108 protein-coding genes (2 of these 108 running past the window's edge) are annotated in these 115,343 nt (G+C 38.3%); 85 read left to right on the forward strand and 23 right to left on the reverse strand.

Translation table 11 applies throughout. The annotated features are described in order from the left end of the window. The 8 genes in view from TR08_RS20670 to TR08_RS20705 are tightly spaced (at most 60 nt apart) and all read left to right on the forward strand, a layout consistent with a single transcriptional unit that may run on beyond the window. Positions 1–77: the final stretch of a DeoR/GlpR family DNA-binding transcription regulator gene (locus tag TR08_RS20670; RefSeq protein WP_081954581.1), read on the forward strand. Its footprint begins 724 nt before the window's first position; only the last 77 of its 801 coding nucleotides appear in the window; its start codon lies beyond the left edge, outside the window; it ends in the stop codon at positions 75–77. 19 nt (positions 78–96) lie between these two features. Further along, complete coding sequence (locus tag TR08_RS20675) at positions 97–1,269, forward strand: diphosphate--fructose-6-phosphate 1-phosphotransferase (protein WP_045521529.1); 1,173 nt, start codon at positions 97–99, stop codon at positions 1,267–1,269. A 14-nt stretch (positions 1,270–1,283) separates the two neighbouring features. Continuing rightward, a complete protein-coding gene (locus tag TR08_RS20680; protein ID WP_045521531.1) occupies positions 1,284–2,597 on the forward strand; it encodes an ABC transporter substrate-binding protein in 1,314 nt (437 codons plus the stop codon). 53 nt (positions 2,598–2,650) lie between these two features. Continuing rightward, on the forward strand, positions 2,651–3,550 hold the full coding sequence (locus TR08_RS20685; protein WP_045521533.1) for a carbohydrate ABC transporter permease: 900 nt from the start codon (positions 2,651–2,653) through the stop codon (positions 3,548–3,550). A gap of 1 nt (position 3,551) precedes the next feature. Next, entirely contained in the window at positions 3,552–4,373 is an 822-nt protein-coding gene (locus TR08_RS20690; RefSeq protein WP_052427553.1) for a carbohydrate ABC transporter permease, read from the forward strand. 18 nt (positions 4,374–4,391) lie between these two features. Further along, positions 4,392–5,198, forward strand: a complete 807-nt coding sequence (iolB, locus tag TR08_RS20695) for a 5-deoxy-glucuronate isomerase (RefSeq protein ID WP_045521535.1) — start codon at positions 4,392–4,394, stop codon at positions 5,196–5,198. Between the two features lie 46 nt (positions 5,199–5,244). Next, positions 5,245–6,255 (forward strand): 5-dehydro-2-deoxygluconokinase, encoded by a 1,011-nt coding sequence (iolC, locus tag TR08_RS20700; protein ID WP_045521537.1) that lies wholly within the window; start codon positions 5,245–5,247, stop codon positions 6,253–6,255. 60 nt (positions 6,256–6,315) lie between these two features. Continuing rightward, positions 6,316–7,773: a CoA-acylating methylmalonate-semialdehyde dehydrogenase gene (locus TR08_RS20705; protein ID WP_045521540.1), complete on the forward strand. Its 1,458-nt coding sequence runs from the start codon at positions 6,316–6,318 to the stop codon at positions 7,771–7,773. A 73-nt stretch (positions 7,774–7,846) separates the two neighbouring features. Here the strand turns inward: TR08_RS20705 and TR08_RS20710 are convergent, their stop codons facing one another. Further along, on the reverse strand, positions 7,847–8,674 hold the full coding sequence (locus TR08_RS20710) for a formate/nitrite transporter family protein (RefSeq protein WP_045521542.1): 828 nt from the start codon (positions 8,672–8,674) through the stop codon (positions 7,847–7,849). 195 nt (positions 8,675–8,869) lie between these two features. On the opposite strand from TR08_RS20710, the gene TR08_RS20715 reads away from it, so the two are divergent. Then, a complete protein-coding gene (locus TR08_RS20715; protein WP_045521544.1) occupies positions 8,870–9,361 on the forward strand; it encodes a hypothetical protein in 492 nt (163 codons plus the stop codon). A 112-nt stretch (positions 9,362–9,473) separates the two neighbouring features. Then, positions 9,474–10,226, forward strand: a complete 753-nt coding sequence (locus TR08_RS20720; protein WP_238579205.1) for a GNAT family N-acetyltransferase — start codon at positions 9,474–9,476, stop codon at positions 10,224–10,226. Positions 10,227–10,363: 137 nt separating this feature from the next. Here TR08_RS20720 and TR08_RS20725 read toward each other — a convergent pair whose 3' ends face one another. Continuing rightward, entirely contained in the window at positions 10,364–11,707 is a 1,344-nt protein-coding gene (locus TR08_RS20725; protein WP_045521548.1) for a uracil-xanthine permease family protein, read from the reverse strand. Between the two features lie 267 nt (positions 11,708–11,974). Here TR08_RS20725 and TR08_RS20730 point away from each other — a divergent pair, with 267 nt between their 5' ends. From TR08_RS20730 to TR08_RS20815, 18 genes are all read left to right on the forward strand, one after another. Further along, positions 11,975–12,952: an aromatic ring-hydroxylating dioxygenase subunit alpha gene (locus tag TR08_RS20730; RefSeq protein ID WP_045521550.1), complete on the forward strand. Its 978-nt coding sequence runs from the start codon at positions 11,975–11,977 to the stop codon at positions 12,950–12,952. Positions 12,953–13,123: 171 nt separating this feature from the next. Continuing rightward, positions 13,124–13,729 (forward strand): TetR/AcrR family transcriptional regulator, encoded by a 606-nt coding sequence (locus tag TR08_RS30445; protein WP_052427554.1) that lies wholly within the window; start codon positions 13,124–13,126, stop codon positions 13,727–13,729. A 551-nt stretch (positions 13,730–14,280) separates the two neighbouring features. Beyond that, positions 14,281–15,933: a class I adenylate-forming enzyme family protein gene (locus TR08_RS20740; protein WP_202964979.1), complete on the forward strand. Its 1,653-nt coding sequence runs from the start codon at positions 14,281–14,283 to the stop codon at positions 15,931–15,933. A 156-nt stretch (positions 15,934–16,089) separates the two neighbouring features. Continuing rightward, complete coding sequence (locus TR08_RS20745; RefSeq protein WP_045521560.1) at positions 16,090–16,710, forward strand: TetR/AcrR family transcriptional regulator; 621 nt, start codon at positions 16,090–16,092, stop codon at positions 16,708–16,710. Positions 16,711–16,787: 77 nt separating this feature from the next. Beyond that, positions 16,788–18,026: a thiolase family protein gene (locus TR08_RS20750; protein ID WP_045521563.1), complete on the forward strand. Its 1,239-nt coding sequence runs from the start codon at positions 16,788–16,790 to the stop codon at positions 18,024–18,026. Positions 18,027–18,057: 31 nt separating this feature from the next. Beyond that, positions 18,058–19,197: an acyl-CoA dehydrogenase family protein gene (locus tag TR08_RS20755; protein WP_045521564.1), complete on the forward strand. Its 1,140-nt coding sequence runs from the start codon at positions 18,058–18,060 to the stop codon at positions 19,195–19,197. A gap of 51 nt (positions 19,198–19,248) precedes the next feature. Next, positions 19,249–20,019 (forward strand): SDR family NAD(P)-dependent oxidoreductase, encoded by a 771-nt coding sequence (locus tag TR08_RS20760; protein ID WP_045521565.1) that lies wholly within the window; start codon positions 19,249–19,251, stop codon positions 20,017–20,019. Between the two features lie 41 nt (positions 20,020–20,060). Beyond that, positions 20,061–21,215 carry a 2-hydroxyacyl-CoA dehydratase subunit D gene (locus tag TR08_RS20765; protein ID WP_045521566.1) on the forward strand — a complete coding sequence of 385 codons (1,155 nt, stop codon included), beginning with the start codon at positions 20,061–20,063 and terminating at the stop codon, positions 21,213–21,215. A 239-nt stretch (positions 21,216–21,454) separates the two neighbouring features. Further along, the gene (locus tag TR08_RS20770; protein ID WP_045521567.1) at positions 21,455–22,759 is read left to right on the forward strand and encodes a 2-hydroxyacyl-CoA dehydratase subunit D; all 1,305 of its coding nucleotides are present in this window, start codon (positions 21,455–21,457) and stop codon (positions 22,757–22,759) included. 110 nt (positions 22,760–22,869) lie between these two features. Continuing rightward, on the forward strand, positions 22,870–23,778 hold the full coding sequence (locus TR08_RS20775; RefSeq protein ID WP_045521569.1) for an acyl-CoA dehydratase activase: 909 nt from the start codon (positions 22,870–22,872) through the stop codon (positions 23,776–23,778). Between the two features lie 27 nt (positions 23,779–23,805). Continuing rightward, positions 23,806–24,594, forward strand: coding sequence for an enoyl-CoA hydratase/isomerase family protein (locus TR08_RS20780; RefSeq protein ID WP_045521570.1), 789 nt, complete (start codon positions 23,806–23,808; stop codon positions 24,592–24,594). A gap of 12 nt (positions 24,595–24,606) precedes the next feature. Next, positions 24,607–25,374 (forward strand): SDR family NAD(P)-dependent oxidoreductase, encoded by a 768-nt coding sequence (locus TR08_RS20785; RefSeq protein ID WP_045521571.1) that lies wholly within the window; start codon positions 24,607–24,609, stop codon positions 25,372–25,374. 35 nt (positions 25,375–25,409) lie between these two features. Next, positions 25,410–26,597, forward strand: a complete 1,188-nt coding sequence (locus TR08_RS20790) for a CaiB/BaiF CoA transferase family protein (protein WP_045521572.1) — start codon at positions 25,410–25,412, stop codon at positions 26,595–26,597. Positions 26,598–26,635: 38 nt separating this feature from the next. Beyond that, positions 26,636–27,418, forward strand: coding sequence for an enoyl-CoA hydratase/isomerase family protein (locus TR08_RS20795; protein ID WP_045521573.1), 783 nt, complete (start codon positions 26,636–26,638; stop codon positions 27,416–27,418). Positions 27,419–27,441: 23 nt separating this feature from the next. Then, positions 27,442–28,218, forward strand: coding sequence for an enoyl-CoA hydratase/isomerase family protein (locus TR08_RS20800; protein WP_052427555.1), 777 nt, complete (start codon positions 27,442–27,444; stop codon positions 28,216–28,218). Between the two features lie 30 nt (positions 28,219–28,248). Continuing rightward, complete coding sequence (locus tag TR08_RS20805; RefSeq protein WP_152597479.1) at positions 28,249–29,094, forward strand: 3-hydroxybutyryl-CoA dehydrogenase; 846 nt, start codon at positions 28,249–28,251, stop codon at positions 29,092–29,094. Positions 29,095–29,229: 135 nt separating this feature from the next. After that, on the forward strand, positions 29,230–29,625 hold the full coding sequence (locus tag TR08_RS20810; RefSeq protein ID WP_045521783.1) for a PaaI family thioesterase: 396 nt from the start codon (positions 29,230–29,232) through the stop codon (positions 29,623–29,625). Positions 29,626–30,247: 622 nt separating this feature from the next. Next, a complete protein-coding gene (locus TR08_RS20815; protein ID WP_045521575.1) occupies positions 30,248–30,748 on the forward strand; it encodes a hypothetical protein in 501 nt (166 codons plus the stop codon). Between the two features lie 237 nt (positions 30,749–30,985). Here the strand turns inward: TR08_RS20815 and TR08_RS20820 are convergent, their stop codons facing one another. The 5 genes from TR08_RS20820 to TR08_RS20835 all read right to left on the reverse strand — a co-directional run bounded on the left by TR08_RS20820 (position 30,986) and on the right by TR08_RS20835 (position 33,508). Beyond that, positions 30,986–31,339, reverse strand: a complete 354-nt coding sequence (locus tag TR08_RS20820) for a c-type cytochrome (RefSeq protein ID WP_045521576.1) — start codon at positions 31,337–31,339, stop codon at positions 30,986–30,988. Between the two features lie 20 nt (positions 31,340–31,359). After that, complete coding sequence (locus TR08_RS20825) at positions 31,360–31,632, reverse strand: hypothetical protein (protein ID WP_045521577.1); 273 nt, start codon at positions 31,630–31,632, stop codon at positions 31,360–31,362. Positions 31,633–31,672: 40 nt separating this feature from the next. Then, entirely contained in the window at positions 31,673–31,951 is a 279-nt protein-coding gene (locus TR08_RS20830; protein ID WP_045521578.1) for a hypothetical protein, read from the reverse strand. 88 nt (positions 31,952–32,039) lie between these two features. After that, on the reverse strand, positions 32,040–32,189 hold the full coding sequence (locus tag TR08_RS32720; RefSeq protein WP_193747811.1) for a hypothetical protein: 150 nt from the start codon (positions 32,187–32,189) through the stop codon (positions 32,040–32,042). Between the two features lie 167 nt (positions 32,190–32,356). Continuing rightward, positions 32,357–33,508, reverse strand: coding sequence for an SLC13 family permease (locus TR08_RS20835; protein WP_045521579.1), 1,152 nt, complete (start codon positions 33,506–33,508; stop codon positions 32,357–32,359). A 184-nt stretch (positions 33,509–33,692) separates the two neighbouring features. Here TR08_RS20835 and TR08_RS20840 point away from each other — a divergent pair, with 184 nt between their 5' ends. The 5 genes from TR08_RS20840 to TR08_RS20860 all read left to right on the forward strand — a co-directional run bounded on the left by TR08_RS20840 (position 33,693) and on the right by TR08_RS20860 (position 38,440). Beyond that, on the forward strand, positions 33,693–34,196 hold the full coding sequence (locus TR08_RS20840; RefSeq protein WP_045521584.1) for a DinB family protein: 504 nt from the start codon (positions 33,693–33,695) through the stop codon (positions 34,194–34,196). Positions 34,197–34,406: 210 nt separating this feature from the next. Continuing rightward, the gene (locus tag TR08_RS20845) at positions 34,407–34,787 is read left to right on the forward strand and encodes a hypothetical protein (RefSeq protein ID WP_045521585.1); all 381 of its coding nucleotides are present in this window, start codon (positions 34,407–34,409) and stop codon (positions 34,785–34,787) included. Then, a complete protein-coding gene (locus TR08_RS20850) occupies positions 34,777–35,253 on the forward strand; it encodes an aminodeoxychorismate lyase (RefSeq protein ID WP_045521586.1) in 477 nt (158 codons plus the stop codon). The genes TR08_RS20845 and TR08_RS20850 overlap by 11 nt, the downstream gene beginning before the upstream one ends. Before the next feature lie 130 nt (positions 35,254–35,383). Continuing rightward, the gene (locus tag TR08_RS20855; RefSeq protein ID WP_238579206.1) at positions 35,384–36,934 is read left to right on the forward strand and encodes a DUF4145 domain-containing protein; all 1,551 of its coding nucleotides are present in this window, start codon (positions 35,384–35,386) and stop codon (positions 36,932–36,934) included. A gap of 159 nt (positions 36,935–37,093) precedes the next feature. Beyond that, positions 37,094–38,440, forward strand: coding sequence for a multi antimicrobial extrusion protein MatE (locus TR08_RS20860; RefSeq protein ID WP_045521588.1), 1,347 nt, complete (start codon positions 37,094–37,096; stop codon positions 38,438–38,440). Between the two features lie 126 nt (positions 38,441–38,566). Here the strand turns inward: TR08_RS20860 and TR08_RS20865 are convergent, their stop codons facing one another. Beyond that, the gene (locus TR08_RS20865; RefSeq protein WP_238579207.1) at positions 38,567–39,382 is read right to left on the reverse strand and encodes a S1C family serine protease; all 816 of its coding nucleotides are present in this window, start codon (positions 39,380–39,382) and stop codon (positions 38,567–38,569) included. Positions 39,383–39,507: 125 nt separating this feature from the next. Here TR08_RS20865 and TR08_RS20870 point away from each other — a divergent pair, with 125 nt between their 5' ends. Both TR08_RS20870 and TR08_RS20875 read left to right on the forward strand, forming a co-directional pair. Further along, a complete protein-coding gene (locus tag TR08_RS20870) occupies positions 39,508–40,425 on the forward strand; it encodes a ketopantoate reductase family protein (protein WP_045521590.1) in 918 nt (305 codons plus the stop codon). Positions 40,426–40,778: 353 nt separating this feature from the next. Continuing rightward, positions 40,779–42,005: an MFS transporter gene (locus TR08_RS20875; protein ID WP_045521786.1), complete on the forward strand. Its 1,227-nt coding sequence runs from the start codon at positions 40,779–40,781 to the stop codon at positions 42,003–42,005. Positions 42,006–42,260: 255 nt separating this feature from the next. Here TR08_RS20875 and TR08_RS20880 read toward each other — a convergent pair whose 3' ends face one another. Beyond that, on the reverse strand, positions 42,261–42,656 hold the full coding sequence (locus TR08_RS20880; RefSeq protein WP_045521592.1) for a hypothetical protein: 396 nt from the start codon (positions 42,654–42,656) through the stop codon (positions 42,261–42,263). A gap of 226 nt (positions 42,657–42,882) precedes the next feature. Between TR08_RS20880 and TR08_RS20885 the strand changes: the two genes are divergently transcribed. Together TR08_RS20885 and TR08_RS20890 are read left to right on the forward strand one after the other, a co-directional pair. After that, positions 42,883–43,917 (forward strand): fatty acid desaturase, encoded by a 1,035-nt coding sequence (locus tag TR08_RS20885; RefSeq protein WP_045521593.1) that lies wholly within the window; start codon positions 42,883–42,885, stop codon positions 43,915–43,917. Between the two features lie 78 nt (positions 43,918–43,995). Further along, the gene (locus tag TR08_RS20890; protein WP_045521594.1) at positions 43,996–44,505 is read left to right on the forward strand and encodes a response regulator; all 510 of its coding nucleotides are present in this window, start codon (positions 43,996–43,998) and stop codon (positions 44,503–44,505) included. Positions 44,506–44,652: 147 nt separating this feature from the next. Here TR08_RS20890 and TR08_RS20895 read toward each other — a convergent pair whose 3' ends face one another. Continuing rightward, positions 44,653–45,021, reverse strand: a complete 369-nt coding sequence (locus tag TR08_RS20895) for an SET domain-containing protein (RefSeq protein ID WP_045521596.1) — start codon at positions 45,019–45,021, stop codon at positions 44,653–44,655. 122 nt (positions 45,022–45,143) lie between these two features. Here TR08_RS20895 and TR08_RS20900 point away from each other — a divergent pair, with 122 nt between their 5' ends. Then, positions 45,144–45,986: a dimethylarginine dimethylaminohydrolase family protein gene (locus TR08_RS20900; protein WP_045521598.1), complete on the forward strand. Its 843-nt coding sequence runs from the start codon at positions 45,144–45,146 to the stop codon at positions 45,984–45,986. Positions 45,987–46,160: 174 nt separating this feature from the next. Here the strand turns inward: TR08_RS20900 and TR08_RS20905 are convergent, their stop codons facing one another. The 3 genes from TR08_RS20905 to TR08_RS20915 form a co-directional block, all read right to left on the reverse strand. Continuing rightward, positions 46,161–46,355: an alpha/beta-type small acid-soluble spore protein gene (locus tag TR08_RS20905; RefSeq protein WP_045521602.1), complete on the reverse strand. Its 195-nt coding sequence runs from the start codon at positions 46,353–46,355 to the stop codon at positions 46,161–46,163. Positions 46,356–46,442: 87 nt separating this feature from the next. Beyond that, positions 46,443–47,570 (reverse strand): CAP-associated domain-containing protein, encoded by a 1,128-nt coding sequence (locus tag TR08_RS20910; protein ID WP_193747812.1) that lies wholly within the window; start codon positions 47,568–47,570, stop codon positions 46,443–46,445. A 245-nt stretch (positions 47,571–47,815) separates the two neighbouring features. Continuing rightward, complete coding sequence (locus tag TR08_RS20915; RefSeq protein ID WP_045521605.1) at positions 47,816–49,483, reverse strand: ribonuclease J; 1,668 nt, start codon at positions 49,481–49,483, stop codon at positions 47,816–47,818. Between the two features lie 277 nt (positions 49,484–49,760). Here TR08_RS20915 and TR08_RS20920 point away from each other — a divergent pair, with 277 nt between their 5' ends. From TR08_RS20920 to TR08_RS20980, 13 genes are all read left to right on the forward strand, one after another. Then, a complete protein-coding gene (locus TR08_RS20920; protein WP_045521607.1) occupies positions 49,761–50,243 on the forward strand; it encodes an RrF2 family transcriptional regulator in 483 nt (160 codons plus the stop codon). After that, positions 50,194–50,388: a YezD family protein gene (locus tag TR08_RS20925; RefSeq protein ID WP_045521609.1), complete on the forward strand. Its 195-nt coding sequence runs from the start codon at positions 50,194–50,196 to the stop codon at positions 50,386–50,388. The genes TR08_RS20920 and TR08_RS20925 overlap by 50 nt, the downstream gene beginning before the upstream one ends. 132 nt (positions 50,389–50,520) lie before the next feature. Then, positions 50,521–51,579, forward strand: coding sequence for a sulfate ABC transporter substrate-binding protein (locus tag TR08_RS20930; RefSeq protein WP_370576373.1), 1,059 nt, complete (start codon positions 50,521–50,523; stop codon positions 51,577–51,579). A gap of 21 nt (positions 51,580–51,600) precedes the next feature. Continuing rightward, positions 51,601–52,437: a sulfate ABC transporter permease subunit CysT gene (gene cysT, locus TR08_RS20935; RefSeq protein WP_081954584.1), complete on the forward strand. Its 837-nt coding sequence runs from the start codon at positions 51,601–51,603 to the stop codon at positions 52,435–52,437. Between the two features lie 18 nt (positions 52,438–52,455). Then, positions 52,456–53,307, forward strand: a complete 852-nt coding sequence (gene cysW, locus TR08_RS20940) for a sulfate ABC transporter permease subunit CysW (RefSeq protein WP_045521788.1) — start codon at positions 52,456–52,458, stop codon at positions 53,305–53,307. Between the two features lie 51 nt (positions 53,308–53,358). Next, positions 53,359–54,426: a sulfate/molybdate ABC transporter ATP-binding protein gene (locus TR08_RS20945; protein ID WP_045521789.1), complete on the forward strand. Its 1,068-nt coding sequence runs from the start codon at positions 53,359–53,361 to the stop codon at positions 54,424–54,426. Between the two features lie 169 nt (positions 54,427–54,595). After that, positions 54,596–55,789: a MalY/PatB family protein gene (locus tag TR08_RS20950; RefSeq protein WP_045521611.1), complete on the forward strand. Its 1,194-nt coding sequence runs from the start codon at positions 54,596–54,598 to the stop codon at positions 55,787–55,789. A gap of 167 nt (positions 55,790–55,956) precedes the next feature. Further along, on the forward strand, positions 55,957–56,736 hold the full coding sequence (locus TR08_RS20955) for an NAD-dependent protein deacylase (protein ID WP_052427557.1): 780 nt from the start codon (positions 55,957–55,959) through the stop codon (positions 56,734–56,736). 177 nt (positions 56,737–56,913) lie between these two features. Next, positions 56,914–58,236 (forward strand): FAD-binding oxidoreductase, encoded by a 1,323-nt coding sequence (locus tag TR08_RS20960; RefSeq protein WP_045521612.1) that lies wholly within the window; start codon positions 56,914–56,916, stop codon positions 58,234–58,236. Between the two features lies 1 nt (position 58,237). Beyond that, the gene (locus TR08_RS20965; RefSeq protein ID WP_045521613.1) at positions 58,238–59,599 is read left to right on the forward strand and encodes a (Fe-S)-binding protein; all 1,362 of its coding nucleotides are present in this window, start codon (positions 58,238–58,240) and stop codon (positions 59,597–59,599) included. Beyond that, the gene (locus TR08_RS20970; RefSeq protein ID WP_045521618.1) at positions 59,577–61,025 is read left to right on the forward strand and encodes an FAD-linked oxidase C-terminal domain-containing protein; all 1,449 of its coding nucleotides are present in this window, start codon (positions 59,577–59,579) and stop codon (positions 61,023–61,025) included. The genes TR08_RS20965 and TR08_RS20970 overlap by 23 nt, the downstream gene beginning before the upstream one ends. A gap of 76 nt (positions 61,026–61,101) precedes the next feature. Continuing rightward, positions 61,102–63,279, forward strand: coding sequence for a malate synthase G (locus TR08_RS20975; protein WP_045521620.1), 2,178 nt, complete (start codon positions 61,102–61,104; stop codon positions 63,277–63,279). A gap of 61 nt (positions 63,280–63,340) precedes the next feature. Beyond that, on the forward strand, positions 63,341–64,108 hold the full coding sequence (locus tag TR08_RS20980) for an IclR family transcriptional regulator (RefSeq protein WP_045521622.1): 768 nt from the start codon (positions 63,341–63,343) through the stop codon (positions 64,106–64,108). Positions 64,109–64,189: 81 nt separating this feature from the next. On the opposite strand, the gene TR08_RS34040 is transcribed toward TR08_RS20980, so the two are convergent. After that, entirely contained in the window at positions 64,190–64,447 is a 258-nt protein-coding gene (locus tag TR08_RS34040) for a hypothetical protein (RefSeq protein WP_045521623.1), read from the reverse strand. Positions 64,448–64,740: 293 nt separating this feature from the next. Between TR08_RS34040 and TR08_RS31355 the strand changes: the two genes are divergently transcribed. The 9 genes from TR08_RS31355 (at position 64,741) to TR08_RS21030 (ending at position 75,485) form a co-directional block, all read left to right on the forward strand. After that, entirely contained in the window at positions 64,741–65,925 is a 1,185-nt protein-coding gene (locus TR08_RS31355) for an MFS transporter (RefSeq protein WP_045521625.1), read from the forward strand. Between the two features lie 123 nt (positions 65,926–66,048). Continuing rightward, entirely contained in the window at positions 66,049–66,969 is a 921-nt protein-coding gene (locus TR08_RS20995) for a DUF1002 domain-containing protein (protein WP_045521628.1), read from the forward strand. Positions 66,970–67,257: 288 nt separating this feature from the next. Next, complete coding sequence (ftsZ, locus tag TR08_RS21000; RefSeq protein ID WP_045521630.1) at positions 67,258–68,415, forward strand: cell division protein FtsZ; 1,158 nt, start codon at positions 67,258–67,260, stop codon at positions 68,413–68,415. Positions 68,416–68,572: 157 nt separating this feature from the next. After that, positions 68,573–69,556, forward strand: coding sequence for a proline dehydrogenase family protein (locus tag TR08_RS21005; protein ID WP_045521632.1), 984 nt, complete (start codon positions 68,573–68,575; stop codon positions 69,554–69,556). Between the two features lie 151 nt (positions 69,557–69,707). Next, on the forward strand, positions 69,708–70,700 hold the full coding sequence (locus TR08_RS21010) for a TAXI family TRAP transporter solute-binding subunit (RefSeq protein ID WP_045521634.1): 993 nt from the start codon (positions 69,708–69,710) through the stop codon (positions 70,698–70,700). A gap of 75 nt (positions 70,701–70,775) precedes the next feature. Continuing rightward, positions 70,776–71,297 carry a DUF1850 domain-containing protein gene (locus tag TR08_RS21015; protein ID WP_045521636.1) on the forward strand — a complete coding sequence of 174 codons (522 nt, stop codon included), beginning with the start codon at positions 70,776–70,778 and terminating at the stop codon, positions 71,295–71,297. Beyond that, positions 71,284–73,236 (forward strand): TRAP transporter permease, encoded by a 1,953-nt coding sequence (locus TR08_RS21020; protein WP_045521637.1) that lies wholly within the window; start codon positions 71,284–71,286, stop codon positions 73,234–73,236. The genes TR08_RS21015 and TR08_RS21020 overlap by 14 nt, the downstream gene beginning before the upstream one ends. Before the next feature lie 294 nt (positions 73,237–73,530). Then, on the forward strand, positions 73,531–74,103 hold the full coding sequence (locus TR08_RS21025) for a DNA-3-methyladenine glycosylase I (RefSeq protein ID WP_045521791.1): 573 nt from the start codon (positions 73,531–73,533) through the stop codon (positions 74,101–74,103). 347 nt (positions 74,104–74,450) lie between these two features. Then, positions 74,451–75,485, forward strand: a complete 1,035-nt coding sequence (locus TR08_RS21030; RefSeq protein ID WP_045521639.1) for a VanW family protein — start codon at positions 74,451–74,453, stop codon at positions 75,483–75,485. Positions 75,486–75,580: 95 nt separating this feature from the next. Here the strand turns inward: TR08_RS21030 and TR08_RS21035 are convergent, their stop codons facing one another. From TR08_RS21035 to rluF, 3 genes are all read right to left on the reverse strand, one after another. Further along, positions 75,581–77,287, reverse strand: a complete 1,707-nt coding sequence (locus TR08_RS21035) for a tripartite tricarboxylate transporter TctB family protein (protein ID WP_045521641.1) — start codon at positions 77,285–77,287, stop codon at positions 75,581–75,583. 306 nt (positions 77,288–77,593) lie between these two features. After that, positions 77,594–79,408 (reverse strand): oligoendopeptidase F, encoded by a 1,815-nt coding sequence (pepF, locus tag TR08_RS21040; RefSeq protein ID WP_045521643.1) that lies wholly within the window; start codon positions 79,406–79,408, stop codon positions 77,594–77,596. A 117-nt stretch (positions 79,409–79,525) separates the two neighbouring features. Beyond that, positions 79,526–80,242, reverse strand: coding sequence for a 23S rRNA pseudouridine(2604) synthase RluF (gene rluF / locus TR08_RS21045; protein WP_193747814.1), 717 nt, complete (start codon positions 80,240–80,242; stop codon positions 79,526–79,528). Between the two features lie 200 nt (positions 80,243–80,442). Here rluF and TR08_RS21050 point away from each other — a divergent pair, with 200 nt between their 5' ends. Continuing rightward, positions 80,443–81,312, forward strand: a complete 870-nt coding sequence (locus TR08_RS21050) for a cation diffusion facilitator family transporter (RefSeq protein ID WP_045521793.1) — start codon at positions 80,443–80,445, stop codon at positions 81,310–81,312. A 57-nt stretch (positions 81,313–81,369) separates the two neighbouring features. Next, positions 81,370–81,855, forward strand: coding sequence for a PaaI family thioesterase (locus TR08_RS21055; protein WP_045521645.1), 486 nt, complete (start codon positions 81,370–81,372; stop codon positions 81,853–81,855). A 163-nt stretch (positions 81,856–82,018) separates the two neighbouring features. On the opposite strand, the gene TR08_RS21060 is transcribed toward TR08_RS21055, so the two are convergent. Further along, positions 82,019–82,942: a TetR/AcrR family transcriptional regulator gene (locus tag TR08_RS21060; protein WP_045521647.1), complete on the reverse strand. Its 924-nt coding sequence runs from the start codon at positions 82,940–82,942 to the stop codon at positions 82,019–82,021. Between the two features lie 187 nt (positions 82,943–83,129). Between TR08_RS21060 and TR08_RS21065 the strand changes: the two genes are divergently transcribed. The 10 genes from TR08_RS21065 to TR08_RS21110 all read left to right on the forward strand — a co-directional run bounded on the left by TR08_RS21065 (position 83,130) and on the right by TR08_RS21110 (position 90,136). Further along, positions 83,130–84,659 carry a DHA2 family efflux MFS transporter permease subunit gene (locus TR08_RS21065; RefSeq protein WP_045521649.1) on the forward strand — a complete coding sequence of 510 codons (1,530 nt, stop codon included), beginning with the start codon at positions 83,130–83,132 and terminating at the stop codon, positions 84,657–84,659. A gap of 120 nt (positions 84,660–84,779) precedes the next feature. Then, positions 84,780–85,253, forward strand: a complete 474-nt coding sequence (locus tag TR08_RS21070) for a hypothetical protein (RefSeq protein WP_045521650.1) — start codon at positions 84,780–84,782, stop codon at positions 85,251–85,253. 325 nt (positions 85,254–85,578) lie between these two features. Next, the gene (locus tag TR08_RS21075) at positions 85,579–85,938 is read left to right on the forward strand and encodes a rhodanese-like domain-containing protein (RefSeq protein WP_045521652.1); all 360 of its coding nucleotides are present in this window, start codon (positions 85,579–85,581) and stop codon (positions 85,936–85,938) included. A gap of 13 nt (positions 85,939–85,951) precedes the next feature. Continuing rightward, positions 85,952–86,251 carry a rhodanese-like domain-containing protein gene (locus tag TR08_RS21080; protein ID WP_045521654.1) on the forward strand — a complete coding sequence of 100 codons (300 nt, stop codon included), beginning with the start codon at positions 85,952–85,954 and terminating at the stop codon, positions 86,249–86,251. A 110-nt stretch (positions 86,252–86,361) separates the two neighbouring features. Continuing rightward, complete coding sequence (locus TR08_RS21085; RefSeq protein WP_045521656.1) at positions 86,362–86,622, forward strand: metal-sensitive transcriptional regulator; 261 nt, start codon at positions 86,362–86,364, stop codon at positions 86,620–86,622. 86 nt (positions 86,623–86,708) lie between these two features. Next, entirely contained in the window at positions 86,709–86,936 is a 228-nt protein-coding gene (locus TR08_RS21090; protein ID WP_045521658.1) for a sulfurtransferase TusA family protein, read from the forward strand. Between the two features lie 62 nt (positions 86,937–86,998). Beyond that, on the forward strand, positions 86,999–87,478 hold the full coding sequence (locus TR08_RS21095) for a DsrE/DsrF/DrsH-like family protein (RefSeq protein ID WP_045521659.1): 480 nt from the start codon (positions 86,999–87,001) through the stop codon (positions 87,476–87,478). Positions 87,479–87,547: 69 nt separating this feature from the next. Next, a complete protein-coding gene (locus tag TR08_RS21100; RefSeq protein WP_045521661.1) occupies positions 87,548–88,123 on the forward strand; it encodes a sulfurtransferase TusA family protein in 576 nt (191 codons plus the stop codon). A 63-nt stretch (positions 88,124–88,186) separates the two neighbouring features. Next, positions 88,187–89,314, forward strand: a complete 1,128-nt coding sequence (locus tag TR08_RS21105) for an MBL fold metallo-hydrolase (RefSeq protein WP_045521663.1) — start codon at positions 88,187–88,189, stop codon at positions 89,312–89,314. A gap of 45 nt (positions 89,315–89,359) precedes the next feature. After that, complete coding sequence (locus TR08_RS21110) at positions 89,360–90,136, forward strand: sulfite exporter TauE/SafE family protein (RefSeq protein WP_045521665.1); 777 nt, start codon at positions 89,360–89,362, stop codon at positions 90,134–90,136. A gap of 491 nt (positions 90,137–90,627) precedes the next feature. Here TR08_RS21110 and TR08_RS21115 read toward each other — a convergent pair whose 3' ends face one another. After that, positions 90,628–90,861, reverse strand: coding sequence for a hypothetical protein (locus TR08_RS21115; RefSeq protein ID WP_045521667.1), 234 nt, complete (start codon positions 90,859–90,861; stop codon positions 90,628–90,630). A 154-nt stretch (positions 90,862–91,015) separates the two neighbouring features. Continuing rightward, positions 91,016–92,923 carry a CoA-disulfide reductase gene (locus TR08_RS21120; RefSeq protein ID WP_045521669.1) on the reverse strand — a complete coding sequence of 636 codons (1,908 nt, stop codon included), beginning with the start codon at positions 92,921–92,923 and terminating at the stop codon, positions 91,016–91,018. A 336-nt stretch (positions 92,924–93,259) separates the two neighbouring features. On the opposite strand from TR08_RS21120, the gene TR08_RS21125 reads away from it, so the two are divergent. The 9 genes from TR08_RS21125 (at position 93,260) to TR08_RS21165 (ending at position 105,282) form a co-directional block, all read left to right on the forward strand. Next, a complete protein-coding gene (locus TR08_RS21125) occupies positions 93,260–93,931 on the forward strand; it encodes an NAD-dependent epimerase/dehydratase family protein (protein ID WP_045521670.1) in 672 nt (223 codons plus the stop codon). Between the two features lie 538 nt (positions 93,932–94,469). Next, entirely contained in the window at positions 94,470–95,834 is a 1,365-nt protein-coding gene (locus TR08_RS21130) for an NAD(P)-dependent oxidoreductase (protein WP_370576377.1), read from the forward strand. 78 nt (positions 95,835–95,912) lie between these two features. Next, a complete protein-coding gene (preA, locus tag TR08_RS21135) occupies positions 95,913–97,199 on the forward strand; it encodes an NAD-dependent dihydropyrimidine dehydrogenase subunit PreA (RefSeq protein ID WP_045521672.1) in 1,287 nt (428 codons plus the stop codon). A gap of 15 nt (positions 97,200–97,214) precedes the next feature. Next, complete coding sequence (gene hydA / locus TR08_RS21140) at positions 97,215–98,633, forward strand: dihydropyrimidinase (protein ID WP_045521674.1); 1,419 nt, start codon at positions 97,215–97,217, stop codon at positions 98,631–98,633. A 259-nt stretch (positions 98,634–98,892) separates the two neighbouring features. Further along, positions 98,893–100,362 (forward strand): NCS1 family transporter, encoded by a 1,470-nt coding sequence (locus tag TR08_RS21145; protein ID WP_045521675.1) that lies wholly within the window; start codon positions 98,893–98,895, stop codon positions 100,360–100,362. A 29-nt stretch (positions 100,363–100,391) separates the two neighbouring features. Then, positions 100,392–100,610, forward strand: coding sequence for a hypothetical protein (locus TR08_RS21150; RefSeq protein WP_045521676.1), 219 nt, complete (start codon positions 100,392–100,394; stop codon positions 100,608–100,610). An 86-nt stretch (positions 100,611–100,696) separates the two neighbouring features. After that, a complete protein-coding gene (locus TR08_RS21155; RefSeq protein ID WP_045521679.1) occupies positions 100,697–102,313 on the forward strand; it encodes a PucR family transcriptional regulator in 1,617 nt (538 codons plus the stop codon). A gap of 129 nt (positions 102,314–102,442) precedes the next feature. Beyond that, positions 102,443–103,909, forward strand: coding sequence for a CoA-acylating methylmalonate-semialdehyde dehydrogenase (locus TR08_RS21160; protein WP_045521680.1), 1,467 nt, complete (start codon positions 102,443–102,445; stop codon positions 103,907–103,909). 17 nt (positions 103,910–103,926) lie between these two features. Next, complete coding sequence (locus TR08_RS21165; protein ID WP_045521681.1) at positions 103,927–105,282, forward strand: aspartate aminotransferase family protein; 1,356 nt, start codon at positions 103,927–103,929, stop codon at positions 105,280–105,282. Between the two features lie 50 nt (positions 105,283–105,332). On the opposite strand, the gene TR08_RS30455 is transcribed toward TR08_RS21165, so the two are convergent. Both TR08_RS30455 and TR08_RS21175 read right to left on the reverse strand, forming a co-directional pair. Next, the gene (locus TR08_RS30455; RefSeq protein ID WP_052427558.1) at positions 105,333–106,646 is read right to left on the reverse strand and encodes a multicopper oxidase domain-containing protein; all 1,314 of its coding nucleotides are present in this window, start codon (positions 106,644–106,646) and stop codon (positions 105,333–105,335) included. Positions 106,647–106,704: 58 nt separating this feature from the next. Then, positions 106,705–108,111, reverse strand: coding sequence for a multicopper oxidase domain-containing protein (locus tag TR08_RS21175; RefSeq protein WP_045521683.1), 1,407 nt, complete (start codon positions 108,109–108,111; stop codon positions 106,705–106,707). Positions 108,112–108,646: 535 nt separating this feature from the next. Here TR08_RS21175 and TR08_RS21180 point away from each other — a divergent pair. The 3 genes from TR08_RS21180 to TR08_RS21190 all read left to right on the forward strand — a co-directional run bounded on the left by TR08_RS21180 (position 108,647) and on the right by TR08_RS21190 (position 113,592). After that, the gene (locus TR08_RS21180; protein WP_045521685.1) at positions 108,647–110,890 is read left to right on the forward strand and encodes an AAA domain-containing protein; all 2,244 of its coding nucleotides are present in this window, start codon (positions 108,647–108,649) and stop codon (positions 110,888–110,890) included. A gap of 339 nt (positions 110,891–111,229) precedes the next feature. Next, complete coding sequence (proB, locus tag TR08_RS21185; RefSeq protein ID WP_045521687.1) at positions 111,230–112,342, forward strand: glutamate 5-kinase; 1,113 nt, start codon at positions 111,230–111,232, stop codon at positions 112,340–112,342. A gap of 8 nt (positions 112,343–112,350) precedes the next feature. Further along, entirely contained in the window at positions 112,351–113,592 is a 1,242-nt protein-coding gene (locus TR08_RS21190; RefSeq protein ID WP_045521689.1) for a glutamate-5-semialdehyde dehydrogenase, read from the forward strand. Between the two features lie 20 nt (positions 113,593–113,612). Here TR08_RS21190 and TR08_RS21195 read toward each other — a convergent pair whose 3' ends face one another. Then, positions 113,613–114,353, reverse strand: coding sequence for a YqcI/YcgG family protein (locus tag TR08_RS21195; protein WP_045521691.1), 741 nt, complete (start codon positions 114,351–114,353; stop codon positions 113,613–113,615). Positions 114,354–114,481: 128 nt separating this feature from the next. Here TR08_RS21195 and TR08_RS21200 point away from each other — a divergent pair, with 128 nt between their 5' ends. Then, a protein-coding gene (locus TR08_RS21200) for an ATP-dependent DNA helicase (RefSeq protein ID WP_045521693.1) crosses the window boundary here: on the forward strand, positions 114,482–115,343 show its start. The gene runs 1,415 nt beyond the window's last position; the window shows 862 of its 2,277 coding nt (coding positions 1–862); it begins with the start codon at positions 114,482–114,484; its stop codon lies beyond the right edge, outside the window.

Genomic DNA, 115,343 nt, shown 5'->3' on the forward strand with positions numbered 1-115,343 from the left:
CGATTATTACGGACGATAATATACAACCCGAAAATCAAATCGAACTGGAAAAATTGATGAATGTTATCATTGCATAATATCGACGGAAGGTGAATTATGAATATTTTTGTCGCACAATCTGGCGGTCCTACGCCCGTTATTAATTCTACATTATTTGGTGTTCTTGACCAATCACAAGAGATCGATGAGATCAAGAACGTGTTCGCATCTCTGGATGGATTAGAAGGTCTCTTGAAAAATAACATTATCTTGTTAAACGATAAACTGGACCTAATAAAAAAAGCAAAAGAACAGCCTGGAGCCATTTTAGGCGGATCAAGGTTTGAACTTACAAATGTAGATTTTGAAAGAATTGTAGATAAATTACTAGACCTTTCTATTGATGTTTTTTGTTACATTGGCGGAAATGGCTCCTCAAGAACGATTAATAAAGTTCATGAGATTTGTAAATCACGAAATGTTGGGATTAAGTGTATTTTTATTCCCAAAACCGTAGATAACGACATTTGTGGAACTGACCACACTCCAGGTTATTTAAGCGCCGCAAAGTTCTTAATCCAATCATTAAATCATATAGAAGCAGATATTCGATCCAATTCTTTTCCTCCACAAATTGAGATTATGGAAGTGATGGGAGGAAATGCAGGTTGGTTGATTGGTGCAAGTGCTATAAGGAAAAAACACAGGTATGACTTTCCTCAATTAGTCTATTTACCAGAGAGAGAAACCTCTATCGATGAAATATTGTCAGATATTCAATCAGCACTGAAAGAAAATACAAACATTTTAATAATGGTCCCAGATCATATGAAACTCAAGTCTTTTACTTCTGATATTACCACCCATAACCCACGACAAAAGTATAACGGCGGCATAAGTTATAGATTGGCCCTAGAAATACAGCAGCATTTTGAGATTAAAACAAGTATTACAATCCCAAATAAATTATATAGAAGTTCTATGAGTCTGGTTTCACATCAGGATTTACATGAAGCTGAAATAATAGGAAGGGAGGCAATAATAGCTGCTTTAAGAGGGGAAAGCGGGAAGATGATTGGGATTGAAAGGTCTTCTAGTGCCCACTATGACTACAAATTAACATGTGTTGATTTGTCTGAAATTTCTGGGAAAGAAAGGGTGTTACCATCCGACTTTTGGGATTATACAAATTTTATGCCAACAGATAAATTTAGAAACTATTTAAAGCCTTTGTTAGAAGAAGAGATTAATATGGAATCCAAATATTTAACCACTGAAAGTTTATATTAGGATGGGGGATTTAGATGAAAAATTTTAAGTTATTCACATTAATTACAGTTTTATTGTTATTGTTAGCTGCTTGTGGACCTCCTTCAACAGCAAATACATCAGAGGAAAAAAATAATGATAGTGGCTCCGCTACAAAACATGGAAAAACACAAATTCATTGGCTTCAGCATTGGGTAAATGAGCAAGGACCAGATAAAATCAATGAAGTTAAAAAAGCATTTGAAGCAAAAAATCCGGATATTGAATTAATCATTGACGATCTTCCGTTTGCTCAAGAACATGATAAAATTTTGTCCTTAGATTTAGCCGGTAACCCACCTGATATTATCACGGCATCAGGAGCTTGGTTAACTGAATTTGCAGATGCAGGTATTATTGAACCAATTGATGATCGATTTGCTTCATTACCAGAAGAAATAAAAAAAGCAAACGAAGGGCCAATGATGCTTCCATATAAAGGGAAACTTTATGGTATTCCTGTCACCAATGGAAATATTGCGTTGTTCTATAATAAAAAGCTTCTTAAAGAAGCAGGTGTAGATGTTCCTACTACATGGGATGAATTTATGGAGGCTTCTATTAAACTAACAGATCCAAGCAAAAATCGATATGCCTTAACAGGAAACCTAGCAGCAGAACCTCCAACAGTCATAAGCTATGAGGTTATGCCCTTTATTTTACAGGCGGGTGGAAAGATTTTAGATAATGGTAAAGCAGTATTTAACTCTCCTGAAGGTGTTAAAGCTTTAAACTATTTGAAAGATTTAATGGTAACAAATAAGGTTAGCACTCCAGGTGAACTAAGTGCAGGTGAAAAGGAAAAAAGAGCAAACTTCTCTTCTGGAAATGTTGCTTTCATGTTTGAGGGTCCTTGGGGTGTAAATATTCAGAAAAATTTAAATCCTGACATAGATTTCGGTGTTGTACCATTACCAAAAGGTGAAAAAACCGGTACAATCGCTCAGGGTTCTGTTTTAACACTTAGTGCGAAGGGTAAGAACAAAGATGCTGCATGGAAGTTTATTGAATTCATGAGTAGTGCAGAAGGCCAGTTATTATGGGATAAAGCTACAGGTTTCTTCCCCTACAACAAAGACACCATGAATGATCCGTTCTTTAAAGAAGATCCTTATTTGAAGGTGTTTGTTGAAGAATTTGAAACCTTCGATCGCGTAGAAGTAATTGATCATTATTTACCTAATGCTGTTGATTTGAGAAAGCAATTCACTATTGAAATCCAAAACTTTATTACTGGTAAGAAAACTGCACAGGAAGCATTGGATGATGCTGCGGCTTACTGGAATGATGCTTTTGAAAAAAATAAATAAATGAATAAATGTCAGAGGCTCATTTTGAGCCTCTGACACTATGGAGGAACACAATGAACAATAACCATGCGAGGAATGACCTAGTAGAGTATTTTAGAAAAGTTTCATTTATCCTACCAGCAATCACGTTACTGCTGTTGTTAACGGCGTATCCTTTATATCAGGTTATTTTAATGAGTTTTTATGATTATACCGACAAGGCAAACCCAATATTTGCAGGCCTTAAAAACTACTCGGAATTTATTGTCGATCCCCTGTTTTGGAATGCATTGAAGAACACAGTCATTTTTACAACTATCAGTGTTTTCTCTGGACTTTCAATTGGATTAATTTTTGCATTACTATTAAATCAACAAATTAACACAAAATTTAGGGCCATATTTCGATCTATCTTAATGTTTCCTTGGTTAACATCATCAACGGTTGTTGCAGCAATTTTCATGTTGTTATTCAATCCATTTGGATTAGTAAATAAATTTCTAAGCAGCATAGGGTTAACTGAACTCTCCCAGACAGCATGGTTAGGAAATGAAAACACAGCCTTACTAGCTGTAATCGTTGCTAATATTTGGAGAGGTTTTCCTTTTATGATGTTAATGCTATTAGCAGGTTTACAAACCATTTCAAATGATTTATATGAAGCAGCTGATATTGATGGAGCGGGATTTTTCAAGAAATTATTCTATATTACGATACCTCAATTAAAAAATATTATTATGACGTTAGTTATTTTAGAGTTTATTTGGAATTTCAGATCATTTGATTTAGTTTTTCTAATGACCGGTGGCGGTCCAATGAATAGCACGGAAATCATGTCTACATATATTTACCATCATGCATTTAGAACATTAGATTTCGGATATGCTTCTGCAGCAGCAATATTTATGCTCCTAATTATGGTTGCATTATCATTTTTCTATTTAAGATCTTCAGTGAAGAAGGAGGGAGAATAATTTGTTTAGGAAAAATAAATTTGCAGTATATTTATCACTAATCGTCCTTGGCAGCATTGCGATGATTCCAATTTTTTGGATGATTAGCATTTCATTTCGGACGAATCCAGAAGTGTTTGCTTCTCCTTTAAAATTATTACCCCCAACATTTACTTTAGATGCATTTAGAACCGTTTTTGAAAACAGAGATTTAATTCAACTATTTGTTAATAGTTATATTATTGCGCTGTCCGTAACATTTATCTGTATCATTGCTGCTGCAATGGCGGGTTATGGATTTTCTAGATTTAATTTTAAAGGAAAAAGGTCGGCTTTAATCTACATTCTATTAACTCAGATGTTCCCTATGGTTCTTTTGGTAATCCCCTACTTTTTATTCATTACAAGAGTAGGTTTATATAATACCTATTTTGCTTTAATTTTGGCATACACTTCATTTGCACTCCCATTTTCGATCATGATGATGAGAGATTTTATTAATACCATTCCTAAAGAATTAGACGAAGCAGCGAAAATAGATGGCTGCGGGCCACTAAAATCATTTTTTTACATTATTTTACCTCCATGTTTGCCAGGGTTAATAGCCACAGGTGTCTATACTTTTATATTGGCTTGGAATGAATTTTTATTTGCGGTCATCCTCACCAATTCAATTGAGGTTAGACCACTAACCATTGGTATTGGGATGTTGATTGGTGAGTTTACAACGGAGTGGAACGCCTTAATGGCCTTATCCTTTTTGGCAAGCGCACCACTAATTATTGTCTTTTTATTTGTTCAAAAATATTTTCTTCAAGGACTTACTGCCGGGAGTGTTAAGTAAATCAGAAGGAGGGTTTGTATGCAAAAAAAATTCATATATAAATCTATCAAAACACAGTCTCCATCACTTGTTCGTGTTATGCCAGATGAATCTGGTCTACAGTTTGTTGGTTTTGAGGCTTGTAAAATTGAAAAAGGCGAAACTATTATCAGGCAAGCTAAGGAAAATGAAATATGCGCTGTAATCTTAAGCGGAAAGGTGAAAATTAATACGAAAGAACTAAATTTTGATAATATCGGTAATCGATTAGATATTTTTGAAAAGATCCCCCCTTATTCCCTTTATGTGACTAAAGATGATTTTTGTGAAATGGAGGCTATAACTGATGTGGTCGAAATCGCGTTCTGTTATTCACCCTCAAAAGGAAGTTATCCAACTAGAGTAATTGCACCGACGGATGTAGCAGTAATTGAAAGAGGAAAAGGAAATATGAAAAGGTATGTTCATAATATTCTTCCCGAAGATAAGGAGGCAGATAGTCTGCTAGTTGTAGAGGTATTTACTCCTGAAGGGAATTGGTCTAGTTATCCCCCTCACAAACACGATGCATTAAATTTACCCGAAGAGTCTTTACTCGAAGAAACCTACTATCACCGAATGAAACCAGATAAAGGTTTTGCATTTCAAAGGGTATATACCGATGATTTAACAATAGATGAAGCTCTGGCTATTAAAGATGGAGATGTAGTTGTTGTGCCAAAAGGATATCATCCTGTAGCTGCAAGCCCCGGTCATGATCTTTATTATCTTAATGTTATGGCCGGTCCTAAGCGGTTGTGGAGATTCCATAATGATGAAGTCCTTGAATGGCTATTTAATAAATAATAGAAAATGGTGTAAACGAAAGATTTAATAAGTGGAGGTATAGTGTATGGATTCACTAGTTTTTAAACATGATCGTCCATTGGATTTAATCGCGATTGGTCGTTTATGTATTGACCTAAATGCGAATGAAACACAACGGCCAATGGAAGAGACAAAAACATTCACAAAATATGTTGGTGGTTCCCCAGCTAATATAGCCATTGGGGCTTCGCGTCTAGGAATGAAGGCTGGTTTTATTGGAAAGGTATCGGACGATCAAATGGGTCGTTTTATTCTTCAGTACTTAATAGAGAATAACATTCAAACTGATCATATTTTCAACGATAAGACGGGTGCCGTTACTGGCTTAGCTTTTACTGAAATTATAAGCCCTACCGAGTGCAGTATATTAATGTATAGGGATAATGTCGCCGATTTGAAGCTTGAAGCCCTAGAAGTTTCTGAAGAATATATAAAGCAATGTAAGACATTATTAGTATCAGGTACCGCATTAGCCAAGAGTCCTTCAAGAGAAGCGGTATTTCTAGCTTTAGAGTATGCAAGAAAACATGATGTAGTGGTTATATTTGATCTAGACTATCGACCATACACATGGGAATCCGAAACTGAGACTGCCATCTACTATCACTTAGCTGCAGAGAAATGTGATGTCATAATCGGAACTCGTGAGGAGTTTGATATGATTGAAAAAATCAGAAATTTTGGCGGTTCAAATAATCTAGCAACAGCAGAAAGGTGGTTTTCCTACCAAGCAAAACTCGTTGTGATCAAACATGGCGGGGGAGGTTCGATTGCCTATACCAAAGAAGGTAACCAATACCAATGTGGAATTTTTAAAACCAATGTACTAAAAACATTTGGTGCAGGTGATTCCTATGCTTCTGCCTTTATTTACGGACTAATGAATAGATTCAGTGTTTTAGAGTCTATGAGGCTAGGAAGTGCAGCTGCATCTATTGTTATTTCCAAGCACAGTTGTTCCGAAGCTATGCCAACATTAGAAGAAATACAAGGTTTTATGGAAAACTCTGAAGAAGTATTAGCGACTGCAACCTAAAATGGAAAGATAAATTACACTAAAATTTAATCGATAATCATTAAAGGGAGAAAAATACTCATGACAAAAACAACAGTCAAAGTTATACAAAATTATATAAATGGTGAATGGGTAGAGGCAACAACGACTAAGACAGAGCCTGTCTATAATCCGGCAACAGGAGAGATCATTGCAAACGTTCCACTATCCACAAATGAAGATGTGGTAATGGCTGTAAAAGCTGCTCAAGAAGCATTTCAAAGTTGGTCTCAAGTACCTGTACCAAAACGAGCAAGAATTCTTTTTAAATATCAACAAATCCTGGTCGATCACTGGGATGAACTTGCAAAATTAATTACCGTTGAAAACGGGAAAAGTTATCACGAAGCTCATGGTGAAGTTTTACGTGGAATCGAATGTGTTGAATTTGCAGCGGGTGCACCTACGTTAATGATGGGTAAACAACTTCCAAATATTGCAACAGACATTGAGTCTGGCATGTATCGATATCCAATAGGGATTGTGGGCGGAATCACTCCATTTAATTTTCCGATGATGGTACCATGCTGGATGTTCCCACTTGCAATCGCATGTGGTAATACCTTTATCTTAAAGCCATCGGAACGAACTCCTCTATTAGCCAATCGCCTTGCTGAGTTGTTTGAAGCAGCGGGTTTACCAAAGGGTGTACTGAATATTGTGCATGGTGCACATGATGTGGTCAATGGATTACTTGTGGAAAAACAAATCAAAGCGATTTCATTTGTTGGTTCGCAGCCTGTTGCTGAATATGTTTATAAAAAAGGAACAGAAAAATTAAAACGTGTTCAAGCTTTAGCGGGTGCAAAGAACCATTCCATTGTGTTAAATGATGCCGATCTTGATCTTGCCGTTACGCAAATCACTTCTGCAGCTTTTGGTTCTGCAGGAGAAAGATGTATGGCTGCTTCAGTAGTGACTGTTCAAGAAGAAGTGGCAGAGGTATTGGTGAAAAAATTAAAAGAAGCTGCAGACAATATAATTATAGGCAATGGTCTAGAAAAAGATGTATTTTTGGGACCTGTAATTCGTGAAGGTCATAAAGAGCGTACGTTAAATTATATTGCTACAGGTGTTCAAGAAGGAGCACAGCTTGTTCGTGACGGCAGAGAAGATGGTGCAGTAAATAGCAAAGGCTTCTTTGTAGGTCCAACGATATTTGATCAGGTTACAGAAGAAATGAAAATATGGCAGGATGAAATTTTTGCTCCTGTATTATCGGTTATCCGTGTAAAATCATTAGCCGAAGCCATTGATATAGCCAATAAATCTAGATTCGCAAATGGTGCCTGCATTTATACGAAAGATGGGGGAAGCGTTCGACAATTTCGAGAAACGATCGATTCAGGAATGTTAGGTGTTAACATGGGTGTGCCAGCACCAATGGCATTTTTTCCATTTTCAGGATGGAAAGACTCTTTTTACGGGGATCTTCATGCAAATGGGGCAGATGGTGTAGAGTTTTATACTAGAAAGAAAATGTTAACTGCGCGTTGGTAGTTTGATTATAAACATGAAAAAAGCTGGAACGTAAACGTTTCAGCCTTTTTTCATGTTGTTGCAGTCTTTTTGGTTAAATTCCAATTTTCTTCTCTAACATTCCTGGTTTTTTAGTTCCTTCAATTACGGTGTATTCATTCTTTTTGTAGGCAAACCAGTACGCCATTCCGATAAATAGTGCTCCGCCAACAGCATTTCCTAAGAAGACCGGAATAAAGTTTCCTAGATAATCCATCCATGTCAAGTGACCGGCAAATATCGCTGCCGGGATGACAAACATGTTGGCCACAACGTGTTGAAATCCAATTGCCACAAAGGCCATAGTCGGAAACCAAATTCCAGCGATTTTTCCGATCATATCTTCACTTCCGTAAGATAACCACACAGCTGCAGCGACAAGCCAGTTGCATCCAATACCTGAGACAAAAGCTTGAAGAAAGGTTGCATCTATTTTATGTTCAGCAATATGAACGGTACTCTCCAAATATACACCTGTTTCCGTTAAACCAACAATGTGTCCGAAAAAGTAAGCTACGAAAATCGCCCCTAGAAAATTGCTTACCGTGATGAGGAGCCAGTTTTGTAGAACCTGTTTGGTTTTAATTTTGTCTGCAAACTTAGCCAGTGGAACCACCATCATATTTCCTGTGAGAAGTTCTCCACCTGCTATTAATGTAAGGATTAGTCCAATCGGGAAGACAGAGGCACCTAAAATCGCACTAAGTCCTGATAAACCTTCGGATAATGGTGCTGTGACACGAATATATAGCAGGAACCCTAATGAAATAAATGCACCTGCTTGGAAACCTAATAGAATCGTTGTTACTAAAGGATAACTTGTCTTTTTTATTCCATTTTTAATTGAAATTTCTAGTATTTGATCTGGTTTGTATAATGACATGACAGTATTTCCTTTCTAATTACTTAAAATGTGAAGAACATCACATATTGATTTGTCTTTATTTTAACGCAATGAACACTAATTTACTGTGAACATTTCTTTAACTTTATATGTAAAATCAAAGCACCTTTATAAGATTTCTGTTTTGGTATAAAATTAGAGTAATATTGTTAATGCTTTTTGGAGGAATGGTTTATGGCTGCAGTGAAGACGGTAAAAATTGATGGTGAGATTATACATATTTTTAATAGCGCGATTTATATCTTTGAATCCCATTCAGGTTTTACGCTTGAATTGGATATGATTGTTAGTGAAGTTATGTTCAAAAAATATAAACAAGAGCAAACACTAATAATTGAGATAGAGTTAGAGGACGGTAGAATAATAGATTCCATCATGCACCTAAAAACACTGTCTGGAGGATTACCACAGCTTAATTTATTTTGTGATTTAGATGACATAGATGAGTATGAAGATTTTGATAGAGTGGACGAAAATAGTTCATGGTTTCCAAATGTAGAAGACGGTATCACATTAGAAGAAATTAGAAAAGTAGAAATGCCCATTGAAGACGTTAGTTTAAAGTTAAAACTGCCCATTGATCAGGTTGAATGGTTAAAAAAGCAAAAAAAGAAAGATTTAAATGAAATGTTTACACATTTGATATATGAAATTTGGAAGAAATAAAGGGTGGCAAACAAAGGACACCAATAGAACTACGCATCATTTTCCCATTAATAAAGTATAATATAGCTATTGAAATTAGTTTTTATACTTAATGCAAAAGGGGGTAGCATTAATGCAAATTACATTTGAAAATATTTATATTCATAGTCATGTAGTAGCTGAAAATAATTTGTACAAGCAATTTCATTTTCCAGAAATGTTATCGAGATATGATAGTAATTATATAGAGTTTAAGACGTTTCCTAAATTAGATGAATTTAAGCATGCAGAAGGTTATTTAAGAGATTATCATCTAAGAAATGGTCAGAAGCACGTGAAATTTAAATTTCCTGTAGATGAAAAAATCCCAGTTGAGTTAGTGAACTACTTAAATCAAGAAGAATATGATATTGGTTTTCTAGAACTATATGCGATTCAACCGATTCAATTTCCAGAATTGAAGGATAACCCCGACATTGAGGTTCAAATTGTAACTGAACATAACCTTAAGGCTTTTCTCGCTTTACAGTATCAGCAGGATATTGTGTTTGGCAGTAATTTTGCCAATCAAAAAGTAGAGTTGAATAAGCGAATTTTTGAAGATCCGAATTTCATGCAGCTGCTAGCTTTATATAAAGGTACACCAGCAGGTGTAGTGGATGTGATCATTTCGAAAGATACAGCTGAAATTGATAATTTAGGTGTAGATGAAACCTTTCAAAAGAAAGGAATCGGCAGCAAAATCCAAAAATTTGTAATGGATACGTTTAAGGATAAGACTGTTATTCTAGTCGCGGATGGTCAGGATACCCCAAAAGAAATGTATAAGAGACAGAACTACCAATACCTTGGCTATCAATATTACACCCAAAAAGTTGACGAATAAATAAAAGAAGAAGGACTAGAAGAAGTTGTTGGATGAAATTAGTAAATTTGAAGTGGTTTTGGAACGGATTGCCTTAATGGAATAAGCATGAAAATAAGAATGGCTCAGTTCTGTTGACTGAGCCATTTCATTACTATTTAAGTTAGTGATTCTTGATTTGAAGCTACCACTTTTTTCCGTTCCTGCGGAATGACTAGATTAAGAATAACCGTAGCCAATGCTCCAACAGCTGTTCCAGAAGATAAAATGTAATTTGCAAAGTCAGGAACACTGTATAGAATTTCTTTTGGAAGAACAACCGTACCAATTGTTAATAGAATCGGAACGCCGATTACCATCATATTACGATCATCAATTACCACGTGCTGAATAACTTTCATCCCGTTCATAACAATGGCCACACATACAACCCCGAAAATCCCATTGATAACTGGTTCAGGTATACAAGTAATTACAGCTGATAGTTTTGGAATTAAGCCTAAAGCGATTAAGATAACCCCTGCGCTGATAATAGCCATTCTGCTGGCTACTCCTGTAATCGCGATAATTCCAGCGTTAGAAGAATAACCAGTCATTGGTGTACCACCGAAAAGAGAACCTACGAAACAACCAATACCTTCACCAACAGATGCTCTGTTCAATCTTTTTTCATCTAATTCACTGCCTGTTACCGTTGATACAACAAACCAAGTACCCGTTGTTTCTATTAAGATAACCAGATAGATAAAGACCATAGTTAGAATGGCTTGTAAATCAAATACAGGCTTTCCAAATGGGAAAAAGCTAGGAAGCGAAAACCATGCTGCTTCTTTTACAGTTGAGAAATCGACTGTACCAAACAGTGATGCGGTAATCGTTCCTACTACAATCGCTAGAATAACAGATACTAAGCGGAAAAAAGTTCCATAACCTTTTTTCTTCCGTCCAAGAAGGATACAAATAATTAAAACTGCAGCAGAAACAAATGCAATTAATACATTGTGCCCAACGTTACCTGGTGCATTATAAATGCTATTGAATGCAGCTGGCATTAAGGAAATCCCTACAATGACAATAACTGTTCCACCTACAAGAGGGGGAATTACTTTCTTAACAGCTTTAGCAAACCATTTTAATGGATATCCAAGAATCGCAATAAGTAAAGCTCCTGGTAGAAGGCTTCCAAATACGGCTCCCATTCCAAGTTTTCCACCAATCGCTGCCAAAGCACCAATTGGTACATAGGATGGACCTTGTACGACCGGCAATCTTAAGCCGCCAATCGTTTGAATGAGGGTGGCAATTCCCGCGGCTAAGAAACACATTTGAATGAAGAAAGTAGTATTCATCGTATCTAACGCCAATAATCCCGCAATAATGATGGGGGCGATATATAAATCCATTGCAAGTACATGCTGCATACCAAGTAGAAGGGCTTTACCCCAACTGATCTTTTCATCTACCCCAACGATAATGTTCGGATTTTGCTCTTTTTGTGCCACGGAACCATTCTCCTTTATTTTTTAAGTATGTAGAAAATTAATCTAAAAAACTGGTAAAATTCCAAATGAATGAAGACAAATGGGTTTATTACTGCGCAGATAATAAAAACCCTAAATGAATTATAATGGTGGATTCATAGATTGTAAACATAAAAATAACGAATAATTATATTATACTTTAAATTTTCGTTCGCCTTTTTGTCTTGACTTCAAAATATATTCTTAATAGAATATAGATACATAGGTTTTAGAAGGAGATGTAAAAAAATGATCATCAATGATACCGTTTTACGTAGTGATTGGATCGTTGCTTGTAAAATTGAAGATGTTAAAGAAGAGCCAATACAAGTAGTGATAATGGGCGAAAGAGTTGTTTTATTCCGAAATGAGCAAGGCATTCATGCCTTTAAGGATTTATGTATTCATCGAGGAGCAGCACTTTCTCTAGGCTGCGTGAAAGACGGCAATCTTGTTTGTCCGTATCATGGCTGGGAATATGATTCAGAGGGTACATGTACAAGTATTCCACAGCTCCCTGAAGGAAAATCAATTCCATTAAAAGCAAAAGCGATAAAATATACATGTAGAACAGAGTATGGATTTGTTTGGATTAACCTAGAAAATAACAACCCTGAATTTTTTTCATTCCCAGAATTCAACGATAGTAGTTACCGCAATATTCTATGGGGACCTCAAGAAGTTAATGCAAACCCACCAAGAATTGTCGAGAACTTCCTTGATGTTGGTCATCTTTCCTTTATTCATGAAGGTTTTCTAGGTGTACCAGAGCATCCGGAAATTGGCGATTACGATGTTCATACTGACGGAGGTCGAATTTTCTCAGATGAAATTGTTATCTATCAGCCAGACCCTGATGGTACTGGAGTTGCGAAGGATGTTTATTACACCTATGAAATCGTTCGCCCGCTGTCAGTGAGATTCACAAAAAGAGATCCTGATACAGACAATAAGATGACGATTTTACTAACCATTCTTCCGATTGCAGAAGGCAAATCGATTGCCTATGGCATTATGTCGTTTAACTATGAAACTGGCACAAGCGATCAAGAAATCATAGATTTTCAGGATATGATTTTTGCTCAAGACAAACCAATTGTCGAAAATCAGAAACCAGAGGACTTACCGCTTGATTTGCAGGTAGAGCTTTCCTTGAAATGTGACAGAATGAGCATTGCTTACCGAAAATACTTAAAATCACTCGGTGTTACACTTGGAACTGAATGATAAGAAGACAGGTCGTTTACTTTTATGGTAAACGGCTTTTGTTGTACCTATCTTCAAGTTTTTAACAACTAATAAAAATTAATTTTTCTGAATAGTTTTTATATATTGACATAGTAGTCACAAGTGACTACAATTTTATATATAGAAATCTGATTTAAATAGGAGAAAAATATGAAAGCAGAAAATTTTTCAAGAACAGACCGTCGAAAGGCATGGAACCGCGAGCAGATTGTTAGCGGTGCTTTGGAGGCTTTTTCCGAATTGGGCTACATGAAAACCACTGTCAATGATATTACTTCACGGGCAGATGTGGGTCATGGAACCTTTTATCATTATTTTAAAAATAAGCAGGACCTTCTGAGTAAACTGGTTGATGACTTGGCGGATAAGGTGGATGATTATGTCCAGCCAAAGAATATGCAGTTGACTGTTTATGAGAGGATGAAATATGAAGCACAAAGAATTCTCGAGTACTACGTTAATAACAGCAGCATCTTACTGGCATTAAAAGAAGCTCTTATGGTGGACAAACAATTTGAGGAAAAATGGCTGAAAATTAGCGAAAGCCTTTTCAAGCGAATTGAGAGGGACATTAAGGGCTCGATCCAAAAGGGATACTGTCATGACATTAATGTGGACGTAACGATTCGAGCTTTAACATGTATGTTCGAGGGCTATGGTCATCATTTAATGGTGCAGCCAGTGACTCCAGCAGAAATCCAAGAGGTAGCCCAGTCATTAACCGACTTGTGTTATAAAGCTGTATTTAAGGAATAATTAATTCGATTTACTAGAATAGCCAGAATAAGCAGCGAAGTTAATCCTTTTGTTGCTTATTCTTTATGATTGAGTATAGGAATGACGAAAAAATTAAATTTCATGTATGCGCTTACAATGAAATATGAATCTTACATAGACAAATAAACTTTAATTTTTATCGAGTAGTAAATGCTATTTATAAAGTTTATTTGATTCTTTTTATCGAAAAAAATGACGATAGTGTCATAATCGATAACATTGTCGTTTTTGGAATATTAAAGGAATATAAGTCAACGCTGACGAACAATAAAGGAGGTGAGGAAGAAAATTATATAGTTGAACTCTGGTAATGTAATCCCAATTGAAAATGGTAAAACTTTATTTTCAGTTATTAGGGACCATTTTCATAATGGCATATAAGCAGCGCAATTGAAATCATACGTATTGATTCATTTGCAAAATGCTCATAACAAAGGGGTGGTCACCTACAAATTCGTTTTTTCACGCACCTATAGATTCTACAGTAAAAATGGAGTCTTATTATATGGATGCAAAGGGAGAGGATTAATTTGGCGAAACACGGGGTATATCATTCTACAGTATTAACAGAGTCTTATTGGCCTGCTGACACATCACGTCCACTAAACGACTCGACTGTTGCTCAGGTATTAAGGGAAGTTACTGCAGAGGTTCCTGACCGGATTGCCTTAGTTGAAGGGGTGGCAGATCCGGAAAAGCGCAGAAAATGGACATACACTCAGCTTTTAGCTGATTCTGAAAGTGTTGCTTCAGCCCTTCTTACTAAATTTAAGCCAGGAGAGCGTGTTGCGGTTTGGGCCCCAAATGAAGTGGAATGGGTACTGCTTGAATTTGGCTGTGCGATTGCAGGAGTCACTTTAGTGACGGTTAACCCGGCTTTAAGGGAGAAAGAGCTAGATTACCTGTTGCGTCAATCAGAAGCAGCGGGAATATTCCTCGTTAATGAATACCGAGGCTATAACATGTTTGAGGCTGTAACCAATGTCCGTAAAAGCTTACCATTACTGCGAGAAGTAATTAGTTTTTCAGATTTTGAGGAATTCATGAATTGCGGCAGTCAATCAACTATCTTTCCTGTGGTAAAGGCGGAAGATCCTTTTGTCATTATGTATACATCAGGTACAACTGGTAAATCGAAGGGGGCAATCCTTCACAATAAGGGCATAACTAACAGTACAAAATTTATGGCAGAGCGTGCAGGTATGGAAGTTAGCGGTGTATGGGTGAATGTAATGCCGCTCGTTCATATGGGGGGCTGCGGTTTCGCTGTATTAGGAACTCTGCAACAACGGGGTACTCATGTACTCGTTAGCGCATTCGATCCAGGGCTGTTTCTTGAATTGATTGAAAATGAGAGAGGATCCTTCGCACTCCTCGTTCCAACTATGGTTGAAGCTATCTTAAACCATCCTGATCGTAAAAAATATAATCTCTCAACCTTGAAGTCTCTTCTTTCTGGTGCCTCGAAGGTTGAACCTCATTTAGTACGACGTGTGAAAGATGAACTAGGCTGTGGGATATCGATCGTTTGTGGACAGACCGAGATGCACGGTGGAACAACACAGACGCACCTCGATGATTCCCCAGAGGACCAGGCAGAAACGATAGGTCAACCATATCCGCATATTGAAGTGAAGATTGCTGATCCTGCAACAGGAGAAGTACTACCGCTTGGTATGGATGGAGAAATTTGCTGTCGTGGATACCAGACGATGATTGGCTACTATAATATGCCAGAGCAGACAGCCGCCACACTTAAGGGCGATGGCTGGCTACATTCAGGTGATATTGGCTCGATGGATGAAAGAGGTTTTATAAAAATTAAAGGTCGATTAAAGGATATGATTATTCGCGGCGGTGTAAATATATATCCAAGCGAAGTGGAATCACTGTTGCGAGACCATCCTAAGGTAACAGATATAGCAGTAGTAGGCATGCCCGATGAATATTGGGGAGAACAAGTCACGGCACTTATTATCCCAACATCCTTTGATGACCTACCGACAGATTCTGAACTTACTGAATACTGTAAAGCCAATATGGCAGGTTTTAAGAGACCAAGGAATTGGTACTTTGTTAAGGAATTCCCGAAGACAGCAGCTGGGAAAATCCAGAAATTTAAGCTGCAAGAAATGGTCAAAAATGGTGAAGTTCAACAAGGTACCAATTTAACTCAAATATAGGTGGAGGGGTGTTCCAAATTTGGAACACCCTATTTTTGTAGCATTTTGGTGTAAAAAAATTTATATTTTTGAATTGTCTGTATATATTGACAACTGTGTCATATATGACTACAATGTTTATAAAGGAAAAATTTATGAAAAATGGGAGTCAAAAATATGAAAATGGCAAAATCTCAGGAGACAACGAAACCAGACCGACGCAAGACGTTGAATCAGGATCAAATCATGATGTGTGCTATAGAAGTGTTTTCTGAAATCGGTTACATGAAAGCGACTGTCAAGGACATCACGACAAAAGCGAATGTAGGGCATGGAACCTTTTACCATTACTTCAAAAATAAAAATGACCTCCTAGATCGATTAGTAGACGAACTTATAGAAAAGGTAGATCACGATCTGCAGCCCAAAACCTTGACAGAAAGCCTTTATGAAACGATGAAAGATGAAGCCCATAAAATACTAGACTATTACAATCAAAATAGAGGGGTACTCCTAGCATTAAAAGAAGCGATGATGGTGGACCAACACTTTAAAGACAAGTGGTTGAAAATAAGTGAAAGCTTATTTAAAAGGATTGAGCGTGATATTAAAGGGTCAATTAAAAAGGGATACTGCCACAACATGAATGTCGATGTCACGATTCGTGCACTAGCGTGTATGTTTGAGGGATATTGCCATCATTTAATGCGGCAGCCTACTAGTCAAATGGAAACACAAAAGGCTGCAGAGTCATTAACAGACTTGTGCTATAAAGCAGTATTTAAGCTCGAAGCCTAGAATACTAGATTAGTAGCAGGTGCTGCATTCTATAAAAAAGTTACATATGAAATAGAGAACAGGAGGTTAGGATTAACATGCAGGATGTTTATATTATCGGGATTGGTATGAACAAATTTGGCAAGTACCCTAGTGAGACAGTCAGGACTATGGCGGAGCAGGTGATCCAACAATCTTTGGAAGATGCAGGGATTAAAAAGGAGGATTTACAGGCTGGTTTCTTCTCGAATACTTTTTGGGGTATGTTTGATAAGCAGCATTCCATCCGCGGTCAAGTGGTTTTCAGGGGAATGGGGATTGACCGGACCCCTGTAACCAATGTGGAAAATGCTTGTGCTGGAGCATCGACTGCACTGCACCTAGCGTATACCGGCATACGAGCTGGAATGTATGATGTCGCGATTGCGGTAGGTTCTGAAAAGCTTACTAACCCTGACAAAGCGAAATCTTTATCCGCCTATTCCAGCTGCATGGATGTAGAAAATTTTGATAAGCAGATCAATACGTTATTGGAATACGGGAAGAACCTAGAAGTAGCACTTCCTTGTGATGAATCAGCACCTGGTGCTGGAAGAAGTGTTTTTATGGATGTCTATGCGATGATGACTCGTTGGCATATGAGCAAGTATGGTACGACTCAAAGACAACTAGCAGCGATCGCTTCAAAAAACCATTTTCACTCTTCCCTCAATCCAAAAGCGCAGTATCAGAACAGAATGAGCATAGAGGAAGTTATGAATGACAGTCCTGTTACATATCCTTTGACTCGCAGTATGTGCGCGCCGGTTGGGGACGGGGCAGCTGCAGTTATCGTTTGTTCTGAGAGATTCTTGAAAAAACTTGAGAAATCACGTCCAGTAAAAATTCTAGCTTCTGTACATGGTCAAGGTTCAGACAGAGACCTTGACGGAGAGGATATTGGTGAAAGACTTGCAAAAGAGGCCTATGAAAAAGCAGGGCTTGGTCCACAGGATATTGATTTAGCAGAGTTACATGACGCTACGGCTTATGGTGAACTGCACCAAAGTGAGGCGATGGGATTTTGTCCTCCTGGTGAAGGTGGTGCTCTAGCCGAATCAGGTGCTACAACTCTTGGAGGATCGATCCCAATCAATACAAGTGGTGGACTTGAAAGCAGGGGACATCCAATCGGAGCTTCTGGTCTCGCACAAATATATGAAGTTGTTACCCAGTTACGAGGAGAGGCAGGAAACCGACAAGTAATTGGAGCAAAAATTGGTCTTGCTGAAAACGGAGGCGGCAGTATTGGTGTTGAAGAAGCAGCGATGTGCATTCATATTTTAGAAAAAGCGTAAGCACTAGGATTTTAGAGGAGGAAGTGGAACGGTGGACTACAATTTAACGGAAGAATTGACGATGTTAAAGGAAATGACCTACAAATTTGCAGTAAATGAAATCGCTCCCTATTCAGCAGAATGTGATCGGGAAGAGAAGTACACTCCTGAAATCGTAAAAAAAGCGGCAGAACTAGGACTCGTTGGTGCATGGATGCCTGAAGAGTACGGCGGTGCTGGAATGGGGATATTAGGTCAGGCCATCATAACGGAACAGCTTTCCCGAATCGACATGGGAATTGGTACAAATATTATCACGGCAAGCTTTGGGTGTGAAGCCATTTATCTATATGGAACAGAGGAGCAGAAACATAAGTATTTACCAATGGTTTGTAAAGGTGAGTGGGTTTCATCAGGAGCTTTTACGGAGCCAAATGCCGGAACGGATGCAGCTGGTTACCAAACTAGGGCAGTGCGGGACGGTGATGATTTCATCATCAATGGCAGTAAAATATTTATTACAAATGGTACGGTCAGTGATTTTATGGTGGTTCAAGCGATTACACAGCCGGATGAAAAAAGACATAAGCGATTCTCTCAAATCATCGTAGACAGCAATAGTGAGGGAGTCACAAGAAGTAAGCTCCATGGAAAGTTAGGAATTCGGTCTAGTGATACGGCACAAATTTCCTTTGAAAATGTCCGCGTTCCGCAATCCAATCTTGTTGGTACGGATGGGAAAGGATTCCCACAGCTCATGCACTTTTTTGATATTACTAGGATGATGGTTGCCGCTCAGGCATTGGGCATCTCGCAAGGATGCCTTGAAGAAGCAGTCAAATATTCAAAAGAAAGATATGCCTTTGGAAACCCGATCGGCAGCTACCAGGCGACAATGACGAAATTAACGGAGATGGCTGTCAAAGTTGAGGCACTTCGAAATATCGTCTATAAGGCGGCATGGCTCGTTGATTCAGGAAAACCTGATTTTACGCTATCAGCAATGGCAAAATACTTAGGCGGACAGACTGCTGTCTTTTGCGCGAATGCTGCGATCGAAATTCATGGCGGATACGGCTATATGGAGGAATACAATGTCCAGAAATGGTATCGCGATGCGAAAATTCTTGAAATCTATGAAGGAACGAAAGAAGCAGAGGTTATGGCCATCGGACGTGTTCTCCAGTCTTAATCTGTATAAAAATATCTGAATATTAAACCTTGTCTAAAAAAGGAGAAAATCATGATTACAAATCTTGAAGGAAAAGTGGCCCTCGTAACAGGTGGAACAAATGGAATTGGAAAAGCAACTGCTTTAAAGCTTGCAAAAAGTGGAGCTGATATTGTGGTTAGCGGTAGAAATCACGAAGCAGGTATGCAGGTGGTAGCAGAAATTGAAGAACTGGGTAGAAAGGCAATATTTTTAGAATGTGACTTGTTTGTCTATGATTCAGTGAAACAGATGGCAGACCGTGCTGTTGCTGAAATGGGAAAGATTGATATTTTAATCGCAAACGGTGGTGCAACCGTTCAATATGCAAAATTCTTTCACGAATTAGACCCAAATGATTATGACGGCTGCTTAAATAGCCAACAATCGTCTAGGCTTTATGCAATCCGGGCTTTGCTCGACCATATGAGAGAGCAGAATTATGGGAAAATTGTCATCATCACTTCTGACGCGGGAAGAATTGCGACTCCAAGAGAATCACTGATCGGATCCGCAGCAGCTGGTCTTGTACTGATGAACAAAGCGTTGGCTAATGAGTTCGCTCGATGGCAGATTCGCGTGAATGCTCTTTGTTTAACGGTCATCCAAGACACTCCAGGATTTGAGGCAGTAATGGCTACCGAGGCAAGTCATGTTTTTCAAAAAGCTGTTGACCGTGCGAAGCTTGGTTTACCAAATGCAGAGGATGTTGCAGAGGCTGCACTTTTCTTTGCTTCACCAGAATCCGACAGAATTACAGGTCAAACCTTAAGTATTAATGGCGGTCTTTCATTTGCAGGGTAAGTCTTCATATTCTTTTAATAAAAATAGGAGGGAACACGATTATGTACCAAAATTTAGCATCAGATGAAATCTTAAATAAATTAACCCAAATAGCAGCGGACCCTTATGAAAGAGCGAAGGAATGGAAAATGGAAACAGGCTCCAAGCTTATTGGCTGTTACATCATGCACTTTCCAGAAGAGTTACTTCATGCAGCCGGCGCTTTACCGATTGTCCTTCAAGTGAAGGAAGAACCGATTACTACTGGGCATGCCTATTATCCTTCTTATTTCTGTGGACCTACCCGCAGTATCGTCGATCAAGCAGCAAAGAGTGAATTAGACTTCCTTGATGGATTTGTCGGAGGTGATTATTGTATCCAGGCTGTCGGTGGTTCAGAAGTAGTTGGGAATCTTCTTCCGAAGGTCAATAATATGTTTTTCCGCTTGCCTGTTGGCAATCAAGCATGGACACAAGGGGATATTGTTACAGGATTAACAGAATTAAAACGAGACATTGAAAGATTCGCAGATAAAGAGATTAGTGACGAGGACATCCTAAATAGCATTCGCATCTATAACAAAAACCGCAGCCTTATTCGAGAGATATACGAGTTAAAATCCGTTCATCCTTCGCTGCTATCTTCTAGCGATATGCTGTCCATTATTAAATCAAGCATGGTGATTCCGAAAGAAGAGCATAACGAGATCTTAGAGAGCCTAATTCCAAAGCTTCAGGCTAAAAAAGATTCTATAAAAGAAGAAGGAGTACGTGTCTTCTTATCTGGAAGTTTCTGCGGCGCACCGAAAAACGACATATTGGAGCTAGTTGAACAATCTGGAGCTGTTGTGGTCGGAGATGACCTTTTCCACGGCTACAGATATATCAGTGACAATATTGCTGAAGATAAAGAACCATTGGCAGCAATCGCGGCTCATTATATTGATAAAAATACAAACGTCCCTTGTCCAACTAGATGTGACCCTAAAACCGATTGGCCACAATACCTTGTTGATTCAATGAGAAAGCACAAAGCAGATCAACTTGTCATTGTGATGACACAATTTTGTGAACCACATATGTTCTTCTATCCAGATATCAAAGATGCCATGCAAGAAGCTGGAATTCCTCACCTACTCCTAGAAATCTCACACGAACTTGATTCCATCGAAACGATTAAAACTAGATTAGAAGCCTTTGTAGAAATGGCTGTTTAATTTTAAAAAAGGCTGTGTTAAAGCTAATATTTGATTTTGGCACTCTGTTGATTGGAGCGGAAGGCACGAAGACTCCTGCGGGAGGACGGGGCAGGGGAGACCCCACAGGCGCTTAAGCGCCGAGGAGGCTCCCCGTACCGCCCGCGGAAAGCGAAGTGCCTGGAGCGTAAATCAACAGACAATTTTTACAAAGCCATAAAAAAGAAAGACGTAACTAAAATCGAGAGGAATGATGATAGATGGCAGTACAGGAAGCGAAAAGAGCGAATCGATTAAAATCCGGAAAATTGGTTAACAAGCTTGTTAATGAATATTGGGAAGATTTGATTAATGCCAAGAAGACAGGTAAAAAGGTTGTTTATACTACTGGTCTACCAATTGGCCCATTTATGGCTGCGCAGGATATGGCATGGATCCACGGAGAAGGATACGGTGCTCGTGTAGCAGCTAGACACGAGGAAAAAGAACCGCAAACCTTTGCTGAGAACCGGGGCTTTAATCGTGAACTTTGCTCTTATGCAAGAACACAAATGGGTTGTGCAATGTTTGCTGAATTAGGTGTTCCGGATGATTTAAACCCTGGTCCAATTGCGACCGAAATTCCAGCACCTGATGCGATTGTTACTTGTTATCCAGGCTGTTCTACAGGACCTCAGTGGGATTGGGCAATCGAGCGTGTCTTTGGTAAAAAAATTCCTTGGTTTAATGTAGTTATTCCGTATCATATGGGACGAAACGGTTCTACCTATATGAAAGGGGAAGAATTTGAGGAAAATGTAAAATACGTTGTCAGGCAGTTTGAAGATCTGATTAAGTTTTTAGAGGTAGTTAGCGGCAAGCCATATAACTGGGATAAATTCCAAGAGTTAATGGGTGTCACTAAAACCGTTGGAAAGCTTCGGATGGAAGCGATGGATCTTTGTAAGGCAAAACCAGCTCCTGCCAGCTTCTTTGATTGGTCCATTCAAATTGCACCAGTCAATTATCTCACCGCATGGCCAGGAACAATTGAAGCTATGCAAGCAGTTAAAGACGAGGTTCAAGAGAGACTTGACAACGGCGTTAGTGCTGTGCCAAATGAAAAATATCGTATTTTCTGGGAAGGAATTATGAATTGGAATAAGCTTGGCTGGATGGCAGATAAGTTTGCAAGCTATGATGCCACAGTTGTTGCGGGTCGATATACACATATGGCCTTCTGGCACGAGCCTGATACGATCGATCCTGAACATCCGTTAAGAGGGATTGCGATTAACCATCTTGAGTGCCAACTCAACCTAGGCTACCCGATTACCGAGGAACGAATGATGACATTATCTAAAGATTATTCCATCGACGGTATTGTCTTCCATGGTGCAAGAACTTGTCGATCATTCTCACGTTCTCATTTCTTGTTAGCTGAAAACTTGAATAAAAAGATGGGTATTCAATCTACTTCATTTGAAGGAGACATGGTTGACGATTCCTTTTACAAGGAAGAACTCGTTAATACTCGTATTGAAGCACTGATTGAAAGTCTCGAAGCACAAAAAAGCAGAGGTTAATAGAGACTGAAATTGTCCGGGAAAACAATTCCCGGACAGGATTATAAAGATTCTGGATATGGGAGAGTTAATCCCTTAAAGATAAAACAGATGAAAAAGGAGAGAGTTAGATGACATCAAAAAGTGATGGTTCTTCCTTTTATACAATTGGTGTGGATAGCGGTTCCTTAACAGGAAAAGCAGTAATAATTGATGGAAATCAACGAATTGTTTCCCATAGCGTCAAACAGTTGGGATTTGTTAGTCAAAAAGCCGTCATGATGGCGATCGATGAAGCATTGGAAAAAGCAGGATTGGTACTCGATGATATCGCCTATACAGTAAGCACGGGTTATGGCCGGAAAAGGTTAGAAATTGCCGGTAAGAATCTTACAGAAATAAGTTGTCACGCAAAGGGAGCCAACTATCTTTATCCAGAAGTAAAAACAGTCATAGATATTGGTGGTCAGGACAGTAAGGTAATCGCGGTCGATCCGTCAGGAAATGTTAAAAATTTTGCGATGAACGACAAATGTGCTGCTGGGACCGGTCAATTCCTCGAAGTTCTTGCGAGAGCGTTGGACGTTGAATTGACTGAAATTGGACCGTTGTCGATGCAATCAGATGCGGATATCAAAATCAGCTCGATGTGTACAACATTCGCTGAGTCAGAAGTCATTTCTTTAGTCGCAGAAGGTCACACAACGGTAGACATTCTTTCAGGTATGCATAAGGCGATTTCAGGGAGAATGAAAGGTTTGGTTGGGCGTGTAGGATTGCAGAAGCCAGTGATGATGACAGGTGGAGGCGCCAAAAATATTGGATTGGTACATGCTTTAGAAAAATCCTTAGGTGTGTCTATTTTTATTCCGGAAGAACCGCAAATTATCGGTGCTTTAGGTGCAGCGTTATTTGCGAAAGACTTTGCTACAGGGATTCGAAAAAAAGTAGATGAGGAACAAGACCTCGATAAATCTCGTGCACCTGCTAAAGATTGCGGCAGCTGCTCCGTTCAGAATTACCAATTAAACAAAAACTGATTATGCTTTTAGAGAAAGGAGAAAGTCATGCAATATGAGCGTATTCAATTCGAGCGTCGCGGTGCTGGCGCTTGGATTATTTTAGATAGTCCAAAGAATATGAATTCAGTATCATCCACCATGCTCGGTGAGTTGGAGAGCGTATTGAAAGAGTGTGAAGCTGATAGCAGTGTCAAGGTTGTAGTTCTAACTGGAACAGGATCTGCCTTTTGCGCGGGTGCGGACCTTAAAAATGTCCTTTCCTCTTTAAGTAGTTCAGAGCCTGGGACGAAGGATTTTCTTGAAATGTTCGATGAGGTTTGCAGTCTTCTACGTAAAATGCCAAAACCCGTCATTGCGGCAGTCAATGGCTTAGCACTTGCAGGAGGACTGGAGCTTCTCATGTGCTGCGATATTGTATATGCGGCTGAAAGTGCCAAAATGGGGGATGCTCATTCTAACTTTGGCGTTTTTCCAGGTGCGGGTGGTGCGGCGGTATTGCCGAAGAAAATCGGGCTTAATCGCGCTAAGTATCTTTTATTTAGCGGTGATTTTTTATCTGCTGCTGAGATGGAAAGATTCGGTTTGGTTAATAAAGTAGTTGCTGACGGGAAGCTTGTGGAGGAAGTCGAAAATTTTGTTGAAAAGCTTGCGGCTAAAAGTCCATTGGTGCTCCGCCGAATGAAGGAAGTAGCAAACGCGTCGGTTGATCAAACTCAGGATGCAGCATTACGCCATGAAATGCTTCACTTACGACAGCATGTTCGATCCTATGACTTAGCAGAGGGACTTGCAGCCTTTGCAGAAAAACGCAAACCAGAATTTAAGGGCTATTAAGGGGAGATAAAAATGAAAATCGAAAATAGTGTATTTATCATAACCGGCGGGGCCTCGGGTCTTGGTGAGTCCTGTACAAGGCTGTTTGTGGAACAAGGTGCAAAGGTCGGAATTTTAGATATGAATGATGATCGTGGAGAGAATCTTGCAAGAGAACTTGGTGAATCTGTTGTTTTCTGCAAGACAGATGTTAGTGATGAAAATTCTGTCCGTGAAGCGGTGGAAACAGTCTCTAATGCTTTTGGAGGTATTCATGTAGCAATCAATTGTGCAGGGCTTATTTTTGGTGCGAAGGTCCACTCTAAGAAGGGACTTTTTCCAATGGATAAGTTTAATAAAGTAATCCAAGTAAATCTAGTCGGTACGATGAACCTGGTGCGATACGCAGTCCAAGAGATGTTGAAGAATGAACCTGATGAAAACGGGGAAAGAGGAGTTATTGTAAATACTGCTTCTGCAGCTGCATTTGGCGGTCAGCTGGGACAGGCAGCGTATAGTGCGTCAAAAGCTGGAGTAGTAGGGATGACACTTCCGATTGCCCGGGAGATTGGGGATTATGGAATGCGAATCGTTGCGATTTCACCAGGCCTTTTCGATACGCAAATGTCTAGAGGAATGCCTGATAGTTTTAAACAGGAAGTAACACAGCATATTCCTTTCCCAAAGAGGCTCGGCAAGCCGTCCGAATATGCAGCAACGGTTAGACATATTGTTGAAAATCCTTATTTAAATGGAACAACGATTATGCTAGACGGTGCAGCACAGCTGCCTGCGAAATAAAACAAAATACAAAGATATATAGAAAGGAGAAAAAAATGGCTGGAGCACTAGAAGGTTTAAAAATATTAGATTTCAGTACATTGGTTCCTGGACCATATGCGACCATGTGCTTAGCCGATATGGGAGCGGATGTACTTAGGGTGAAATCGGGCACGAGACCAGATGTCGTCGATTTTTTACCACCTTTCCTGCCTGAAACAGAAGTGTCAGCGGTATCGGCACAATTGAGTAGGAATAAAAAGGTAATGACCCTCAATCTTAAAGATCCTCGTGCAGTTGAAGTAATTCATCAGCTTTTAGGAGAGTACGATATTATCATCGAACAATTCCGTCCAGGTGTGATGGCGAAGCTGAACCTAGATTACGAGAGTCTTAAAAAAGTAAATCCGAGATTAATCTATTGCTCGTTAACAGGTTACGGTCAGACAGGACCATTGAGGGATCGTGCAGGTCATGACATCAACTACATAGCCATGTCGGGTGTCGCTTCTTATTCAGGAAAGAAAAAGTCAGGACCTCCGCTGATGGGAATAGCCGTCGCGGATATTGCTTCAGGTTCCAACAATGCCATTATTGGAATTCTTTCGTCCGTCATCTATCGAGAGCGAACTGGGAATGGTCAGCATATTGATGTTTCGATGACCGATGGAATGATTGCGTTTAATTCGTTTATGCAGGGTGCTAGTTATCTAATAAATGGTAAAGACATTGGGATGGAGGAAAATCTTCTCAATGGGGGCTCTCTCTATGATTACTATGAAACCCAGGATGGTAGATACCTTAGTTTCGGTGGTGTTGAGCCACAATTTTTCAAGGCCTTTTGTCAAACTATTGGAAGACCTGAACTGGTTGCTGGAGGCGTGGAGGCAGAAAATGTGGCTCAAATCAAAGAGGAGATTAGTGAGATTTTAAAGACGAAGACGTTAGATGAATGGATGGAATTATTTAATGCTACGGACGCCTGCGTTGAGCCGGTGCTCTCTCTAGGTGAAGTATTAGAAGGACCACTTGTTGAAGAGCGAGGAATGGTGGTTAAAGTTCCTGGACCAAATGGGTCAACAGTAAAACAGATTGCCAATCCGATTAAGTTCTCGGAGTCCATTCCTCAGTATCGTCACACGGGTATCCCACTATCAGAGGCGAATACAGAAGAGGTTATGAAAAATCTCGGCTATTCTCAAGAGGAAATCAAGGAATTTGGCAAGACTGGTCTATTCAGCTAATTGAGTTCATTTTTCAAAGAATTAAGGGGGTAAGAATTTTGTTAAAGACACTTTTTGTAAAATTAAATGTTGAAAACAGGACGGCTGTTATTACGATTGAAAATAAGCCGGTGAATGCACTTAGTGCGCAGATTATGGAAGAGCTTGATCTGACTTTGGATGTGGTTAGGGAAAATTCTGATGTTCAAACCGTTATTATAACCGGTGGTGGTGACAAAGCGTTTGTAGCCGGAGCAGACATTAAGCAGTTTATTGAAATGGCTCCTGATGTAGGATACGACCTTGTTAAAATTGGACACCAGATTTTTAATAAAATTGAAAACTTTGAAGTACCTGTGCTAGCGGCGATTGAAGGATTTACTCTTGGAGCTGGTTGTGAATTAGCGATGGCATGTGATATTCGCATTGCAGGTGAGAAAGCATTATTCGGACAGCCTGAGGTGAATTTAGGGATTATTCCAGGCTATGGAGGAACTCAGCGCTTACCAAGATTAGTAGGAGCTGGAAAAGCGAAAGAACTTATTTTTACCGGAGATACCATCGATGCAAATGAAGCATACCGAATTGGTTTGGTTGATATTCTTGTTCCAACTGGAGAATCACTTAGTCGAGCACATACTTTATCAGCGAAGATCCAGAAGAAGGGACCACTGGCTATTAAAGCTGCCAAAAAGGCGATTATCCAGGGATTGGATCTGCCGATGGAGGAAGCATTAGAACTTGAGGCAGTTCAATTTAAAAGCCTTTGTTCCACTGAGGATCAAAAGGAAGGTGCGAGAGCCTTTTTAGCGAAGGAAAAGCCACAGTTTCAAGGAAAATAAATTTTTATAGAGGAGAAATAATAATGTCTCAACCTATATTAGTAAAAATTGAGAACGGAATCGGCTTTATTTCACTCAATCGTTCTCAAAAATTGAACTCTCTATCAACCGATTTAGTTGAGGGTCTGACAGAAGCGCTGCTTAGTTTAGATACAAATCCTGAGGTGAAAGTGATTGTCTTATCGGGTGAAGGGAAATCCTATTGTGCTGGGGGAGATCTAGAAACCATTCAGCAGTTTTCGAAACAAAGTGAAATTGCTGCTTATTTAGAAAAAGCGATTAATGTTACTCGAATGATTTTGAATATGGAAAAATATGTGATTTCTGCTGTTAATGGATATGCTGCGGGAGCAGGCTTTAGTCTTGCCCTTGCTTCAGATTTCATTGTAGCTGACCCCACGGCGAAGTTCGGCTTAAGCTTTGTGAATATTGGAGTCATTCCTGATTTGGGTTTACTCAAGTTATTATCCGAACGAGTGCCTACCGCCATTGCCAAGGAATGGATTGTTTCCGGTAAGATTTTAGGTGTTGAAGAGGCTAAGACATGGGGGATAATTAATAAGGTAGTTGAAGGTGATTTACTTCAGGGAGCAAGTGAATTTGCTCAGACCATCTTGAAGGGTCCGCCATTAAGTAATCGATATGTGAAAAAAATGTTAAACCATTCTGTACATCTTCCTTGGGAGGCATTTTTAGAACAAGAAATCATGGTTCAAGCCCACCTGATAGCAAGTGAAGATCTTCAAGAGGGCGTAAACGCGTTTTTGGAAAAACGTGCACCTGAATTTAAAGGGGTTTAACTTTTAAGAAAAAATTTTGGAGGTTGTCAAATGTCAATTAAAACAATTGGTGTGATTGGGGCCGGAAGCATGGGATCGGGTATCGCTCAGGTAGCAGCTTGTGCAGGGTTCCAAGTGATTTTATCTGATATACAAGAGGATTTTTTAACGAGAAGTTTAGGATTTATCGGGAAAAGCTTAGAGAAGCTTTCATCTAAGGGAAAACTGAATGACTCTGTTGAAACCATTTTAAATCGGTTTACGACAACTACTAGATTGGAAGATTTGAAAGACGCTGATTTAGTGTTTGAGGTTATCATCGAGAATATGGAGAAAAAGAAAGAGTTATATAAAAATATTGATCAAATTTGCAAACCTGAAGCAATCTTTTGCTCCAATACATCAGGTTTAAGTATAACCGAGATGGCATCTGCTACAAAGCGTGCAGACCGGGTGATAGGAACTCACTTTTTTAACCCAGTGCCGCTTATGGAACTAGTCGAAATTATCCGAGGCAATGATACCTCTGATGAAACCTATATGATCGCCAAAGATTTGTGTGAAAGCTTTGGTAAAAAATCAATTTCAGTGAATGAAGCACCTTTGTTTGCAGTAAATCGAATCTTAGCACCAATGATAAACGAGGCAATATTTGTCCTTCAAGAAGGCGTTGCCACCAAGGAAGATATTGACCTCGGAATGAAATTAGGAGCCAATCACCCGATTGGACCAATAGCTCTAGCTGATATGATTGGCCTCGACGTCATGCTCATGGTATTAGAAACACTCTATCAAGAAACAGCCGACTCCAAATATCGCCCAGCCACACTATTAAAAAAATTAGTTCGAGCAGGACACTACGGCAGAAAAACCGGCCGCGGATTCTATGAATATTAATTGGTGCCTTTTTTGGTGCCTGTCACCGCTCGTGGACAAATCACCCGATTTGTCCGCCTGAGGTGGACAGCTGAAGGAAGGTCGAATTCTATATTTGTAGAATCGGCCTATTGTTTTAGATTCTATTTTGGGGTGATGAAGCTGGAAACACAGTATATAAAAAATCCATTTGATCATTTACTAAATTGCCAATATGAAAGAATAAGTGAAACTAATTTAAAAGTAATCTTGCCAGTTCAGCCGTTACTATTAAATACAGTAGGGTACGTTCAAGGCGGGATTATAAGCTTGTTAGCAGATTTAGCAATGGGCAATACATGTAATACCTTTGATAAAGACGAAAACAGTCTCCAATCAGTCGTAACAGTTGATCTCAAAACAACCTACCTAAAAGGAGCAACAGGTGAATTCCTCTCTGCAGACGCAAACCTCATCAAAAAAGGAAGAACCCTTAACCACCTCGACTGTAACATTTACAACGACCAAAACGAACTAGTCGCTAAAGCAAATGGTATATTTGCTAATTTGTAATGGTTAATGGTTATATTATGGTGCCTTTCACCGACAAGGGTGGACAGTTGGAATGCTATTGCTCTGCGCAACTTATCAAAAAACGCCAACCCTTTACTAAATAAGGGTTGGCGTTTTTATTAGCGAGATAGTATGGTTTGGTGGTTATTTTGGTTTGGTGGAACCATCGGATAGACATTTTCTTCTTCTATTATATTAAACTCCATCAGAACCGGTCAAGTACGCTGAAAAGCATCCGAAATTATCTGCATGAGTATTGGTGCCTGTCACCACTCGTGGACAAAACCCTTGTTTTGTCCGTCTGGGGTGGACAGTTAGAGGAGCTCGAGTTTTTACAGTTTTGTGAATTATTAAAATTGATGTGTTAGTGCTTATTTTATCATGCTATAATTTTGGTGATATAAAGTACTCTTCAAACTCTCCGATAGTTTTCTCCAATTTGTCATTTTACCTACTTCTTTTCAATGTATCTTTGCATTCCCTTCGTTTTCAATTCATAACTTAAACAACAATTAGTTAACAATAAGTAATTTTTATTTAGGAGGTGTTGTACGCCAAAAAACTCACATTTGATAATTCGATGATTTTGTATTTAAAAATTAAATTTTGTAGGAGGATTTGAATGGGACTAGATATGCATTTATACACTTTTCCAAAGATCGAAGGAATGAATTTGGCTGAAATTCGTTCAGCTGACATCCATCTAAGTGAGCTAGAAGCAGAAAAGGGCGCCATCTACGAAAAGATAAAGAATCACATTAAACACTTTGAGGAATTAGATTTTTCTTGGCGCAGTCTTCGAACAGAAATTACTACTTGGCGTAAGGCTAACCAAATTCATCATTGGTTTGTAAAATTCGTCCAAAATGGTAAAGACGATATGTGTTCCTATGAAGTGTCAAAGGAAAACCTGCAGGAATTATATAACTCATGCGTAAACGTTCTATTGAAGAGAAAAGCACCACATAATGAATTACCCACAAGGACAGGTCCATTTTTCGGAAGTACCTCTTATGATGATTATTATTACTGGGAAGTTGATCGGACCAAAACCATTCTTGAAAATCTCCTCGAAAACTTCAATTTTGAAACCCACTATATGGTGTACTGTGCGGATTGGTAAAATCCTTAATTCTAATTAATTAAATAATTCCATCTAAACAATATCGTTAACCTTAATTCAAGCAATGAAATTCTTGCGTCATTTTACAAATAGAAGAATATGGGTATTGTAATAACCTTGTTTTAATAGTTAGTTATAGAATCATAAAAAAACAAATCCCTATCTTTTTCTGAGTTAGGGCTTTGTTTGTGAGAATTTGGAGGATTAATAATGTGAAGTTAGTTGCATAACTAATTTTTACTTTTTCTGTGCTAACCATTCTGCGACGATTTTTGCTTCTTCTGGAGTAATAACCCCTCCGGGCATAGCGCCTTTCCCATTCTTAATAATATTTTCGATATCATTTTGGGCATACTTTGAACCAATTTTATCTAATGCAGGACCTGCGCCACCTTTAAAATTTTCTCCATGACAGGACATACAGGAGGTACTGGCAATTTCTTCGGCTTTTTCGGCAGAGGCTGTTTCGCCACCCGCTGTTTCACCACCAGGTTTGGCTGCATGCCCGGGTCCTTCGTAATAAAAGAGTAAAAATACAAGAAATCCTGCTAATATGATATTGATTCCAGTAGTAGCCCATAGTTTTTTCATGTGAAATCCTCCACGAGTTTTTAATGAAATATTTTTAGGAGAGAGGACCAATTGAATGCGATTGACCAGATAAGGCTGCTAAGTATTAAACCAGTTATAAATATATTCCATTTGTGTTTTTTCTTCTCCCAGCAAGCTACAATAATCGCTAATCCTATCGGAATCCCAATAAAGGGCAGCCAGGGAAAGGACTCAAAGGTTTTGTATAAATAGATGGCTACACATGCTGTTAATAAGATTGATAATAATAGTTCGCTTAACATTGATAATTCTGATTTTATATGACTGGTCATTGTTTTCCCTCCTGCCATTGCTCTGCTTACACTCGAAGGCTCATTCTACGCCTCTGTTTTTATTAAGTTCAAGATCATTGCTTTTTTCCATTTCATCATCTGTTTGCGTAGGGCTTTCATCGTGTAGAAAACGTCTGTTATCTTGATTTTTATAATCATTATTACTTTCATTTCTGTTCAACTTACGCTCATAATTTATAGGGTGGAAATTTACATCTTTCTCTGGATTCAAAGATCCTCTTTTATCTGCATTGCATGCTGTTAAAAATCCTATTGAAAGAAAAGTAGTCAAAATGGTGATTTTCCATTTGGTGTTCATACTATTACTCCTCGTATCATTTTATTGGTAATATTTTTACTATGCACGTTCCTAAATTTTTTAGTCGAAAAATAATGTGTGTAAATTTTTACAAACAAAAAGACCACTGCACTCCTAAAAATAAGGAAAGCAAATGGTCAAATGGGTAGATACCGCCGACGGTTAAACCTGAATTCTTTAAAAAGGTACGTCTAAAACTGCCTTTTTTTTCGATTTGGTTTTTCTCTTCGTTAGACAAAAAAACCCTCCTAAATCTTCATTAAAGAAAGTATTATGCAAAAACTTGTTTGTAGGTGAAAAGGAGAATCTGATTTACCTATTTTTTTCCATCTCTCTAACCTGATCACTTTAAAAACAAAAATGAATCAACCCGCTATTTTTGGAATAGCGGGTTGATTCAATGGATTAAAATATTTTTAGGATTTTTAAAATAATATATGGGATCAAGGTTAATACAAATAAAAACGAAAAGTTGTATAGGCTGAACTTCAGTAAATATTTTTTCCCCTGGTTGGGATAGGATTGAATATATAACTTATAGGAAATCACACTTGCCATCGAAGCAATAATGGTACCTAGACCACCGATATTTACTCCTAATAATAAAGGTTTCCAATTCGAAGTAAACTCTGCCAGAAGGATGGAGGCAGGGACATTACTAATAAATTGACTTAAAAGGATAGAGTTGAAATAGACCGAAGCAGAGTCTTTCAGACTTGCACTTGCCAACACATGCACGGCATTTGTGTTGGATATATTTCCTACAAAAATAAAAAAACAAATAAAGGTTAATAGCAGTAAATAATCAATTTTAAACAATAGTTTACGATTCAAAATGGCAACAATTATCAAGGTAACAATGAAAGCAACTTGAAAAGGGATTACACCAAAAATGGAAGCGATGATGATGATTAAAACCATTCCCCATACCATTGTTTTCTTTGGATCGGTAATCTGTATCGGAGGAATCTCTACCTTCAATTCTTTTTTATCTAGTCTACGAATGAAGAAATATAAACAAATGATACCAAGAATAGCTAGTAAAAGAACCGTCATGAAAAAGGGCATCGGCGTTATTCCATAAAAAGAATAGATAAACAAATTTTGTGGATTTCCCATTGGCGTTAGACTGCTGCCAATATTTGCAGCGATCGTTTGCAGGATAATCGTTTCCATCATGGGCATTTTCGTTTTCCTGCTAATTACCAGGGTCAGAGGCACGAAAGTTAGTAATGCCACATCGTTTGTCATGAACATGGAGCTGAAAAAACATAACAATATGAGAATTGCTGAAACTGATTTACTATTATTGCATTTATTTAATATAGAGATAGCAAATTTGTCTAAAACTCTTAGTTCCTCGAAAGCCTTAATCGCAAGCATCAGGTTAAATAAACTAATCAAAACAGGAAAATTTAGATACTCTATTTTGGGAGATTGAAATAAACAGCTGCCAGCTGCTAAAACAATAGAGATGGTAAAAACCATGTCTTTTTTTAGAAAGCCTAGATTTAGCTTGATCCTTTTTTTATTTTGAATTAAAACGGACTCTTTCACATTACACCACCGATGTTTGATAGACTTGAAGTATATTCACAACGTTAAGATTCTATCATGGAGCTTACTTTTTAGGAATCAAAAATAACCCAACTAAATGCGGATGGGAAATTTTTGTATTATGAGCAAAAATGGTTTATTATGCTATTGTACTGAAAAAACAAATAGTAATGGAGGAAATGGAATGTATACTTCTATCTCACATTTTATCGATGAATGGAATCAAGAAGCAGCTACAACCCAAAAGGTTTTAGATGCCTTAACGGATGAGTCACTTCAACAAAGGGTTTCACCTGAAGACCGTACTTTAGGAGCCATTGCTTGGCATATTGTTTCTAGTACACCAGGAATGCTTATTGAGTTTGGCGTAACAGTTGATTCGGTTAAAGACGAAAGCACTATTCCAACCTCAGCTAGGGAAATTGCAGAAACATTTCGAAGTGTAAGTGCTAACACTAGTGAGGCAATTGGCAACCAATGGACAGATCAAACTTTAACTGAAATGAAAAATGTATTTGGAATGGAATTGCAAAAAGCCGCAACACTTAATATGCTCATCAAGCATATTGTTCATCATAGGGGGCAAATGACAGTTCTCATGCGCCAAGCTGGTTTGAAGGTTCCAGGAGTTTATGGACCATCAAGAGAGGAATGGAGCCTTATGGGAATGGAAGCTCCATCTATCTAATGGTTTCTTAGTAGATACATGTAAGCACTCATCAAATGGGTGCTTTTTCTTATGTTCAAAAAATATAACAAAAGAATTCCTTATTCTCCGCATTTTTACAGTTCTCTACGACTTTTGACGTATTTTTTAGTTTAGAATCGAAAATTTATTATTTTGGATGTATAATAGATTCTTGTGTTGTTCTATTAAAAAGAAGGAGGTAGTATTTTGATGGAATGGACTTTATTCGGATTGTTTCTGCTCTCCGCCTTATTGCTAGTGTTTTCAATTCTTAAGACATATCGTGACTCTAAAGTAGAAAAAAAGCAAATTGATTTAGTACATGTATCAATGATGAAAGAAATCAATAGCATTCAAGACTCAATCCGAGATATCGAGCTTGATATAGAAGTGGTTATTAAAGAAGCTGGAATTAAACTTTCTGCAGACGAGAAGCTTTTTATGCGTGAAGTAATAGACTTATACAGACGTAATTACTCAATTGAAAGCATCGCTGAGAAAAAAGAAGTATCAGAAACTGAAATTGAACAGCTGCTAACACCTTATCTGAAAATGAAGGATGAAGGGGGACTAGTTGCCAATGCGAATTAACTTATTGAGCAGCTTTGCAGCAGGTTTACTTATTTCGACAACGATATGTGGCGTTGTATACTTCACTGATGATAGTACTCCTCAAAAAGCATCAGCCAAATCTTCCGAAAAAGTTCAACTAACTGCAGCACAGATGAAGGAACATCTTGAATCTGCAGGTTATGTTGTTCAAACAAAAGATGAATTAGAAAAGACTTTGCAAGCAGCAAAGAATGTTGAAACAAAGCCTGCTGATTCAAAAGAAAAGGATAAACCCGTAACCCAAGTAGTAGTCAATGTAGCAGATGGGATGACTAGTATCGATGTCGCTAATGTGCTCGTTCAAGCGAGTTTGATCCCTGATGCGTTTGCCTTCACGCAGGATATTGAAGCAAGAGGGTTACAAAACGCTTTACGTCCAGGTTCCTATACAGTTAATAGTGGAATGTCATACGACCAAATCATTGGAACTATTTTTACAAATTAAATAGAACAAATCAAAAGCCGTACTCTTTTAGAGTCCGGCTTTTCTTAATCGAAAAATCTACTAGTATATTCCAAGAACTCGTCGATATGATAAAATAAGAATATTATATATTCAGAGGAGCAGCTATCATATGGATAAACAATCTTACTTCTATCAGTTTATTGAGCCTATATCTAAAGAACTGGCGTTAGTAGCACGTGAATTGGAAAATAGTATTTTTTCCAGTCCAAGAACCATGCTGACACACGCTCGTGTATTTATGGAAAATATTTTGCAGCAGGTTATACGTGCTGAGGAATTGCCAGAAGATCCTCGAGCAAATTTAAAAGATCAGCTTGATATGCTTAACGACAAAGGATATTTAATTCCTGAAATAAGAGATGCTTTGCATTTTGTTAGGCAAATTGGAAATCAAGCAGCCCATAATTCGAGAATGTTCCGGTATTCTGAGGCATTATTGTCTTGGGAAGCATTATATAAAATTGTCAAATGGTATGTGGAGGTGTACGGTCCAGTAGATATTACTGTTCCGGATTATCAGGATCCATCACCTATCCTGGAAAAAAGATATGATATGTCCGAGCTTGAAATTAGACTCCAGTCACTTGAAGAGCTCCTTTCTAATTCGGTTGAAAAGCTATCTGCTGAGTCTGCACTGGCAGAAGCAGCAGTAAGTGTTGAAACCCCTGAAGCAGCAGCACCTACAAATGAAGAGGGTAATCCAGGAGTGACCACGATTCGTACAATTTCGTATAATGGCAGACAATTGGAAGTTCCCTATTTTCTTCGCGATGTGTTCCTGCTGCCACAACGATTTGATAAATCCGAAACCTTTCTCATTCGATTAGGAGCAGAGCAACAAGGACGGATCATGAGTGAGCTGCCAAAGAATCTCACGGGTCTTCACAAGCATGTGAAACGGTATAGTGAAAAGAATGATGAAATACTCTTTGAGGAATTAAGGACTTTTATTGAGGAAGAAATAATTAGAAGGAATCTATCACTTAAACGACAAGGTGAACTGTTTTTCTTTTACAAGGCTGACCATATCATTGTCACCGAAGAACTTTCCAAGGTTCCGCTTACCTCGGCAGAATTCACTGGCATTCCAAGCCTATTAAGACAACTTAATGAAGATCAAATTGAAAGTGTGGGACAGCTTCCGAAGGAGCTTGTTATCCTGGCGAAATATGAAAATGTCGGGATTGGCACAGTCGAAAAGCTGTTTGAGCAGTTGAAGAAAAAAGCAAATGAAAAAGCCGCTGTTACACCAGAGGTCGAGGAGTCTAATCGGACAAGTTATAAAAAATGGGAATCCTTATATATCAATGTAAAGCTTGGAAAAGGGAACACTGTTATCCGGGGTGAAAGTGTGCCTGCCCTTTGGAAAGAAGGTTTAAATTGGATTGAAGATCATCATCTGCCTCTTCATCAAATAATAAAAGAGGGTGTTGTTCTTGGTTCAACCGATAACGGTAAACGCTTTGCCATGGCGCTTGAACCTGTTCATAAAGATAAAAGGAATTTCACTCAATTGCATACCTATAAATCTAAAATAACAGGTGCAACGTATTACCTTGAAACCAAAATTAATCCAAAATCCGGACTTGAAACTCTGGCAAAATTACTTACACGTTTAGGTGTAGAAGTGAAAATTCCATTATTAGAAAGTAATGATTAATAAGACACACCGACATTTTTTAAAAAGGTCGGTGTTATTTTCATTTTGGTAAAAATAATTATATCCATGAAATACCAAAGGATTTATAATATAGAGTAATAAATTTAGAGTACCGAAATAAATTAATGAAGATATTCTAATTAAAAGGTGTTGGAGAGAATGCAAAAAACAGAAGAAGCGCTCAGTATGAAATCCTTGTTCATTTTCTTTATTCCTTTAGGATTGTCTGCTAGTCTTGTTACGATTTCCCATATCATCATAAATAGTACATTAGTTAGAGCGGATAATTCTGAATTTATTTTGGCAAGTTATGCGATTGCGATGAGTTTGTTTGGAATTACAGAACGGCTAGGAAATTTGCTTCGTCAAACTTGTTCTTCATTGGTGAGGGATAAAAATTCGTATAAATTAATGTCCCATTTTGCTTTTTACTTAATAGTTAGTTTAATGTTGGTCGCCATTTCAGTTGCATATACACCGGCAGGAGATTTTATTTTTGCGAAAATCTTCGGAGCTAATGGGAACATGGTGGAGGATATTAAGGGGATTTACCAAGTACTTATATTCGTTACGATTTTTTCTGCACTCCGTTGTTTAGCCCAGGGAATTATTATTTATAACCGACAAACAAAATGGTTAACCATTGGAATGGTCATAAGGCTGGTAGCCATGTATCTGTTGTCCTTATATTTCATTCACAGTGGTCAAATTTCAGGAAAATCAGGTGCGATTATTTTCTTAATCGGAATGATGATTGAATGTTTAATCAGCTTTATTGAAGCAAGGAGCTTAGTTCTCAAAATGCCTGAAAAGCACGAGCTACAAATAGAGTCTAAGAGAACTATATTCAAGTTTTATAGTCCACTTATGTTTTCTTCTGTAATTGTCGTTATGATAGGACCTGCAGTCAATGTTTCTTTAGGTAAAACAGTTAATATCGAGCTTGCCATTGCGAGTTACGCCATAGCCATGAGTGTGACCCAATTGATTTTAAGTTTTTTCACCTATATCCATCAAATTGTTATCAATTTTTATGGTGACCATAACACCATTGTGAAGAAGTTTTTAATTGTGATAGGTTTTGTCCCGTGTATATTAGTGGGCATTCTATCGTATACTCCGCTTGGAGGACTATTTTTAGAGCATGTGATTGGGGTAAATGGAAGATTATTAGATGCCAGTTTACAAGTTCTAAAAGTCACCATGTTAATGGCGTTAGTGTTTCCGTTTGTGGATTTCTATAATGGATTATTGATGGTATATAAACGAACAAAAGTAACGATTATTTCTCAGTCTGCCAATTTTGTAGTTACATTGATTGCGTTAATCATAGGAGTGAATTTTGCAGCTCAATGGAATGGATCAATCGGCGCAATAGGACTTTCTTTTGGGTTTTTGGCGGAGTTAATCGTTGTAGGCAGCTTCGTCCACGCCATAGAGCGTAAAGAAGGAAAAGCTACTATGATTGGTATAAAAGGGTTTTTAAAAGCAGACAAAAATCGGTAATGCATCACTTCATGAGGTCAATTATGTTTGATACAATATGATTTTGGGTCTCATGAACACTTCATGAGACCAGTTTTTTCTAAATTTATAATGAAAATGGGGTTCATGAAACTCCTTTTGTTGGTATTAATCCCGTATTGTTTTTAAGATCTCCTTTATGTAAAAAGATGGAATTGCAGCCCCGACGATTTCTTTTGTTTCAATTTTTGGGTTCTGAAGGGTGGCAAAAATGACACCAACCACTTCACCATTTTGATTCAGTACTGGACTGCCACTATTACCTTTATAAATTGGGGCTTCAATCATCATAACCGGTATATCCCAGTCGGTTAACTTAGCTTTTCCAATGATTGTACCTTGATTGGCTATTTGGCTAAAAGCTAACGGATTACCGATAAAAATGATTTCCTCGCCGACCCATTTTTCCCAATCTTTATTGATAGATAGTGGAAGAAATGGCAGGTTTTCAGCGTCAATCTCTACAATAGCCACATCTATTTCCGGTTGTTTCGCGATTACCTTGCCAACATAAGACTTACCAGATTTGAAATGAACATTTACTCGATTTGTTCGCGTGACAACATGTTCATTGGTGACAATTAAACCATTAGGTGAGACCGTAAAGCCAGTTCCTTTTACTCCATCCCATTCAATCGTCACAACGGATTTTTTGTAATCTTTCACTTCTGGTTGCTTCGATAATCTATTAGACACTTCAACAAAGGTGATAGCAGGGAGGTTGAAAATATTAATCCACACCTCTAACCCACTTATTAAAAGTGCCAGCACGAGCAGGGAACTAACGATTTTGACGATAAACTTTTTCCGCTTTTTCTTTTGGAGTTTCTCTTTTTCCCATTCCTGCTTATCATCTGGATTAAAAAAGGCTTCCCAATCTATTTCTTCATCAGTTTGATAATGGTCTTTATTTTCGTTATCCACATTCAATACCTCACCACTAATTTGTATAATTCTATTATATCGATTATGAGTGAAAAACTAATCATTATTAATCAATCAAATTTTCATGATAAAATTTAATAAAAAGAGGAGAGGACTTATGGGAAATGGAGATTAAAAAAGTATCAATTATCGGATTAGGAGCATTAGGAATTTTATTCGGAAACCATTTAGCCAAGAGAATGCCAAAGGAAAATGTGAGGTTCATAGCCGATAGTGATCGAAAGGTAAAATATATGAATGAACACGTCTATTGTAATGGTGAACCTTGTGACTTCCTTTATGTAACACCTGAAGAAACCTGTGAACCAGCAGATTTACTGATTTTCACAGTGAAATATGAAGGCTTACATGAAGCCATCCAAGCAGTAAAAAATCATGTAGGGAAGGATACCATCATTATTTCCGCATTAAATGGAATTACAAGTGAAGCGATCATAGGTCAGGTTTATGGTCTGGATAACATCCTTTATAGTGTGGCCCAAGGGATGGATGCGGTAAAAGTAGGAAATAAACTTACATATGACCATATGGGAATGCTTTGCATTGGTGATCAAAAGCCAGGAATGATTTCAGAAAAGGTTAAGAGCGTTGCTGCCTTTTTTGATAAAATCGATTTTCCATACGAGGTAGACACCAATATGAATAAGCGTCTATGGGGAAAATTCATGCTGAATGTTGGGGTCAATCAAACCGTTGCTGTATATGAAAGTAAATATGGTGAAATTCAACGGGAAGGCGAAGCAAGGGACACCATGATCGCCGCCATGAGAGAGGTAATTACCTTATCTGAATACGAGGGGATCAATCTAACAGAGGTCGACCTGAATTATTGGTTAAGCGTATTAGCCACATTGAGCCCAGAAGGGAAACCATCCATGGCACAAGATTTGGAAGCGCGGCGAAATAGCGAGATACCATTGTTTGCGGGAGCAGTATTGGAGATGAGTGAAAAACATCGAGTACCAACCCCTGTAAACAAAAAACTATATGATACCATCAAATCGGTTGAAAGTACTTATTGAAAAAGAAATCACTTTGATATAGAAAGACGCATAGGTTAAACTAAAATTAACTTAAAAGAAATGGAGGTTTTCCCTTTGACTGCGTCTATAAGACTACGATTCCCAGCTTTGAACTTTTAATTGAATAGGTTCAAGGACTTTGTACGTGTGCAGAGTTAAGGGAGTGGTCTGTCTATTTTTAGGGAAACCTTTATTTTACGATGATGTAAATAAAGAGGGGACGATTCTGCCCTCTTTTTTGCTGTTTTTTTTAGATGTAATTTCAGTTTCTATAAAAATGTCCTTGACCACAAACAAAACAAATTAAAAATATTAAATAGGACGTGTTATCTATGGAAACACCAAATCATGAAATGAATAATTGGAAACGAAATACGATTCTCTTTTTGGGAAGTCAAACGATATCGCTTTTTGGGTCAGCCTTGGTTCAATATGCGATCATGTGGTATATCACCTTGAACACTCAGTCGGGTGTTATGATGACAATCTCTATCATTTGCGGCTTTGTCCCAACCTTTTTTCTTTCTCCATTTGCAGGAGTATGGGCAGATCGCTACAATCGAAAAATGCTAATTATCCTATCAGATTCCTTGATAGCCATTTCAACTTTGATATTAGCCATCCTGTTTTTAATGGGGTACGAGGCACTTTGGTTATTATTTCTTATGTCAGCGATTCGGGCGATTGGAACAGGAATTCAAGGTCCAGCGGTTGGAGCTATTCTTCCTCAGCTTGTTCCAGAGGATAAACTGACAAAAGTGAACGGAACAAACGGGAGTATCCAGGCACTAATCATGCTTGTTGCGCCAATGGTCAGTGCGGCAATGCTGACAATGGCTTCAATGGAAGCAATCTTCTTTATAGATGTAGTCACTGCAGCAATCGCGATTTTTATTTTACTAACATTTTTGCATATCCCTATCCATGCAAAAGCGGCAGAAAAGCAAACGACCAGCTATTTCAGCGACTTAAAGCAAGGTTTTATTTATATTCAAAATCACGCTTTTGTTAAGAAGTTTTTTGTATTTTTCGCGGTATTCTTTGTACTTGCGGCACCTGTTGCTTTTCTTACCCCGCTACAGGTCACGCGAAGCTTCGGTGATGATGTATGGCGATTAACAGCGATTGAAATTACTTTTTCAATCGGAATGATGCTGGGTGGTGTGTTTATGGCATCTTGGGGCGGATTTAAAAACAAGATTCATACAATGACATTAGCTGCCCTTGTGATGGGAGCCTTTACATTTGCACTTGGTATTACCTCAATTTTTTGGCTCTATTTAGTTTTCATGGGAATCGTAGGTGTTGCAATGCCAATCTTTAATACACCATCTACTGTTCTTTTACAAGAGAAAGTAGAGGGGGATTATCTAGGAAGAGTCTTTGGTGTCTTAGGGATGATTTCCACCTCGATGATGCCACTAGGAATGCTGATATTCGGACCAATAGCCGACATTGTTAAAATAGAATGGCTGCTAATAGGTACTGGTTTATTGATGTTTATTCAAGGCTTTTTCTTAGTGGGAAGTAAAGTGTTATTAGAAGCAGGGAAACCAGTTGTAAAAGAAAGCACCAATTAAGGGATTCTATAATCCAAAAAAGCCGTTCCTTCTTTAAAAAGAGGACGGCTTTTTTTGGTATAGCAAAGTTAGGGTTTACGAGAATTTGAAAATGTCTGAATCAAAACACTCTTAATGATTCTTGGCTGCATTAGAGAAGTTATCGGACGAACAAGATTCATCACTTTCACAAAAACTTGCCATAATAATGTAATAAAGATGCCCATAGAAAAAGCAACCCTGCCTTTAACGAGAAGTTAGGTGGGGTTACTTAGATTAAGCACCAAGTTGTTCTGAGATGTATGAAGAATTGGCTTCATCCCAGTGAAAAATTCCTTCTTGGAGTTTTATGGTTGAATCGAAAGGGCGAGGTAGAGGTAAATTTCCTAACTTCTCCAACAATTGATTTCTTAATTGTATGAGTTCATTTTTCGAAGCAATTCGAATCACTTGATTCAGGGAAATATGATTCAAACTTATTTTTTTACTATTACATATGCTTTCTTGGAAAGGCTTGTTAAACTGAATCATCATTTCTAAATCATTTAGGCAGGCAACGCCAAAAACATCTTTAATAGTGTCTTCATATTTAAGCTGATAACCAGTTGCAAATTTAATAATATTTTTCTCGGGATTTTCTAAAATATAAATTGTATCAATTTGATTTTTCATTCATTAGCACCCTTTTGGAGCGGTTGGTCTGGTTTATCCCTTAAGTCACCGCTTTAGTTTGTTAACTCATCACTATTTCATTATAGCATATATTTGTGTTTTTGTAGCAAAAAGACAACCTGTATGTGACATTTGTCATACTCTACATATGACACCTGGTACTTACAGTAATGATTTTATTTCCCTATACTTGATTTAACGACACAAACCGAAGGGAATAAAAAACATGTCTGTACAACAAAATACTAAAAATTTACGAAAACAAGTTGCTCCTTTTGAAAAATCAACGACGAAACAAAGTGTATTTCAGATTATCAATACGGTGGGACCATTTATCCTATTGTGGTTCCTTGCATATCAAAGCTTAGCTATTTCTTATTGGTTAGCATTGGTACCAATTATTATTGCAGCAGGTTTTTTAACAAGAATTTTTATCATTTTTCATGACTGTACCCACCATTCGTTCTTTAAAAACAGAACTGCGAATCGTGCAGTTGGTACCGCAATGGGAGTTTTAACTTTATTCCCGTTTGATCAATGGGGTCACGAGCATTCTGTTCATCATGCAACAAGTGGTAACTTGGATAAGCGTGGTACAGGTGATATTTGGACACTAACTGTTGATGAATATTTAGCAGCACCGCTTAAACTTCGTTTAGCATACCGTTTTTATCGCAATCCATTGGTTATGTTTGGTTTAGGACCTATATATGTTTTCATGTTAAAAAATCGATTTAACCGAAAAGACGCCCGTAAAAAAGAACGAATGAATACTTATTTGACTAATGTTCTGATTGTTGCTTTGATTACATTGCTTTGCATGACAATTGGCTGGCAGTCATTTCTACTAGTACAAGGTTCAATTTTCATGATTTCAGGTGCAGCAGGTATTTGGCTGTTTTACGTTCAGCATACATTTGAAGATTCTTATTTTGAAGAAGATAAAGACTGGGAATATGTAAAAGCAGCGGTTGAAGGAAGTTCTTTTTACAAGCTCCCAAAACTTTTGCAATTTTTAACAGGGAATATTGGTTTTCACCATGTTCACCATTTAAGCCCACGGGTCCCGAATTATAAACTAGAAGAGGCTCATAATGAGACGCTTCCATTACAAAACGTGCCAACGATTACACTTGCAACAAGCTTAAAGTCACTTCGTTTCCGTTTATGGGATGAAAAAGCTAAGAACTTTATTGCATTTAAAGACGTGAAAGCTTTAGCCAAAAAACAGATTTCTGTTCAAGCAAAACCAGAATTGTAATTTCACCCATTTCGTTAGGCTTCCCTTATAGGGGAGTCTCTGCATAACTAGCAGCGGTCTGATAAGGAGAGAGATAAAATGATTCGAATTGTAATCGCAGAGGATCAGGAGCTGCTGTTAGAGGCCATGGGCAATCTGCTGAATTTGGAAGAGGATATTGAAGTGGTCGGTCAGGCAGGCAATGGGGAAGAGGCACTGACGCTTGTGCACCAATTACAGCCAGACCTTTGTATTTTGGACATTGAAATGCCTGAAAAGAGTGGTCTAGAGGTGGCAGAAGAATTACAGCTTAATAACTGTAAAGTGTTAATTTTAACGACCTTTGCCAGACCAGGATATTACCAACGTGCATTGAAGGCTGACGTAAGGGGTTATTTACTGAAAGATAATCCAAGTGAGGAATTAGCTTTTTCCATTCGCAGCATTTTGGATGGAAAGCGAATTTATTCCAATGAACTAATGGACGAGGTTTCTTGTGATGAAAATGCCGATTCACTCCCTCTGAAATCTGCTCAAAATACCAAAACGGGGTCCGTCAAAAATTATTTATCATCCATTATGGATAAAATGAAATTACCAACAGGATAGGCAGTAAAAGCATCCAAGAGTATTTGGATGCTTTTTTATGTCTTTTTAGGTAAAAGTTGGGATATGATTTTCGTGTATAGTATTTTAAATAAGGAAGGGAGAATGATGAACAAACATTGAAGGAAGCCTATGAAGGCTAGGATGGGGTCAAAAAACATCAAACCACATTGGTTCATCGTCATCAGGATCCCCATTGTAATTGATTAGAATTTCATCACCTTTTTTGATGTTTTTATAAGCAAAAATGTCAATGGTTTGGTTTTTTAGATTAAGTTTATATAAAGAATTCGGGGTGTAGGAGTGGTTAAACAGCGATCCATATCCAAGTGCTAACGCACATTCTTCTAAATCCTCACCCCACCAGAACGCGTATTCTACCAAGATGGTTTTTTTCAAATATTTATACTCATCCTTAGAGGAAATAATCACCGGTGCTTCATGAATGAGCTCATCTTTCATGATGTTGCGAGTTGCAAATATTCCTCTGCCGTACTTTGATTTCTTCACTTCAAACATATAATCAGCACCACCATTTAATTAAATAATTGAATGAAAACACTTTAGTATTAATCTATGAATGAATGGATAATTTTGTTTAAGCAATCCTATAAAAAAAAGATTAATGAGGTGGTGCTAAAATGAGGCTAAATCATAAAACATTTTGTGGTAACGAGTATGATCAATTAAAACGCGTGATTCTTTGTCAGCCCCAGTACATGACGATCCGTGAAGTCATCAACGAAACACAAAAGGAATTTAAGGATGAAGGTATACATATAAAACTTGCGTTGGAACAACATAGGGAGTTTGTTAGAACCTTAGAAGCGAATGGTATTGAGGTGATTTTATTACCGTACCATAAAAAATTCCCAGAACAGGTATTCACAAGAGATATTGGTTTTACCTTAGGGCAAACCATTTTTGTTGCAAAGATGGCACATGATGTTCGTATCGGGGAGGAAGAGGTTTTAAAACAGTGGCTAGATGATGAAGAAATGTCTTATTACAATTTAGCTGAAGACAGGATTGAAGGCGGAGATGTAATCATTGATGGGGAAACGATTTACGTGGGATTAAGTAACAGGACCCATCTGGAGGCTGTTGAACATCTGCAAAGTATACTAAATCAATATGATGTCAAAGCCATTCCATTTAAGGAACGATATCTCCATTTGGATTGTGTTTTTAATGTAATATCACCTGATATTGCCCTGATTTATCCACCAGCACTTACAAAGGAAGATATCGACCTATTTTCATCACGGTATGAATTAATTGAGGTATCAGAGGAAGAACAATTTACACTAGGAACAAATGTATTAAGTATTGGGAATAAGAAAATTTTAAGTTTACATGTTAATAAACAGGTGAACCAAAAGCTGCGAAACCATGGATTTGAAGTGATCGAAGTGGATATTACAGAGATCATCAAATCTGGTGGTTCCTTCCGCTGCTGTACACTCCCCATTTTAAGGGGATAAGAAAAAGGCTGTCCGAGTGTTCGGACAGCCTCTGTTCTTGTCTAGCTTCAGCGCCTAGAGGCTCGGGGTCATAAGCCAATCCGTCAAGAAGGTAAAGACCAACCTTCTCGCCGGCTATCTTATGCCTGTCGCCTCTGGGCAAGGCGCTTACGCTTTTCTTAGTGAAATCACAAGTTATTGCCCTTGTTGATTTCGTAATGATTGTTCAGCGTAAGCAACAAGACGTTTGGTCATTTCGCCTCCAACTGAACCATTAGCTCGTGCGGTCGTATCAGCACCAAGTTGAACTCCAAACTCGTTGGCGATTTCTTCCTTCATTTGATTCAGAGCATTGTCTGCACCAGGAACCACTAGTTTGTTTCTAGCCATGATACATCACTCCCGACGAAGTATTTTGAGCAATTAGGAATTGCTCGTATTTAATTTACCCTTTTTTATTATCCTGATTCGTTTAACTTAATTAGCATAATAGTTCTGCGTATAGTAAGGCTGTGATTTATCATTAAAGGCGACACCTACACCTAGGAACTCATAATCTTGGCGAAGAATATTTTCACGATGTCCCAGTGAATTCATTAATCCTTCGTGGGCGAAAATACTGCTTAATTGCCCATAAGCCAAGTTTTCTCCAGCTGTATGAAAAGCAATTTCATCCTCTTTCATTCGGTCAAATGGTGTCTGTCCTTCAAGATTTTTATGGTCGAAATAATCATTCTCCGCCATATCGGCACTATGTTCTCGAGCCGTTTCTCTAACATGGTCATCCCATGTTAGGATAGGGAGCTGATGATTAACTCGTGCAGCATTAGTTAAATCAAACATTTGATATTCAAAGCCTTCTTTTAAGGTTGGCGTTGCTTCCGTATAAAAATCTTTTTTGTTCTCTTCTAACGTTTTGCTAACGATTTGTATGGCTGTTACGGTATTGTTCTCATGCTTATCATAAAATATGGTCACATAAGTGTCATCCAGCAAAAATAGATCATTGTCATTATCCTCTTGCAACTGATAAATTACCAATCCCTTTTGGACTTTCGTGATTGGTTCGCCGAGAATACTACGAACACTTTCTTTTGACGAACTGCCAATTTTAATTCCATTGGTGGATGCTAACAAATCTTGGTTCGTATATAAACCGGCAGCTTGGTCATTTTTATCATACATGACCATAAAAAAATCATGGTAATTCTCATGATAAGCATGCCAATTTTCCCCATATTCATTGAGCGAAATCCGTTTTGCTACCCCTAAATTATGCTCAATGTCAGCCTTGGCATTCCCAAGCTCGACATTATGGATGGAAAAAGTTTGTTCAGAAGGAGGTGTTAACTCTACTTTTTCCTGCGGTCCATCCTTGGATTTTTCTTGCGTCTGCTGTATTTCATCTATTTGAAAGCCAAGCTGCTTCAACAACTGCTGGACCTCATCATATAAAACACTAATCGTTTCTGGTACTTCCAGATTTTCTTTTAACGACGAAACAAAATTAGCATGGATATTTGAATTATCCAACTGTTTTGCAATAAAAGGCCATGAAATATATAGTATAAATAATAATGCGATTAATCTAAGAAAACGAAACATCATCTTTCCTCCAATTCTATTAGGAGTATAGCCAATTTCGAAAAAAAGTAAAATAAATTAGTCCTGAAATCAAATTATATCTTTGTTATTTTAATATATCTGCGATAATCAGAAAATATCTGCGTTAAATGAAATATATCTGAGGTAACCGGAATTTATATGCGTTAAATCAACTATATCTGCGTTGCTCCAAAATGGAAATGTCAGGCACTATACCACGTGCCTGACATTTCCATTTACGCTAATTAAATTTCAAGGATAATCGGTAGGATCATCGGTTTTCTCTTTGTATGCTTGAACAAATACTGTCCGACAGATTTTTTAATATTTTGCTTCATGACATTCCACTGCCGGATATTATCTGCTTCTAATTCAAGAATCACTTTCTTAACAAGTCGGTTAATTTCTCTTAACAGATCCTCGGATTCCTTTACATAAACGAATCCACGTGTAATGGTGTCAGGTCCTTGGATGATTTTTCGATCGGATTTACTGATGGTTAACACAATAACGAGCATTCCATCTTCAGATAGCTGTCTCCGGTCTCGCAATACAATTTCCCCGACATCCCCAACGCTAATTCCATCTACATACGTGTCTCCAGCTGGAATATGTCGTGTTTGACGAGCAACTGAATTTTCAATATCAACCACATCACCATTTTTTATAATGAAGGTGTTTCCTTTTTCTACCCCAACAGATTCAGCTAATTGCTTGTGATGATAAAGCATTCTATATTCACCATGAATCGGAATAAAATAGGTTGGCTTCATTAACGTAAGCATGAGTTTTAAGTCTTCCTGGTAGCCATGACCAGAAACATGCATACCGGTTGAGCTGCCAGAGCCATAAATGACTTTAGCACCAAGCTGAAATAAGTTGTCGATGATCCGAGAAACATCCTTCTCATTACCTGGAATAGGCGACGCCGCTAAAATAACGGTATCCCCAGGGTAAATCGTGGCATCCCGATAATTCCCTGTTGATAATCGTGCAAGGGCGGCATTGGGCTCTCCCTGACTTCCGGTACACAGAATCACTATCCTTTCAGGAGGAAACTGTTCGATTTCATTTGCACTGATGAGCATTCCTTCAGGAACATTTAAATAGCCCCGTTCTAGTGCAACATCAACCACATTTACCATACTTCGTCCAAGTAAGGCAAGCTTTCGATTTGTCTTCATAGCTGCCTCAACGACCTGTTGAACACGGCTAACGTTCGACGCGAAGGTAGATAGGATGATTTTTCCGTCTGCTTTAACGAATGCCTCAACTAAATGGTCACCCACCATTTGCTCGGATGGAGACAGGCCTCTTCTTTCAGCATTGGTACTTTCGGAGATTAAGGCAATAACACCTTGTCTGCCAATCTCAGCCATTTTATGAATATCGCAATAATCATTGTTTGCGGGCGTTAAATCAAATTTGAAGTCTCCGGTATGTACGACATTGCCTTCAGGTGTGTGAAAAACTATACCAAGACAATCAGGAATACTATGACTCACTTTGAAAAAGGAAACACCTATTTCGCCAAGTTCAAGAGTGGACTCCGAATTTATGGTTATAAGCTCAGTATCCCGAAGAAGGCGATGCTCTTCTAACTTTAATTCAATTAGTCCTAATGTAAAACGAGTAGCATAAATCGGTACATTTAATCTTTTTAAAAAGAAAGGAATACCGCCAATATGATCTTCATGCCCATGTGTCACAATCATCGCACGAATTTTATTCTGATTTTCCTCTAAATAACTCATATCTGGGATAATCAGGTCAATTCCCATTAAACTCTCGTCAGGAAATTTACCGCCGCAATCTATAATTAAGATATCGTCTCCATATTCAATCACATACATGTTCTTACCGATCTCATTGATTCCGCCTAAAGCGAAAATAGATAACTGTTTCGTTTTCAACGTTTATTCCTCCTGAATACATGTAGATGGTTTTATTATTCCCCTGAATAAGGTGAGTATGTTTGAGTCAGTAATTTTATTTGAATAGACATTTTGAAATTTTTAAAAAAATATATTGATTTTTGGAAAAAGAACAATTATGATATGATTTATAGTAATCCTATAAAGTTAATCGGAATTAAGAAAACCATTTCCATTTTGATCTCCAAGACCACTATGGAGCATTTTTATCAGCGAATGTTGACTGAATTACTCAACATTAATTAGGAGGTCTAAAATGAAGGTATCAAGCAAGGGGGAATATGCACTAAGAGCTTTGATTCTACTAGGAAACCATAAAGGAAAAGTACTCGGCATTCAGGAAATATCTGAAAAAACCCTTGTCAGTATTCATTACCTGGAACAGATCCTTCTACAATTAAAAAAACTGGGTTATGTGGTCAGTAAACGTGGTGCAAAAGGTGGTTACTTGCTTCAAAAAGAACCTGAAGATATTAATATCGGTGAAGTGATCCGTGAATTAGAGGGACCTTTATCACCAATGAGCTGTGCCTCAATCACAAAATACGAACCATGTGCATTAGAGGGGGGATGTCAACTAAAGCCGTTGTGGTCTTTAGTTCGTGATACTATTGCATTTGTTTTGGAACGAACAACATTGGAGGATTTACTATCGAACCGAATTACCAAGCTAGAAGGAGAGGATTTCTTTGACATTAAAAAAGCAACTGGATCAACAGGTGATGGAAAAAATAGCTAGTTTGCTAGAAGGATTAGAATTTGGAACGGTTCAAATTACGGTTCATGATTCTCAAATCACTCAAATTGATCGCTTAGAAAAGCATCGGCTTCCATTACAGAGTAAAACAAGTGCGCCATCAAAACAAATCAAAAGTAGGTTATAAAAAATGAATAATTGCCGATCGGACACCCGAAGGCCCTGTAGTTTCTCGTACATAATTATGTACGTTAATTAAACTATTGGGCTTTTTTTAATGGAAAAGCCTAGCAAATACACTAAAAGAGGAGATATTATGATGAATAAAAAAATTTGGATTACACTATTTTCCCTAACTTTACTGTTATGGGTTGCTGGGTGCTCGAATCAAAGCGCAACAAAGGAGAAAGAATCTGAGTCGGCTGGGACTGATGAAACCGTAAAAAAAGAAATTGAGCTTTTAAATGTATCGTATGATCCAACAAGAGAATTTTATGAAGAATTCAACTCAAGTTTTGCAGCCTATTGGGAAAAAGAAAAAGGACAAAAAGTTACCATTAACCAATCACATGGAGGTTCTGGTAAGCAGTCCCGCTCCGTCATTGATGGTCTAGAAGCGGATATAGTAACGTTGGCACTAGCCTATGATATCGATGTAATCGCTGAAGCAGGGAAGCTTCCAGAGAATTGGCAAGAAAGACTAGATAACAACAGCTCACCTTACACATCAACCATTGTATTTCTTGTTCGTAAGGGCAACCCAAAAGGGATTAAAGACTGGAATGATCTCGTGAAAACAGACGTTTCCGTGATCACTCCAAATCCTAAAACATCAGGAGGTGCGAGATGGAATTACCTTGCTGCCTGGGGATATGCCTTAGAACAAAATGACGGAGACGAAGCGAAGGCAAAAGAGTTTGTAACCAAACTCTTTAAGAATGTACCTGTTCTAGATTCTGGAGCACGCGGCTCTACCACAACGTTCGTCGAAAGAGGCATAGGGGATGTATTAATTGCATGGGAAAATGAAGCATTCTTAGCCTTAAATGAGTTAGGAAAGGATGAATTTGAAATTGTCGTCCCTTCCATCAGTATTCTTGCTGAACCGCCTGTTACTGTTGTGGATGAAACGGCAAAGAAACATGGAACTGAGGAAGTGGCGAAAGCGTATTTAGACTATTTGTATACAGAGGAAGGTCAGGAAATAGCTGCAAAGAACTATTACCGCCCACGTTCTGAAGAGGTAGCCAAAAAGTACTCTGAGCAGTTCCCTGAAATTAACCTATTTACCATTGATGAGGTTTTTGACGGATGGAAAAATGCGCAAAAGACACATTTTGACGATGGCGGAGTCTTTGATGAAATATACAAACCGTAAGGTATAAAGGAGAGTATTGAGGTGTCTAATAAGAGAAAGCAACATCGGGTTTTGCCGGGATTTGGACTATCAATGGGGTACACACTAATTTATCTTAGCCTGATTATCTTGATACCGATTGCCGTTCTGTTTTTAAAAGCGACGACGATCAGCCTGGCAGAATTTTGGGAGACTGTCACCGAGACAAGAGTCGTTGCTTCCTATAAATTGACGATCTATACATCGTTCATTGCTGCATTTGTAAATGCGATTTTTGGGACGCTGATCGCCTGGGTTTTGGTAAGGTACGAGTTTTATGGAAAACGAATCATTGACGCACTGGTTGATTTGCCCTTCGCTCTTCCAACCGCGGTGGCTGGAATCGCGCTTACCACTATCTATGCTCCAAATGGATGGATCGGGCAATACTTTGAATCAATCGGGATAAAAGTCGCATATACACCACTTGGGATCATGATTGCCTTAACTTTTATCGGACTTCCCTTTGTCGTCCGATCTGTCCAGCCGGTATTGCAAGATTTGGATCAGCAATATGAAGAGGCTGCTGCTACACTTGGTGCCAATTCTCTGCAGATTTTTGTCAAAATTATCTTTCCAGCTATTTTCCCAGCCATCTTAACAGGCTTTGCCCTTGCTTTTGCAAGGGCTTTGGGCGAATATGGTTCCGTTGTTTTCATATCAGGGAATATGCCAATGAAAACAGAGATTGTCCCATTGCTAATCATAACGAAATTAGAGCAATTCAATTATGCCGGTGCAGCTGCTATCGCAGTTGTTATGCTTGTATTTTCATTCGTTCTATTATTTTTGATAAATTTCTGGCAATGGAAAACAACAAAAAAATATCAAGTGTGCTAGAGGAGATAGGGAAATATGATGGTTCGAGAAACAACCCTTCATGCCAAGGATGTAAAAACCACTTTCCAGCCAGTTTTGGTAACAAAATGGCTGCTGATTACGATTGCCATAGGCTTTTTAGGAATATTTATTGTGGTACCGTTAATCGCTGTTTTCTCTGAAGCTTTAAATAAAGGAATTCAGTTATACTTTGCTGCTTTGACAGAGCCTGATGCCTTATCTGCAATCAACTTAACATTACTTACTGCTGCCATTACAATACCTGTTAACACTCTTTTCGGGGTGTTGGCCGCTTGGGCGATAGCGAAATTTGAGTTCAGGGGTAAAAATATTTTAATTACGTTAATTGATATCCCGTTTGCTGTTTCTCCCGTTATCGCCGGGCTCGTTTTTGTTCTCTTGTTCGGATCGCAGGGATTACTTGGACCGTTTCTAGAGGCAAATAATATTAAGATTATTTTTGGAGTACCAGGAATTATTCTAGCTACTATTTTTGTTACCTTTCCATTTGTAGTTAGAGAATTGCTGCCTATTATGCAGGAACAAGGAACCGAGGAGGAACAGGCTGCGATTACACTAGGAGCAAATGGTTGGCAAATGTTCTTTCGCGTTACTTTACCCAACATTAAATGGGGTTTGCTGTATGGTGTCATTCTTTGTAATGCACGTGCCATGGGTGAATTCGGAGCGGTATCAGTTGTTTCCGGACATATTAGAGGATTAACCAATACCATTCCTCTCCATGTTGAAATATTGTATAACGAATACAATTTTACGGCAGCTTTTGCTGTGGCTTCCTTACTGGCTCTGCTTGCTTTACTGACATTAATTTTAAAAAGTTTCGTGGAGTGGAAAACAAATAAACACTAAATGAGCACTGTCAAAGATAAATTGTTTGTCTTTGCATTGGGGGATGTTGAAATGGGGATTACGATCAAGGACGTGTCAAAGGCTTTTGGAACCTTTCAAGCCGTCAAAAATGTCAATCTTGATATTCCAACAGGAGATTTTGTTGCCTTATTAGGGCCATCTGGTTCAGGTAAAACGACACTTCTTCGGCTTATAGCAGGGTTGGAGGGATTGGATTCAGGAGGAATTTACTTCGATGACGTAGATTACACCTACAAAACAATTAAAGAACGGAATGTAGGGTTTGTTTTTCAAAATTATGCCTTATTCAAGCATATGACTATATTTGATAATATTGCTTTTGGATTAAAGGTAAGACCACGAAAAACACGACCTTCTAAAAATGAAATTGCCGAAAAAGTAAATGAATTATTGAAGCTCGTTCAATTAGATCATCTTGCCAATCGTTATCCTTCACAGCTTTCAGGTGGACAAAGACAACGCATTGCATTGGCAAGGGCTCTTGCTGTAGAGCCAGAAGTTTTACTACTTGACGAACCATTTGGTGCACTAGATGCAAAGGTTCGTCAAGAACTTCGCCATTGGTTAAGAGAAATTCATCAAAAGCTCAACATCACCACTATTTTTGTTACCCATGACCAAGAAGAGGCTCTAGAAATGGCTGATACCGTAGTGGTAATGAATAATGGAGAAATTGAACAAATTGGTTCACCTGAAGAGGTTTATCAGAAGCCTGAAAGCGCATTTGTTTATAGTTTTTTAGGAAGAGTCAACGAATTTCGGGAACCTGAGAGAGTTGGTGAATCGGAGATCATCAGTTATATAAGACCACATGAAATTGTTCTTCGGAAAATTTCACAAGGAAACAGCATCATATCAGAGGTTTCACACATCCATGTGATAGGATCTACGGTAAGGATAGAATTAAGACGGCATGATACAGGTGATTTATTTGAAGCAGAAATGAGTATTGAACAGTATCAAAATATGAGCCCAGTAAAAAAAGGAGATATCCTTCATGCTGAGTTTAAAAATATCGTAGTATTTAATTCAGAAAATAAAATAACCCATTTAGCAAACAGTGGTATTAGAAATTCTTTAAAAAGCAAATTAATATAGAAGGAAAAGGTGCTAGGAGATCCTGGCACCTATTTTATTTACTCTGACTGCATTATGATTGAAATAAACATATATAAAGCATAAATTAGTAGTAAGAAGCTTTTTCAACGTGTAAACTAACCAACTAAGTGCTAGAGTTCGTAAAATAAAAAATGGAAGGACAGATAACATGAAATATAATTTTGATGAGATTGTTAATCGTAGAGGGACCTACTCCATAAAATGGGACGGAGGTCAGATACTTAAAACGATGGGTTTTACTGAAAGATACGATGAAGACACGATCCCATTATTTACTGCCGACATGGATTTACCTGTTCCACAGCCCTTGATAGACGCATTACATAAAACCGTTGATCATCGAATTTTTGGTTATTCAGTTTTCCCTGATGAGTATTTTGAAGCAGTGCAACATTGGTTTAAAAAGAGACACGATTGGGAGTTCCAGAAGGAAGAAATCGTGTATAGTCCAGGGACAGTACATGCATTGAATGTCGCAGTAAGGGCATTTACACAACCTGGGGATGGAGTCATCATTCAACGACCTGTTTATCCGCCATTTACATCATCTATCAATGCTAACGGAAGAACGCTGCTGAATAATGCACTTATTTGTGATGAGGAAGGCAATTATTCGATTGATTTCGAAGACTTTGAAGCGAAGGCTAAAGATGAAAAGACGAAAATGTTCATTTTATGTAACCCACATAATCCTACTGGAAGAGTTTTTAATAATGATGAACTCAGAAAATTAGCGGATATATGTGCGAAAAATGATGTGCTGCTAGTAGCTGATGAAATTCATGGTGATTTAGTTCGACGTGATCAAACCTTTATTCCAATTGCAAAAGCAGCTCCGGAACACGCTGATAAAATTATCACTTTCACAGCGATTAACAAAACCTTTAATGTAGCTGGACTTCATTGTACTAATGTAATTATAACGAATCCAGAGGTAAGGAAAACCTTCAATGGAGTGATGGGAATGCATTTGCCATCCCCATTTACTGTTTCAGCACTTATTGCTGTTTACCATGAGGGTGAGGATTGGCTAGAGCAGCTAAAAGAATATATCGATGATACGATGGAATGGGCAGTGGAGTTTTTAGCTCAAAACATGCCGAAAGTGAAAGTAAGAATACCTGAAGGAACCTACATCATGTGGATGGACTTTAGCGGCTACGGACTATCACCTGAAGAGGTTCATGATCGAATCTATAACAAAGCAAATGTTTTATTGGAAGATGGAAAAATGTTCGGAGAAGAAGGCTTACACCATCAAAGAATCTGTATTCCATCACCTAGACCGATGATTAAGGAAGCATTTGAAAGAATAGCTAGAGAGTTTGCAGATCTAAAATAGGTAGATAAGTTAACTGGATGATTGTGGGGAATACTGGCGTATAACGAAAAAAACTGTCGGATAGCACGCGGTTGCTGTCGAATAGCAATATGCTAGCAGGAAGCTAGTATGCCCTACACCTTGTTTAAATCACTTAAAAATGCACTATGTAACATAGGAGTGTTGTTATGGAGAGCAGCATGCTTCAAACCTGCACGAACCTGATAAAAAATGCGAAGAACATTGTCGTTCTTACGGGTGCAGGTATTAGTACTGAATCGGGAATCAAGGATTTTCGTTCACAAACAGGGATTTATCAGAGGGCACCTGAATATATCCTTTCACTCGATAATTTTTATCATAACCCAAAGGGATTTTATCAGTTTGCTTTTGAGAATCTTTACCACCCAGAAGCACTCCCGAATAAAGGACATGAAATCCTGTCCCAATGGGAGAACGAAGGGAAAGTTAGCTACATAATCACACAAAACATTGATGGACTTCATCAAAAAGCGGGCTCACAAAAGGTAATTGAATTTCATGGGACGATGAAAACCGCTTCCTGTCAAAACTGTCGAAAAACCTATAAGACTGAAGAAATGATCAACCGACTAAACAGCATAGACGACTTTTATATTTGTAACCATTGCAGTCCTCCTACTAAAAAAGATAGATATATCAAACCCGATGTCGTCCTATTTGGAGATAGCGGAGAATGGTTTACCATTGATGGTTTCAATGAAATCATTAACATCATCAATCAAGCTGATATACTTTTGGTATTAGGAACGAGTTTGAAGGTTACCCCATTCTCCACATTTCCACAATACAGAAGAGAAGGTACTCCTTTGATTATTATTAATAAAGGTGACTCGCCCTATGACATGAGCAAGGATTCATATATCATCCATGACTCGATAGGAGAAACATTGTCTCGAATTTATGAGGATTTGAAAGTAAATAAGTAAAATTTTTTTGGTGCCCCCATAATTAAAAGGGGGCTTCTATGTGTTTGTTTAAATTTTCTAAATAGATTGACAATTGAGCGAGAGGAAAATAAAATTAAAGAGAAATGGATGGGCAGAATTTTTTACAATAAAATAGAAACGTTGTTTGTTATTACGCAACAAATGGAGGTGAAGTGATTGATTACTGACGAAAGTCTATCTGAATTGAAGGTTTTTCTTAAAGAATTAGAAATTAACAAAGAAGATGACTATGAACAACATCCACTTGGGAATTCTGGCAGAGTAACTATTTTTCCAAAAACAGAACAGGAAATTTCAGCTGTATTAGAATATGCCAATACAAATAAACACTCTGTTTTCATCATGGGAGGCGGAACAAAAAGAGGATATGGCGGGCTCTTAGAAAAAGCAGACATTCTCTTATCATTAGCTCAATATACTGGAATCGTTGAGCATAATCCTGGAGATATGACATTGACAGTAAAATCGGGTACCCCCTTACAAGAAATACAAAACTATTTAGCTCCGTACAATCAAAAAGTCTCACTTGATCCTTTCTTTCCCAATCATGCGACGATTGGAGGGATTATTTCAGCCAACGATAGTGGACCCAAAAGACTGGGATATGGTTCAGCAAGGGACAATGTTATTGGCCTCACAATGGTCTATCCCGATGGAACCCTAATTCGTTCGGGTGGAAAAGTGGTAAAAAATGTTGCTGGGTATGATATGAATAAGTTATTTATCGGAGCAATGGGAACTCTTGGGGTTGTATCACAAGTGACCGTAAAGCTGCGACCCATACCAAAATATGAATCTATTCTTTTTGTATCCTTTTCTGAATGTAATGTTGATGAGATTCGAGCATTTGCTGTCAAGGTGCTTGATTCTATGATTGAACCCATCAGCCTCGAGATATTAAACCCCTCCTTAGCTGGGAAATTGACAAATACTAATCAATATACATTGCTTTTTTCGTTTGAAGATGTAAAGAGCTCAGTACACTATCAAGAAAATGTTATCAGAAGCATAGTCCCTGATAAAACCACCCTAAGACCCCTATCACAAAATGAAGCTAACTCCTTCTGGGATAAATTTTATCACCAACAACCCAACGGTTTAACAAACGTAGCTACAACAGAAGCAGTTTTAAAAATTGGAGTTATCAACTTAGATGTCATAAAGATTTTACAAGAAGCAGAGCTAATCGGTGATACTTGTCATGTTTCCATAGAAGCACATGGAGGTTTTGGCACGGGATTATGTCACATATCCATTCGTGGTGCAAATGATGATGTAGTTTCTGCGATTAAGCACATCAGAAAAAGTGTTATCCAGCTAGGTGGATATGCCGTTGTAAAACACCTTCCAATCTCCCTTCGCAAGGAAGTAAATGTTTGGGGCGAAAAAGCTTCATCTCATTTTCTTTTTGAGGGAATTAAACAAAAAATTGATCACAACCGAATCTTGAACAAGAATCGTTTTGTCGGGGGGATCTAATATGAGTGTGAAGGAAAGTGAATTAAACCAAGAACCGCCGTGCACATCTTCGCTAGGAAACTATCTATGGAGTGATCCGCCTCAGGAAAAAAAGTGGGCAGATTGTGTCCATTGTGGTATGTGTTTGGAATCATGTCCTACATATGAACAAAGTGGGGAAGAACAACATTCACCTCGTGGACGTGTCTATCTTATAAAAGCAGTGGCAGAAGGAAAGTTGAATGTGGATGAACATTTTGCTGATCCCGTTTTTTCTTGTCTGGATTGTCGTGCCTGTACCACAGCTTGTCCTGTTGATGTTGATGTTGGTGGGCTCATTGAGGAAGCAAGAGGACAGATCCGTCAAGCGATTCCTCTTAAGGGCTGGAAGGGAGCAGTTAACAAATTCTTCCTCCATGGTGTGTTCCCTCATCCTAATCGCTTACACACACTTGGCGATCTGTTAAGATTTTACCAGAAAAGCGGTTTGCAAAATGTGGTCCGTAAAACAAAACTCATCAACATCATGCCTCAGCATTTAATGGAATTGGAATCGATCATGCCGGAAGTCAAGGGGTCTGTTCGCAAAAATAATCCATCTGTCATAAAGACTAAAGGTGAAACCAAGAATGAAGTGTCGCTGCTGACTGGCTGTGTGATGGATGTATTCTTTAGCGATATCAATCAGTCCACAATCAATGTTCTAACTAGGAATGGAAATGATGTGAGCATTCCGGAAAATCAAACCTGCTGTGGTGCATTGCATGTTCATGCAGGTGATAGAGAGATGGGAAGAAAATTAGCAAAGCAGAATATCATAGCTTTTGAAGATGCAGATAAAGTGATTGTCAATGCAGCTGGCTGCGGGTGCATGATGAAGGAATACTCAGAATTATTCCGTGACGAACCAGAGTGGGAAGAACGAGCGAAAGTATTCGAAGAGAAGGTAGTGGATATTTCCAAATACTTATACGATACCGGATATGAAAAGCCAAAAGCAATGATCAATACTCGAATCACCTATCATGACGCTTGTCATTTAGCACATGGGCAGGGTGTAAGGAAGGAACCTCGGGACATTCTGTTGGATATTCCGGGAGTAGAAATGGTTCACATGCCAAATGCAGACCGCTGTTGTGGGAGCGCGGGAATCTATAATATTACCAATCCTGAAATGGCTGATGCCGTTCTTAAAAGTAAAATGAAAAACGTGCCAGAGGGTGTTGAAATGATTTCTATGGGGAATCCCGGTTGTATGATGCAAATGGCTTTAGGTGTGCAAAAATACGGAAGAAATCAGAAGATTGTTCACACGGTTCAGCTTCTTGACTGGGCCTATCAAAAAGAAGAAGGGGATTCGAATGATGTCAGTCATAAGAATTAATACAACTGACAAGCATATAATCCATCTCGCAGCGATTGTTGGTGGTACTAAATCCATTTTGTATAAAAAAGCAGATTTACTCGCGTATGATTGCGATGGTTTTACGATTCATAAACATTTGCCTAGAGCGGTCGTCTTTCCAAAAAATACAGAGGAGGTATCCAAACTAGTAAAATATTGCTCTGAACATGGGCTTCCTTTTCTTGCCCGTGGAGCTGGTACTGGTTTAAGTGGCGGGGCGATTCCTGTTAATGGAGAAGTAATCATCAGCATGGTTCGAATGAAAAAGCTAATTAGTGTTGATCTTGAAAATAGAAGAGCAGTAGTTGAACCAGGCTTCGTTAATCTTAAACTAACAAACTCCATTTCTGATAGAGGTTATTATTACGCTCCCGATCCTTCGAGCCAATATTGCTGCACGATTGGAGGGAATGTAGCAGAAAATGCAGGCGGGGCACATTGTCTAAAATATGGAGTCACCACAAACCATATTCTTGGTCTAGAAGTCGTGCTTCCGAATGGAGATATTATTGAGATTGGTAGATATGGTGTTTTGGATGAACCTGGTTACGATCTACTGGGAGTTTTGACTGGTTCTGAAGGAACTCTAGGAATTGTCACGAAAATAACCGTTCGAATATTAAAAAATCCAGAAGGAAAACAGACAGTTCTAGCCTATTTCGATAAGGTTGAGGATGGAAGCCAAGCAGTTTCAGATATTATTTCTGCAGGAATTGTTCCAGCGGCACTGGAAATGATGGACAAAACAGCCATTGAGGCTGTGGAGGCGGCAGCATTCCCTGTCGGACATCCAAAGGATATTGAGGCGGTTTTACTAATTGAAGTCGACGGGATTACGGCAGGTATTGAGGAACAAATTAACCAAATCTTGGAGGTTTGTAAAAAAAGCAATGTTCGTGAGGTTCGTGCTGCCAAAGATGAAGAGGAAAGAGGTCGGTGGTGGGCGAATCGTAAAACAGGATTTGGAGCGATGGGTGCCATTTCTCCTGATTATTTAGTACAGGATGGGGTAATTCCGAGGAGCAAGCTTCCAGAGATACTGCGGAAAATTGCACAGATCAGTGAAGAATCTGGTTTGCGAATCGCGAATATTTTTCATGCAGGAGATGGAAATCTCCACCCACTCGTTCTATTTGATGCCCGTAAGCCAGGTGAAATCGAAAGAGCATTAGAAGCTGGAAGCGCATGTTTAAAGGCTTGTGCAGAGGTTGGCGGCACGATAACAGGTGAACATGGCGTAGGAATAGAAAAGCGAGAAGAAATGTGGTTTGTTTTTAAAGAAGAAGAAATTCTTGCGCAAACCAATATTCGTGAAGTTTTTAATCCTGATAATCTCTTAAATGCCGGAAAACTTTTTCCGACTCCAGGGCGCTGTGTTGAAATTAAAAAAGAAATGAAAGTGTAGTGTCTATTTATAGAAACGCTGTTTCGCCATAATAAACAATATGGCTAATCTTTTAATAATCGGGAGGAATTGTAAGATGATAAACTATATAAAAATAGGAGAATTACAGGTAGCCAGTGAATTATTTGATTTTATTAATTCAGAGGCTATCCCAGGCAGCCTAGTGGATCAGGAACAATTTTGGGGAGGTTTTCAAAGAATCATCAACGATTTGACTCCAAGAAATAAAGAGTTGCTTGCTAAAAGAGATGAACTCCAAACGAAAATTAATACATGGCACCGGGAAAATAAAGAATTCAAGTTTGATAGATACAAAGCATTCTTAGATGAAATCGGCTATCTGCAGCCAGAACTGGAGGATTTTAGTATAACAACTGAAGGAGCAGATGATGAAATTGCTTTAAAAGCAGGTCCTCAATTAGTTGTGCCTGTTGATAATGCCCGCTATGCAATTAATGCAGCAAATGCACGGTGGGGAAGCTTGTACGATGCGTTATACGGTACCGATGTTATTAGTGATGAAGGAGGAGCAAAGAACCAAGGTGGTTATAATCCTGTACGTGGGGAGAAAGTAATCGCCTTTGCTAGAGAATTTCTTGATCAAAGTGTTCCTTTACAGGATGGGTCACATAAAGACGCTTTACGCTATACGATTGACCAAGGAAGTTTGGTGGTTAAGTTACGTAATGGTCATAAAACTCGTTTACAGAATGAAGAAAAATTTACTGGTTATCAAGGCGATTCTACCCAACCTTCCGCTGTCTTATTGAAAAATAATGATAACTATTTTGAAATTCAGATTGACCAAAGCCATCCTATTGGGAAAACGGATGCTGCAGGTGTAAAAGATATTCTCCTAGAATCCGCGCTTACTTCGATTATGGATTGCGAAGACTCTGTGGCAGCAGTTGATGCGCAGGATAAGGTTCTTGTATATCGCAATTGGTTAGGCTTAAATAAAGGCAATCTAACTGCAACTTTTACAAAAGGAAAGAAAACATTGACACGAACACTCAATCCAGACCGCCATTATGTGTCACCTAATGGCAGTGAATTGACCTTGCCTGGACGCGCTTTAATGCTGGTTCGAAATGTCGGTCATCTAATGAGCAACAATTCAATCCTTGATGGAAAGGGCAATGAGGTTCAAGAGGGAATCATCGATGCTGTTGTTACCTCTCTATGTGCAAAACATTCATTGATAGGAAATACCTCCCACAAAAATTCAGCAAACGGCTCGATTTATATTGTAAAACCAAAAATGCATGGTCCAGAGGAAGCCGCATTTGCGAATGAGCTTTTTAACCGGACTGAGGATTTACTTGAGTTAGATAGAAATACGCTGAAAATTGGTGTTATGGATGAGGAACGTCGTACATCCCTAAATTTAAAAGCGTGTATCCGTGAAGTTAAGGATCGTATCGTATTCATAAACACTGGATTCCTTGACCGTACGGGCGATGAAATGCACACGTCAATGGAGGCAGGTGCGATGATTCGTAAAAATGAGATGAAATCCACACTTTGGCTTCAAAGCTATGAAAAATCAAATGTTAACAATGGTCTGTCTACCGGCCTCCAAGGAAGAGCACAAATAGGTAAAGGAATGTGGGCCATGCCGGATTTGATGAAGGGCATGCTCGAGCAAAAAATAGGACATTTATTAGCTGGAGGAAATACAGCATGGGTTCCATCTCCAACGGCTGCAACCCTTCACGCTCTGCATTACCATCAAGTAAATGTGAAGGAGGTACAAAATAATCTTATAGGAAACATTACTGATTTACGTGATGATATTTTACAAATTCCTGTTGCTGAAAATACGAATTGGAGTCAAGATGAAATCCAATCAGAGCTTGATAATAATGCGCAAGGGATACTTGGCTATGTCGTAAGGTGGGTAGAGCAGGGAATCGGATGCTCAAAGGTACCTGATATTAATAATATTGCACTTATGGAAGATAGAGCCACTCTTCGTATTTCCAGTCAACATGTTGCTAACTGGCTGCACCATGGAATTTGCACGAAGGAACAAGTGATAGAAACAATGGAACGAATGGCTAAAGTAGTGGATGAACAAAATGCTGGGGATCCAGCATACAGACCGATGGCTCCGGAATTTGATCAATCTGTTGCCTTCCAGGCTGCGTGTGATCTAGTATTTAAGGGCTATGACCAGCCTAGTGGATATACTGAACCAATCTTGCATAGCCGCCGTCTTGAAGCGAAAGCAAAACATTCAGTTAGATCCTAATTAATGATGTGGTCAGGGCATTTCATTATAAAAAAATGCCCTGTCAAAGAGGTGAGCAAGGTTGCAAAGAGAAAATGTGGTAAAGTCGGTAAGCAGGGCACTTGATATTATTGCACTAGTGGGAATGAAAAAAGGCGGGCTGGGTGTTACGGAAATTGCAAACCAAATCGATATCAATAAAAGCTCTGTTTTTAGAACACTTTCCACACTTGTTCAATATGGCTATATCGAACAGGATCGTGAAACAGGGAAATACAAGCTTGGCTATAAGTTTCTTGATATTAGCTCGAAGCTGTTAGAATCAATTGATTTAAGGACTGAAGCGAAACCATTTCTCCAAGAGCTAGAAAATAAGACGAATGAAGTCATTCATTTAGTTGTCTATGACCAAGGAGAAGTAGTCTATATTGAGAAATTAGAAGGAACTGAAACATTAAGAACCCATTCAAAGGTTGGAAAAAGAGCTCCGATGCATTGCACGTCCGTAGGGAAAGCGATTCTATCCCATTTATCTGAAAATGATGTTATTGCGATTCTTGACCGAAAAGGTATGCCTTATCATACAGACAATACTATTACTTCGATAGAAGCAATCCTTCAAGAGTTAAAACAAATACGACTAAGGGGTTATGCTTTAGACTTAGAAGAAAATGAATATGGTATTACCTGTATAGCTGCACCCGTTTTTGATCATCTAGGTAATGTGGTTGCAGCTGTCAGTATTTCAGGACCGACCACACGGATGACCACTGAACGGTTGAATCAACTCGGTCCCATTATGATAGAAACAAGCCAGCAGATATCAGCGAGATTAGGACATGTTAGATAAAAAACGGGTTAGAAATGGGATAAATAGTCGTTTTAGTTGAAAAGTTTCAAGTCACCATCAAGTTAGGAATGTGAATCCCGTTCAAGGTGAAAAACTAGGCGAGAGGGAATCAGAAAAGGCATTTAATTCTCGTTCTAAACTAAAGAAAAAAGCCGCTAAACTTGTAGTAAGTTTTGCGGCTTTTTTGATTATATTTATACTGACTGCTGCTGAACCATTGTATTGAAGCTTACTTAATATTACTGCTAGTGATTCACCACCGACCGGATCGACACAACCTTCCCAAAGCTGTTTATCTAAAGCTTTGACTTTTCCGTTATAAACTTCTTCCCTTGACATAACCTCTTTAGCACCGAGTTTATGTAAGTAATCATGTTCACTCGCTTTGTTATCGCACTATGGCGTAATGCCTTTTGATCTTATAGATGGAGTAAAGAAGTTCTTAAATGAAAAATAGCTTCTTATTTGTGTACTAAATTCATTTCTATGCACTAAAATAAAAACAAGTAAATAAAATTAGGAGTTGATTTTATGTATTTAGTGAGACCACCTTGTTAACCTAAAAAGAAGACCATCCGTCCGCCTCCTTTAATATTTCTATTTAGAAATAGAAAAAAGGAGGATTCAATTGGATGATGGTAAAAAATATAAATAATCTCCATCTAATTATTTTTTTTCATAACTTAATCCCTGCTTACGTGATCGAAAGGTTATTTTGGGAGCAGCGGGGTATGACGGTGTTGATGGTTGTTCTTTGCGAAATCATCTATGCCGTAAGTATTGTCATATTTGAAATACCTACAGGAGTTTTTGCCGATAAATTTGGCAGAAAAAAACTCCTCGTTTTTGGGGCAGTCTTATCGATGTTCGAATTTATTATCCTGCTTTTTGCCTATTACTTTTGGGCATTTGCCTTGGTTGTCTTTTTAGCAGGCATTTCGAGCGCCTGTACAAGTGGTGCATTGAATGCACTACTTTATGACTCACTTGTAACAGTTAATAAGCAAAGGTCCTTTGAAAAAATCGTTGGGAGAATGAACTCAATCGATTTTTTCGGCTCGTTAATAGCGGCCCTATCAGGAAGCGTTCTAGCAAAATATTTTGGATTTGAATTTAACTATATCGTTTCGGCAGTAAGTATGTTCCTTGTATTGATATTTACCATCCAATTAAAGGAACCGCCTAGAAATAATCACCAGGAGAAAAAGGAAAACAAACAGGCAGTCTTTATGGTTTATGTAGGTAAATCGTTGTCCTTCTATAAAACAAATCCAAAGTTAGTTTCTATTATCATACATGCAATGGCAATTGGAGCTTGCATTACGTATTTAGATGAGTTTTGGCAGCTTTATTTAGACGAGATTGGGTTCTCTGTTCTTTTTTTTGGAGTATTTTCAGCCTGTATTTCGCTGGCAAGAATTCCAGGAAACTTACTAGCGGCTTATCTGCTTACCTATTTCAAAGCTGAATCAATCATTCTCTTTATCCTTGGGATCACCACTGTTTGCTTTTTTATGACAGCAATTTTTCCAGGTAGTGTTGGCTTAATCATGATCATTATCGTTTTTTTAGCCAGTGGAGTGATTGATCCGGTCGTAACAGGATATCTTCATCATCAAGGGAGTTCGGAAATAAGAGCTACGATTGAGTCTATTCAATCATTGATTGAGAGTGTCATAACCTTTACAGTAGGTATCGGCTTTGGTATCATTTCAACAAGTATTTCATTAGTATCAGGGTTCATTTTTTTAGGAGCATTCTCCTTTCTATTTTTCTTTTTCTTTTTGAAAAGAATTCAAGGCTTTGTAAAGGATTAGAGGCCATCCTCCAGGATGGTTTTACTATTTTTCACATACTATACCTATATATTTGAAACTTATTCGCCGAGTTAACCGTCTTTTAGGGTGTACCATCGTAGAATCAAGATAAGGAGAGATTAGATGAAACGTTTTTATCAGGTGACTGCATTTGCTATTATAATGGCATTAATATTGTCCGTAAGTAGTACAAGCAAGGTGTTTGCCGATAGTAATGGTAATAATGAAGAGAGTATCAATGTGAAGTTTGGGCTGCCGATCGTGGTTTACGGGGAAGCATTATCAGCGGCTCAAAAGGATGAAGTGAGAAAGCTTTTAAAAGTAACTGATACTAGCAAAGTAAAAGAGATTACTGTTTCTGGAGAAGACTTAGTTAAGTATATTAAAGGTGACCGTCACTCTAATATGTATTCCTCGGCTAAAATTACTAGAAAGGATTCAGGTGAGGGGCTTGTTATCAACCAGGTCACCCCTGAAAATATTACAGAGGTTACCGATGAAATGTATGCAAATGCCCTCCTGACTGCAGGAATTCAGGACGCTGTGGTAGAAGTTGCTTCTCCAGTAAAAGTCAGCGGACACTCTGCGTTAGTTGGTATTTATAAGGCTTACGATGAAGGTGAAGGCGCAACTCTAAATCTGGAGCGGACAGAGGTCGCCAATGAAGAATTGAACTTGGCTACAGATTTAGCAAAAAAAGAAGGGCTAAATCAGGATAAAGTAAGTGAATTGCTGACAGAAATTAAAAAGGAAATTGCAGAACAAAATCCTGCGACCAAGGAAGAACTGGCTGCGATTATCGATGAAAAGTTAAAGACATTAGAAATCAACCTTAGTGCAGAAGATCGCCAGCTCTTACTAGACTTGTTTGAAAAAATGAGAGACCTAAATATTAATTTCGATAATGTCAAATCTCAGCTTGAAAATCTTACGCAAGATATCCAGCAACGGATTGAGGAAGCAGTAGGCGACAAGAATTTTCTGCAACAAGTAGCAGATTTCTTTAAAGGATTAATCGAAAGTATCAAAAGTATATTCTCATAATTTTTAGGCTCAGTCATAGAACTGAGCCTTTCGTTCGTTTGTAACAAAATTTTAATGATAAAATGAACAGGAGTGACCACAGGACTATATAAAAATCCCCAGTTTTTTGTTAAAATAGAATTTAAGATAAAAGGTTTCGACAAAATTCTATAAAAATCTGCTTTAGTTAGATTATAATTTATACTTGCGTAATAAATCTGCTAAAAGCTAACTTGAAAATAAACAATAGAATTTTTTGAATTATGAATAATGAGGCATTGATTTTGCGGGAGCAGGAGGAATTAAACTATGTGGGATTTTGAAATGGACATAGATCAAGTAGCAAGAATAAAAGTAATCGGTGTTGGCGGCGGCGGTAATAATGCCGTAAACCGAATGATAGAAGACGGTGTTCAAGGTGTTGAATTTATTGCGGTTAATACAGACGCTCAAGCACTTAAACTATCAAAAGCAGAAATTAAAATGCAAATCGGTGCAACCTTAACGAGAGGGTTAGGTGCTGGTGCCAATCCTGAAGTTGGTAGAAATGCAGTAGAGGAAAGTAGAAAGCAGATACAAGAAGTCTTAAAAGGAGCAGATATGGTCTTTGTTACCGCTGGTATGGGCGGAGGAACTGGGACTGGAGCTGCACCTGCGATTGCTCAAATCTCCCGTGAATTGGGTGCCTTAACTATTGGTGTTGTGACACGTCCATTTGGATTTGAAGGGCGTAAACGTTCAACCAATGCAGCAGCTGGGATTGATTTAATGCGTGAAGCAGTAGACACATTAATTATTGTACCTAACGATCGCTTGCTGCAAATCGTAGATAAAAAAACTCCTATGATTCAAGCATTCCGTGAAGCAGATAATGTGCTCAGACAAGGTGTACAAGGGATTTCCGATTTAATTGCGGTCCCTGGATTAATCAACCTCGATTTCGCGGATGTAAAAACCATTATGTCTAATCAAGGGACAGCCTTAATGGGGATAGGTCTTGCAAAAGGTAAGGACCGTGCTGTGGAAGCAGCGAAGAAAGCTATTTCAAGTCCGCTGCTTGAAACCTCAATCGATGGAGCACAGGGTGTACTAATGAACATAACAGGTGGCAGCAATTTAAGTTTATATGAAGTCCAAGAAGCAGCAGATATTGTATCTTCTGCTGCAGACAAAGAACTAAATATGATCTTCGGTTCGATTATCAATGAAAACTATAAAGATGAAATTATGATAACAGTCATTGCAACCGGTTTTTCCGAAACCGAACTATCTTCTAGAAAGAATACGGTTAGCCCTTCAAGGGATGTTCCTTCAAGGGATGTAACTTCAAGACCACAATCTCAAGGTCTCCCAAGACGTGAGCAGAGTGTTCAAGAAGAAACTCCACAAAGTCATGACCGACAAAGACCACAATCAGAAGATACGCTCGATATTCCAACATTCTTGCGTAATCGTAATAGAAGATAAAGCTAACACTAAGGCTGTTGAGAATAATCTCGGCGGCCTTTTTTGGGTTAAGGATATAACCCATTCTATTTTCGACAATTTTTTTAAAAATTTTAGGTGAATTTATAAGAATTATGTTAAAATAATAGTGAAATAACAACAGCAAGGAGTAATCGCTATGTTGAAAGATATTTTTATGAGCTTATCGCAAAACCAATTATTAAATAGTGCAGCTAAAAAGTATGGCTTAAAAATGGGTGCACAAAGTGTTGTTGCAGGTACCAATATCGATGAAGTAATAAAAAGTATTAAAGAACTGAACGCGCAAGGAATTTCTTGTACCGTTGATAACTTAGGTGAATTCGTTTTTAAAGAAGAAGAAGCAACAGAAGCGAAAGAGCAAATTCTTAACGTCATTGAAGCGATTCATGAGCATAAAGTGGATGCTCACATCTCTTTAAAGCCTACGCAATTAGGGTTGGATATCGAATATAGCATTTGCTTAAATAACTTAAGAGAAATCGTTGATAGAGCAAACAACTATGGAGTTTTTGTTAACATTGACATGGAAGACACCGGCCATTTACAGCCTACTTTTGATGTATTGGATGAATTGTCTAGAGAATATGACAACGTTGGAACGGTAATTCAGGCTTATTTGCTTCGTGCGGATGAATACCTTGAAAAATATAAAAATTACCGTTTGCGGATTGTAAAAGGGGCTTATAAGGAGCCTGTTGAATACGCTTACCAAAATAAAAAAGACATCGATGCAAACTTTATTAAGCTTATTGAATGGCATTTATTAAATGGTAAGTTTACTTCTATTGCTACTCACGATCATATGATCATTAACCATGTGAAGGAATTTGTTAAAAGAAATAACATACCAAATGAGCAATATGAGTTTCAAATGCTGTACGGTTTCAGAAAAGAACTTCAACTAAAATTAGCAAGTGAAGGCTTTAACTTCTGTACGTATGTTCCTTTCGGAAATGACTGGTACGGATATTTCATGAGACGACTAGCAGAAAGACCTCAGAACTTAAATCTTGTTGCCAAGCAAGTATTTAACAAGAAGACAAATAAAATATTAGGTGTGGCTGCTGGTGCATTTTTGTTAGGTAGATTGACGAAGGATGCTAAGAAGAAACGTAGATAAGATAGTTTAAAACCCCTTTCATATGAAAGGGGTTTCTTTTTTTAACGAAGGTAGGTCTAAAGAACTATTCTTGTTAAAATTGACAAGTTTGTACCTGATGAATAATAAGTATTGATTGATGGACGGAATTTTATAAAAAGGGGGAAATTTTATGAAAAAGAAAAGATTTTATCTTTCTATGGTCTTTCTCTTAACGCTCTCTATGATTCTTGCAGCGTGCGGAAATAAAGAGGAGAGTGGGGAAAAGCCAGCAAATGAAGAGGAAGAAAAGCCGCAATTCATCAGTATTCTAACAGGTGGTACAGGTGGAACCTATTATCCATTAGGAGGCTCCTTTGCTGAAATTATTAAAGACGCAACTGGAATTGATGCAAATGCTGAAACAAGTGGTGCTTCTGCGGAAAATATGACCACCCTTAAGAATGGCGATGCCGAAATTGCATTTTCCCAAACAGATATTGCTTCGTACGCTGTTGACGGAAAATTAATGTTTGAAAACAATAAGGTTGAAAATGTAAAGGCGATTGCCACCTTATACCCTGAAACGATTCAAATTGTTACCACAAAAGAATCCGGGATTACTTCGGTTAAAGATTTAAAAGGAAAAAAGGTGTCAGTAGGTGCACCTGGATCCGGTACAGTTGCAAATGCTGAACAAATTCTAGAAGTTCACGGAATGACATTTGATGATATTGATAAACAAGATTTATCATTTGATGAGTCTACGCAAGGAATTCAAGATGGTACGATTGATGCGGCTTTTGTAACAGCAGGTACACCGACTGGTGCGGTTGAAGGCCTAGGTGCAACAGAAGATGTGGTCATTGTTCCGATTGAACAAGACAAAATCGATAGCCTAATTAAAAAGTATCCTTTCTATGTTAAGGAGGAGGTTCCAACAGGGACATATGGATTGGAGTCTGCTGTAACCACAGTCGCTGTTCAAGCGATGCTAGTGGCGAACAGTGATCTTGCTGAGGATGTTGTTTATGACATTACGAAAGCAATCTTTGAAAATCTTGATAAAGTGACACATGCAAAAGGTAAATTAATTAAGGTGGAGAACGCGTTAAATGGTGTGGGGATTGATGTACATCCTGGTGCACAAAAATACTTTGATGAAAAAGGCGTTAAAGAACAGTAACGGGTTTATTTTTACACTAACTTGGCCGGCTTAACACGAGCTGGCCTCGTTTTCTCAATTGGAGAGGAGGGGAAAATGCGTAAATTTCAACTAATCCAATATCTATTAATCTTCTTTATTATCCTGATCATTTTAGCATTCATACCTTTCCAGAAAGCTATTGTTTTCCAACCAAATCATAGCAAAGCGGTACTTGCTTACATTCGTGTAAAAGACGAAACTGATTTCCAAATTAAATACACCCATTCCATTCATTTATCCGATGTCGTTGAAAGCTATAAAATTACTCACGACCAGAGGATACTACAATATGAACTGATGTATGAGGATTTTGCCATTGGCATGCCTTCCAATGCAGAAAAAGGAGAAACGTTTGAACAAATAAATGGTGCCTATTACATCAGAAACATGAAACGGGACTTTCCTTTCTTTCATTTACGAATCGGACAGGTCCGTGCCAATCATACAGTGATTTTTAAAAATAAGGAATACCCCTTATCTCGTTTTATAAAACCTGGCACGTCTGTAAAAGTGGAAATCCGTAAATTGAACTTTATTAAGCAATGGAAAGGAGTGAATATTCTTGAGTCACTATGAAGAGACTCTGTCAGAAGCGAAGCAACAGGAACTTTTAGAGAAATATGATCCTGAAGCTGGTACTCGAAAGTTAAAAGGGATGCCTCTTTGGATGGCATTCGCAGGTTTATTGGCTTTTTCTATCTTTCATTTATATACTGGCGTATTCGGTATGTTAACAGCTCAGCTGCAGCGCTCTGTTCATTTAGGCTTTGCGCTCGCATTAATTTTCTTATTATTTCCTGCTCGAAAAAAAAATAAAGGAAAAGAGATTAAGATCGCTTGGTTTGATATCATCTTTGCGATTATTTCAGTCATCGTTGGTGCTTATTGGCCGGTCATGATCGATGATTTGGTCTTAAGGACAGGAAATATCACACAAATTGATTTTTTTGTTGGACTTGCAGCAATTTTACTCGTGTTAGAGGCAACTCGCAGAACAGTTGGTCTGCCAATAACAATTATTGCAATCGTTTTTATGGGGTATGCAGTTTTTGGACCGTACATGCCGGGTGCCATCGCTCACCGTGGGCTAGAATTAGATCGGTTAGTCCAGACGATGTTCTTTACTACTGAAGGTATCCTTGGTACACCGATTGGCGTTTCTTCGACCTTTATCTTTCTCTTTCTATTATTTGGTTCCTTTTTAATCAAAACAGGAGTTGGCGAATATTTTAACGATCTTTCGATTGCGATAGCTGGAAGAAGTGTGGGGGGGCCAGCGAAGGTTGCAGTTTTTTCGAGCGCTCTACAGGGAACAATTAGCGGCAGTTCTGTTGCTAACGTGGTAACATCTGGAGCCTTTACTATCCCGATGATGAAAAACCTGGGTTATAAAAAGGAGTTTGCAGGTGCAGTTGAGGCGTCGTCTTCCACAGGCGGTCAGTTAATGCCACCTGTAATGGGGGCAGCAGCCTTCTTAATGGTTGAATTTATCGGGGGTATCAGCTACTGGGAAATAGCGAAGGCAGCTGCAATACCGGCTGTTCTTTATTTTACAGGTATTTGGATTATGACTCATTTCGAAGCAAAACGAATCGGTCTTCGCGGGTTAACAAAGGAAGAAATGCCAAGCAGGAAAGAGGTTCTTGGTAAACTCTATTTATTGCTTCCTATTATTGCTATAGTCCTTTTGTTAATGTCAGGAATGAGTGTTATTCGGGCAGCATTATGGTCGATTGTCATTACTGTTGTTGTAAGTGCAATTAGAAAAGAAACGAGGATCGGATTTAAAGGAATCATTGAAGCATTAGTAGATGGAGCTCGTTCCGCGTTAGGTGTTGCTGCAGCCACCGCAGCTGCAGGTATCATTGTCGGTGTGGTAACGAAAACAGGACTAGGCTTAAAAATGGCGAACGGGCTCCTTGATATTGCGGGAGGGGCATTGCTGCCGACCTTGTTTTTGACGATGATTGCTTCCTTGATTTTGGGAATGGGCTCTCCTACGACTGCTAATTATGTCATTACCTCAACGATTGCAGCACCAGCTATCATTTTGTTAGGAGTTCCTGATTTATCTGCTCACTTGTTTGTGTTTTATTTTGGAATTGTGGCTGATATTACTCCTCCAGTCGCACTAGCAGCATTTGCCGCAGCGGCTATATCCGGTGGAGAGCCATTTCGAACGGGGGTGGAATCAACAAAGCTCGCCATTTCCGCTTTTATCATCCCATATATGTTTGTCTTGTCACCGGAATTGTTAATGATTGATACCACTTGGACTTATTTAATTTGGGTTGTTTTTACGGCCTTTATAGGAATGATAGCCATAAGTGCTGGGGTTATTGGTTTTTGGATGCGAAAATTGAATTGGATGGAGCGTATTGCGTCTCTTGGAGCGGGATTATGTTTAATCTATCCTGAAAATATCTCAGACATAATCGGTTTAGTAATGTTTGCTATCTTACTTGCTTTGCAATATTTCTATAAACGGGAACACATTCCTAAAGTGCAAAATTGAATATAAGCAAAAACTCGGGACTCAATTAATTTGAGGTCTGAGTTTTGCTTTTTCGGAATTAGGTTTAAGTATTGATTTAATTTTGTTCTAAATTGACACACTCTTCCAATTCTACTAAAATTAGTAAATATGTAAACTGACCCTGGATGAATACAACAAAACTTTTTTTAACTGAATAACGAGAAAAATTATGCAGTCACCAATTAATGGAAGTTTTTGTGGTGTAAAATGTTGATTAATAGAATGGAAAAAGATAAGTTTGTTAAAGAGAGCAAAATTGGAGGTTTTTTTAAAATGAAAAGATGCGGTTGGGTAAATCAGGATCCACTATATATCGATTATCATGATCATGAATGGGGCGTGCCCGTTTATGATGATCGATTACTATTTGAATATTTGAACTTAGAGGGTGCTCAGGCTGGGTTAAGCTGGTACACGATTTTGAAGAAGAGAGAAAATTATCGCAAGGCATTCGACCATTTTGAACCAAGTATAATCATTTCTTATGATGAAAAGAAAATCGAAGAACTGTTACAGAATGAGGGAATTGTTAGAAATAAACTCAAAATAAATGCAGTCATTACGAATGCAAAGGCATTTCTAAAGGTGACCGAAGAGTTTGGTTCGTTTAGCAAGTATATTTGGTCTTTTGTAGATGGTAAACCTATAAAAAATCACTTTAAAGATTTAACAGAAGTTCCAGCTACAACCGATATAAGTGACAGGTTAAGTAAGGATTTGAAAAAACGCGGCTTTAAATTTGTTGGGTCCACGATTTGTTATGCTTTTATGCAAGCGACAGGGATGGTAAATGATCATTTAGAATCGTGCATTTGCTACAATAAAATTCCGGTAAAAAATACATAAATTCCATTTGTTCTTTATATTGAATGGTCTAAATCGTTTTCCAGTTGATTTCGTTAATGTTTGTAACTTACCCTTTACTCTTCAGATATTACATATAAATATTGTTCTTAATAAAGAATGCGAAGGTGTTCTTGTGAATTTTCATCCAAATTGTTTGAAACCAATTTGGATGAAATCCGTCTAAATATGATGAATCCAATTTCAGGAAATTTTTTAAGGGAATTTGCAGGAATTTTGTGTCGGAAAGCGGAATAGATTAGAAGAATGAGAGCGAAATTCTTTTTCTGAATATTCGGAAGTGTTTCGTGGGGAATAACGAGATTTGGGGAAAAGAGGAGAAGTTGTAAATGTCTATACGGACCTGGGCGATTTCATTCGTATTAATTGGCAGTTTAATAGGGTTAGCAGGATGTGCGGAGAAAACAAATGGCAAGGAAGCAGACCATGAGAACAAAGTAACAGAACTTGAAAAGCAAAAATCAGCCGAAGAAGCGGCAATGAAGGCTGCGGAGGAAGCAGAGGCTAAGAGAATAGCAGAGGAAGAAGCTAAAAAACCGAAAGTGGTCAATGTCGTGGATCCAAGTACAAAAAACATTGTTAAAAGTCTTATTCCAGTGGATATGGGTTTTGGAACGGATAATGAAAAATATAAGCAGGAGCTTGAGAAATGGGCTAAGGAATTAGCACGGGGAACAGAAACCACCCCTGGTTATGATTCGAAGATGATCCTAGATAAAATTGATCCAAATGGTCAGGTGATCAAAGGTAAACCAAGGGTGATTCTTGAAGAAGCAGAGCTCGTAACGAAAGTAATCGAGGCTTCAGTCAAGGGTGGAGATGTTATTCTGCCAATCTATGTTACCGAAAGTGGTTATAAGCCTGAGGAAGCAGCCCAATTATCTGAAGTGGTGGTTGCGACTTACAGTACTAAATTTAATCCTAGCGTAACAGGGAGAAACAAAAACATCGAACTGTCTGCGCAGGCTATAGATAATGTCATTGTTGGAACAGGGGATATTTTCTCTTTTAATCATACAGTAGGACCAAGTGATGAAGCGCATGGTTACCAGCCTGCCCAAGAAATTGTAAATAAGCAATTAGTAATGGGAATTGGCGGCGGTATTTGTCAAACATCCTCAACCTTGTTTAATGCAGTTGATCAATTAGCTGTTGATTATGTAGAATGGCACCATCATTCCTTGTCAGTGGGGTATGTACCTTCAGGAAGGGATGCAACTGTATCATATGGTGGATTAGACTTTCAATTTAAAAATACAGCCGGTGTCCCATTCTTGATAAAGGCCATTTATAATGGAAATGGTACCCTTACACTTGAAGTTAGAACATCTGCAGCATACCAAAGCTTAATTCAAAAGCGATAAGTTTTCATAGGAAAAAGACGTGTGGCAATCACACGTCTTTTCACTTTCATGAAAAAACACGATGAGCATTTACCGTTCATCGTGTTTTTTTTTGATTATTCTAAGCCTTCGATCACAATCTCTTTGGCAGGTAGGAAGTCTTCTTCCGTATCCAAATAGGTGACATTTACTTTATCTCCTTCTTTTAAGTAAATCACCAATGGTTCTTTTTCAGAGGATAAGATATAGCTTTTCTTGTTGTCTAAAAGGAATGAAACAACCGTGAAATCACCTGATTTTTCTTTATAAACACGGAGGACTGTACCTGTTATCTGTTTTTCATCCGCCTTTGAACTGCCATCCACTGAACCGCCGCCTCGTTGCAGGGCCGTTTTATACTGCTTTAAAGCTTCGTTTGGAGTGACCCCAAACACGGATATTTCTGGATTAGCAGCAGAAACGATAAAGTAATTCTGCAAAAATCCATTTGAATCTAGGACAGGTGTCAACCAGCTTGCTTCTCCATAGAAGTTATATATTACGGGCATTTCACCATGCCATTTCTTTTCAATAAATTTCTTCTCAATAATTTGTAAGGCACCTTGTGAATCCATATAGGATTCTTCAGGATTTCCCGTATAATAGGTTGCTTCACCCGTACGCGAGTTGGTTAGCGAGTAGCCGAGCATAGAATCGACGCCTTCTTTAGGGCTTGTGAAGTCAGTGAAATAATACATAACCCCATTTTGATTGAAAATTGGACTGACATTTGCCTCTGTACCTTCGTCAGAAGGAAGTTTTACGTCCGATTTACCGAAGAGACTATTCCAAAATCCATGAATATAATTTCCAAAGTAGCTATTTTGCAAGCTAACAATTTCAGGTGATACCGCACCATCAATAAACTCTGGTACTTCCGAAAGCGAATACGACTTTATGTCCCCGTTCATCGAATCCACTACCACAACACCTTTAACATCAAAGCCATTACGAGCTGAAACAAATTCACCGTAAGACCGGATGTAATATGGTTTCCCTTCATCATCAATTTCTAATTGAACATCTCCATAGAAAATATGTTTCGGGAATTGCATGCGAATATGTCGTTCAATATCTTTATTAAAAAAAGAAGAAGGGGTATAAATCATTTCTGATTTTATAAATTTTGGATTTGCAGAAGAGTCAGTAGCACTTAAAGTAAAGTAACCAGGTGTTTCTTTTCCTTTCCACCACTTAAAAAACCCAGAGAACTCAACAGGTGCAATATAGACATAATCATCATTTACCTTTTGTATTTGAAGATTACCCAATTCATAATAACTTGTATTTGGAACTTGACCAAAAGCTTTTTTCATTTTATTACGGGCGAACTCAGGTGGGACACTAGCAGGCGTTTCTTTTTCATCAAATGTCTTAATTTCCACTTTTTGGTCCATTTGTGCAATCTCATATTTTTCATCCGCATTAAATAGAAAGGCAGTGAGAAAGTAAATTCCAAGGATCAGACTTGCTGCAAAGAGCAGTGCTTTCACTTTCCTTTCCATTCCGGTAGAAATGAGCGCACCTAATGTAGTAATAATAATCGCATAAACCCATAAAGAAGAGAGGTTTCGATCATAATTCGTAAAATAATAGTATGCAAAAATAGAAGGAATCAAAATAACTAAAACAGCAATAATCGCTCCCGGTAATAACCTTCTATCACCTTTAGAACTCTTTTTATTACTTTTCTTATCGGTAGACTTATCATCCTTATAAATCGGTATAAGAACAAGAGCAGACGCAATAGCAACAATCAAAGAAAACAAAAACATATTCCCCATAACCAATTCCCCTTTATAATAATATATCTTTTTACTGAGTCTCTTTTAATACGAGTATATAGGAAAAAAGTTTCAATATTATTTGGTGACATATTTGGTGACAGGCACCACTTGTGTACATTTGTACGCCTGGAATGGACAGGGTGATTTTGATTTTCATTACTGACCTTTTCAGATATTTGTTGAAAATTAATAGAACATTTAGAATAGTATTTATAGAGGTATAAAACGTAATCCAATCACATAAATGAAGAGATAAATTGAAAAGGCACCTTCCAGATAATTGGAGGGAGCCTGTCACTTTTTTTATGCATAAGATTTTTCTAATTCATCTATTAATGTACCTACATAAACAACTGCTTTTCGGACTGGGTCAGGTGTCGACATATCTACACCAGCACGTTTTAATAGCTCAAGAGGTTTCATCGTTCCACCAGCACGAAGTACTTCTAACCAGCGGTCAACAGCGGACTGACCTTCTTTTTGAATCAATTGTGCCACTGCAGTGGAGGCGGTCAAACCTGCAGAATAGGTGTATGGATATAAGCCCATATAATAGTGAGGCTGGCGCATCCACGTTAGGCTTGCACCCTCATCGATTTCCACGGTATCCCCCCAGAACTCAGAAAGAACATTCCTAGTCAATTCTGATAGAGTATTAGCAGTAAGTGCTTTCCCGCTTTCAGCTAATGCATAAACCCTGCGTTGATATTCAGCCTCCAGCAAATGGGTGACAAAATTATGATAATACGTTCCTAGCAGCTGAACGACTACCCAGCGTCGCATTTGTTTGTCTTTATTATTGGCTAATAGGTACTGTCCTAATAAAAGCTCATTCATAGTAGATGGAGCTTCAATGAAATACATGGAAGGGCGAACATTCATGATTCTCTGGTTTTTGTTTGCTAAGTAAAAATGACCAGCGTGCCCGAATTCATGCGCGAGGGTGAAGCAGCCACGCATATTATCCTGCCACGTAACCAAAATGTAAGGGTGCGCTCCATAAGGACTTGAGCAGAAGGCACCAGTGGATTTCCCGACATTATCTGCAAGATCAACCCATCGCTCCTTAAAGCCCTTTTCAATAATTTCACTGTATTCTTGTCCCATCACCTTTAAAGATTCCAAGATAAGATGACTAGCTTCTTCGTAGGTTGTTTCCGGATTAAAATCAGGATCTAAAGGTGCTTTCAAATCACAAAACTTCATGACATCAAGACCTAAGGCATTTTTCTTAAGCTGAGCAAATCGGCGCATGTGAGGTGCCAGCTCTTTAAAAATAATATCGATTTGGTTGTTGTACATTTCAAGAGTTACTTGTTGTGGTTCTAGGAGCATTTGTTCTGCTGATTGATAGTTTCTTAAACGCGAAAGCGTAACTTGCTTCTTTACTTCAGCAGAATAGGCAGCTGCAATTGTGTTTTTATATTGTTTTAACGTTGAAACGAAAGAGTCATAGGCTTTTCTACGCGTTTCTGTATCAGCAGAAAATTCGTATCGGTTTTCAAACAATGCAAAGGAAACAGGCAATTCATTTCCCTCACTATCCGCGATAGAGGAGAACGTCATGTCTGCTAATTTTGCCATGCTATAAATGGTATAGGGGGCACCATGTACCTCACCCAAAGCGGCTAGTACTTCTTCCGTTTCCGGTGAAAGCCGATGTTTTTTCGTTTCAAGCAGCTCGAGTAAATCTTTTCGGAATGTTTGAAGTTCCGAATTCTCTTGAAGGTATTTTTCAATAGTTCCATCTTCAAGCGAGAGGATCTCAGAATTAATAAACGATAAGGCGGCAATCATTTTTGTCCTTAATGCAGACAATTTCGCTGAATTAGCCTGATTTACTGGATCAGTCCCATCAGAGGATTGCTTCAAGCTTGCATATGTTGCTGCTTTGACCATTTTCATCAATAGATTTTCTTGGGCAATCAAGCAAGCTAATACCTCTTTTGAACTAGTATGTAACTTTCCTTTAAAAACCTCAATCTTTGTAATATCTAGTTCAATCATTTCAAGTTCTGCTTCCCATGCTTGCTCAGACATAAATAGATCATCAAGATTCCAAGTTTGTTCCTCTGGAACTTCTGACCGGGTTAGCCTCGTTTCAACCGTCTTTTCCATAAAGTATCTCCTCCCATTAATACTTCGTGTATCTAAGTAATATCATATATTATTTGAAAATTTTATCAACTAAAAAAAGGATGAGTCAAACCAAGAAAGGTCTTGACTCATCCATATTTACCATTCTCTAGGTTCATAATTAAGATCGCTAAATAATTGGTTCTTTTCTTTCTTTGTTAAATCTCTCCATTGACCAACAGGGAGGTTTCCTAACTGAATATTCATAATCCGAATTCTTTGGAGACGAACAACGGAATACCCTAGAGCAGAGCACATTCGTCGTATTTGACGATTTAACCCCTGTGTTAAGGTGATGTTAAAAACATATTTAGATAGCTGTTTTACCTTACATGGAAGTGTTTTCGTATCTAAGATTCTAACTCCTTCTGACATCTGTTTTAAAAACTCTGAAGTAATAGGTTTATCTACGGTCACAATATATTCTTTTTCATGCTTATTCTCTGCACGAAGAATTTCGTTGACGATATCCCCATCATTCGTTAAGAGGATTAATCCATCTGAATCTTTATCTAGTCTGCCAATATTAAAAATTCGTAGTGGATGATTGACTAAATCAATGATATTACCTTTGATATGTCTTTCGGTTGTGCTTGTAATCCCAACTGGTTTATTTAAGGCTATGTAAACATTATTTTTGGCTACCCTAATGGTTTCACCATTTACACGAACCACATCACCAGGCTCGACTTGACTGCCAACCCTTGCAACTTTCCCATTAATCGTGACTCTTCCTTCTTCAATCCATTTATCTGCACCGCGCCTCGATGTTTTTCCAGACTCGGAAATAAATTTATTTAATCGCAGGTTAAACACATCCTTAATTTCGTTGAATATGTTTTTAGAATACTTAACTACCAGCTTAATTTCAAGGATAAGGTTACTGGATTGTTTACCTAAACCAACTTTTTTTCGTACTTGTTATAAATTTCGAACAGGGGAAAAAGGTTTCTCTAGACCCACTAGATATTTTTGTTCAATAATATAAATATGGAGAAGAAGTGGGTGATGAAATGATTGAAGAACAAGGATTTTTGGATTTAAAAAGAGGAGAGCGCGGAGCTATCATAAGTATTATTGCCTATATATGCTTGTCTGCATTAAAATTAGCAGTAGGATATATTGCAAATTCCGAGGCATTGAAAGCAGACGGCTTGAATAACGTAACCGATATTGTTGCATCGGTTGCTGTTCTAATTGGACTAAAATTATCCCAAAGGCCTGCGGATGATGATCATCCCTATGGACACTGGAAAGCAGAAACCGTAGCTTCTATGGTCGCATCCTTTATCATGATGGCAGTGGGTTTGAAAGTTGCATACGACGCGATTTTTAGTATTTTCAATGCACAAAAGGAAACTCCAGACGTTATCTCTGCCTGGACTGGACTGTTTTGTGCTTTCGTTATGTACTTTGTTTATCGGTATAATAAAAAACTAGCCTCAGAAATAAACAGCCAATCCGTCATGGCTGCAGCAAAGGATAATCTTTCTGATGCCTGGGTAAGTGTGGGTACATTCATTGGCATTATCGGTGCACAATTTGGTCTTCCCTGGTTGGATCCATTAGCAGCGGTCATCGTAGGTTTTCTGATTTGTAAAACTGCCTGGGATATTTTTAAGGAAGCGTCCCTCTATTTAACAGATGGATTTGATGAAAAGGAAATAGAATTATATAAAGAGACCATCCATCATTGTGATGGTGTAAAAGGTGTGAAAGAAATTAAAGCTAGAAATTACGGGAATAACGTAGTCGTTGACGTTGTCATTCTCGTCAATTCCACATTAGATGTTAAGAATGCCCATGATATAGCCACCAAAGTTGAAGAGGAATTAATCAGGAGACACAAGGTTTATGACGTACATGTACATGTTGAACCTAAATAAGCCCATTCATAGGTCATATGGGATATGTTATAATTTTCTGAAAAGGGGGAATATAACTTGGAAGAAAAAGTACTTCATGCCATTCAAGATGAATATCCAGATGATTTTTCCTGGTGTTATGGCTGTGGCAGATTAAATCATGAAGGGCACCATTTTCGGACTGGCTGGCAAGGGGAAAAGACGGTAACGATTTATTCGCCAGAACCCGAGCATATCGCTGTTCCAGGCTTTGTTTATGGCGGTGTCGTTGCATCGCTAATTGATTGTCATGGAACTGGGTCCGCATCCTTAGCGTTACATAGAAAGAATGGTTGTGAGGCAGGAGAGGGAACTGAACCGCCTAGGTTCGTAACCGCTTCCTTAAAGGTTGATTTTGTAAAACCAACACCCCATGGAGTACCGCTTAAGGCCATTGGAGTCGTTCATGAGATACACCCTAAAAAATTCAGGGTAGAAACAGAGGTATTTACTAATAATGAAATTTGTGCCCGCGGCGAGGTTATTGCAGTAGTAATGCCTAGTACTTTCTTAAAACAAAAATAAATCAAAAAAGGAAGGAGTTTATGTGCTCCATTCCTTTTTTATTTCTAGTGTTATTTTCTTCGCTTATTAAATGCCAACATATTATTTCAATCCCAGCCTCTTGCGATAATGTAATTTTCACTTTTCGACTCGTATATTTTCTATGAAGCGTGCAGACACTATCTTAGTTTTCTTCCTCTTCAATCTCCTTCAATTGTTGAAAGAAGGCAGTTATGATTTGGTTAAGCTGAAGTAGTTCTTTTTCCCAGATGAAAGGTGGGTTGTTTTGTAGTGTATGGATGGCGCTTTCAATTAGGAATTTTCTTGGTGCCCTAGTATGCATGATTTCTTCTTGGATGAAATCTAGCAGTTCATGATACTTATCCTGGTCGTTTTTATCTTGAAAGTTTTTTGTAATGCAATTTCTCATTGGGGTCACGATTTTATATAATTGAACAATCAATTCATGATTATTTTTCTGTTGCCCAGGGAGCCATTTTTCTAAAAGTTCTGGCTGGTGCAATTGTTCGTCAGCTTCAGCTACTTCGTCAACCATTTTAACTAAACGATTCACACTATATCTGACGACATTACTAATTTTTTCATTTGAATCAGTTGCCAAGCGATTGTATTGGAGGTTGTGCTGCAGGATTCCCGTAAACATAATGGCACAATCAAATAAGTATGGTTTATTTTTTTCACCGAAGATATCAATAAACCTGCTAAACATCCATCTTAGTGAACGTAATCGTGCGATGCGGATATATTGTTTTAGGTCTGCATCATTCGTTGACATGACTTCCTCGTAAAGAGCAATTAACTTATTTTTTCTATTAGAGATCATTTGCATTTCTAATTGTTTAACGAAGACCTCGATATCTGAAGGGCTCTTCCCAATTAATAAATCATTTCTTTCCTTTTGAAGTTTTTTATAAACTGCTTTATAAATAGCAATTAACAGCTCGCTTTTTGATGAAAAATATTTGTAAAAGGTTCCTTTTGAGATACCGCTAAAATCTAAAATGTCTTGAATCGACGTAGCTTGAAAACCTTTTTCAATAAATAATTGATGGGCCTTATTAATGACATGCTGTTTCCGATCGTTCATTTTATCACCTATAATCCGAATTAAACTACCTGTATAAAAATATACTACATTATAAAGACAGGTATTACAAACCCATAATTTTGTAGTATTTTTTGATTGCAAAAAATGAACTTGCGGTATATTATTAATAATGCATGAAACACATGTATAAAAAAATGTACAAAGGGTTTATAGGGGGTATATAAACATGGAACATAGTAAAAATGAAACAAAACGTCCCCCATATGGGATTATATCAATCCTGATGATTGGGGCTTTTATTGCTTTTTTAAATAACACATTACTTAATATTGCACTTCCATCCATAATGGCTGATTTAGAAGTAGATGCTTCAACTGTGCAATGGTTGACTACGGGTTTTATGTTAATAAATGGAATATTAATACCAACTACAGCATTTTTAATTCAGAAATTTTCTGTACGAAAACTTTTCTTAGTTGCCATGGGCTTATTTACAGCAGGAACCATTCTCGCTGGGATGGCACATGTATTTCCGGTTTTATTAATAGGCAGGATGACGCAGGCAGCGGGTTCTGCGATTATGATGCCACTTTTAATGAATGTGATGTTAGTAAGCTTTCCTATTGAGAAGCGAGGAGCCGCAATGGGGATTTTTGGATTAGTTTTAATGGGGGCACCTGCAATTGGACCAACATTATCTGGCTGGTTAATCGAACACTATGACTGGAGAATGTTGTTCCACTTTGTAACACCAATTGCAGCGATTGTTCTATTAATCGGTTTCTTCTTATTAAAGGATAAAAAAGAAAAAGTTGATATTCGACTTGATTTCTTATCTGTTTTACTTACAAGCGTGGGCTTTGGCGGCTTGCTTTATGGGTTCAGCTCTGCAGGAAAGCAAGGCTGGGACAGTCCACTAGTTTATTTGACGATTGCTATTGGAGCTATTTCATTGTTTGTGTCCATCTTACGTCAACTAAAACAAGATCAGCCTATGCTTAATTATAGAATCTTTAGGTACCCAATGTTTGCTTTATCATCCGTTATCTCCATGGTGCTTACGATGGCAATGTTTTCTGGGATGCTGTTGCTGCCGATTTATGTTCAAACGATACGTGGCATATCTCCATTGGATGCAGGGCTGCTGATGCTTCCAGGAGCAATCATTATGGCGCTTATGTCACCAGTTACCGGTAAACTATTTGACAAATTTGGCGGACGTATTTTAGCAATAATTGGATTAACAATCACGGTGGTAACAAGTTATCTTTTCAGCCAATTATCACTTGAAACAACTTATACACAATTACTGCTTTTATACTCAGTCCGAATGTTGGGGATGTCGATGGTGATGATGCCAGTTTCTACAAACGGTTTAAACCAATTGCCTGCGCGTTTTTACCCACACGGTACTGCCATGAACAATACGCTTCAGCAAGTATCTGGAGCAATCGGAACAGCCTTATTGGTAACAGTCATGTCAAACCGCGCAGAGTCAAAGGCTATAGAGCTTGGTGAAGCTGCTATGGCAAACTTGACTGAGCAGCCAACGGAAGCAGCCTTAGCTGAAATGCAGCAACAAATCATGATGAGCGCAACGCTAGATGGTATCAATTTCGCCTTTTTCGTGTCCGTCTTTATTGCTGCTGTTGCCCTTATCCTTGCTTTCTTTATGAAACGTGCGAAACAAGCAGAAGATAATATGGAAGAAAACCCAGCAGGAAAAAAAGTAGTAAATAAACTTGCTGAAAACTAATATGATTTTTCTCGTCTAAACTCCATGTGAGTTTAGACGTTTTTTATATTGTAAAATTTGCTTTTTTATTTAACATAACTCTATAGTTAAAGTGGGATTGCTTTAATAGGAGGGTATTAAATGGAAAACAAATTGAACGCAAATTTTACTGATGCTTATATTGAACGTTGCAGCAAAGAAACAGAAACAATGATCGCCAATGAATCGTCTAGTTTTTTAAACCTGCCAATTACCTATCTAAAAGAAAATAAAAATGAATTTATTTATGTAGAGTCTACTTTGTTCGAAGAGATAGGTGTTGAAGGTGTGTCGCTCGAGGTTGATGATGTTTTTGGTACATTTGATGTCATGCTGGGCTTAAAGCTTCAAAAGAAGTTTGAAAAAATGTTAAAGGAACAGCTTAATAACGCATTAAATGGTGATGAAGCAAAATTTGATTTAATGTTTAGCCATGACGATGGTTTATGGGATTTAAATTTTGCCTTAAATTATGTGGAAGGATATACAGAGAATCTGTCCATGCATGAGGCATTTCAATTAATTCACCAGTTCTTATATAGTTTAGTTCATACCATTAAACAAACAACCAGCTGAAATATGCTGGTTGTTTGTTTATATAAGGCTCTGGTAGACACTTTTATTTAGATTTTTAAAGTCTAATTACGGCATAATGAACTAATGGTTACCACTTTATTGATTTTCCTATGAATACGATCATCATGAACTTTCATTCATATTTCATAAATATCATCTTTTTTTTGCATAATAAAAACACTTTACAAAATACCCATATGGGTATAATATTGATTTTATACTTACTTGATAGGGAGGCAAAATGAATCGTGTCCTTTTAATCTTGGTTTTACTATATTCCAATTCAAGATTAGTTAAATAGGCTTTATAAAAGGAGGATTATTACATGGATACTAGTACAATATTAATGATTATATTTATAGCAGGATTTCTTCTATGGAGAGTTATACCAGTAAAAGGAATAAGAAACATTACAACTGATCAGCTACAAAATGAACTAGGTGATAAAAATAAACAATACATCGATGTTCGAACCCCAATGGAATATAAAGGGCGTTCTATCAAAGGATTTAAAAATATTCCAGTGGACCAACTATCTAGTAATTCATCATCACTTTTGAAGGATAAAGAGGTAGTCGTTATTTGTCAAAGCGGGATGAGAAGCGCTCGCGCAGCAAAAATACTAAAGAAACAAGGATTTACACAAATAACAAATGTCAAATGCGGAATGAGCGCCTGGAATTAGGAGGAATACAAAAATGAAACGTATTACAGTAAAAGAAGTAGAACAAAAGCTTGATAATGGTGAAAAACTAAACATCATTGATGTTCGAGAAGTGGGAGAAGTTGCGACAGGAAAAATCCCATTAGCGATAAATATACCATTAGGTTTAATCGAGTTTAAAAAGCAGGACCTTGATAAAAATGAAAATTATATTATCGTTTGCAGATCAGGTGGAAGAAGCGCTCAAGCTGTCGCTTTCTTAGAGAGTTATGGGTATAATGTAACGAATATGGATGGCGGAATGATGGCATGGGAAGGGGAACTTGAATTTTAAACAGGTACCCTACTGGGTAAAGATAATAATGAAAAAGCAGTGAATGTAATTGCTTTTTTGAATAATGTAGGTAAATAATAGGGTAAGGATGAATATTTGGAGGAATAACAATGGATTACAATGATCAAGTCAAAAATCGAATTAAGCGCATGGAAGGTCAGCTTAGAGGAATATTTAGGATGATGGAGGAAAACAAAGATTGTAAAGAAGTCATAACTCAATTGTCAGCAGTCCGTTCTGCAGTAGATAGAACAATTGGTGTAATTGTAAGCTCTAACTTGGTGGAATGTGTTTTAGAAGCTGAAAAAAACGGAGAAAAGACAGATGAAATCATTAAGGAAGCTGTAAACCTTTTGGTCAAAAGTAGGTGAATAAAAAGGGTTGACACCCTTAAGTTCGCCTTGTAATATACCCATAGGGGTAATTTTAAAAAATTTACTTAAAAGGAGAAATGAAAATGAACGTAGATAAAGTATTAGATGCTAAGGGTTTAGCTTGTCCTATGCCGATCGTAAAAACTAAAAAAGCCATTAACGAACTAGAAGCTGGTCAAGTCTTAGAAATTCATACAACAGATAAAGGCGCCAAAAATGATTTATCCGCTTGGGCAAAATCAGGTGGACATGACCTACTAAAACATGAAGAAGAAAATTCTGTTTTGAAGTTTTGGATTAAAAAGGGTTAATTTTTTTTGATTTTAACATACCTGTACGGGTAATGGTAAATATAAATTAGGAGGAACATATTATGACTGAAAAGAAAAAAACGACAATTGTATTATTTAGCGGTGATTATGATAAAGCAATGGCAGCTTACATTATTGCCAATGGCGCTGCAGCATATGACCATGAAGTGACAATTTTCCATACATTTTGGGGGTTAAATGCTTTACGAAAAGATGAAGATGTAATGGTTAAAAAAGGCTTCTTAGAAAAAATGTTTGCGAAAATGATGCCAAAAGGCGCTGATAAGATGGGTATCTCTAAAATGAACTTTGCAGGAATTGGTCCAAAATTAATCAAGAATGTAATTAAGAAGCACAATGCACTTACACTTCCTCAACTTATTGAAATGGCACAAGAACAAGATGTTAAGTTAGTGGCTTGTACAATGACAATGGATTTATTGGGTCTTCAACAGGAAGAGCTATTAGAACAAATCGAGTATGCTGGTGTTGCAGCCTATTTAGCGGATGCTGAAGATGGAAATGTAAACTTATTTATATGATAGATTAAGAGATTAATAATTTTTTTTGAATACAAATATACCTTAAGGGGTAAAATAGGAGGTTCCTACATGACTATATTAACAACGGATTTAGTATTAGACGCAAAAGGTTTAGCATGTCCAATGCCAATTGTGAAAACAAAAAAGGCTATGAACGGATTAGAGGCAGGTCAAGTATTGGAAGTACTAGCTACTGATAAAGGTTCAAAAGCTGATATTAAGGCTTGGGCACAAAGCTCAGGGCACCAATATATAGGTACAATTGAAGATGGAGAAGTTCTGAAGCATTATTTAAGAAAATCTTCAAACGAAGAAAAAGGTGAAAGAAAACATCCAAATGTGACTTCTAATGAAGAACTTGAAAAGAAATTAGCTTCTATCGAAAAAATAGTGGTATTAGATGTTAGAGAAGAGGCTGAATATATCTTTAATCATATCCCAGGTGCTATTTCTATTCCTATGGGTGAATTAGAAGATCGTTTAAGTGAATTAAATTCAGAGGATGAGATCTTTGTCGTTTGCCGTACAGGGAAACGCAGTGATTTTGCAGCGCAAAAGCTAGCAGAAAAGGGCTTCACAAAAGTCATTAACGTTGTTCCAGGCATGAGCGAATGGACGGGAACAACCAATAGTTTAAACAACTAATCCATGGGGCGATTGCGATCTAAAATTTTTTGCACTCAAATATACCATAGGGGGTAATTAAGAATGACAGTAAAGCCAATGACATCCAAAGAGGTAACAAAAAAAATATTTAATAAAGAAGTATTATTTATTTTAGATGTACGTAACGAAGGTGATTTTCAAGATTGGAAGATAGAGGGAGAAAATTTTGAATACTTGAATATCCCGTATTTTGATTTGCTAGATGGAGTAGAAGAGATTCTAGAACAAATTCCTTCTGATAAAGAAATTTTAGTTGTATGTGCAAAAGAAGGTTCATCGATTATGGTTGCAGAGATGCTTTCTGAAGCTGGTCTAACTGTTTCATACCTTCAAGGTGGAATGAAAGCTTGGAGCGAACATTTAGAACCTGTTAAGGTTGGCGATTTGAAGGGTGGAGGCGAAATTTACCAGTTCGTCCGTATCGGAAAAGGCTGCCTTTCCTATATGGTCGTTTCTAATGGTGAGGCTGCCCTCATTGATGCCACTCGTATGACCGATATTTATCTTGATTATGCAGCTAGCATTGGGGCAAGGATTACCCATGTATTTGATACCCACTTACATGCTGATCATATTTCTGGTGGACGGGTCATTGCAGAGAAAACCAATGCAACTTACTGGCTTCCCCCAAAGGATGCAGCTGAAGTAACATTCGAGTACTCTCCATTAGAGGGTGGTGGTGATGTGAAAATTGGTGAAACGATGATTAACATTCATGCATTATATTCTCCAGGTCACACCGTCGGTTCTACTTCTTTCATAGTCGATGAGAATTTCCTACTTTCAGGGGATATCCTTTTCATTGATTCAATTGGAAGACCCGATTTAGCTGGGATGGCAGAAGACTGGGTTGCGGATTTAAGAGAAAGTCTCTATAAACGATACAGAGAATTATCAGAGGAATTAATTGTACTTCCTGCACACTTTATGATCATTGAAGAGCTAAATGAAGATGGTAGTGTATCAGAAAAACTAGGCACACTGTTTGCAAAAAATCATGGTTTAAACATAGAAGATGAAAATGATTTTAGAAAACTTGTAACAGATAACTTACCACCACAGCCAAATGCCTATCAAGAGATTCGTGAAACCAATATGGGTAAAATCAACCCGGATGTTGAAAAGCAACGCGAAATGGAAATCGGGCCAAATCGCTGTGCGGTTAGATAAAAAGGGGAGCCGATTAGGTTCCCTTTTCTCAGAGGGGGAAACAAAATGGATATTGCATTTATAATTACCATTTTTTTAATTGGATTTATCGGATCATATATTTCAGGAATGTTAGGAATCGGCGGCTCCATAATTAAGTATCCGATGCTTCTTTATATTCCACCGTTATTTGGTTTATCTGCATTTAGTGCACACGAGGTTTCTGGTATTAGTGCCGTTCAAGTATTCTTTGCAACAATTGGTGGTGTATGGGCCTACCGAAAAGGGGGATATTTGAACAAAACACTGATCCTTTATATGGGTGTCAGTATTTTAATTGGTAGTTTTGTGGGTGGTTTTGGTTCAAAATTAATGTCAGAGGGTGGAATCAACTTAATCTACGGCATCTTAGCATTGATTGCCGCTGTGATGATGTTTATTCCTAAAAAAGGTTTAGATGATATTCCACTTGATCAAGTTAAGTTTAATAAATGGCTTGCTGCTTTATTAGCGTTAATTGTCGGGCTTGGTGCAGGTATTGTTGGTGCAGCAGGGGCATTCTTATTAGTTCCGATCATGTTAGTTGTCTTAAAGATACCTACAAGAATGACGATTGCGTCTTCATTGGCGATCACCTTTATTTCATCGATTGGAGCAACGGTTGGGAAAATCGCAACAGGTCAAGTGGATTATTTTCCAGCATTCATTATGGTTATTGCAAGTTTAATTGCTTCACCGCTAGGGGCAATCGCTGGTAAAAAGATGAATACAAAGATTCTGCAAATTATTTTGGCGGTTATTATATTGGCAACAGCTATAAAAATTTGGTTGGATATTTTATAAAAACAAAAACAGAAATAATAAAAGGAGAGATTCCATTGGTTAAATTTACTCACGCTGCAATCAACAAAGTTGAAAGTGAAGTTCAAGACCTTATTAACGAAGGAATAGCACCATTTATCCGCTTATCAATGGGAATTGGCTGAGGTGGACCACAGCTTCGACTGACTCTGGAAGAGTCAGCTTTAGATTCTGACGAAATTACGGAAACAAACGGAATTCTATTTTTAGTAAATGAACGGGATCAAGTTTATTTTAATCAAGTAAAGATTGATTACACAAAGTCTCTGTTGGGCGGAGGACAATTTGTAGTGATACGTCTATAAGATAATGTAGGTAGAGGCTAGAGATAGCCTCTATTTTTTATGAATAAGTTAGTAAGTGTATGAAGTAAAAAGGTGGTGAGGTATAGTTTGGCAGTTATTTTTAAATGATCTAAAAAAGCACTAAAAACAACAATTAATTTTGTTATTTTTAGTGCTTTTCATAACTCATTATTGATTCATCATACAAGGTGCAGATGGTTCTTTTTTCATTTTGCCAACACAGTCTTTATGCATATCTTTAAGTTCTTTCTCACTTAATTCAGGGTGATTTTCTTGCATGAAAGGCAGCATTTCTTTAAAGTCTCTTACTTTACAGGCGATATCATCGCTTGCAGCCATAACTCCTGTGCCTAATCCTAGTAGTAAGACTACTGTAAAAGCACTAGTAACTATTCTTTTCATATTCTTTGCCTCCTGATGGAAATTCTCTTACATCTCTAATTTTACTATCTTTTTTATATACCGCATGGGGTAAATATGACGGTATTTAGAACTTTATTCGGTTAAAAAAACAAAAGACTGCTAAATTGTCTAGCAGTCTTTTGTGTACAGAAATTTATCCTTTTTTAATAATGGTATTATAATGCTTATCTTCACGTTCTGTTTTCACGAGTGTATGTTGGTTTTTGTCACACCATGAAGTAATATCTTTTACAAAGTTACAATCATTCGTGGTGATCTGTAAAGACTCACCTGACTGAAGTTTTTTCATATTCTTATGAACTTCCAATATTGGACCAGGACATGCTAAGCCTGATGCGTCAATCCTGATGGATACTTCCACTTCTTCTAAAGTTTGCGAACTACTGCTAGTTGATTGATTAAATACTGAAGAATAGGTTTTCCAACCGCCGTCTAAATTTTTAACCTTAAATCCATTCTCTGATAGGATTCTTGCTGCCAAATAGCCTCTTAGCCCGACCTGACATGAAACATAGATGGTTCCATTCTTAGGCAGTCTGTTTAGTTGTTCACGTAAATCTCCAAGAGGAATGTTAATTGAACCTTTAATAAAGCCCATTTCTCTTTCGATTGGTTCACGAACATCAATCAATAATCCATTTTGAGCAACAATTTCATCAATTTCATACCATTGAACAGTTTCTACATCACCATTCATGATATTTGTAGCCACATAACCAGCCATGTTAACGGGATCCTTCGCTGATGAATATGGTGGAGCGTAAGACAATTCCAATTCAGTTAAATCGAAGACAGTTAGATTACCTTTAATGGCTGTAGCAATGACATCCATTCTTTTGTCAACGCCGTCTATACCGACTGCTTGTGCACCAAGAATTTTCCCGTTACTTGGGTCAAATAATAATTTTAATGCAATCGGTGCAGCACCAGGATAATAGCCTGCATGTGAAGATGGATGTATATGAACAGCTTCATAATTAACATTAAGCTGCTTTAATCTTTTTTCATTATTACCAGTAGCTGCAACAGTTATATCGAATACTTTTGCAATAGATGTTCCGAGAGTACCTTTAAACTTTTCTTCTTTACCATAGATATTATTGGCTACAATACGACCTTGGCGGTTTGCAGGACCTGCAAGAGGGATCATTGCTGCATTCCCGTTAATATAATCAGTCACCTCAATCGCATCGCCAATCGCGTAAATATTTTCGTCATTTGTTTGTAAATAATCATTTACCTGAATACCACCGCGTTCACCAACATTTAAACCTGCGTCTACAGCAAGTTTATTTTCTGGACGAACACCGATGGAAAGAATCGTCAAATCAGAACATAGTTTTGTACCACTGGAAAGTTCAATTGTATTTCCATTTTGACTAAAAGCTTTTACACCATCTTCTAAAATAAGGTTAACACCTTTATCACGTAAATGATCATGAACAATTGCAGCCATTTCGTAATCTAATGGAGCCATAACCTGATTAGCCATTTCAACCACTGTTACTTCAATTCCACGTTCAGCAAGGTTTTCAGCCATTTCTAGTCCAATGAATCCACCGCCAACAACCACTGCTCTTTTAGGCTTCTTCTCGTCAACTACTGCTTTAATTTTATCTGTATCTGGAATGTTCCTCAGTGTGAAAATGTTTGTTGCCTCTGAAATACCTTCAATTGGAGGGAAAATTGGCTTCGCACCAGTAGAAAGGATAAGCCTGTCATAACTTTCTTCATATGTTTCATTAGTACTTAGGTTTTTGATTGTAACGGTTTTACGATCGGGGTTAATCTGAGTAACTTCACTTAAATTACGAATATCGAGATTAAATTTCTTGCTCATGCCTTCGACCGTTTGGACTATTAGCTTTTGTCGATCTTTAATTTTATCGCCAATATAGTATGGTAGTCCGCAATTCGCAAATGAAATATGTTCTCCACGTTCAAACAATACAATGATTGATGTTTCATCTAATCTTCTTAATCGTGCTGCAGCAGTAGCTCCTCCAGCAACACCGCCAACAATAACTATTTTCTTAGACATATAATACTCCTCCTTAAACATTCACCCAAATGAGATGTAAAAAAAAATATATTAAGATTAATTGTTCTGACTAATACCCTATAGGGTATATATTTATCCTATACTAGGAAGTTAGGTTTATCAATAAAAAATAAAAGAGTATGGATGAAATTAAGATTTTTTGTACATAAATTAGACAAATATTATAATCGTTATTACTGGGAAGACTAAAAAGATATCGGATGTAAATCTGAGGAAATAGAAAGTTTATTTGAAAAATGAACTCAAAATGTGTCAGACTATACTTTGGTATAGTCTTTTTTGATTTAGGATTAAAGAAGGAAATGAGGCTTTGAAATGAGTCAAACTAAAAAAACTGCACTAGTGCTGGGAGCAACAGGTCTGATTGGCAAGGAATTAGTGAAAATACTGAATGAGAATAATCAATATGAAAAGATACATTTGTTGGTTCGCAGGCAATTTGATCTTCAATCAGATATCTGTAAAGTACATATTGTTAATTTTGATGAATTACATAAATATCATGAATTATTTCAAGTAACAGATGTTTACTGTTGTTTAGGTACAACCATAAAAGTAGCAAAGACAAAAGAAGTTTTTCGTAAAGTAGATTACGAATATCCTGTTGAGGCTGCAAAATTAGCAAAGGAAAACGATGCTGAAAAATTTCTAATTGTAAGTGCAATGGGGGCAGATACCAAATCGCTTTTCTTTTATAATCGTGTAAAGGGAGAGGTTGAGGAATCACTAAGGAATCTGCATTTGCGATCTCTTCATATTTTCCGACCTTCCTTGTTATTAGGGAAGAGGGAAGAGTTCCGATTAGGTGAGAGACTTGCTGAAAAAGCTAGTGTAGTATTAAACAAGCTAATGGTTGGTCCTTTGCGTCCCTATCGGGGGATTCAAGCAAAAAAAGTTGCGGCTGCAATGGCCGTTATTGCTCAATCAAATCAAAAAGGGGATCATATATATCCGTCACATAAAATTGATGCCATGATAGGATTCTGAGTGGAAGAAAATGAGTTAATAAAAGCGTAGAAGAATGGAACTATGTGATCCTTTCTTTTACGCTTTTTATATTATTGAAAATCATTCGGCAAATATTTTACGAATGTCGAGAACTTAATTGGAAGAATATCTGTCAATGACGAAACATCTAAATTGAAATTAACTCTATTTTTCCTATAAAAATATTGGTTTTTGGTTGTTTTTAAAACAGGTTTTATCTTAAAAATAAGAATAATGAAGTTCGATGTAATTTTACAAAATTTTTTGTTCATATGTGTTAAATTGGTAAAAGATTAACAATGGTACAAGAACAACTCTCATTTATCTACTACAATATTCATCGAATTTTTCCTTCATAACATCATCAAAGTATAAAGGTTCACCTTTCATGTTTTATTAATTCTAGTTACATATTGGATAGTAGAATACGAGCATCATTTTACAGGTTGTATGATGAAATGCATTTTTGTGGTCTGTAAAATTAAAAATAGATACAGAATTTTCAGTAAAATCACTTTTAAAAAAGGAGGGCTTTTTATTGGAAAAAATACAGCGAATCTCCAATATCAATCTAGAAATTAACTTTCAAGAAGTGGAACGTGCTCTTACAAATCAAGAAGCGTTGGAAGAATCTAATCGCTGCCTTTATTGCTATGATGCCCCTTGTATTAAGGCATGCCCAACAGGCATCGATATTCCAACTTTTATAAAAAAAATTGCTTCAGGAAATTTACTTGGCTCTGCGAAAACGATAATGTCATCTAATCCTGTTGGTGCAAGCTGTTCTAGAGTATGTCCAACAGAGGAATTGTGTGAAGGTGCATGTGTTTTAAACCATTCCACAAAACCAATTATGATAGGAAACCTGCAGAGATATGCAACAGATTGGGCAATCAAAAATGAACAAACGCTTTTTGAGCCAGGAACACCAAATGGTAAATCTGTTGCTGTTGTGGGTGGAGGACCTGCTGGACTTTCTGCAGCTAGAGAACTAGCACGATTCGGGTATGAAGTGACGATTTTTGAAGCTGCAGAAAAAGCAGGCGGATTAAATACCTACGGAATTGTTTCATTCCGCCTTCCACAGACAATCTCGTATTGGGAAGTGGACCAGGTGGAAAAGCTTAATGTAACAATCAAAACAAATACAAGAGTTGGTAAAGATGTGTCAGTAAAGGAGTTACTTGAAGATTTTGATTGCATTGTTTTAGCGGTAGGTATGGCACACGTTCCTCATTTAGGTATCGAAGGAGAAGACCTAGAGGGAGTCTACGATGCCATTGAGTTTGTGAAGGAAACAAAAAGTAGAAAATTATCGAATGAATTTGTCGGAAAGCGTGCCGTCGTCATCGGTGCAGGAAATACCGCGATTGATGGTGCAACCTGTTCGGTACGTTTAGGTGCGGAAAATGTGAAAATCTTGTACCGTCGAACAGAAGAAGAAATGACTGCCTATGATTTTGAATATGAATTTGCCAAACAAGATGGTGTGGAATTTCGCTGGTTAACAGCACCGAAGAGAATTATTGGGGATGAACATGGAAAGGTAACCGGGATTGAATGTATCAAAATGCATCTTGGCGAGCCCGATCAAGACATGCGCAGGAGACCATATCCAGTTAAGGGATCTGAATATGTCATACCAGTGGATGCTGTCATAAAAGCAATCGGACAAACAAGGCATTTGGAACTAATTGAAGCACTAGAGCTACAACATGAAAGTGGTGTAGTACAAGTAAATAAAGAAACCTATCAAACTTCTAATCCAATAATATATGCTTGTGGTGATGTTGTTTTTGGAAAGGGCAAAGGCGACGCCATGGTTGTTACCGCTGCACAACAAGGGAAACAAGCTGCTTATAGTATCCACAGGCAATTTACTGCAGTCGAAACAGCCAATTAGAAAATCAAAAGGATATAATCATGTAAGCGTTTTCTTGAACTATACGATGTTTTTATAATAAAAAGGGGTGAATTCGAGATGGCTGATTTGAGTATTAATCTTGCAGGGATAAAATCTCCCAACCCATTTTGGCTTGCTTCAGCACCCCCTACCAATTCAGGGTATCAGGTTCAGAGAGCCTTTGAAGCGGGGTGGGGTGGTGCAGTTTGGAAGACATTAGGTGACCCAATTTTGAATGTTACCTCTAGGTTTGCTGCCATAAGTTTTAACGGACAACGTGTGGCGGGGTTCAATAATATTGAATTGATAACCGACAGACCATTAGAGGTAAATTTAAAAGAAATTTATGAAACGAAAAAAAGATTTCCTAACCATGCTATCATCGCGTCCTTAATGATGGAGCCAAAACAAGAAAAGTGGCACGAATTAGTAAAGCGTGTAGAGGATGTCGGGGTTGATGGTCTCGAGTTAAACTTTGGCTGTCCACATGGAATGGCTGAACGAGGAATGGGATCTGCTTCTGGTCAGGTCCCAGCACTTGTAGAACGACAGACCTATTGGGTAAAGGAAGTGGCGAAAACACCTGTCATCGTAAAACTAACACCAAATATTACGGATATAACGTCTACTGCTGAAGCAGCATGTATTGGCGGAGCAGACGCGATCAGTATGATTAACACCATTAATAGTTTAATGGGGGTAGACCTTGATTCATGGAATACAATTCCACATGTTGCCGGGAAGGGGGCACATGGCGGTTATTGTGGTCCTGCTGTAAAACCAATTGCACTGAATATGGTGGCAGAATGTGCACGGCATGCCCATATTAATGTCCCAATATCAGGAATTGGCGGAATCTCCAACTGGCAAGATGCCGTGGAATTCATGTTAATGGGTGCTACAGGAGTGCAAGTTTGTACTGCCGCTATGCACCATGGATTCCGAATTGTCGAAGACATGATTGAAGGACTAAGCCATTATTTAGATGGTAAGGGTATTAAGTCTGTATCTGAAATAATTGGAAAATCAGTTCCGAGGTATTCTGATTGGGGGAATTTAGATCTTAATTATAATATCGTTGCAAAAATTAATACAGACGTATGTATAAATTGTAACAAGTGCCATATTGCCTGTGAAGATACTTCCCATCAATGTATTGATATGCTAACAGACGAAAATGGTAAGAGTTATTTGAAAGTTAGAGAAGAGGATTGTGTAGGATGTAATCTATGTTCTATTGTCTGCCCAGTAGACGGAGCAATTGATATGGTCGAAGTACCAAATGAATTGCCTCCAATGTCCTGGAATGATAGGCAATCAGCATTGAGTCTTGTAACAGAATGTAAGATTGATATAAACAAATGAGAAGGGAGAAATTGTATGAAGAAACTGATTAAAAATGGAACGATTGTAACAGCTGCAGATACATTTACAGCAGAAATTTTAATAGAAGACGGAAAAATCGCACAAATTGGCAACAATCTTGCTGCACATGGAGCGGAAATAATAGACGCTAAAGGCTGTCTTGTTTTCCCTGGCGGCATTGATCCGCATACCCATTTAGATATGCCTTTTGGCGGAACTGTTACAAAGGATGATTTCGAAACGGGAACCATAGCTGCTGCTTTTGGCGGTACCACAACAATAATAGATTTTTGTTTAACCAACAAAGGTGAGCCGTTAAAAAATGCGATCCAGACATGGCACGCAAAATCGAAAGAAAAAGCTGTGATAGACTATGGTTTCCATTTAATGATAGCGGAAATCAATGAGAATGTATTGAATGAGCTTCCTTATGTGATTAATGAAGAAGGAATTACCTCTTTCAAAGTGTTTATGGCTTACAAAAATGTTTTCCAAGCTGATGATGAAACACTTTTTCGAACGCTCATTTCAGCAAAAGAACATGGAGCGCTTGTCATGGTCCATGCTGAAAATGGGGATGTAATCGATTATTTAACGAAAAAGGCAGTTGCAGAAGGAAACAGAGAACCAATCTATCATGCCTTAACAAGGCCTCCAGAATTAGAGGGGGAGGCAACGGGAAGAGCAGCAAAACTTACAGGTCTAGCAAACTCGCAATTATATGTCGTTCATGTTTCATGTGCGGATGCGGTTGAAAAAATCGCTGAAGCACGAAGCAAGGGATTTGATGTTTGGGGGGAAACCTGTCCACAATATTTAGTTTTAGATCAAAGTTACTTAGAAAGACCGAATTTTGAGGGTGCTAAGTATGTTTGGTCGCCTCCATTACGAGAAAAATGGAATCAAGAGGTCTTGTGGAATGCATTAAAGAGCGGTCAGCTGCAAACTCTTGGATCTGACCAATGCTCCTTTGATTTTAAAGGACAGAAGGATTTAGGAAGAGATGATTTTACCAAAATTCCAAACGGTGGACCTATCATTGAAGATCGCTTATCTATACTATTTTCTGAGGGGGTGAGGAAAGGACGAATCAGTCTTAATCAATTTGTTGATCTTACATCCACACGAGCCGCAAAATTATTTGGCATATATCCGAAAAAAGGCAGTATTGCCGTTGGGGCAGACGCCGATATTGTCATTTTTGATCCACAGGTAGAGCGGGTTATTTCCACTGAAACACATCATATGGCAGTGGATTATAGTGCCTTTGAAGGAATGAAAGTCACGGGTGAGCCTGTTTCTGTTTTATCCCGAGGTGAATTTGTCGTCCGTGAAAAGCAATTTGTTGGAAAACCAGGTTCTGGTCAATATTTGAAGAGAGCAAAATACAGTCTAAATACACCATTAAATCAAAATGAAACCTTATCCATTTGATCTTCGAGAATTGTCCAGCTTCAGGCGCCATCGGCTCTATGGTCTACAGTCAATCCGTCAAGAAGGTTAAAGAGCAACCTTCTTGACGGCTCGCCTTATACTTGTCGCCGATAAACAGGCGCCTTCCGCTTTTTTAGCGAACTACTCCTGCAATTGCTTGCTAGGCAAGCAATTGCCTCTTTTCAAACCTCTGTTCTTGTCGGTGATTTGAATTTGAATGTTTAAATTCTTTTATCTAAAACCGAAAAGGAGTGTTCATTTGAAAAAAAGCCACTTAAAGTCTTCAGATTTATTACCTATTCAACAAAAAGACCGGAAAGTCACAAAGTTAGGATATTCATTTATGTGGGTAGGGATGGTAGTGGTTCTCGCTACCTTTGCCATTGGTGGTGCAGGGGTCCAAAGCCTTTCTTTACCTCTTGTTATTCTAGCAACGATTATTGGATCACTCGCCATCGGATTTTTTATATCCTTAATTGCTGATATCGGCATAGAGCATGGCTTGTCATTTCCTGTGTACATGAGAGCACCATTTGGAACGATAGGAACCCATATTCCTTCCATTACAAGGGGTGTTACCGCTTCGGCTTGGTTTGGAATTAATACCTATTTCGGTGCAACAGCAATGAACGGCATATTAAATATATTATTTGGATTTGATAATTGGTTTGTTTGCTTCGTTATTTTTGCAATTTTCCAATTAATCAACACAGCTTTAGGGATTAAATCGATAGAACGGTTTGCAGATTTAGCAGCGCCAATCATTCTCCTAATCTCTATTTGGATGTATTCTTCATTATCTGACCAAGCACAGGCTGCTGGAAGAGATGTTTGGAGCTGGGTAGAATCACCAGTTAGCGGTGGTGCTGCGGTTACAGCTTTTATGGTTGTTATTTTTAGTAATATGGGCTTTTGGGCAACTTTGAGTGCGGATATTCCATCGATTTCCCGATACATGAAAGCTCCAGCAAATGAAAAGAACTGGTTTAAGAGAAATAAAAGTTCCTTAATTGGAAACCTTGTCGCAATGCCATTAACACAAACCTTTATGATTATCATTGGTGCTGTATCCTACATTGCTGTATTAAACGCGGACCCAGTGGTTGCACTTCAAGAGTCAGCCAGCGGAATTGTTCTTGCCGTTTTACTGTTGATGATTGTATTAGCCCAATGGTCAACGAACACCGCTGCAAATGTGGTACCAGCTGCAACCATTTTCTCGAATGTAGGTGGACCGAAGTTTCCATTTTGGGCGGGTGTTATAACTGCGGGTATTGTAGGTACAATCGTTCAACCGTGGGAGTTATTTGGTGTCATCATTCCCATTCTTCTAATCGTTGGCGGCATATTGTCAGCGATCGTCGGTATTCTATTTGCGGATTATTATTTACTGCGTAAAAGACGGGTGAATGTTCCTGAACTTTACGAAGACCATGGTCAATTTAGATATTGGGGCGGCATGAATATTGCGGGCTTTATTGCTTGGATCATTGGCGGTTTTATTTCCTATTTATTCCCGGCATATGGGTTTTTAGTAGGTTTCTTACTAGGAGCGTCTATTTATTATGTCCTTGCAAAATACTGGTGGTTTAAGAAGTATCAACAGGCTGAAATTGAAGATCCAAGTGATGCAAAATATCTAGGAATCTCAGTTGGTCGTGATTGGGTCATTGAAGAAGAATATGAGTCAGTACTAGAGGAAGCACCTGCTAGTTTAAAATTCGATTAATGAAAATTTCTGATTTGTAGGAGGTTATGATGTCGGATTATCAACAATATCTTAATGAAAGAGATAAGCTCGATTTTTTCATTCAGAAGGGATTTCGAATTAATGCTGTCCATGAACATTTAGAGGGTGCTTCTGTTGAGTTTTACCACCCAACTAGTAAGGAAAAAGAAACGTTGCTTATTGGAACCGCCAATGCAAGAAAATATTTTTCCAGCATACTTATTAAACAGAATTTGGGAATAAAGTGAAAGTCGTAGTTTCATAGAACGGGGATTGGTAGCACATACCAATCCTTTTTTGAAAATATTCGTTTTCTTATTAAGGGAGAAATTGGATGAAGGAGCATTTACCATTAATGGTTTCCGATATATTATCTCGGAAGCATTTCGAGCAAGCGATCGTGATAGCTGGAGCAGAAGGTCTCAATCGGATTGTAAAATGGGTTCATGTTGTCGAAGTAACAAACATTCGTAATCTTTTAAACGGAGATGAACTGATTCTTTCAACTGGCGTTGCCTGGAAAGATGATGAGGAGCTGTTTGTTTCCATCTTTAATCAACTGTTAGAAACAAATGCAGCAGGTCTATGTATTGAAATGGGAACCTATTTGTCAGAAATTCCTGCCGAGGCAATTATGATTGCGGAACAGAAAAACTTTCCGATTATCATTTTTCAAAAAGAAGTTCCGTTTGTTGAAATTACCCAGGATATTCATACCATGATCATTAATAAACAATATAGAAGGATTAGTGACTTAGAGAATTATTCACAAAGTTTAAATAAACGTCTATTAACCACTGAAACATATGAAGATATCCTTCACTTTATTTTTGCTGCGCTTGAGGTTCAAATCATTTTCCGATTAAAGGGGCAAGAATATGAGTTTATCCCGGAAATCAATGCTAAAGAACAAACCCAAATCATTCACATGTTAGAAAACGCGAAAAAGGAAAGCAGTGATCGAGTTGCCTTTTCACCGATCCATTTATTTGGACAGGAGTACGCAGAGTTATTTATTTATTCAAAGGAAATCCCCATCAGTGAATACGATTCATTAATTGTTGACCGTACTACCACCGCATTAGCTCAACATCTATTGAGAGAATTATTTGTTGAAGAAAAAAAGCGGGTGGAAGAATTTGAGTGGCTCCATGGCTGGCTTGAGGGGGACCATCCTTTAGATAGTATAAACGAATATTTACTGGAGCATGGGATAAAACCGAAATCAACCGAAGCAGTTGTCCTCTTTGCCAAGGTACTTTCAATTAAAGAGAAATCGAATCAAGACGTAACGTATATTAAATTGTTATTTCGTTCTGTCTTTGAACAAAATGGCTTTTCATTATTTTCTGTTCAAAAAAGAAATGAAATGATCTTTATCTTATTAAATAATCGACCAAATAAAAATATTAAGGATCGAATTAAAAAAGCAATCGAGTCAATTCAAGATTCAGAGTTTCTAAGAAAGAAAAGTACAGCAAAAATATTTATGGCAGCAGGTAAGTTTGTTGATCGATTAACAGATATACATAAAAGCTGCCAAACCGCAAAAGAAACTCTCCGCATTCAACAGGAAATGTCCAAAGAAAAAACTTATTTTTATGAGGATTTACATTTATATCGCCTCATATCTCAAATGAATAAACATATGGATTTACAAGAACTTGTCATGGAATATTTACAGCCAGTCATTCACCATGATAAAAAGTATAATGGCAAGCTGTTAGAAACATTAAAAATGTATTTAGAATGTAATGGTTCTAAGCAAGAAACAGCCAATAAGCTTTTTATTGTTAGACAGACCTTATACCACCGACTCCAAAAACTGGAGAATCTTCTTGGTAAGGATTTTATGGACCATGAAAAACGGGTGGCATTCGAGTTCATGCTGCTTGTAAAAGATTATTTATCGCCTAACTTCTCAGACAGTAAAAAAGAAGTCATGGAGTAACATTACGTAGTGTTCATTTTGTGGAAGAAAACGTAACGGTTATCTTACAGAATGTCTAATGAACAACTTATGAATATACGAGATAATTAATTCAATTAGTTACATTTATTTTACTAGGGAGGCGAATAAATGAGCGTGACAAAAAAGGATACAACTGTTCTACAAAATTTTATTAATGGTGTTTGGGTAAGTTCGAACAGCGGTCAGACACTTAATGTCCCAAATCCGGCAACAAATGAATTACTCACGAAAGTTCCTGTTTCGACGAAAGAAGATGTGAATCAGGCTGTTGCAGCAGCAAAGGAAGCGTTTAATAAGTGGAAAAAGGTTCCGGTTCCAAAACGGGCAAGAATACTCTTTAAATATCACAGTCTATTAACAGATAGCCATGAAGAGTTAGCAAGACTGATCGTTCAAGAAAATGGAAAAGCATACAAAGAGGCATATGGGGAAGTTCAACGTGGGATTGAGTGTGTAGAATTTGCTTCAGGAGCACCAACTTTAATGATGGGTGAAACATTATCAGGTATTGCTGAAGAGATAGATTCTGAAATGTTCCGATATCCTTTAGGGGTTGTTGGGGGAATCACTCCTTTTAACTTTCCAATGATGGTTCCACTGTGGATGTTCCCATTAGCCATAGCTTGCGGAAATACCTTTGTGTTAAAGCCATCTGAACGTACACCGATTTTGGCTAATAGACTAGCAGAGTTGTTCTCTGAAGCGGGAGCTCCTCCGGGAGTATTAAATGTCGTACATGGTGCACATGATGTCGTTAATGGCTTACTTGATCATGAAGACATTGCTGCCATCTCCTTTGTTGGTTCTCAGCCTGTTGCGAAGTATGTATACGAACGAGCAGCATCCAAAGGAAAAAGAGTTCAAGCCCTTTCCGGAGCGAAAAATCATCACATCGTTATGCCGGACGCTGATATGGATAAGGCGGTACAGCATATTATAAGTTCGACATTTGGAAGCGCAGGGCAGCGCTGTATGGCCTGCAGTGCGGTTGTGGTTGTGGGTGACAATGAACCATTCGTTAAGACCTTAATCAAAAAAGCGGATGAATTAATTATTGGAAATGGGATGGATGACGAGGTGTTATTAACCCCTGTTATTAGAAAGGAACATCGGGATAAGGTACTTGGATATATTGAAAAAGGAATAGCTGAAGGAGCTGACTTAATTCGCGATGGACGCAGAGAGATGAGTGACCATACGGAAGGAAATTTCTTAGGAGCTACAATCTTTGATCATGTTACTTCGGAAATGACGATTGCCAAGGAAGAAATTTTCGCCCCCGTTTTAAGCCTGCTCCGTGCGAGTGATTTAGACGAGGGATTGGAGTTCATTCGAAAATCAAGATACGGAAATGGAGCCACGATTTATACAAATAATGCAAAAGCGATCCGTCAATTTCGTGAAGAAGCAGACGCAGGTATGCTCGGAATCAACGTTGGCGTTCCTGCGACCATGGCGTTCTTTCCATTTTCAGGCTGGAAGGATTCTTTCTATGGTGATCTCCATGTTAATGGTAAAGACGGCTTAAACTTCTATACTCGTAAAAAAATGATTACATCACGGTTTGAGGCATAGAAAAGGAGGGACTGAAAATGGTTCAAACAGGGCGTCCGCATGAAGAATTACTTGCGCAAGATGATAAATACTTATGGCATTCCATGAAACCCTATAATCCCCATTCCACCATCGTAGCTACAAAGGCTGAGGGATCTTGGGTAACAGATGCCGATGGCAAGCGATATTTAGATGCAATGGCTGGTTTATGGTGCGTGAATGTAGGCTATGGCAGAAATGAGCTTGCGGAGGCTGCCTATGAACAACTTAAGGAAATGGCATATTTTCCACTTACTCAAAGCCATATCCCAGCGATTAAGCTTGCTGAAAAATTAAATAAAATGCTCGGGGATGAGTATGTCATCTTTTTCTCGAACAGCGGTTCAGAGGCCAATGAAACAGCCTTCAAGATCGTCCGGCAATATCATCAGCAAAGAGGAGAGTATAATCGTTATAAAATACTCTCCCGCTACCGTGCTTATCACGGGAACTCAATGGGCGCTTTGGCTGCAACAGGTCAGGCGCAAAGAAAGTATAAATACGAACCATTGGCTCCCGGGTTTATACATGTAGCTCCACCTGATTCCTATCGGGACGATCCGAATGTTACCGATCCGAAGGAACTATCATCAGTGAAAGAAATAGATCGGACAATGACGTGGGAACTGAGTGAAACAATAGCTGCGATGATTATGGAACCGATCATTACTGGTGGGGGAATCTTAGTTCCACCTGATGGATACATGAAGGCAGCCAAAGAGGTTTGCGAAAAACATGGTGCTCTCTTAATTGTAGATGAAGTAATCTGTGGATTTGGTCGAACTGGAAAGCCATTTGGCTTTATGAACTACGATGTTAAGCCCGACATTATCACAATGGCTAAAGGTATTACGAGTGCGTACCTGCCGCTATCCGCATCTGCAGTTCGTAAAGAAATATACGAAGCCTTTAAAGGGACGGAAGAATATGATTACTTCCGTCATGTTAACACCTTTGGCGGTAATCCAGCTGCTTGTGCCTTAGCGATAAAAAACCTAGAAATTATGGAAAAAGAAAACCTATTTGACCGCTCGCGTGACCTTGGTAAACAAGTGGTAACTGAATTAACTAATCTTCTTCAAGACCATCCATTTGTAGGGGATGTTCGTGGTAAAGGATTATTGGTTGGGATTGAATTAGTGAAGGATAAGAAGACAAAGGAACCATTAAATGTAGCACTAGTTAATCAAGTAATTGCAAACTGCAAGCAGGAAGGGTTATTGATTGGTAAAAATGGTGCCACTGTTGCGGGGTACAATAATGTATTAACTTTATCACCGCCATTAAATATTAAACAGGAAGATATTACATTTATTATCAAGACTGTTAGTGATTCCATTAAAAAAATCATATAAGCATAAAAAAGTCCTAAGTGTAAAAAACACTTAGGACTCTTTATTCTCCATTATTTAATCACAATGGGAATTCTTCCATTCATGAGGAATGCATCGCTCAAATGGTTCCTATATTCTATCTGACCAAAGGAGCTTAAGGGTCTGCTAGACCTTATCAGCACATCCAACCGCTGGGCAGTTGACATTTCAATCGGCGTTCCGGCAGGTATTGTATATGGTTGATTGTAGCGGCCAAAAGGAGGAACACCGAGCGAACGGCCATCATGCGCAATGACGACTACATCAACAGGAAGGGTAATCTTTATCTTTGTATAGGCTGCACATAATAAACGAACAAGGATGGTCTGATTTCTTCTAGCGTTAATAGAAATCTGCATGCCATCCACACCGCTATTTAATGCAGCAGGAACTGTTAATCCAGGTCGGATAGAAACGGTGCTGCCAATGCGTCCTGGGAAATTTACACCCGTTACCACAAAGTAATCAGGATTGTAATCATGAAAAGAAAAGAAATCATATTTTCCTCTGTCATTATCGTGGAAATCATCATTTATTCCGGGCTCATCGCCCATCTTTGGAAAAGTCTGGTGTGCATGATCAGCCTGTTCACGCCAGACCGAGTCGATATCGTCGATAACCCAAAGGGCTTCTACATCATAAGGAACAGTCATGGCATGTGGGTCACCACTCTCTAATTTACCACCAATAAAACCTGGGAAAATTGGATAATCCGAAAGGTTGGCAGCAGTACGACGTGGATAGCCGCCAACATTTTTACCATCACTAGGGTCATAGGCGTCAGGCGGCTCGACAATTAAAAACCCATATAGTCCGAAGTCAAAATGCTGAATCGTGCTTCGGTGGCAGTGATAAAAATAACTACCGATATGATTAGGCTGCCACTGATATGTGTATTCCCCCAACTCCATGGAGGTGTGTCCAACTCCATCATTCATGGCAGTTGGCTCGATTCCGTGCCAATGGATTGTATGAGCAGGCTGTCCGTGAGCTTCAACATAACTGTGAAAAACTACACCGCGCGGTATCCGTATCGTAGGACCAGGAAATGTTCCTTCAGATGCCTCAGGAACATCAGGATTCCCAATTAGGAAGAATGCAAGCTTCCTGCCGTCCCACATCGGAAGGTCTCTGCCGTGCATAAGGTGGACCCTTTGGTTATTTGGGATACTCATAGTAGCACCTGGTATTGTTGCAGCCACAAATGCGGGTACTGGATTCGTTGGATTTAATAGTTCAGGAGTTGGCGGACTCTCTTGTGGCGGATCGAACGATTTAACCCATTCACCCTCATGCCCAACCACTGACCTACGTGGAATCAGATGTTCAGGTTTCGAAAATGACATAGCATTACTCCTTTGTTTTATTTCTATTATTTTATTTTTTAAAGAGCCAAGTAATGGTTTAATGTTGTCCCTCATGCCCGGCTGCAGGACCAGTCTGATTAGGACCATGATACATTCCAGCACCAGGGAATGTTGTGACTCCACCAGGTGTGTTTCGATCACCGATAAAATCTAATCCACTCATCATACCCATTCCATAGTTTCCACCTTGGGCAGATTGACTGGTCTCTGAGTGATCATGCATCGGGTAACAAATTGGCGATAATTGAACAGAAATATCAACATCCCCAGTTTTAGTTCCAATTTTCGGGAAATGGGTGTTCAACTCCTCTGTTGGCGGCCAGACAGGATGTGGAACAGATCCTTTAATTTCTGGATTAGCGATTGAAATAAGCGGTTTATCAGCAAGACCGATACCACGCTCGTTTGGAACATCAGGCGGTCTAATAAAAGGAACAACCCATTCGATTACATCAAGCGGTTTAACAGTATAGGTGTCTACCCAAAGTAGATTTGTTAGGACAACACCATTTACTCCGGTTACATAGACGTGATTAGCATGAATGTGCAGGGAATGGAGAGACAAACCTGCGTTAAGAATACGAACTACCGCTGGTTCCCCAACCCTATGGTTCGGGGTAATATAAGGATTGTGAGCAGCAAACCATCCTGATTGACCATTAATTGTAAAAAAATCTGGTTTACGATTCAAACCATCTGACCTGAATCGATCTCTTTGATACGCACTGATAAATTGTGCCGCCGGATAATCTCTTCCAGGCGGGTAGTTTCCAACTTCAGCAAATAGACGGGAGCTGACAGCATGGAGGATCCACACATATTGCCTGAATGCTGGTGTATGTGTTGAATCGTCACCTTGTTCCCATGATAATCCTGGGAAGTGCGAGGTCGTTCCAAAATCATCGAAAAGCTGTTGCACGGCAGTCGTAGGAGCGGTATATGGTGTGAATTTGTGCCCTGGAACAGCCTCATTTGGCATGACAACCAATGCACCGTGGAGACCCATAATCCGGTTTACTGGCGCATTTAGATTATCGTAATATAAATAGGTCCCTGCTTTTGAAGCAACAAATTGGATATTCTTTGTCGCTCCAGGTGCAATAGGACCACTATTCACCATCCCTGGTATGAAAAAAGCATGTGGTTCATCTAGTCCATTTGTAATTGAAACCTTTATGAGACTTCCTTCAGTAGTAATAATATGGGGTCCAGGAATTTCTGCAGGAAAATTTGCCTCTTTGTACAGCCAGAAGTAGGATTGTGCATTGTGATTCTCATTATGCGTTACCATGTTTTTTAAAGCATCTGTTATGGTAAAGTTGAGCTCTTGCACCTGTTTGACAGCAAGCAGCTGGTTATTTGAAACCCACGCTGGCATAACACTTCCTACAACTAATGCAGCTAATCCGCCTCCTGCATACTTAACAAAATCTCTCCGTTTCATTTTTACCTCCTTATACAGTCAAGAGAAAAGGTTTTACCAAGCAAATGGCCTATGTATACCCGCTGCAAAATCGAATCTAACTCCAGGGATAACCAGTCCAAAGTCACAAACCGTTCTCAAAAAAAGACCTTAATTTAACCTTTTTAATAGTTTTCAACCCATTGTGGCTGGTACTAAATAACTATTCATTCTTTACACTGAAAATTCCTTTCTTTCCCACTTAACGACAGCATATTATTTATCGAGTATTTCTATTTAAATATGACAAAATACTTGGTTGATAGATTTTTAAAGTGGGAAAAAAGACTCGATTTGATACGATAGTTATCTATTATTAACCTTATATCGAACGAACCTAGGCATATCGAACGAACCTAGGCGCAAAGAATAAATTTGATGTCGAAATTATTCATTGAATAACAGTTTTAAGCTAAAGGAGAATTAGATTTATTTTTATTCATAAATCATGCTATAGTAAATTGACCATTTAGGATTCTATTCTAAAAAAGCTTTTTTTATTTAAAGGATGAAAACAATGACCAAGACAGTTTTGTATATCAAAGAGTGGCAGCAGGCACTCCAAAATGAAATCATTTACCTAAAAAAATATGGCAGCAACAAATATAGAGTGACAAATGGCAGGCAGCTGTCCAATGATGGCTTGTTTACCTATTATTTTGACACTGCCTTTTCATTAAAAATACCAGTTGGATCTTCCATCACGATTGTATGGGGTGGAGTAAAACAGGGGGGACGGACACTTTCTTCTGAGGGGAAGGGAATCATTGTTCAATTAGAGCAATCGTTAGGCGATTTAATCCCTGAAGCCTATATTTATCACGATCCTTGGGAACTGCTTGAACAACTCATCGAACGGTTAGATGAAATGAACAAAAGTAAGCAAAAAAGAGTAAGAGTGAATCGATTAATGAACCCTTCCATGCCAGCGAAGCATCCCGAAGAAAAGATTAAGAGCAATGTCCATGAGTTAGTTTTACGCTCAAAATACAACCCCGTCACCTTCGTGTGGGGACCGCCTGGAACCGGTAAAACCTATACCCTAGCAAGGGTCGCAGCAAATAAATATTTTCAAGAAAAAACGGTCCTTATTCTTTCACATAGTAATCAAGCGGTGGATGTATTAATAAGTGAAATTTCAGCTTTTATTAAAAAGAAAGACCGCTTTCGAGAAGGGGATGTGCTTCGTTACGGAACGAATACAGGAGTGGCAGAGGATAGCCAAGAAGCGCTTACGACGAGTCAGCTCCTTCAGAAACAGGAACACAGTCTAGTTGAAGATAAAGAGGCATTAATAGAAGAAAGAAAAAACCTAAAACAGGATTTAGCCCGTTCCTTTAGTAAACGAGATTCTAATCAGCTATTGGAGCTTGAGAAAAAGATTGCAAGAGTACTTGAAAAAATAAGACAAAAGGAAGTAGAGCTTGTAAAAGACGCTTTTATTGTCGGGGCCACCCTTGCTAAAGCAGCTAGTGATCCTGCAATTTATGGAAAGGAATACAACGTTGTCATTCTCGATGAAGCAAGTATGGCGTATGTACCACAGGCAGCATTTGCAGCTACACTTGGAAAACGAGTGATCATATGCGGAGATTTTAAACAATTACCGCCCATTTCCTCCTCAAGGGACCCACTCGTAACAAAATGGTTGAAAGAGGATGTTTTTCATCGAGCTGGTGTGGTGGATTGGGTTGAGGCAGGAAAGCTCCATCCACATTTATTTCTATTAAAAAATCAACGCAGGATGCATCCAGACATCTCTGCTTTTACTAATCAATACATTTATCATTCTCTTGTAGGAGATCATGAAAGTGTCTTAAATAGCAGGAACCAAATAGTAGAACAAGCACCTTTTCAAGGGCGTGCGGCAATCCTTTTAGATACAAGCTATATGGGAGCTTTTTGTCTGAATGAAAATACATCAAATTCTAGGTCAAATCTATGGCAGGCTCTGATTTCTTTTCAATTGATTCATGAATCCTACATAGGAGGTGCCCGTTCGATTGGATATGTAGCGCCTTACCGAGCACAAGCCAATCTAATGGATCTTTTACTAGAGGACTTATATGAAAAAGAAAAGTTAACGGCAGATATCGTCTCTGCTACTGTTCACCGCTTTCAAGGCAGTGAGAGAGATGTCATGATCTTTGATACAGTCGATTGCGATCCACAGGAACGTGCGGGGATGCTATTAACTGGAAAAGATAGTGAACGGCTTATTAATGTTGCGATTACGAGAACAAAAGGAAAATTCATTCATGTCTGTAATTTTGCTTTTATTCGTAAGCATGTATACAATCGGAAAACCATTAGACAGCTCGTCGAACATCAAGAGAGACATCAGCAAAGTGTAAAAACGAAAGATATTGGCACCTGGATAAAGCATCAACTTCCTAGATTACAATGGATACATGCACTAAAATTAGAGCAGGTCATTAAGGACCTACAATCTGCCCGTTCTTCGATTGTTATTTCCTTACCTGTAAATATTGAATTATCTGAGCAATGGAAAGTTGCTTTAGTAAACCGTCTTCCATCGGTAAAGTTAACCATTATTTCTGAAAAGTCCTGGCCAGAATTACAGCCAACCTATTGGCAGGAGGAAGGATGGACCTTTCCCTTTGTCATCATCGACCAGCACATTCTGTGGCTCGGATTACCATTAGAAAGAGGAAAAGGGATTCAGCCACCCTATATCGCAGCAAGACTAGATTCGGAAAAGGTGTGCGAAAACTTGGTTGCACAATATTTAACGACTTAAATTATCTAAATAAAATTTTAATTTTCTAAAAACAATCTTGACATTTTGTTCTTTTCTATAGATAATGAATAAAATTACAAATTGTTAATCGTATGGGATTAGTAAACTTGGGAACGTGAAAGAGAGTGAAACCCAAAGGCTGTAAGGTTTCTCACGGGAAAAAGATTGAACCTGCCCCTGCTAGCTGCTTATGCAAACATAAGCCGTTTTTCCTCGTTACGGATTCAAAGTGGATGCTTTTGCATCAATTAAGGTGGTACCGCGGAAACGATTCTTCCGTCCTTTTTATAGGGACAGAAGAGTCGTTTTTTTATTTTTTTAAAGAGAGGTAAGAGTAAGATGAAGAAACAACTCGTCGTTGTAAAAATAGGTAGCAGCTCGCTGACAACTGCTTCAGGAACGATATCTGAAGAGAAAATTCAGGATCATGTCGAGGCACTTGCCCGCTTAAAAGAACAAGGGCATGATGTCATCCTCATTTCATCAGGTGCAGTAGCAGCAGGCTTTGGAGCACTAGGGTACCCGACCCGCCCGAAAACTGTTGCAGGAAAGCAGGCAGCTGCTGCAGTTGGGCAGGGACTATTGATGCAGCATTATATTTTACAATTTAAAGAGTTTGGTATTGTACCAGCCCAAATTTTATTAACGAGAGAGGATTTTTATAGCCTTGAGCGGTTTCACAATCTATACAGTACGATATCTGAGCTGCTTCAAAGGGGAGTTATGCCTATTATCAATGAAAACGATTCTGTGTCGATTGAGGAATTAACCTTTGGTGACAATGATATGCTTTCCGCGCTTGTAAGTGGATTTTTACATGCGAATGCTTTGATTATCTTAACGGATGTAAATGGTTTATATAACGGTAATCCAAAAGTAGTAAAGGATGCAAAGAAGGTTGATTTTATCCCAAGGGTTAATGACGAACTCCTTGACGCTGCAGGAGGTAGTGGTTCATCCGTTGGAACAGGGGGGATGAAATCCAAGCTAATGGCAGCGAAAAAAGCTCTTTCCTTCGGGGTTAGTGTCTTTGTCGGGACGGGTCAAGGAAAGGAAAAGCTCTCCAATATTTTAGAGGGTAAAGGGGACGGAACCTATATTGGAGGATCTTTCCAAACTCAAATGCAAAAGAAAAAGCAATGGATTGCTTTTCATTCTCACACAGCTGGCATAGTGGAAATTGATGAAGGAGCCGAAGCCGCAATTGTTACAAACGGGAAAAGTCTACTGCCTGTTGGTGTAACGAACGTTATCGGTGATTTTAATGCAATGGATGTTGTTGAGGTTCACAATCAAAAAGGTGAATTGATTGGTAAAGGACAAATCTATTATTCTGCAAAAAATCTACAAATGGTAAAAGGGTTGCCTGGTGAGAAAACGAGAAATTTTTCAATCAATAAAAGAGCAGAAGTGATTCATCGTAATAACTGGGTCATTCTGCCGGAGGAGTGAATTTTACTATGAGTGAATTACTTGAAAAAGCTATAAAACTAAGGTCAGCATCCAAGGCGCTTGCTATTCTCTCAACAGAAGAGAAAAATAAAGCCTTAGCGAAGATGGCTGACAGATTATTAAGTGAGAAGGAATTGATTCTAACAGAAAACGCTAAGGATATTCGAACAGGAGAGGAAAAAGGATTTACCCCTTCTTTGTTGGACCGGTTATTGCTTACAGAGGAAAGGATTGAACAGATTGTGGAAGGGATTCGCCAATTAATCAATCTCGAAGATCCAATCGGTGAAACCATTGAAGCATGGGAGCGCCCAAATGGTCTACAGATTCATACTGTTCGCGTTCCGCTTGGTGTCATTGGAATGGTATATGAGGCTCGTCCGAATGTAACCGTGGATGCGGGAAGCCTATGTTTAAAAGCGGGTAATGCTGTTCTGTTAAGAGGCAGTACCTCAGCCCTTCATTCCAACAAAGCACTTGTGCAGGTAATGCGTGATGGTCTAGCTGAAAGTAAGATACCAGCAGATGCAGTTCAGTTGCTCGAGGATACGAGCAGGGAAACGGCTTCACAAATGTTTAAGCTGAATCAATATCTCGATGTCCTGATTCCCCGTGGAGGTGCAGGTTTGATTCAATCCGTAATTGAAAATGCGACCGTACCTGTGCTTGAAACGGGTGTTGGGAATTGTCATTTATTCATTGATGAAACCGCACAAAAACAAATGGCCATTGATATTACTTTTAATGCAAAAATGCACCGTCCTTCTGTTTGTAATGCAGCGGAAACCTTGCTTCTTAATGAAAATTGGCCATATATATCTGAGATACTTCATTCTTTAAAGGAAAAAGGCGTGGAGCTTAGAGGTGATGAAGAGCTGGCGAACCATTATCCATTTGTAAAAAAAGCGACTGAAGAGGATTGGAAGGTGGAATTCTTAGCGCCGATTTTAGCAGTGAAATTGGTAAAGAATGTGAAGGATGCCATCCAACATATCGACGTATACGGTACAAAGCATTCGGAAGCAATCATCAGTGAAAATGATGAAAATGTACGGTTATTCTTCCAGGCTGTGGATGCCGCAGTTGTCTATCATAATGCATCCACCCGTTTTACCGACGGGGAACAATTTGGTTATGGGGCTGAAATTGGGATTAGTACACAAAAACTGCATGCACGCGGACCAATGGGGCTTAGGGCAATCACTACTTCGAAGGCAATTGTCAAGGGTACAGGACAAATTCGTTCATAATAAGTAATAGAGAACAAGTGTTATTCTTGTTCTCTATTTTTTTTATGAAATGGGCATTTTGATAATGTTGAATCATCATCCCGCAGGAAATATTGTTTCCACTCATAGTTATCGTTTTTTCCATACGTATTTAAATCCGGATTAATGGTAATAGAATCATAATTGACTAATCGTTCTCGTATCTTGGTTTTTATTTTTTCGGCATGTAAGGGGGAAGATGTGAATTTTTCTAATACCCATCTAGGGGTAATTGCCAGCATAAAATAGGGAAAATGACGACTATTCCGTTTGATGTGAGAAGGAGTCGCACAGTACATAAAGTATTGTTCACCATGAAAGCAATATTCCCACATTGGCAGTGTTGGATCGGTTGGAATATTACTAGGCCATTCCACTTCATCCAATTTGCTGAGCTGATTCAGTTGTTTCCAGAACACCTGTTCGTATTGTTCTACAGATGAATTGTTGCCTTTTTCTGGTGAAGGTTCAAAAAAAATGATAAGTGATGTATAGGTACCAATTGATTTGTAAATGTTCGAGTAATCCTTTAGCAAGCTTGCCAATTCATTGCAAGCAATAGGATTTTCCGGATTAGTTACAAATCCAAAGCAAAACCGGTTCAATTGATATCCCATTGTCGCTGGAATACATGGAAACGGCTTTTCTTTATCCTTCATTCTCTCATCGAATTTATTTAAGGCATCTTTTTGCCATACTTCAAGCTCCATTTGATGAATATTTTCCTTTGTAACTAGATACATAAATCCGTTCTCCTCTCGATAATAGATTATGCGAGAGTAGATTTTCGAGTGAGTGTCCCAAAATGGTTGGGTTTCTGTTATAATCAAGAATACAAACATATATTCTTATTTTGGAGCAGGTGATATTCTTGTCAAATACCATTCAAATAGCGGTTAGAACGCTTGTGGAACATGTTTATAGCAGTGGAAGTATTGATTCCAGGTTCAGGTCGCAGTCTACGATGTTAGATGGAACCAGAATTCACCAAAAAATCCAACATACATATCAAGAATCTGACCAAAAGGAAGTCTATCTTCGAGCTGAAATCCCTTTTAAAGACCTCCTATTTACGATCGATGGCAGATGTGATGGACTATTGTGTCGAGATGGGGAGGTTACGATTGATGAAATAAAATCTACCTCCCAGCCGTTAGAAAACCTTGGACAAGAGGGTATTCCTGTTCATTGGGCACAAGCAATAATGTACGCTTATATATATGCCAAGGATCATCAGTTGCAAGAAATCTTTGTACAGCTTACCTATGTGCAGGTTGAAAGTGATGAGAAGAGATATTTAAAAAAGTGTTTTACATTTGAGGAACTAGAGGTTTTTGTTCACGAGGTAGTAGAGAATTATTATCCTTATGCTAAATTACTACATGATCATCGGAAAGAGCGGAATGAAAGTAGTAAACAATTGGTTTTCCCTTTTGAATCGTACCGTGCTGGACAAAGGAAACTAGCTGGTGGTGTTTATAAAACGATATCAGAAGAAAAGAGTTTGTTTGTAAAAGCACCGACTGGGATTGGTAAGACGATTTCAACCTTTTTTCCTGCTGTCAAAGCAATGGGAGAAGGGTACCTAAACCGTATATTTTATCTTACTGCCAAGACGATTACTCGGACGACTGCAGAAGAGGCTGTCGGACGAATGCGATCCTGCGGACTTTTTATGAAATCTGTTACAATTACAGCCAAAGACAAGGTTTGTTTTAAGGATGAAACAAAAT

This window comes from Neobacillus niacini, from assembly GCF_000759675.1.
GTDB classification, from domain to species: Bacteria; Bacillota; Bacilli; order Bacillales; family Cytobacillaceae; genus Neobacillus; species Neobacillus niacini_A.

Coding starts and splice junctions, on each gene's coding strand:
- TR08_RS21095 (WP_045521659.1), top strand. CDS start 86,999: ATGACTGAAAAGAAAAAAACGACAATTGTATTATTTAGCGGTGATTAT.
- TR08_RS21160 (WP_045521680.1), top strand. CDS start 102,443: ATGAGCGTGACAAAAAAGGATACAACTGTTCTACAAAATTTTATTAAT.
- TR08_RS20920 (WP_045521607.1), top strand. CDS start 49,761: ATGAAGGTATCAAGCAAGGGGGAATATGCACTAAGAGCTTTGATTCTA.
- TR08_RS20825 (WP_045521577.1), bottom strand. CDS start 31,632: ATGACCAGTCATATAAAATCAGAATTATCAATGTTAAGCGAACTATTA.
- TR08_RS34040 (WP_045521623.1), bottom strand. CDS start 64,447: ATGTCAAGGGAAGAAGTTTATAACGGAAAAGTCAAAGCTTTAGATAAA.
- TR08_RS20850 (WP_045521586.1), top strand. CDS start 34,777: ATGCGAATTAACTTATTGAGCAGCTTTGCAGCAGGTTTACTTATTTCG.
- hydA (WP_045521674.1), top strand. CDS start 97,215: ATGAAGAAACTGATTAAAAATGGAACGATTGTAACAGCTGCAGATACA.
- TR08_RS20815 (WP_045521575.1), top strand. CDS start 30,248: ATGGGACTAGATATGCATTTATACACTTTTCCAAAGATCGAAGGAATG.
- TR08_RS20750 (WP_045521563.1), top strand. CDS start 16,788: ATGCAGGATGTTTATATTATCGGGATTGGTATGAACAAATTTGGCAAG.
- TR08_RS21190 (WP_045521689.1), top strand. CDS start 112,351: ATGAGTGAATTACTTGAAAAAGCTATAAAACTAAGGTCAGCATCCAAG.
- TR08_RS21110 (WP_045521665.1), top strand. CDS start 89,360: ATGGATATTGCATTTATAATTACCATTTTTTTAATTGGATTTATCGGA.
- TR08_RS21015 (WP_045521636.1), top strand. CDS start 70,776: ATGCGTAAATTTCAACTAATCCAATATCTATTAATCTTCTTTATTATC.
- TR08_RS21065 (WP_045521649.1), top strand. CDS start 83,130: ATGGAACATAGTAAAAATGAAACAAAACGTCCCCCATATGGGATTATA.
- TR08_RS20705 (WP_045521540.1), top strand. CDS start 6,316: ATGACAAAAACAACAGTCAAAGTTATACAAAATTATATAAATGGTGAA.
- TR08_RS21105 (WP_045521663.1), top strand. CDS start 88,187: ATGACAGTAAAGCCAATGACATCCAAAGAGGTAACAAAAAAAATATTT.
- TR08_RS20780 (WP_045521570.1), top strand. CDS start 23,806: ATGCAATATGAGCGTATTCAATTCGAGCGTCGCGGTGCTGGCGCTTGG.
- TR08_RS20840 (WP_045521584.1), top strand. CDS start 33,693: ATGTATACTTCTATCTCACATTTTATCGATGAATGGAATCAAGAAGCA.
- cysW (WP_045521788.1), top strand. CDS start 52,456: ATGGTTCGAGAAACAACCCTTCATGCCAAGGATGTAAAAACCACTTTC.
- TR08_RS21005 (WP_045521632.1), top strand. CDS start 68,573: ATGTTGAAAGATATTTTTATGAGCTTATCGCAAAACCAATTATTAAAT.
- TR08_RS20885 (WP_045521593.1), top strand. CDS start 42,883: ATGTCTGTACAACAAAATACTAAAAATTTACGAAAACAAGTTGCTCCT.
- TR08_RS21060 (WP_045521647.1), bottom strand. CDS start 82,942: ATGAACGATCGGAAACAGCATGTCATTAATAAGGCCCATCAATTATTT.
- TR08_RS21070 (WP_045521650.1), top strand. CDS start 84,780: ATGGAAAACAAATTGAACGCAAATTTTACTGATGCTTATATTGAACGT.
- TR08_RS21085 (WP_045521656.1), top strand. CDS start 86,362: ATGGATTACAATGATCAAGTCAAAAATCGAATTAAGCGCATGGAAGGT.
- TR08_RS20955 (WP_052427557.1), top strand. CDS start 55,957: ATGGAGAGCAGCATGCTTCAAACCTGCACGAACCTGATAAAAAATGCG.
- TR08_RS20945 (WP_045521789.1), top strand. CDS start 53,359: ATGGGGATTACGATCAAGGACGTGTCAAAGGCTTTTGGAACCTTTCAA.
- TR08_RS20785 (WP_045521571.1), top strand. CDS start 24,607: ATGAAAATCGAAAATAGTGTATTTATCATAACCGGCGGGGCCTCGGGT.
- TR08_RS21100 (WP_045521661.1), top strand. CDS start 87,548: ATGACTATATTAACAACGGATTTAGTATTAGACGCAAAAGGTTTAGCA.
- TR08_RS20680 (WP_045521531.1), top strand. CDS start 1,284: ATGAAAAATTTTAAGTTATTCACATTAATTACAGTTTTATTGTTATTG.
- preA (WP_045521672.1), top strand. CDS start 95,913: ATGGCTGATTTGAGTATTAATCTTGCAGGGATAAAATCTCCCAACCCA.
- TR08_RS21030 (WP_045521639.1), top strand. CDS start 74,451: ATGTCTATACGGACCTGGGCGATTTCATTCGTATTAATTGGCAGTTTA.
- iolC (WP_045521537.1), top strand. CDS start 5,245: ATGGATTCACTAGTTTTTAAACATGATCGTCCATTGGATTTAATCGCG.
- TR08_RS20880 (WP_045521592.1), bottom strand. CDS start 42,656: ATGAAAAATCAAATTGATACAATTTATATTTTAGAAAATCCCGAGAAA.
- TR08_RS21075 (WP_045521652.1), top strand. CDS start 85,579: ATGGATACTAGTACAATATTAATGATTATATTTATAGCAGGATTTCTT.
- TR08_RS21090 (WP_045521658.1), top strand. CDS start 86,709: ATGAACGTAGATAAAGTATTAGATGCTAAGGGTTTAGCTTGTCCTATG.
- TR08_RS21125 (WP_045521670.1), top strand. CDS start 93,260: ATGAGTCAAACTAAAAAAACTGCACTAGTGCTGGGAGCAACAGGTCTG.
- TR08_RS20770 (WP_045521567.1), top strand. CDS start 21,455: ATGGCAGTACAGGAAGCGAAAAGAGCGAATCGATTAAAATCCGGAAAA.
- TR08_RS30455 (WP_052427558.1), bottom strand. CDS start 106,646: ATGTCATTTTCGAAACCTGAACATCTGATTCCACGTAGGTCAGTGGTT.
- TR08_RS20685 (WP_045521533.1), top strand. CDS start 2,651: ATGAACAATAACCATGCGAGGAATGACCTAGTAGAGTATTTTAGAAAA.
- TR08_RS31355 (WP_045521625.1), top strand. CDS start 64,741: ATGATGGTAAAAAATATAAATAATCTCCATCTAATTATTTTTTTTCAT.
- TR08_RS20950 (WP_045521611.1), top strand. CDS start 54,596: ATGAAATATAATTTTGATGAGATTGTTAATCGTAGAGGGACCTACTCC.
- TR08_RS21150 (WP_045521676.1), top strand. CDS start 100,392: ATGTCGGATTATCAACAATATCTTAATGAAAGAGATAAGCTCGATTTT.
- TR08_RS21115 (WP_045521667.1), bottom strand. CDS start 90,861: ATGAAAAGAATAGTTACTAGTGCTTTTACAGTAGTCTTACTACTAGGA.
- TR08_RS21165 (WP_045521681.1), top strand. CDS start 103,927: ATGGTTCAAACAGGGCGTCCGCATGAAGAATTACTTGCGCAAGATGAT.
- TR08_RS20965 (WP_045521613.1), top strand. CDS start 58,238: ATGAGTGTGAAGGAAAGTGAATTAAACCAAGAACCGCCGTGCACATCT.
- TR08_RS21080 (WP_045521654.1), top strand. CDS start 85,952: ATGAAACGTATTACAGTAAAAGAAGTAGAACAAAAGCTTGATAATGGT.
- TR08_RS21180 (WP_045521685.1), top strand. CDS start 108,647: ATGACCAAGACAGTTTTGTATATCAAAGAGTGGCAGCAGGCACTCCAA.
- TR08_RS20845 (WP_045521585.1), top strand. CDS start 34,407: ATGGAATGGACTTTATTCGGATTGTTTCTGCTCTCCGCCTTATTGCTA.
- TR08_RS20890 (WP_045521594.1), top strand. CDS start 43,996: ATGATTCGAATTGTAATCGCAGAGGATCAGGAGCTGCTGTTAGAGGCC.
- TR08_RS20715 (WP_045521544.1), top strand. CDS start 8,870: ATGGCTGCAGTGAAGACGGTAAAAATTGATGGTGAGATTATACATATT.
- TR08_RS20800 (WP_052427555.1), top strand. CDS start 27,442: ATGTCTCAACCTATATTAGTAAAAATTGAGAACGGAATCGGCTTTATT.
- TR08_RS20875 (WP_045521786.1), top strand. CDS start 40,779: ATGAATAATTGGAAACGAAATACGATTCTCTTTTTGGGAAGTCAAACG.
- TR08_RS21175 (WP_045521683.1), bottom strand. CDS start 108,111: ATGAAACGGAGAGATTTTGTTAAGTATGCAGGAGGCGGATTAGCTGCA.
- TR08_RS21155 (WP_045521679.1), top strand. CDS start 100,697: ATGAAGGAGCATTTACCATTAATGGTTTCCGATATATTATCTCGGAAG.
- TR08_RS20675 (WP_045521529.1), top strand. CDS start 97: ATGAATATTTTTGTCGCACAATCTGGCGGTCCTACGCCCGTTATTAAT.
- TR08_RS20995 (WP_045521628.1), top strand. CDS start 66,049: ATGAAACGTTTTTATCAGGTGACTGCATTTGCTATTATAATGGCATTA.
- TR08_RS20820 (WP_045521576.1), bottom strand. CDS start 31,339: ATGAAAAAACTATGGGCTACTACTGGAATCAATATCATATTAGCAGGA.
- TR08_RS21120 (WP_045521669.1), bottom strand. CDS start 92,923: ATGTCTAAGAAAATAGTTATTGTTGGCGGTGTTGCTGGAGGAGCTACT.
- TR08_RS20790 (WP_045521572.1), top strand. CDS start 25,410: ATGGCTGGAGCACTAGAAGGTTTAAAAATATTAGATTTCAGTACATTG.
- TR08_RS20710 (WP_045521542.1), bottom strand. CDS start 8,674: ATGTCATTATACAAACCAGATCAAATACTAGAAATTTCAATTAAAAAT.
- TR08_RS20870 (WP_045521590.1), top strand. CDS start 39,508: ATGGAGATTAAAAAAGTATCAATTATCGGATTAGGAGCATTAGGAATT.
- TR08_RS20765 (WP_045521566.1), top strand. CDS start 20,061: ATGTACCAAAATTTAGCATCAGATGAAATCTTAAATAAATTAACCCAA.
- TR08_RS20810 (WP_045521783.1), top strand. CDS start 29,230: ATGAAGCTGGAAACACAGTATATAAAAAATCCATTTGATCATTTACTA.
- TR08_RS20975 (WP_045521620.1), top strand. CDS start 61,102: ATGATAAACTATATAAAAATAGGAGAATTACAGGTAGCCAGTGAATTA.
- TR08_RS21010 (WP_045521634.1), top strand. CDS start 69,708: ATGAAAAAGAAAAGATTTTATCTTTCTATGGTCTTTCTCTTAACGCTC.
- TR08_RS21035 (WP_045521641.1), bottom strand. CDS start 77,287: ATGGGGAATATGTTTTTGTTTTCTTTGATTGTTGCTATTGCGTCTGCT.
- TR08_RS20805 (WP_152597479.1), top strand. CDS start 28,249: ATGTCAATTAAAACAATTGGTGTGATTGGGGCCGGAAGCATGGGATCG.
- TR08_RS20900 (WP_045521598.1), top strand. CDS start 45,144: ATGAGGCTAAATCATAAAACATTTTGTGGTAACGAGTATGATCAATTA.
- TR08_RS20760 (WP_045521565.1), top strand. CDS start 19,249: ATGATTACAAATCTTGAAGGAAAAGTGGCCCTCGTAACAGGTGGAACA.
- TR08_RS20910 (WP_193747812.1), bottom strand. CDS start 47,570: ATGTTTCGTTTTCTTAGATTAATCGCATTATTATTTATACTATATATT.
- proB (WP_045521687.1), top strand. CDS start 111,230: ATGAAGAAACAACTCGTCGTTGTAAAAATAGGTAGCAGCTCGCTGACA.
- TR08_RS20905 (WP_045521602.1), bottom strand. CDS start 46,355: ATGGCTAGAAACAAACTAGTGGTTCCTGGTGCAGACAATGCTCTGAAT.
- TR08_RS21195 (WP_045521691.1), bottom strand. CDS start 114,353: ATGTATCTAGTTACAAAGGAAAATATTCATCAAATGGAGCTTGAAGTA.
- pepF (WP_045521643.1), bottom strand. CDS start 79,408: ATGGAAAAGACGGTTGAAACGAGGCTAACCCGGTCAGAAGTTCCAGAG.
- TR08_RS20775 (WP_045521569.1), top strand. CDS start 22,870: ATGACATCAAAAAGTGATGGTTCTTCCTTTTATACAATTGGTGTGGAT.
- TR08_RS30445 (WP_052427554.1), top strand. CDS start 13,124: ATGAAAGCAGAAAATTTTTCAAGAACAGACCGTCGAAAGGCATGGAAC.
- TR08_RS20970 (WP_045521618.1), top strand. CDS start 59,577: ATGATGTCAGTCATAAGAATTAATACAACTGACAAGCATATAATCCAT.
- TR08_RS20730 (WP_045521550.1), top strand. CDS start 11,975: ATGATCATCAATGATACCGTTTTACGTAGTGATTGGATCGTTGCTTGT.
- TR08_RS20855 (WP_238579206.1), top strand. CDS start 35,384: ATGGATAAACAATCTTACTTCTATCAGTTTATTGAGCCTATATCTAAA.
- TR08_RS20720 (WP_238579205.1), top strand. CDS start 9,474: ATGCAAATTACATTTGAAAATATTTATATTCATAGTCATGTAGTAGCT.
- ftsZ (WP_045521630.1), top strand. CDS start 67,258: ATGTGGGATTTTGAAATGGACATAGATCAAGTAGCAAGAATAAAAGTA.
- iolB (WP_045521535.1), top strand. CDS start 4,392: ATGCAAAAAAAATTCATATATAAATCTATCAAAACACAGTCTCCATCA.
- TR08_RS20930 (WP_370576373.1), top strand. CDS start 50,521: ATGAATAAAAAAATTTGGATTACACTATTTTCCCTAACTTTACTGTTA.
- TR08_RS20745 (WP_045521560.1), top strand. CDS start 16,090: ATGAAAATGGCAAAATCTCAGGAGACAACGAAACCAGACCGACGCAAG.
- TR08_RS20860 (WP_045521588.1), top strand. CDS start 37,094: ATGCAAAAAACAGAAGAAGCGCTCAGTATGAAATCCTTGTTCATTTTC.
- TR08_RS20830 (WP_045521578.1), bottom strand. CDS start 31,951: ATGAACACCAAATGGAAAATCACCATTTTGACTACTTTTCTTTCAATA.
- TR08_RS20895 (WP_045521596.1), bottom strand. CDS start 45,021: ATGTTTGAAGTGAAGAAATCAAAGTACGGCAGAGGAATATTTGCAACT.
- TR08_RS21025 (WP_045521791.1), top strand. CDS start 73,531: ATGAAAAGATGCGGTTGGGTAAATCAGGATCCACTATATATCGATTAT.